This window comes from Streptomyces glaucus, from assembly GCF_039533365.1.
Classification (GTDB): domain Bacteria; phylum Actinomycetota; class Actinomycetes; order Streptomycetales; family Streptomycetaceae; genus Streptomyces; species Streptomyces glaucus.
Map to the genome: position 1 here is coordinate 1 of NZ_BAAATK010000024.1, position 99,691 is coordinate 99,691.

Annotated in this window: 89 protein-coding genes; 45 read left to right on the forward strand and 44 right to left on the reverse strand. The window is 73.0% G+C overall.

Features of this window, described 5'->3' with window-relative positions; all coding sequences use genetic code 11:
* The coding region (locus ABD363_RS18780) for a hypothetical protein (RefSeq protein WP_344604972.1) at positions 1-1,312 on the forward strand (1,312 nt) is incomplete at its 5' end.
* 98 nt (positions 1,313-1,410) lie between these two features.
* On the opposite strand, the gene ABD363_RS18785 is transcribed toward ABD363_RS18780, so the two are convergent.
* Positions 1,411-1,767, reverse strand: coding sequence for an iron-sulfur cluster assembly accessory protein (locus ABD363_RS18785; RefSeq protein ID WP_028422454.1), 357 nt, complete (start codon positions 1,765-1,767; stop codon positions 1,411-1,413).
* A gap of 261 nt (positions 1,768-2,028) precedes the next feature.
* On the opposite strand from ABD363_RS18785, the gene nadA reads away from it, so the two are divergent.
* A complete protein-coding gene (nadA, locus tag ABD363_RS18790) occupies positions 2,029-3,213 on the forward strand; it encodes a quinolinate synthase NadA (protein WP_344604981.1) in 1,185 nt (394 codons plus the stop codon).
* A 64-nt stretch (positions 3,214-3,277) separates the two neighbouring features.
* Here nadA and ABD363_RS18795 read toward each other — a convergent pair whose 3' ends face one another.
* The 5 genes from ABD363_RS18795 to ABD363_RS18815 form a co-directional block, all read right to left on the reverse strand.
* The gene (locus ABD363_RS18795; protein WP_344604983.1) at positions 3,278-6,382 is read right to left on the reverse strand and encodes an efflux RND transporter permease subunit; all 3,105 of its coding nucleotides are present in this window, start codon (positions 6,380-6,382) and stop codon (positions 3,278-3,280) included.
* A 170-nt stretch (positions 6,383-6,552) separates the two neighbouring features.
* Positions 6,553-7,236 (reverse strand): response regulator, encoded by a 684-nt coding sequence (locus ABD363_RS18800; protein ID WP_344604985.1) that lies wholly within the window; start codon positions 7,234-7,236, stop codon positions 6,553-6,555.
* A 13-nt stretch (positions 7,237-7,249) separates the two neighbouring features.
* Positions 7,250-8,455 carry a sensor histidine kinase gene (locus tag ABD363_RS18805; protein ID WP_344604987.1) on the reverse strand — a complete coding sequence of 402 codons (1,206 nt, stop codon included), beginning with the start codon at positions 8,453-8,455 and terminating at the stop codon, positions 7,250-7,252.
* Between the two features lie 139 nt (positions 8,456-8,594).
* Entirely contained in the window at positions 8,595-8,876 is a 282-nt protein-coding gene (pspAA, locus tag ABD363_RS18810; RefSeq protein WP_344604989.1) for a PspA-associated protein PspAA, read from the reverse strand.
* 36 nt (positions 8,877-8,912) lie between these two features.
* Positions 8,913-9,710: a PspA/IM30 family protein gene (locus tag ABD363_RS18815; RefSeq protein WP_344604991.1), complete on the reverse strand. Its 798-nt coding sequence runs from the start codon at positions 9,708-9,710 to the stop codon at positions 8,913-8,915.
* A gap of 316 nt (positions 9,711-10,026) precedes the next feature.
* Between ABD363_RS18815 and ABD363_RS18820 the strand changes: the two genes are divergently transcribed.
* The 3 genes from ABD363_RS18820 to ABD363_RS18830 all read left to right on the forward strand — a co-directional run bounded on the left by ABD363_RS18820 (position 10,027) and on the right by ABD363_RS18830 (position 12,539).
* On the forward strand, positions 10,027-10,626 hold the full coding sequence (locus ABD363_RS18820) for a DUF3043 domain-containing protein (protein WP_344604993.1): 600 nt from the start codon (positions 10,027-10,029) through the stop codon (positions 10,624-10,626).
* Positions 10,627-10,709: 83 nt separating this feature from the next.
* Positions 10,710-11,411 (forward strand): class I SAM-dependent methyltransferase, encoded by a 702-nt coding sequence (locus ABD363_RS18825; RefSeq protein ID WP_344604995.1) that lies wholly within the window; start codon positions 10,710-10,712, stop codon positions 11,409-11,411.
* A gap of 57 nt (positions 11,412-11,468) precedes the next feature.
* On the forward strand, positions 11,469-12,539 hold the full coding sequence (locus ABD363_RS18830; RefSeq protein ID WP_344604997.1) for a S1C family serine protease: 1,071 nt from the start codon (positions 11,469-11,471) through the stop codon (positions 12,537-12,539).
* Positions 12,540-12,576: 37 nt separating this feature from the next.
* On the opposite strand, the gene ABD363_RS18835 is transcribed toward ABD363_RS18830, so the two are convergent.
* Entirely contained in the window at positions 12,577-12,789 is a 213-nt protein-coding gene (locus ABD363_RS18835; protein WP_344604999.1) for a hypothetical protein, read from the reverse strand.
* Between the two features lie 161 nt (positions 12,790-12,950).
* Here ABD363_RS18835 and ABD363_RS18840 point away from each other — a divergent pair, with 161 nt between their 5' ends.
* Positions 12,951-14,150, forward strand: a complete 1,200-nt coding sequence (locus ABD363_RS18840) for a bifunctional adenosylcobinamide kinase/adenosylcobinamide-phosphate guanylyltransferase (protein WP_344605001.1) — start codon at positions 12,951-12,953, stop codon at positions 14,148-14,150.
* On the opposite strand, the gene ABD363_RS18845 is transcribed toward ABD363_RS18840, so the two are convergent.
* The gene (locus tag ABD363_RS18845) at positions 14,139-15,173 is read right to left on the reverse strand and encodes a class I SAM-dependent methyltransferase (RefSeq protein ID WP_344605003.1); all 1,035 of its coding nucleotides are present in this window, start codon (positions 15,171-15,173) and stop codon (positions 14,139-14,141) included. The two genes, ABD363_RS18840 and ABD363_RS18845, sit on opposite strands and share 12 nt — an antisense overlap.
* 169 nt (positions 15,174-15,342) lie before the next feature.
* On the opposite strand from ABD363_RS18845, the gene cobT reads away from it, so the two are divergent.
* Complete coding sequence (gene cobT / locus ABD363_RS18850) at positions 15,343-16,470, forward strand: nicotinate-nucleotide--dimethylbenzimidazole phosphoribosyltransferase (RefSeq protein ID WP_344605005.1); 1,128 nt, start codon at positions 15,343-15,345, stop codon at positions 16,468-16,470.
* 4 nt (positions 16,471-16,474) lie between these two features.
* Here cobT and ABD363_RS18855 read toward each other — a convergent pair whose 3' ends face one another.
* Positions 16,475-17,248, reverse strand: coding sequence for a hypothetical protein (locus tag ABD363_RS18855; protein WP_344605007.1), 774 nt, complete (start codon positions 17,246-17,248; stop codon positions 16,475-16,477).
* A gap of 60 nt (positions 17,249-17,308) precedes the next feature.
* Here ABD363_RS18855 and ABD363_RS18860 point away from each other — a divergent pair, with 60 nt between their 5' ends.
* The 10 genes from ABD363_RS18860 to ABD363_RS18905 all read left to right on the forward strand — a co-directional run bounded on the left by ABD363_RS18860 (position 17,309) and on the right by ABD363_RS18905 (position 30,074).
* Positions 17,309-18,091, forward strand: a complete 783-nt coding sequence (locus ABD363_RS18860) for an adenosylcobinamide-GDP ribazoletransferase (RefSeq protein WP_344605009.1) — start codon at positions 17,309-17,311, stop codon at positions 18,089-18,091.
* Between the two features lie 100 nt (positions 18,092-18,191).
* Entirely contained in the window at positions 18,192-18,356 is a 165-nt protein-coding gene (locus ABD363_RS18865; RefSeq protein WP_344605011.1) for a hypothetical protein, read from the forward strand.
* A 240-nt stretch (positions 18,357-18,596) separates the two neighbouring features.
* Positions 18,597-20,132, forward strand: a complete 1,536-nt coding sequence (locus tag ABD363_RS18870) for a leucyl aminopeptidase (protein WP_344605013.1) — start codon at positions 18,597-18,599, stop codon at positions 20,130-20,132.
* A 299-nt stretch (positions 20,133-20,431) separates the two neighbouring features.
* A complete protein-coding gene (gene lpdA / locus ABD363_RS18875) occupies positions 20,432-21,820 on the forward strand; it encodes a dihydrolipoyl dehydrogenase (protein ID WP_344605015.1) in 1,389 nt (462 codons plus the stop codon).
* 98 nt (positions 21,821-21,918) lie between these two features.
* Entirely contained in the window at positions 21,919-23,754 is a 1,836-nt protein-coding gene (sucB, locus tag ABD363_RS18880) for a 2-oxoglutarate dehydrogenase, E2 component, dihydrolipoamide succinyltransferase (protein WP_344605017.1), read from the forward strand.
* 200 nt (positions 23,755-23,954) lie between these two features.
* Positions 23,955-24,593, forward strand: coding sequence for a GntR family transcriptional regulator (locus ABD363_RS18885; RefSeq protein ID WP_344605019.1), 639 nt, complete (start codon positions 23,955-23,957; stop codon positions 24,591-24,593).
* Positions 24,594-24,881: 288 nt separating this feature from the next.
* Positions 24,882-25,235 carry a hypothetical protein gene (locus ABD363_RS18890; RefSeq protein WP_344605021.1) on the forward strand — a complete coding sequence of 118 codons (354 nt, stop codon included), beginning with the start codon at positions 24,882-24,884 and terminating at the stop codon, positions 25,233-25,235.
* A 337-nt stretch (positions 25,236-25,572) separates the two neighbouring features.
* Complete coding sequence (aceE, locus tag ABD363_RS18895; RefSeq protein ID WP_344605023.1) at positions 25,573-28,275, forward strand: pyruvate dehydrogenase (acetyl-transferring), homodimeric type; 2,703 nt, start codon at positions 25,573-25,575, stop codon at positions 28,273-28,275.
* 58 nt (positions 28,276-28,333) lie between these two features.
* Positions 28,334-29,422, forward strand: a complete 1,089-nt coding sequence (locus ABD363_RS18900; protein WP_344605025.1) for a helix-turn-helix transcriptional regulator — start codon at positions 28,334-28,336, stop codon at positions 29,420-29,422.
* Between the two features lie 130 nt (positions 29,423-29,552).
* Positions 29,553-30,074 carry a DUF4240 domain-containing protein gene (locus ABD363_RS18905; protein WP_344605027.1) on the forward strand — a complete coding sequence of 174 codons (522 nt, stop codon included), beginning with the start codon at positions 29,553-29,555 and terminating at the stop codon, positions 30,072-30,074.
* Positions 30,075-30,088: 14 nt separating this feature from the next.
* Here ABD363_RS18905 and ABD363_RS18910 read toward each other — a convergent pair whose 3' ends face one another.
* Together ABD363_RS18910 and ABD363_RS18915 are read right to left on the reverse strand one after the other, a co-directional pair.
* Positions 30,089-30,319, reverse strand: coding sequence for a hypothetical protein (locus ABD363_RS18910; RefSeq protein ID WP_344605029.1), 231 nt, complete (start codon positions 30,317-30,319; stop codon positions 30,089-30,091).
* Positions 30,316-31,218 (reverse strand): peptidoglycan recognition protein family protein, encoded by a 903-nt coding sequence (locus ABD363_RS18915; RefSeq protein WP_344605031.1) that lies wholly within the window; start codon positions 31,216-31,218, stop codon positions 30,316-30,318. Before ABD363_RS18915 ends, ABD363_RS18910 begins: the two co-directional genes overlap by 4 nt.
* A gap of 172 nt (positions 31,219-31,390) precedes the next feature.
* On the opposite strand from ABD363_RS18915, the gene ABD363_RS18920 reads away from it, so the two are divergent.
* Positions 31,391-32,575 carry a MarP family serine protease gene (locus ABD363_RS18920; protein ID WP_344605033.1) on the forward strand — a complete coding sequence of 395 codons (1,185 nt, stop codon included), beginning with the start codon at positions 31,391-31,393 and terminating at the stop codon, positions 32,573-32,575.
* Between the two features lie 21 nt (positions 32,576-32,596).
* On the opposite strand, the gene ABD363_RS18925 is transcribed toward ABD363_RS18920, so the two are convergent.
* The gene (locus ABD363_RS18925) at positions 32,597-33,085 is read right to left on the reverse strand and encodes a GNAT family N-acetyltransferase (protein ID WP_344605035.1); all 489 of its coding nucleotides are present in this window, start codon (positions 33,083-33,085) and stop codon (positions 32,597-32,599) included.
* A gap of 70 nt (positions 33,086-33,155) precedes the next feature.
* Between ABD363_RS18925 and ABD363_RS18930 the strand changes: the two genes are divergently transcribed.
* Together ABD363_RS18930 and ABD363_RS18935 are read left to right on the forward strand one after the other, a co-directional pair.
* Positions 33,156-34,058: a TIGR01777 family oxidoreductase gene (locus ABD363_RS18930; RefSeq protein WP_344605038.1), complete on the forward strand. Its 903-nt coding sequence runs from the start codon at positions 33,156-33,158 to the stop codon at positions 34,056-34,058.
* A gap of 150 nt (positions 34,059-34,208) precedes the next feature.
* The gene (locus ABD363_RS18935; RefSeq protein WP_344605040.1) at positions 34,209-35,669 is read left to right on the forward strand and encodes an NAD(P)/FAD-dependent oxidoreductase; all 1,461 of its coding nucleotides are present in this window, start codon (positions 34,209-34,211) and stop codon (positions 35,667-35,669) included.
* 50 nt (positions 35,670-35,719) lie between these two features.
* On the opposite strand, the gene ABD363_RS18940 is transcribed toward ABD363_RS18935, so the two are convergent.
* Positions 35,720-37,234 (reverse strand): NsdA family TPR-like regulatory protein, encoded by a 1,515-nt coding sequence (locus ABD363_RS18940; RefSeq protein ID WP_344605042.1) that lies wholly within the window; start codon positions 37,232-37,234, stop codon positions 35,720-35,722.
* 255 nt (positions 37,235-37,489) lie between these two features.
* Between ABD363_RS18940 and lipB the strand changes: the two genes are divergently transcribed.
* From lipB to ABD363_RS18960, 4 genes are all read left to right on the forward strand, one after another.
* On the forward strand, positions 37,490-38,299 hold the full coding sequence (gene lipB / locus ABD363_RS18945; RefSeq protein ID WP_344605044.1) for a lipoyl(octanoyl) transferase LipB: 810 nt from the start codon (positions 37,490-37,492) through the stop codon (positions 38,297-38,299).
* A gap of 93 nt (positions 38,300-38,392) precedes the next feature.
* Positions 38,393-39,382: a lipoyl synthase gene (lipA, locus tag ABD363_RS18950; protein ID WP_344605046.1), complete on the forward strand. Its 990-nt coding sequence runs from the start codon at positions 38,393-38,395 to the stop codon at positions 39,380-39,382.
* Between the two features lie 271 nt (positions 39,383-39,653).
* Positions 39,654-39,854: an SCO2195 family GlnR-regulated protein gene (locus tag ABD363_RS18955; RefSeq protein WP_344605142.1), complete on the forward strand. Its 201-nt coding sequence runs from the start codon at positions 39,654-39,656 to the stop codon at positions 39,852-39,854.
* A gap of 66 nt (positions 39,855-39,920) precedes the next feature.
* Positions 39,921-40,622, forward strand: coding sequence for a DUF4191 domain-containing protein (locus ABD363_RS18960; protein ID WP_344605048.1), 702 nt, complete (start codon positions 39,921-39,923; stop codon positions 40,620-40,622).
* A 154-nt stretch (positions 40,623-40,776) separates the two neighbouring features.
* Here ABD363_RS18960 and ABD363_RS18965 read toward each other — a convergent pair whose 3' ends face one another.
* Positions 40,777-41,244 carry an RDD family protein gene (locus ABD363_RS18965; RefSeq protein ID WP_344605050.1) on the reverse strand — a complete coding sequence of 156 codons (468 nt, stop codon included), beginning with the start codon at positions 41,242-41,244 and terminating at the stop codon, positions 40,777-40,779.
* A gap of 209 nt (positions 41,245-41,453) precedes the next feature.
* On the opposite strand from ABD363_RS18965, the gene glnA reads away from it, so the two are divergent.
* Positions 41,454-42,863, forward strand: a complete 1,410-nt coding sequence (gene glnA / locus ABD363_RS18970) for a type I glutamate--ammonia ligase (RefSeq protein WP_344605052.1) — start codon at positions 41,454-41,456, stop codon at positions 42,861-42,863.
* A 114-nt stretch (positions 42,864-42,977) separates the two neighbouring features.
* Here the strand turns inward: glnA and ABD363_RS18975 are convergent, their stop codons facing one another.
* The 14 genes from ABD363_RS18975 to ABD363_RS19040 all read right to left on the reverse strand — a co-directional run bounded on the left by ABD363_RS18975 (position 42,978) and on the right by ABD363_RS19040 (position 53,945).
* A complete protein-coding gene (locus ABD363_RS18975) occupies positions 42,978-44,264 on the reverse strand; it encodes a tyrosine-type recombinase/integrase (protein WP_344605054.1) in 1,287 nt (428 codons plus the stop codon).
* Positions 44,265-44,338: 74 nt separating this feature from the next.
* Positions 44,339-44,578 carry a helix-turn-helix domain-containing protein gene (locus ABD363_RS18980; RefSeq protein WP_344605056.1) on the reverse strand — a complete coding sequence of 80 codons (240 nt, stop codon included), beginning with the start codon at positions 44,576-44,578 and terminating at the stop codon, positions 44,339-44,341.
* A 428-nt stretch (positions 44,579-45,006) separates the two neighbouring features.
* Entirely contained in the window at positions 45,007-46,485 is a 1,479-nt protein-coding gene (locus ABD363_RS18985; protein ID WP_344605144.1) for an ATP-binding protein, read from the reverse strand.
* A 2-nt stretch (positions 46,486-46,487) separates the two neighbouring features.
* Positions 46,488-47,336: a bifunctional DNA primase/polymerase gene (locus tag ABD363_RS18990; RefSeq protein WP_344605058.1), complete on the reverse strand. Its 849-nt coding sequence runs from the start codon at positions 47,334-47,336 to the stop codon at positions 46,488-46,490.
* Complete coding sequence (locus ABD363_RS18995) at positions 47,333-48,025, reverse strand: class I SAM-dependent methyltransferase (protein ID WP_344605060.1); 693 nt, start codon at positions 48,023-48,025, stop codon at positions 47,333-47,335. The genes ABD363_RS18990 and ABD363_RS18995 overlap by 4 nt, the downstream gene beginning before the upstream one ends.
* Positions 48,026-48,111: 86 nt before the next feature.
* Positions 48,112-48,570 carry a hypothetical protein gene (locus ABD363_RS19000; protein ID WP_344605062.1) on the reverse strand — a complete coding sequence of 153 codons (459 nt, stop codon included), beginning with the start codon at positions 48,568-48,570 and terminating at the stop codon, positions 48,112-48,114.
* 22 nt (positions 48,571-48,592) lie between these two features.
* On the reverse strand, positions 48,593-48,775 hold the full coding sequence (locus ABD363_RS19005) for a hypothetical protein (protein ID WP_344605064.1): 183 nt from the start codon (positions 48,773-48,775) through the stop codon (positions 48,593-48,595).
* Positions 48,772-49,278, reverse strand: a complete 507-nt coding sequence (locus ABD363_RS19010) for a hypothetical protein (protein ID WP_344605065.1) — start codon at positions 49,276-49,278, stop codon at positions 48,772-48,774. The genes ABD363_RS19005 and ABD363_RS19010 overlap by 4 nt, the downstream gene beginning before the upstream one ends.
* 207 nt (positions 49,279-49,485) lie before the next feature.
* Positions 49,486-51,603 (reverse strand): FtsK/SpoIIIE domain-containing protein, encoded by a 2,118-nt coding sequence (locus tag ABD363_RS19015; protein ID WP_344605067.1) that lies wholly within the window; start codon positions 51,601-51,603, stop codon positions 49,486-49,488.
* A gap of 120 nt (positions 51,604-51,723) precedes the next feature.
* Complete coding sequence (locus ABD363_RS19020) at positions 51,724-52,041, reverse strand: hypothetical protein (protein ID WP_344605146.1); 318 nt, start codon at positions 52,039-52,041, stop codon at positions 51,724-51,726.
* Positions 52,041-52,382 (reverse strand): RRQRL motif-containing zinc-binding protein, encoded by a 342-nt coding sequence (locus ABD363_RS19025; protein ID WP_344605148.1) that lies wholly within the window; start codon positions 52,380-52,382, stop codon positions 52,041-52,043. Before ABD363_RS19025 ends, ABD363_RS19020 begins: the two co-directional genes overlap by 1 nt.
* Positions 52,382-53,236 (reverse strand): protein spdB, encoded by an 855-nt coding sequence (locus tag ABD363_RS19030; protein WP_344605069.1) that lies wholly within the window; start codon positions 53,234-53,236, stop codon positions 52,382-52,384. Before ABD363_RS19030 ends, ABD363_RS19025 begins: the two co-directional genes overlap by 1 nt.
* Positions 53,233-53,682: a Pycsar system effector family protein gene (locus ABD363_RS19035; RefSeq protein WP_344605071.1), complete on the reverse strand. Its 450-nt coding sequence runs from the start codon at positions 53,680-53,682 to the stop codon at positions 53,233-53,235. Before ABD363_RS19035 ends, ABD363_RS19030 begins: the two co-directional genes overlap by 4 nt.
* Positions 53,679-53,945 carry a DUF6284 family protein gene (locus ABD363_RS19040; RefSeq protein ID WP_344605073.1) on the reverse strand — a complete coding sequence of 89 codons (267 nt, stop codon included), beginning with the start codon at positions 53,943-53,945 and terminating at the stop codon, positions 53,679-53,681. Before ABD363_RS19040 ends, ABD363_RS19035 begins: the two co-directional genes overlap by 4 nt.
* A 645-nt stretch (positions 53,946-54,590) precedes the next feature.
* On the opposite strand from ABD363_RS19040, the gene ABD363_RS19045 reads away from it, so the two are divergent.
* The gene (locus ABD363_RS19045) at positions 54,591-55,655 is read left to right on the forward strand and encodes an NsdA family TPR-like regulatory protein (protein ID WP_486388794.1); all 1,065 of its coding nucleotides are present in this window, start codon (positions 54,591-54,593) and stop codon (positions 55,653-55,655) included.
* Here the strand turns inward: ABD363_RS19045 and ABD363_RS19050 are convergent.
* Both ABD363_RS19050 and ABD363_RS19055 read right to left on the reverse strand, forming a co-directional pair.
* Positions 55,639-56,430, reverse strand: coding sequence for an NUDIX domain-containing protein (locus tag ABD363_RS19050; protein ID WP_344605075.1), 792 nt, complete (start codon positions 56,428-56,430; stop codon positions 55,639-55,641). The two genes, ABD363_RS19045 and ABD363_RS19050, sit on opposite strands and share 17 nt — an antisense overlap.
* Before the next feature lie 71 nt (positions 56,431-56,501).
* A complete protein-coding gene (locus ABD363_RS19055) occupies positions 56,502-58,163 on the reverse strand; it encodes a DUF6119 family protein (RefSeq protein ID WP_344605077.1) in 1,662 nt (553 codons plus the stop codon).
* A gap of 346 nt (positions 58,164-58,509) precedes the next feature.
* On the opposite strand from ABD363_RS19055, the gene ABD363_RS19060 reads away from it, so the two are divergent.
* A complete protein-coding gene (locus ABD363_RS19060; RefSeq protein ID WP_344605079.1) occupies positions 58,510-59,259 on the forward strand; it encodes a hypothetical protein in 750 nt (249 codons plus the stop codon).
* A gap of 451 nt (positions 59,260-59,710) precedes the next feature.
* A complete protein-coding gene (locus ABD363_RS19065) occupies positions 59,711-59,974 on the forward strand; it encodes an SCO2583/SCO2584 N-terminal domain-containing protein (RefSeq protein WP_344605081.1) in 264 nt (87 codons plus the stop codon).
* Between the two features lie 80 nt (positions 59,975-60,054).
* Here ABD363_RS19065 and ABD363_RS19070 read toward each other — a convergent pair whose 3' ends face one another.
* The gene (locus ABD363_RS19070) at positions 60,055-60,336 is read right to left on the reverse strand and encodes a hypothetical protein (RefSeq protein WP_344605083.1); all 282 of its coding nucleotides are present in this window, start codon (positions 60,334-60,336) and stop codon (positions 60,055-60,057) included.
* A 114-nt stretch (positions 60,337-60,450) separates the two neighbouring features.
* Here ABD363_RS19070 and ABD363_RS19075 point away from each other — a divergent pair, with 114 nt between their 5' ends.
* Complete coding sequence (locus ABD363_RS19075) at positions 60,451-61,215, forward strand: alpha/beta hydrolase (protein WP_344605085.1); 765 nt, start codon at positions 60,451-60,453, stop codon at positions 61,213-61,215.
* A 95-nt stretch (positions 61,216-61,310) separates the two neighbouring features.
* Here the strand turns inward: ABD363_RS19075 and ABD363_RS19080 are convergent, their stop codons facing one another.
* The gene (locus ABD363_RS19080; protein WP_344605087.1) at positions 61,311-61,625 is read right to left on the reverse strand and encodes a hypothetical protein; all 315 of its coding nucleotides are present in this window, start codon (positions 61,623-61,625) and stop codon (positions 61,311-61,313) included.
* A gap of 198 nt (positions 61,626-61,823) precedes the next feature.
* On the opposite strand from ABD363_RS19080, the gene ABD363_RS19085 reads away from it, so the two are divergent.
* The 6 genes from ABD363_RS19085 to ABD363_RS19110 all read left to right on the forward strand — a co-directional run bounded on the left by ABD363_RS19085 (position 61,824) and on the right by ABD363_RS19110 (position 66,298).
* A complete protein-coding gene (locus tag ABD363_RS19085) occupies positions 61,824-62,183 on the forward strand; it encodes an arsenate reductase family protein (RefSeq protein ID WP_344605089.1) in 360 nt (119 codons plus the stop codon).
* 316 nt (positions 62,184-62,499) lie between these two features.
* Positions 62,500-63,531 (forward strand): glutamine synthetase, encoded by a 1,032-nt coding sequence (gene glnII / locus ABD363_RS19090; protein ID WP_344605091.1) that lies wholly within the window; start codon positions 62,500-62,502, stop codon positions 63,529-63,531.
* A 277-nt stretch (positions 63,532-63,808) separates the two neighbouring features.
* A complete protein-coding gene (locus tag ABD363_RS19095) occupies positions 63,809-63,931 on the forward strand; it encodes a hypothetical protein (RefSeq protein WP_344605093.1) in 123 nt (40 codons plus the stop codon).
* A 117-nt stretch (positions 63,932-64,048) separates the two neighbouring features.
* Positions 64,049-64,612, forward strand: a complete 564-nt coding sequence (locus ABD363_RS19100; RefSeq protein ID WP_344605095.1) for a winged helix-turn-helix domain-containing protein — start codon at positions 64,049-64,051, stop codon at positions 64,610-64,612.
* 201 nt (positions 64,613-64,813) lie between these two features.
* Positions 64,814-65,341, forward strand: coding sequence for a tetratricopeptide repeat protein (locus ABD363_RS19105; RefSeq protein ID WP_344605097.1), 528 nt, complete (start codon positions 64,814-64,816; stop codon positions 65,339-65,341).
* Positions 65,342-65,611: 270 nt separating this feature from the next.
* Positions 65,612-66,298 carry a TetR/AcrR family transcriptional regulator gene (locus ABD363_RS19110; RefSeq protein ID WP_344605152.1) on the forward strand — a complete coding sequence of 229 codons (687 nt, stop codon included), beginning with the start codon at positions 65,612-65,614 and terminating at the stop codon, positions 66,296-66,298.
* Here the strand turns inward: ABD363_RS19110 and ABD363_RS19115 are convergent.
* From ABD363_RS19115 to ABD363_RS19145, 7 genes are all read right to left on the reverse strand, one after another.
* A complete protein-coding gene (locus ABD363_RS19115; protein ID WP_344605099.1) occupies positions 66,295-66,651 on the reverse strand; it encodes a 5-carboxymethyl-2-hydroxymuconate Delta-isomerase in 357 nt (118 codons plus the stop codon). The genes ABD363_RS19110 and ABD363_RS19115 overlap by 4 nt on opposite strands.
* A 28-nt stretch (positions 66,652-66,679) precedes the next feature.
* Entirely contained in the window at positions 66,680-72,121 is a 5,442-nt protein-coding gene (gene pulA / locus ABD363_RS19120; RefSeq protein ID WP_344605101.1) for a pullulanase-type alpha-1,6-glucosidase, read from the reverse strand.
* 184 nt (positions 72,122-72,305) lie between these two features.
* Positions 72,306-73,679, reverse strand: coding sequence for an alpha-amylase (locus ABD363_RS19125; RefSeq protein WP_344605102.1), 1,374 nt, complete (start codon positions 73,677-73,679; stop codon positions 72,306-72,308).
* A gap of 185 nt (positions 73,680-73,864) precedes the next feature.
* Positions 73,865-75,556 (reverse strand): glycoside hydrolase family 13 protein, encoded by a 1,692-nt coding sequence (locus ABD363_RS19130; protein ID WP_344605103.1) that lies wholly within the window; start codon positions 75,554-75,556, stop codon positions 73,865-73,867.
* Between the two features lie 172 nt (positions 75,557-75,728).
* The gene (locus ABD363_RS19135; protein ID WP_344605105.1) at positions 75,729-76,640 is read right to left on the reverse strand and encodes a sugar ABC transporter permease; all 912 of its coding nucleotides are present in this window, start codon (positions 76,638-76,640) and stop codon (positions 75,729-75,731) included.
* 13 nt (positions 76,641-76,653) lie between these two features.
* Entirely contained in the window at positions 76,654-77,658 is a 1,005-nt protein-coding gene (locus ABD363_RS19140) for a carbohydrate ABC transporter permease (protein WP_344605107.1), read from the reverse strand.
* A 101-nt stretch (positions 77,659-77,759) separates the two neighbouring features.
* Positions 77,760-79,028 carry an extracellular solute-binding protein gene (locus ABD363_RS19145; RefSeq protein WP_344605109.1) on the reverse strand — a complete coding sequence of 423 codons (1,269 nt, stop codon included), beginning with the start codon at positions 79,026-79,028 and terminating at the stop codon, positions 77,760-77,762.
* A gap of 424 nt (positions 79,029-79,452) precedes the next feature.
* On the opposite strand from ABD363_RS19145, the gene ABD363_RS19150 reads away from it, so the two are divergent.
* Both ABD363_RS19150 and ABD363_RS19155 read left to right on the forward strand, forming a co-directional pair.
* Positions 79,453-80,487, forward strand: coding sequence for a LacI family DNA-binding transcriptional regulator (locus ABD363_RS19150; RefSeq protein ID WP_344605111.1), 1,035 nt, complete (start codon positions 79,453-79,455; stop codon positions 80,485-80,487).
* A 169-nt stretch (positions 80,488-80,656) separates the two neighbouring features.
* Positions 80,657-81,508 carry a phosphatase PAP2 family protein gene (locus ABD363_RS19155; RefSeq protein ID WP_344605113.1) on the forward strand — a complete coding sequence of 284 codons (852 nt, stop codon included), beginning with the start codon at positions 80,657-80,659 and terminating at the stop codon, positions 81,506-81,508.
* A gap of 12 nt (positions 81,509-81,520) precedes the next feature.
* On the opposite strand, the gene ABD363_RS19160 is transcribed toward ABD363_RS19155, so the two are convergent.
* Both ABD363_RS19160 and panB read right to left on the reverse strand, forming a co-directional pair.
* A complete protein-coding gene (locus ABD363_RS19160) occupies positions 81,521-84,538 on the reverse strand; it encodes a bifunctional [glutamine synthetase] adenylyltransferase/[glutamine synthetase]-adenylyl-L-tyrosine phosphorylase (RefSeq protein WP_344605115.1) in 3,018 nt (1,005 codons plus the stop codon).
* Positions 84,539-84,760: 222 nt separating this feature from the next.
* Positions 84,761-85,636, reverse strand: a complete 876-nt coding sequence (gene panB / locus ABD363_RS19165; protein WP_344605117.1) for a 3-methyl-2-oxobutanoate hydroxymethyltransferase — start codon at positions 85,634-85,636, stop codon at positions 84,761-84,763.
* 183 nt (positions 85,637-85,819) lie between these two features.
* Here panB and ABD363_RS19170 point away from each other — a divergent pair, with 183 nt between their 5' ends.
* The 6 genes from ABD363_RS19170 to ABD363_RS19195 all read left to right on the forward strand — a co-directional run bounded on the left by ABD363_RS19170 (position 85,820) and on the right by ABD363_RS19195 (position 91,827).
* The gene (locus tag ABD363_RS19170; protein ID WP_344605119.1) at positions 85,820-87,406 is read left to right on the forward strand and encodes an MFS transporter; all 1,587 of its coding nucleotides are present in this window, start codon (positions 85,820-85,822) and stop codon (positions 87,404-87,406) included.
* Positions 87,407-87,483: 77 nt separating this feature from the next.
* Complete coding sequence (locus ABD363_RS19175) at positions 87,484-88,107, forward strand: TetR/AcrR family transcriptional regulator (RefSeq protein ID WP_344605121.1); 624 nt, start codon at positions 87,484-87,486, stop codon at positions 88,105-88,107.
* Positions 88,108-88,294: 187 nt separating this feature from the next.
* Complete coding sequence (locus ABD363_RS19180; protein ID WP_344605124.1) at positions 88,295-89,347, forward strand: endonuclease/exonuclease/phosphatase family protein; 1,053 nt, start codon at positions 88,295-88,297, stop codon at positions 89,345-89,347.
* 144 nt (positions 89,348-89,491) lie between these two features.
* Positions 89,492-90,709: an MFS transporter gene (locus ABD363_RS19185; protein WP_344605126.1), complete on the forward strand. Its 1,218-nt coding sequence runs from the start codon at positions 89,492-89,494 to the stop codon at positions 90,707-90,709.
* A 202-nt stretch (positions 90,710-90,911) separates the two neighbouring features.
* The gene (locus ABD363_RS19190) at positions 90,912-91,376 is read left to right on the forward strand and encodes a hypothetical protein (protein ID WP_344605128.1); all 465 of its coding nucleotides are present in this window, start codon (positions 90,912-90,914) and stop codon (positions 91,374-91,376) included.
* A gap of 40 nt (positions 91,377-91,416) precedes the next feature.
* Positions 91,417-91,827: a hypothetical protein gene (locus ABD363_RS19195; RefSeq protein WP_344605130.1), complete on the forward strand. Its 411-nt coding sequence runs from the start codon at positions 91,417-91,419 to the stop codon at positions 91,825-91,827.
* Positions 91,828-91,922: 95 nt separating this feature from the next.
* On the opposite strand, the gene ABD363_RS19200 is transcribed toward ABD363_RS19195, so the two are convergent.
* The gene (locus tag ABD363_RS19200) at positions 91,923-93,677 is read right to left on the reverse strand and encodes an NAD+ synthase (protein WP_344605132.1); all 1,755 of its coding nucleotides are present in this window, start codon (positions 93,675-93,677) and stop codon (positions 91,923-91,925) included.
* 477 nt (positions 93,678-94,154) lie between these two features.
* Here ABD363_RS19200 and ABD363_RS19205 point away from each other — a divergent pair, with 477 nt between their 5' ends.
* On the forward strand, positions 94,155-95,516 hold the full coding sequence (locus ABD363_RS19205; protein ID WP_344605134.1) for a glutamine synthetase family protein: 1,362 nt from the start codon (positions 94,155-94,157) through the stop codon (positions 95,514-95,516).
* 55 nt (positions 95,517-95,571) lie between these two features.
* Here ABD363_RS19205 and ABD363_RS19210 read toward each other — a convergent pair whose 3' ends face one another.
* Together ABD363_RS19210 and ABD363_RS19215 are read right to left on the reverse strand one after the other, a co-directional pair.
* A complete protein-coding gene (locus ABD363_RS19210; RefSeq protein WP_344605136.1) occupies positions 95,572-96,600 on the reverse strand; it encodes an endonuclease/exonuclease/phosphatase family protein in 1,029 nt (342 codons plus the stop codon).
* Between the two features lie 132 nt (positions 96,601-96,732).
* Entirely contained in the window at positions 96,733-97,485 is a 753-nt protein-coding gene (locus ABD363_RS19215) for a hypothetical protein (RefSeq protein ID WP_344605138.1), read from the reverse strand.
* A 601-nt stretch (positions 97,486-98,086) separates the two neighbouring features.
* Between ABD363_RS19215 and ABD363_RS19220 the strand changes: the two genes are divergently transcribed.
* Positions 98,087-99,643, forward strand: coding sequence for a pectate lyase family protein (locus ABD363_RS19220; RefSeq protein WP_344605140.1), 1,557 nt, complete (start codon positions 98,087-98,089; stop codon positions 99,641-99,643).
* Positions 99,644-99,691: the final 48 nt, after the last annotated feature.

The following is a 99,691-nucleotide window of genomic DNA, read 5'->3' on the forward strand; positions in this document are numbered from 1 at the left end:
CACCGGGCGCGACGCCGTTCGTGCCGTCCGGTGCGGGGCGTCCGGCGGCGACGGCGCTCCCCCGCCGCTCGCCCTCGACGGCCCCGCACCGGACGGCACGAACGGCGTCGCGCCCGGTGAGCCCGATCCGTACGGCGTCGTCCACCGGGCCGCGGGCGCGCTCCCCCGGGGCCCCGGCTCGGCGCCCGTGTACCGGCCGGCCGGCCGGGTCACCGCGGAGGAGGTGGCGCGGCTGGCGAAGGCCCTCGGCGTGCCGGGGACACCGGTGGCGCAGGGCCGGGACTGGACGGTCGGGGCGGTGAAGGACGGGTCGGGGCCGGGTCTGCGGGTGGCGCGGCAGGCGCCCGGGGCGTGGACGTTCCACCGGTACGCGCCGGGCACCGACGACTGCCGGGGCGCCGCCGTGTGCGCGCGCAAGTCCGGCGGCCCGGTGGGCGAGGAGGCCGCGCGGAAGGCCGCCGCGCCCGTGCTGAAGGCGGTGGGTCAGCACGACGCGAAGGCCGACGCGCGTCAGGTCATGGGCGCCCGGCGGGTGGTGAACGCCGACCCCGTGGTCGGCGGGCTGCCCACCCACGGCTGGACGACCGGGGTGGTCGTCGGCGCGACGGGCGAGGTGGTCGGCGGCAGCGGCCTGCTGAAGGCGCCGGTGAAGGGGGACACGTACCCCGTCCTGGACGCGGAGCGGACGCTGGAGCTGATGAACGCGGCGCCGGCTGCCGACCCGCGCGCGGGCGTCGGCGGCTGCGCCAGTCCCGCGCCGCTGGCGGACGGGGCGCAGGAGCCCTGCGGTCCGTCCGCGGCGGCCCCGGAGCGGGAGACGGCCGTGGTGGAGCGGGCCGTCTTCGGCCTGGCCTCGCACTCCGTCGGCGCGCGGCAGACGCTGGTGCCGTCCTGGCTGTTCGAGGTGCGGGCGCCGGGCGCGCGGGACACCGTCACGGTGACGCATCCGGCGGTCGACCCGGAGTACCTGGCCTCCGCCGCGCCGTCCGGTGGGCCGGCCGAGACGCCGGCCCCCCGGGACGTCCGGGTCGAGGGCTACACCGCCGAGGGCAGGGAGCTGACCGTGACCTTCACGGGCGGGGTGTGCGCCGACTACGCGGCGAAGGCGGCCGAGAGCGCCGGCGAGGTGACGGTCACGGTGACCGAGACTCCGCATCCGGACCGGGTCTGCATCCTGATCGCCCGGCAGTACGAGCGGACCGTGCGGCTGGACGAGCCGCTCGGCGACCGTGCGGTCGTGGGCTCGGACGGCAGCCGGGTGCCGGTGCGGAAGCCGGGGGCGCGGCTGCCGGCGCCGTCCGGGACGCGCTAGCGCGGGCGCCGCGCGTCCCGGGCGCCGGAGGAGCGCGAAGGCGGCGGCCCCGCCGGAGGGGACCGCCGCCTTCGCGTCATGCGTTCGCCGGGCGCGGCTCAGCTGAAGGAGTCGCCGCAGGCGCAGGAGCCCGTCGCGTTCGGGTTGTCGATCGTGAAGCCCTGCTTCTCGATCGTGTCCACGAAGTCGATGGTGGCGCCGCCCAGGTACGGAGCGCTCATCCGGTCGGTGACGACCTTCACGCCGCCGAAGTCCTTCTCCACGTCGCCGTCGAGGGAACGCTCGTCGAAGAAGAGCTGGTAGCGCAGGCCGGAGCAGCCACCGGGCTGGACGGCGACGCGCAGGGCGAGGTCGTCACGGCCTTCCTGGTCGAGCAGGGCCTTGACCTTGGCCGCGGCGGCGTCGGTCAGGATGATGCCGTCGGTGACGGTGGTGGTCTCGTCCGATACGGACATCTACATCTCTCCCGGGTTGTACGGAGACTGCTTGCCGACGGTTGCAACCGGCGGCGCCGCGGATTCATTCCGGGCGAGCCCGACTTTCTCCTCGGCTTGTGTCCTTCATGCTCGCACATGCCCCGGTGCGCGGACAGCGGTCCGGACGGCGGACCGCGGCCGGGATTCACGTCACACCGACACGATGGGCATCGTCAAACTGACATGAACCGGTTATGATAGATAGCGTCAATTCGACGAAAAGTAGAAAGGGTGCGTGTCGTGACCACCGCCCAAGCCCAGGAGCTCGACGTCCAGCCGACGCCCCTCGCCCTGCTGCTCCTCGGCCGCGAGGCCGACCCGAGGAGCGAGCGCGGTGTGGAGTGTCCCGGCGATCTGCCCTCGCCGTCCGACCCGGACCTGGTGGAGCGCGCCCGCAGGGCCAAGGAGAGGCTCGGGGACAAGGTCTTCGTGCTCGGCCACCACTACCAGCGCGACGAGGTCATCCAGTTCGCCGACGTCACGGGCGACTCCTTCAAGCTGGCGCGGGACGCGGCCGCGCGCCCCGAGGCCGAGTACATCGTGTTCTGCGGTGTGCACTTCATGGCCGAGTCCGCCGACATCCTGACCTCCGACGACCAGAAGGTCGTCCTGCCGGACCTGGCCGCCGGCTGCTCGATGGCCGACATGGCCACGGCCGAGCAGGTCGCCGAGTGCTGGGACGTGCTGACCGAGGCCGGCGTCGCCGAGCAGGTCGTGCCGGTGTCGTACATGAACTCCTCGGCGGACATCAAGGCGTTCACGGGCAAGCACGGCGGGACGATCTGCACCTCGTCGAACGCCCGGCGGGCCCTGGAGTGGGCCTTCCAGCAGGGCGAGAAGGTCCTGTTCCTGCCCGACCAGCACCTGGGCCGGAACACGGCGGTGCGGGACATGGGCATGTCGCTGGAGGACTGCGTCGTCTACAACCCGCACAAGCCGAACGGCGGGCTGACCGCGGACGAGCTGCGCGCCGCGAAGATGATCCTGTGGCGCGGCCACTGCTCGGTGCACGGCCGCTTCAGCCTGGACTCGGTCGACGAGGTGCGCGCGCGCATCCCGGGCGTGAACGTCCTCGTCCACCCCGAGTGCCGGCACGAGGTCGTGGCGGCGGCCGACCACGTCGGTTCGACGGAGTACATCATCAAGACCCTGGAGGCCGCGCCGGCCGGCTCCAAGTGGGCCGTCGGCACGGAGCTGAACCTGGTCCGCCGGCTGGCGAACCGGTTCGCGCCCGAGGGCAAGGAGATCGTGTTCCTGGACCGGACGGTGTGCTTCTGCTCCACGATGAACCGCATCGACCTGCCGCACCTGGTGTGGGCCCTGGAGTCCCTCGCCGACGGCAAGCTCGTCAACCGCATCGAGGTCGACAAGGAGACCGAGGCGTTCGCGAAGCTGGCGCTGGAGCGGATGCTGGCGCTGCCGTAGGGCGCGCGGACGTGCGTGAGGGCCGGGTCCCGTCGCGGGACCCGGCCCTCACGCCGTCACACCGTCACGCCCCGGCCGGCTCCAGGGGCCGGTCCGCCTCGGCCTGCCGCTTCCCCGCCCGCTTCGCCGTCCGGCGCTCCTTGCGGAGCTCCAGCATCGCGTACAGCGTCGGGACCAGGAGCAGGGTCAGCAGGGTCGAGGTGATCAGGCCGCCGATCACGACCACCGCCAGCGGCTGGGCGATGAAGCCGCCCTCGCCGGTGATGCCCAGGGCCATCGGCAGCAGGGCGAAGATCGTCGCCAGGGCCGTCATCAGGATGGGCCGCAGCCGGTGGCGGCCGCCCTCCACCACGGCCTCCACCACGCCCCAGCCCTGCGCGCGGTACTGGTTGATCAGGTCGATCAGCACGATCGCGTTGGTCACCACGATGCCGATCAGCATCAGCATGCCGATCATCGCGGGCACGCCCATCGGGGTGCCCGTCGCCACCAGCAGGCCGATCGCGCCGGTCGCCGCGAACGGGATCGACACCAGCAGGATCAGCGGCTGGGCCAGCGAGCGGAAGGTGCCCACCAGCAGCATGAAGACGATCGCGACGGCCGCCAGCATCGCCAGGCCCAGGTTGGCGAACGCCTCGTCCTGGTCCTCGGACACGCCGCCGATCTCCGCCGTCGCGCCGGCCGGCAGCTTCAGCGCGTCGATCTCGGCCTGGAGGTCGGCGCTCACCGCACCCGTGTTGTCGCCCGTCGGCCTGGCCGTGATGGTGGCCGCCCGCTGGCCGTCGATCCGGGTCATCGACACCGGGCCGTCCACCAGCTTCACCGTGGCGATGTCGCCGAGCCGGACCCCGCCCAGGTTCAGCGCCTTCAGCTGCCGCAGCGTCTCGGCCGGCTTCGCCGACCTGACGACGACGTCGCGCTCGGTGTCGTCCAGGACCGCCTTGGCCGCGGTGGTGCCGCGGACGGCCTGGGCGACGGCCGCGCCGAGGGTCTGGTCGTCGAAGCCCGCCGCCGCGGCCTTCCCGTCGGCCTCGACCGAGACGCGCGGCACGCTCTGCGCCAGGTCGCTGGTGACGTCGGTGACGTCGTCCAGCGAGGCCACCGTCTTGCGGACCTCCTCCGCGGCCTCGCGCAGCACGTCCGCGTCGGCCGCCTTCACCACCACTCTCAGGTCCTGGCTGCCGAAGCCGTCACCGGCCGCGATGGTGGTGGTGCCGATGCCCTCCAGCTCGTCCAGGCCCTTCTGGAGGCGGTCCCGGACGTCCTGGGAGGACGCCGAGTCCTCCAGCATCACCTGGTAGGAGGCCTGGTTGGTGTCCGTGCCGCCGCCGAAGGCCGCGAGGAAGCCGGACGAGCCGACCGTCACCTGGTAGTCCTCGACGCCCTCGGTGCCGGCGAGCAGCTTCTCGACCTTCCTCGCCTGGGCGTCGGTCGCGGCCAGGCTGGTGCCGGGCTTCAGCTCCTGCCGGACGGTGAGGACCTCCTGCTCGCCCTGGTCGAAGAAGTTGGTCTTCAGCAGCGGCGCCATGCCGAAGGTGCCGATCAGGACGACGACCGCGATGGCCACGCTGGTCAGCCGGCGCCGGGTCGCGAACCGCAGGACGGGGACGTAGATCCGCTGGAGCCGGCTCCTCGCTTCCTTCTCCTCCGCCAGCCGGCGCGCCTGCTCGGCGTCCTGCGGGGTGCCCTTCGGGGCGCGCAGGAACCAGTACGACAGGACCGGGACGACCGTCAGCGACACCAGCAGGGACGCCAGCAGCGCGGCCGTGACGGTCAGGCTGAACGAGCCGAACAGCTCGCCCACCATGCCGCCGACCAGGCCGATCGGCAGGAACACCGCGACCGTGGTGAGCGTCGAGGAGGTCACCGCGCCCGCGACCTCGCGGACCGCCTTGAGGATGGCCTCCTGGCGTTCCTCGCCGTAGCCGAGGTGCCGCTTGATGTTCTCCAGCACCACGATCGAGTCGTCGACGACCCGGCCGATCGCGATGGTCAGCGCGCCGAGGGTCAGCATGTTCAGCGACAGGTCGCGCGTCCACAGCACGATCAGGGCCAGGACGACCGAGAGCGGGATGCTCACCGCCGTGACCAGGGTCGAGCGGATCGAGGCCAGGAAGACCAGGATCACCAGGACGGCGAAGACCAGCCCGAGCGCGCCCTCCGTGGTCAGGCCCTCGATGGACTTCGACACCGCCGGGCCCTGGTCGCTGACGACGGTGAGGGTGGTGCCGGCGCCGAGGTCCTCGCGCAGGTCCGGGAGCATGTCCCGGACCGCGTCCGAGATCGCGACCGCGCTGCCGTCGTGGTCCATGGTGACCGTGACGGCGAGGCTGGGCCTGCCGTTGGTGCGGGTGAGGGAGTCGGCGCGGGCCTGTTCCTCCTCGACCGTGGCGACGTCGCCGAGGCGCACCGGCTTGCCCTTGCCGGCCTCCCCCTTGACCATCAGGTCCTCGATCTGCTTCAGCGAGGTGAAGCCGCCGCCGACCTGGACGGTGCGGTTGGCGCCGTCCTCGTCGAAGGAGCCGGCCGGCACGGTCGCGCCGCCCGCCTGCAGGGCCTGGACGAGGGACTGCGTGGTCAGGCCCGCCCGGGCGAGTCCGGCCTCGTCCGGGGTGACGACGACCTCGGTGTCCCGTACGCCGTCGACCGTGACCTGTCCGACGCCGTCGATCTCCTCCAGGGCGGGGACGACGGTCCGGTCGAGCTGGTCGGCCAGGGCCTGCTGGTCGCGCTGGGAGGTGACGGCGAGGACCACGGTGGGGATGTCGTCCGTCGACCCCGCGACGACCTGCGGGTCCACCTCGTCCGGGAGCTGGGCGCGGGCCCGGTTGACGGCCTGCTGGACGTCCGCGACGAGCTGCTGGGCGCCGTTGCCGTAGTCGAAGGACGCCATGATCACGGCGTTGCCCTCGCTGGCCGTGGAGGTGACGCCCGAGATGCCGTCGACGGCCTCCAGGCTGTCCTCGACGGGCTCGACGACCTGCTTCTCGACGACGTCGGGAGAGGCGCCCGGGTAGGGCGCGATCACCGACACCATCGGCAGTTCGATGGTGGGCAGCAGTTGCTGCTTCAGCTGCGGGATCGCGATCGCCCCGAAGACGAGCGCGATGATCGACATCAGCCCTACGAGGGCCCGTTGCGCGAGGCTGAATCTGGACAGCCAGGACATGGGTTGGGGGTCTCTCTCCTGTGGACGGCGGACGTGCGGACGGTCGAGGGGCGGAGCGCAGGCGAGCGCCCGCCCCTACACCTTGGGCCATGGGGGACCGCCGATCCGTAGGTCCGAGGTCCATTTCCCGGCGCGGCGCGTACTCCCGCCGCAGTACGCCCGGGCAGGGCTCACTCCACCCTCGGACGTACCAGCCCGGACTCGTAGGCGATGACCACCAGCTGCGCCCGGTCCCGGGCGCCCAGCTTGGTCATGGCCCGGTTGACGTGCGTCTTCACCGTGAGCGGGCTGACCTTCAGCCGCTCGGCGATCTCGTCGTTGGAGTGGCCGCCGGCGACCTGCACCAGCACCTCGCGCTCCCGCCCGGTCAGCGAGGCGAGCCGCTCGGCGCGGGCGGGGTCGCGGCCGTCGCCGGCCGGGCCCTCCTGGGCGAGGAAGCGGGCGATCAGGCCCTTGGTCGCGGCCGGGGACAGCAGCGCCTCGCCACCGGCCGCGACCCGGATGGCGTTGAGCAGTTCCTCCGGCTCGGAGCCCTTGCCGAGGAAGCCGGAGGCGCCGGCGCGCAGCGACTGCACGACGTAGTCGTCGACCTCGAAGGTCGTCAGGATGACCACGCGGACGTGGGCCAGGGCGGGGTCGGCGCCGATCATGCGGGTGGCGGCGAGCCCGTCCGTGCCGGGCATCCGGATGTCCATCAGCACGACGTCGGCCCGCCGCTCCCCGGCCAGCCGCACCGCCTCCGCGCCGTCGGAGGCCTCGCCCACCACCTCCATGTCGGGCTCGGAGTCGACGAGCACCCGGAAGGCGCTGCGCAGGAGCGCCTGGTCGTCGGCGAGCAGGACACGGATCGTCATGCGGGGGTCCTCTTCAGGCACGGGTGCGGGTCTCGACCGGCAGGATGGCATGGACGCGGAAGCCGCCCCCGTAGCGGGGACCGGTGGTGAGGGTGCCGCGCAGGGCGCCGACGCGCTCCCGCATGCCGAGCAGTCCGTGCCCGCCGCCGGAGCCGGAGGCGTCGCCCTGGCCGGGGCCGTCGTCGATCACGGTGACCTCGATGTCCGGCCCGACGCGGACGACGCTGACCTCGGCCCTGGCCCCGGGCCCGGCGTGCTTCTGCACGTTGGTCAGGGCCTCCTGGACGACGCGGTAGGCGGCCAGGTCGACGGCGGCGGGCAGGTCGCCGCCCCGGTCGGCGCGGGCGACCTCGACGTGCAGGCCGGCGCTGCGAAAGGTGCCGACGAGCTCGTCGAGGCGGTCCAGGCCGGGGGCGGGTTCGGTCGGGGCCTCGGGGTCGCCGGACTGGCGGAGCAGGCCGACGGTGGCGCGCAGCTCGTTCAGCGCGGAGCGGCCGGCCTCCCGTACGTGGGCGAGGGCCTCCTTGGCCTGGTCGGGCCGCTTGTCCAGGACGTGGGCGGCCACCCCGGCCTGGACGTTGACCAGGGCGATGTGATGGGCGACGACGTCGTGCAGGTCGCGGGCGATGCGCAGGCGCTCCTCGGCGACCCGGCGGCGGGCCTCCTCCTCGCGGGTGCGCTCGGCGCGCTCGGCGCGCTCGCGGATGGCGTGGACGAAGGCGCGGCGGCTGCGGACGGCGTCGCCGGCGGTGGCGCCGATGCCGGTCCAGGCGAGGATGCCGAGGTTCTCCTGGGCGTACCAGGGCAGGGGGCCGGCGAGCATGGCGGCGCCGGTCAGCACGGTCGTGGTGAGCAGGCCGGCGCGCCAGGTGGTGGAGCGGTCGGTGGCGGAGGCGACGGTGTAGAGGGCGACGACCGCGGACATGGCGACGGGGGCGCGGGGGTCGCCGGTGACGCACTCGACGAGGGAGACGCCGCCGGTGAGGGCGAGGACCGTCCGGGGGGCACGGCGGCGGAGGACGAGCGCGGCGGCGCCGAGGGCCATGAGGACCAGGCTGAGCGGGTCGGGGCTGCGGACGGCCCAGGTGGCGCCGTCCGGTCCGTGCGGGTCGACGAACGAGCCGGCCACCATGCACGCCAGGACGCCGGCCGCCAGGGCCGCGTCCAGCGCCGTGGGGTGCGACCGCAGACGGCGCCGGGCGCGTTCGAGGGTGTTCACGGCTGTTTACGGTAGCGGGGCCGGCCACCGTCGGGAACGGCACCGGTGCACCGCCCCGGGGCACGCGCGGCCCGCTCCGCGCCGGGCCGGGGGCCGCGCGGACGGCGCCGGGAGCCGCCCCCCGGCGCCCCGGGCCGGCTCACGCCTCCGGGATCAGGCCGCCGTCGCTCAGCAGCTCCCGGACCTCCTCCAGGGTGGCGTCCGCGGCGGGCAGGATCAGGTCCGAGGGTTCCAGGGAGTCGTCCGGCAGGGGGTCGCCCAGGGCGCGGACCCTGGACAGCAGGGCCGTGAGGGTGCGGCGGAAGCCGGGGCCGTCGCCGTTCTCCATCTCGGCCAGGAGTTCGTCGTCCAGCTGGTTCAGCTCGGCGAGGTGGCCGTCGGCCAGCCTCACCTGTCCCTCCCCCATGATCCGTACGATCATGTCGCCCTCCTCGGCGTGGGCCCCGGCGGAAGACGGCTACTGCTTGTCGAAGCGCGGGGTGTCCTGCGGCTGCTGCTGGGACTGCGGCTGCTGCTGCGGTTCGCTCGCGCCGCCTTCGATGGCCTGCTGCCCGCCGGCCGTGCCTCCGGCCAGCTCCGCCTTCATGCGCTGCAGTTCCAGCTCTACATCCGTACCACCGGAGAGCCGGTCCAGCTCGGCCTGGATGTCGTCCTTGTGCATGCCGGAGGGGTCGTCCAGGGCGCCGGAGGCGAGGAGTTCGTCGATCGCGCCGGCCCGCGCCTGGAGCTGGGCCGTCTTGTCCTCGGCGCGCTGGATCGCCAGGCCCACGTCGCCCATCTCCTCGGAGATGCCCGAGAAGGCCTCGCCGATCCGGGTCTGCGCCTGGGCCGCGGTGTAGGTGGCCTTGATGGTCTCCTTCTTCGTGCGGAAGGCGTCGACCTTGGCCTGGAGCCGCTGGGCCGCCAGGGTGAGCTTCTCCTCCTCGCCCTGGAGCGTGGCGTGCTGCGTCTCCAGGTCGGTCACCTGCTGCTGGAGCGCGGCGCGGCGGGAGAGCGCCTCGCGGGCGAGGTCCTCCCGGCCCAGGGCGAGGGCCTTGCGGCCCTGGTCCTCCAGCTTGGAGGACTGCTGCTGCAGCTGGTTCAGCTGGAGTTCCAGGCGCTTGCGCGAGGTGGCCACGTCCGCGACGCCGCGGCGGACCTTCTGGAGCAGTTCCAGCTGTTTCTGGTACGAGTAGTCGAGGGTCTCGCGCGGGTCCTCGGCCCGGTCAAGGGCCTTGTTCGCCTTCGCGCGGAAGATCATCCCCATACGCTTCATGACACCGCTCATGGGCTTCGCGCGCCCCCTTCTGACGGACTCCAGCTCCAGCGACTGCGACAGAACCCACAGTACGGGCCCTGCTTCCATTACCGCACTGTTCGGGGACGGATGCGCTCATCCCCGAGGACGACTGCGTGACCTCCTGCTCCGGCGTAGGGAGTAGGTGATCCCCGGGGCCGCCCGGACGTGTGTCCGCAGGTGTACCCGGGGCGTACGCAACGTCCCCTCTGTCCCTTTACCGACGACCGGCGTTGCCGGATCGTTCCCCACGGGGCTGGGGTCCATGCCCGTCCAGCCCTTACCCTTGGGTTTTGTGTTCCGTAGCCGTGTCAAGGAAGAGAAGGCCCCGGCCGCCGACCAGGCGCCGGTGAACCTCTCCAAGCAGCCCCGCGACCCGCAGGCTCCCAAGGGCCGCCCCACGCCCAAGCGCAGTGAGGCCCGGTCCCAGCGCCGCAGCGTCGCCCACACGCCGATGACGCGCAAGGAGGCCGCCAAGCGGCAGCGCGAGGCGCGCCGCGCCGCGCTGGAGCGGCAGCGGCAGGCGCTGGCCACGGGCGACGAGCGGTACCTGCCGGTCCGCGACAAGGGCCCGGTGCGCCGCTTCGCGCGCGACTTCGTCGACTCGCGGTTCAACGTCGCGGAGTTCTTCCTGCCGATGGCCGTGGTCATCCTCGTGCTGAGCATGGTCCGGGTGCCCGCGCTGCAGAACGCCGCGCTGCTGCTGTGGCTGGTCGTGATCGCGCTCATCGTGTTCGACTCGTGCGTCACCGGCTTCCGGCTCAAGAAGCGGCTCGGCGAGCGCTTCCCGGACGAGAACAGGCGCGGCGCGGTCGCCTACGCGCTGATGCGCTCCCTCCAGATGCGCCGGCTCCGTCTGCCGAAGCCGCAGGTCAAGCGCGGGGAGCGGCCCTGACCACGACGCCGTTTTCCCAGGGTGCGGCAGATGCCCGGCTGAGCGGGGCGGGCGGACTGCGGGACGTCGTACGGCAGGAGCTGGTGGCCCGGCAGCTGGAGGAGCAGATATCCGCGCGGTTCCCGGTCGGGCAGCGGCTGCGGGTGCTCGACGTCGGCATGGGGCGGGGCACGCAGGCGCTGCGGCTGGCACGGGCCGGGCACCAGGTGACCGGCCTCGAACAGGACGCGGCGATGATCGCCGTCGCCCGGGAGACGCTGGCCGGGGAGCCGGAGGGCATCCAGGAGCGGATGCGGATCATCGAGGGGGACGGCCGGGAGACCGGCGCGCACTTCCTGCCCGGCAGCTTCGACGTGGTGCTCTGCCACGGGGTGCTCATGTACGTCGAGGAGCCCGATCCGCTGCTGGCGGGGCTGGCGCGGGTGCTCGCGCACGGCGGGCTGCTGTCGCTGCTGGTGCGCAACGGCGACGCGCTGGCGATGCGGCCGGGCCTGTCCGGCGACTGGGCCGGGGCGCTGGCCGCCTTCGGGACCACCGCCTACCGGAACCAGCTGGGGCTGGACGTGCGGGCCGACCGGCTCGGCGCCCTGACGGACACGCTCGCCGGCATCGGGGCGCCGCTGCACACCTGGTACGGCGTCCGGGTCTTCACCGACACCGCGGTCGCCGGGGCCGAGGTGCCGGACGACGTCGAGGCGCTGCTGGCGGTGGAGGAGCGGGCCGGCCGGACGGACCCGTACCGCGGGGTGGCGGCGCTGCTGCACCTGTGCGGGGTGCGGGACTGAGGCCCGTTCGGGCGCTCACCGCGGGCCGGGGCCGCGGCCGGACGGGACACTGCGGGCATGGACGCTTCGCGCAGCCGCGCCCCGCGGCTCCCCCTCCTCGCCGCCGCGCTGGTGTGCGCCGGCGCGCTCGCCGCCGGATGCACCGGTTCCGTCGCGCCGCGCGAGCGGGAGGACACCACCCGGCGGGCCGCCGCGCCGCAGGCGGACAGCGACCTGGAGGCCGACTACCGGCGGGTGATCCGGGACGTGCTGCCGTCGGTGGTGCAGATCCAGGCCGGTGACGACCTGGGCTCGGGGGTCGTGTACGACGGCCGGGGGCACATCGTCACCAACGCGCACGTCGTCGGCGACGAGCGGACCTTCCGGGTGACGACCGCCCACGCCGAGGAATCCCTCGCCGCCACCCTCGTCTCCTCCTACCCGCAGCAGGACCTCGCCGTCGTCCGGCTGGAGCGGGTGCCGGACGGGCTGCGGGCCGCCCGGTTCGGCGACTCCTCGAAGGTCGAGGTCGGACAGATCGTGCTGGCGATGGGCTCGCCGCTCGGGCTGTCGTCGAGCGTGACGCAGGGCATCGTCTCCGCGACCGGACGGACCGTCACCGAGAGCAGCGGGAGCGGCGGTACGGGCGCGACCCTGGTGAACATGGTGCAGACGTCGGCGGCCATCAACCCCGGCAACAGCGGCGGCGCCCTGGTGGACCTGGACGGCCGGGTCGTCGGCATCCCGACGCTCGCCGCGGCCGACCCCGGGCTCGGGGAGGGCACGGCGCCCGGCATCGGGTTCGCGATCCCGGCGTCGACGGTGCGGACCGTGGCCGACCAGATCGTCCGGGACGGCCGGGTCACCGACTCGGGCCGTGCCGCCCTCGGCATCACCGGCCGTACGGTCGTCGACGACGACTACCGGGCCGCCGGGGTCGCCGTCGTCGACGTCGCGGACGGCGGCGCGGCCGACCGGGCGGGCATCGCGCCCGGGGACGTCATCACCCGGCTGGGCGGCACCGCCGTCACCACCGTCACCTCGCTCGCGGAGGCCCTGGCGGCCCGGCGGCCGGGCGAGCGGACGACGGTGACGTTCACCCGCGACGGCCGGCGGGAGACGGTGGACGTGACGCTGGGCGAGCAGTAGCGGAGGGCGGGGGCCGCCCGGCCCCCGCCCGGGGGCCTCAGCCCCGGTCCGCGTGCAGGCTCATCGGCCCGTAGATCTCCGCGCCGTCCTCGAACAGCCGCACCTGGTCCGCGCCGCCGTCCAGCAGGGCCTTCCAGTGCTCCCCGATCCAGGACTCGGCGTCCCCCTGGGTGGTGAACTCCTCGGGCTGCACCGCGGGCTGGACCTCCGTCCCGTCGGCCGTCTCGAACCGCCACGTCCAGTTCGCCATGTACGCCTCCACAATGTGAGCAGCTGCAGAGCGGAAGCCTATGCGCTCCGCCCGGGGCGTGGTCGGCGCGGTGCGGACGGGCCGGTCACCGCGCGGGGCCGGGCCCGCTCCGCGGGGGCCTCGGATGCGCACGCCGTGCGGCGACCGGTGAGAATCGGTGCGTGGATGTGACTCTGCTCGGCACCGGTGCCCCCGCGGGGCTCCCCCGTCCCTGCTGTCCCTGCGCGGCCTGCGCCGTCGCGGTGGGCGCCGACGCGCGCGCGGCCACCGCGCTGCTCGTGGACGGGGCGCTGCTGCTGGACCTGACGCCGGGCGCCGCGCTCGCGGCGGCCCGGGCGGGGCGCTCCCTGGGCGGTGTGCGCCAGGTGCTGCTGTCCCATCCGCACGACGGGCCGGCGCTGGAGGTGCCGGCCGGGCTGCCGCAGCCGGGGCGGGTGCCGGACGGGCGCGAGCTGACGCTGCTGACCGGGCACCGGGTGCGGGCGCTGGCGCTGGACGCGCCGGGCACCGGGTACGCGGTGACGGGCCCGGACGGGCAGCGGCTGCTGTACGTGCCGCCGGGGGCGGCGCCGGCGGGCCTGGAGGAGGCCGGCGCGGCGTACGACATGGTCCTCGCGGACGTGGTGGGGCGGCCGGACGGGCTGGCGCGGCTGCGGGCGGTGGGGGCGGTGGGCCCGACCACGGACGTCGTCGCCGTGCACCTCGACCACGACGTGCCGCCCGGCGCGGAGCTGGCGCGGCGGCTCGCGGCGGCGGGGGCGCGGGCGGTGCCGGACGGCACGACGCTGGTGGTGGGCGCCTACGAGGACGTGCCCGACGTGCCGCGGCGGACGCTGGTGCTGGGCGGGGCGCGGTCGGGGAAGTCGGCGGAGGCCGAGCGGCGCCTGGAGGCCTTCCCGGACGTGCTGTACGTGGCGACGGGCGGCACCCGCGGCGGCGACACCGAGTGGGCGGCGCGGGTCGCCGCGCACCGGGAGCGGCGGCCGGGGTCGTGGCGCACCGCCGAGACCTGCGACCTGGTGCCGCTGCTGGAGGACGACGGGCCGCCGCTGCTCGTCGACTGCCTGTCGCTGTGGCTGACGGACGCGATGGACGCCGTCGGGGCGTGGGACGACGCGGAGTGGGCCGGCGGCGGGGAGCGGGCGCTCAGGCAGCGGGTGCGGGAGCTGACGGAGGCGGTGCGCGCCACCCGGCGGACCGTGGTCGCGGTGTCGAACGAGGTGGGGTCGGGGATCGTGCCGGCCACGGCGTCGGGGCGGCGCTACCGGGACGAGCTCGGGCGGCTGAACGCGGCGTTCGCCGGCGAGTGCGAGCAGGTGCTGCTGGTGGTGGCGGGGCAGGCCCTGGCGCTACGGGGCTGACGCCCCCTTGCGCGCGACGACCCGGTAGGCGTTCGAGAAGGGGGTGCGGCGCAGTACCGGGGCCAGGGCGTGGTCGAGCGCCGAGGCCAGGGCCACCAGCGGGCTGGCCGCGCCGGTCAGGGCCGTCCGCCACGGGCCGTCCGGGGCGGGCAGGGCGTGCGCCAGCGCCAGGGACAGCGCCGCCGCGAGGTCGCAGGGGACGTGTGGGGCGCGGCGGTCGGCGGCCACGATCGTGCAGCCCTGGGCGCGCAGTTCGGCGATCAGGTTGGCCGGGGGCGGCAGGTGCAGGTGGCGGGGGTGGTCGTGCGGGGGCCACCAGCGGCCCAGCAGCGCGGCGAACACGCAGCGGGGGTCGGGGAGTTCGATCAGGAGCAGGCCGCCGGGGCGCAGCACGCCGAGCGCGGCGCGCAGTTCCGCGCGGGGGTCGGGGACGTGCTGGAGGTGGTGGAGCATGCTGACGACGTCGTAGCGGGCGCGCAGGCGGGCCGTGATCCGCGGGTCCGTCAGATGGCCGACGTGCGCCTCCTCGATCCGGCCCGCCGCGCGGGCCTCCTCGACCCGGCCGGTGGGGTCCAGGCCGTCGAAGGCGGTGTACGGGAGGAGTTCCCGCGCGGTCTCCGGGAAGCGGGCGTGGCCCGTGCCCACGTCCAGCCAGCTCTCCGGCTCGGTGAGGCGGAGCATCGCGCGGGCGGCACGGCGGTGCGTGCGGCGCAGGCCGGCGCGGGTGGCGGAGGCCTCCAGGTGCCCCTCGTACACGTCCCGGTGGGCGAAGACCAGGCCCTCCGCGGTCAGCCGGGGGTTCTGGAAGACGTGGCCGCAGTCCCGGCACGCGTCCACCGCGAACGTGCCCGGTGTGCGCTGTTGCGGGTCGCCCGAGCGCAGCCGGGTGCGCAGCCGGGCCGAGCCGCACCAGGGGCAGGTGGCGCGGCGCGGCTCGTGGAAGCGGTCCGCGCCGTCGGCGAGTGCGGCGAGGTAGGCGGCGCGCCGGCGGTCGGCGGCCTGCCGGGCGAGGGGGACGGGCATGGGCGGCTCCCGGCTGCGAGGAGGGACGGCGGGGACATACACCGGAGACATGCGGCAATCCACCGCAAAACGGAACGTATGGGATGGCGATCCCGGGTGCAACGACGTGGGGGCGCGGGGTGGCGTCGGGGCGGTTCCGCGTACCGGCGGGGCCGGTACTGTTCGGCGAATGAGCTCGCTTAATCTCGACGACTTCACCGATCTGATCGAGCGCCCCGACGGCGGGGTGCGCCGCGACGCCGAGGCGCGCCGGGAGCGCCGGATCGTGCCGCCCGGAGCGCTGGGCCGCCTCGACGACCTGGGTGAGTGGCTGGCCGCGGCGCAGTCCGCGGTGCCGGTGCGGCCGATCGAACGGCCGCGGGTGGTGCTCTTCGCCGGTGACCACGGCGTCGCCGGACTGGGGGTGTCGGCGCGGCCCGCGGGCAGCGCCGGCCGGCTGGTGCGCGAGGTGCTGGAGGGCGGGCGGCCGGTGTCCGTGCTCGCCCGGCGGCTGGGCGTGCCCGTGCGGATCGTGGACATGGCGCTGGACTGCGACGCGCAGTCGCTGCCGGCCGAGGTGGTGCGGCACCGGGTGCGGCGGGGCAGCGGGCGCATCGACGTCGAGGACGCGCTGACCCTCGACGAGGCGGAGGCCGCGTTCCGGGCCGGGGTCGCGGTGGCCGACGAGGAGGCCGACTCCGGTACGGACCTGGTGGCGCTCGGCGATGTGAGCGTGGGCGGCACCACGGCGGCCGGGGTGCTGGTGGCCGCGTTGTGCGGGACCGACGCGTCCGTCGTCACCGGGCGGGGCGGGCTGGCCATCGACGACCTGGCGTGGATGCGCAAGTGCGCGGCGATCCGGGACGCGCTGCGCCGGGCCCGGCCGGTGCTCGGGGACCAGCTGCAGCTGCTGGCGACGGTGGGCGGGGCCGACCTCGCGGCGATGACGGGCTTCCTGCTGCAGTGCGCGGTGCGCAAGCTGCCGGTGATCCTGGACGGGGTGGTGACGGCCGCCTGCGCGCTGGTGGGGCAGCGGATCGCGTTCCGGGCGCCGGACTGGTGGCTGGCCGCGCACGACAGCGGGGAGCCGGGGCAGGCCAAGGCGCTGGACCGGATGGCGCTGGAGCCGCTGCTGGCCCAGGGGGTGACCGTCGGGGAGGGCGCGGGGGCGCTGCTGGCGCTGCCGCTGGTGCAGGCCGCGGCGGCGCTGGCCGCGGAGCTGCCGGAGAAGCCGGCGGACTCCGGGGAGACCGGGGAGCCGGCGGACTCCGGGGAGACCGGGGAGCCGACGGACTCCGGGGAGCCGGCGCGGGAGTAGGGGATCAGCGGGGCCGGCGGGTCCTCGCCGGGCCGGCCGGCTCCGGGTTCGGTTTGCCGGCCAGCCAGTCCTGGAACGCCCGGCGGGGGCCCGCCCAGCGGCGGTCGTGGTGGTAGGCGCGCAGCGTCGCCCTGGCCCGGGCGCGGTGGCGGCGGCGGTAGAAGCGCCTGGCCCACGGCGAGTCGGGGCGGGCCAGCCGTACGGCGCCGATCAGCGCGAGGGCCGGCACGATCATCCCGAGGACCGCGAGGCGGGCCTTGCCCTTGCTGAGGGCGACGAGGGCGAGGAGGAAGTTCACCGCCACGTTCACCAGGGCGCCGGCGCGGCCCTGCTGCTCGTCCTCGGTGAGGTCGTCGACGCCGAACGGCGAGAACCCGATCAGGAGCAGGCCGACCAGGGCGGCCGTGAGGACCACGGCCTCCACGCTCTTGCGGCCCGCCTCGGTCCAGTACACGTCGTCCAGGTGCAGGACCAGCGCGAACTCGTCCAGCACGAGCCCCGCGCCCATCCCGAAGAGCACCGCGGCGAGCGCCGGGCCGAAACCGTGCTGCCCGCCGGCCACCGCGCCGAAGCCGCCGGCCACCGTGAGGACGACGCCGGGCACGACGTGGTGGATGTGCATCCCGCCCGACTTGATGTTGCCGAAGGGTCCCCGGCCCGCCCGGATGAGCCGGGTGATGGTCCGGGTGACCAGGAAGGTCAGGACGAAGGCGGTGAGGGCGAGGAGCAGGGGCAGCTTGCCCGGCTCGATGATGTTCTGCCGCCACCAATCTCCCATATGTGCACTTTATCCGCGGTCGCCGTCCCCCCTCTCCTGACCGCCGGGTAACCTGCGCCGGTGCGCTCGACCCCCTGGCCGGACGGCCTCCGCTTCGCCTTCGGCACCCTCACCGTGCTCCCGGTCAGGGTGACCCGCTGGGACCGCGCCGCCGCGCGCGGCGGCATGCTGTGCGCCCCGCTGGCCGGCCTGGTGACCGGCGCCGCCGCTGCCGCCGCCGGGCTGTCGCTGCTGTTCCTCGGCTCGGGCGCGCTGCTCGCCGCCGTCGCCACCGCCGCCGTGCCCGCCGCGCTGACCCGCGGGCTGCACCTCGACGGGCTCGCGGACACCGCGGACGGGCTCGGCAGCGGCAAGCCCGCCGAGGACGCGCTGCGGATCATGAAGCAGTCGGACATCGGCCCGTTCGGCGTGCTCACCCTCGTCCTCGTGCTGCTCGCCCAGGTGGCCGCGCTGGCGCGGGCGTACGACGGCTCCTGGGCCCGGGGCGCGCTGGCCGCCGTCGTCTCGGCGACCGTCGCCCGCCTCGCGCTCACCCTGGCCGCCCGGGCCGGGGTGCCGGCCGCCCGTCCGGAGGGCCTGGGCGCGGCGGTCGCCGGGGTGGTCCCGCCGGGCGGGGCGCTCGCCGCGGCCGCCGCCGTCACCGCGTCGGCCGCCGCCGGGGGCGCCCTGCTCGGACCGTCCGGCGCCCTGCGCGCCGCCGCCGCGGTCGTCCTCGCCCTCGCCGCCGCCGAACTGCTGCTGCGGCACTGCACGCGCCGCTTCGGCGGGGTCACCGGTGACGTGTTCGGCGGGCTCGCGGAGACGGCGGCGACGACGGCCCTGGTCGTTTCGGCCCTGGGCTGACCCCCTCCCCCGCCCCTTCGTCCCCCTCCGCTCTCCTTCCCGGCCCGTCCGCCCCCGGCTGCTCCCGTCCGCCCGGCACACGGGTCACCGGGGGGTGCCGATGTCGCGTCCGCGTCGCGTCCTGGCCTGGTGCGCCGGCTTCGCACCGGTGGTGGCGGTGCTCCTCGCCGGGCGCCGCTCCCTCGCCGGCCGGGTGGCGGAAGCGGCGGAGAGGGCCGCCCCGCCCGCCGCGGCGCGGGCGGCCACCGCACCCCGCCGCGTGTGACGGGGGTCACCGGGTGCGAGGATCGAGCCGCGACCCCGACACCGCCGGCGGACGCGTACCCGCAGGAACGAGCGGAGGCGCCCACGAGCGTAGGCTCGTTCCGGGTGTTCGCCGACAGGGTGAAGGCCCCGGTCACGACCGACCGCACCTGGGCCGGCGGTTCCAGGGTCGGCTGACAAGCCCGGTCGACCCACCCACTCGGCCACAGCAACTTCACATCGGAAGCGAGAATCCACCACCGTGACTGCTCTCACTCTCAGCACCGCCGCGGCGCCCGGCCTGCGGGCCGACGCGATCGTGATCGGTGTCGCCAAGGGCGCCAAGGGCCCCGTCGTCGCCCCGGGCGCCGAGGCCGTGGACCAGGCGTACGACGGCCGGCTCGCCGGCGTCCTGGAGACCCTCGGCGCCTCCGGCGCCGAGGGCGAGGTGACGAAGCTGCCCGCGCCCTCCGGCTTCAAGGCGCCGCTCGTGGTGGCCGTCGGCCTGGGCGCGGAGCCCCGCAAGGACGCCGGGTACGACGCCGAGGCCCTGCGCAAGGCCGCGGGCGCGGCCGCCCGTGCCCTGGCCGGCGTCAAGAAGGCCGCCTTCGCGCTGCCGGTGGCGGACGCCGCCGACGCGGGCGTGATCGGCGAGGGCGCGCTGCTCGGCGCGTACTCCTTCGACGCCTACAAGGACGACGCCGCGGCGAAGAACGGGTCGCGGGCCAAGAACGGCAAGGCCCCGCTCGCCGAGGCCGTCCTGCTCGGCGGCAAGCCCCGCGACAAGGCGTACAAGGCGGCCGTCGAGCGCGCCGCCGCCGTCGCCGAGGAGCTCAACCGCGCCCGCGACCTGGTCAACACCCCGCCGAACGACCTCAACCCGGAGGCGTTCGCCGCGATCGCGCAGGCCGCGGCCAAGGAGCACGGCATCAAGGTGCAGGTGCTCGACGAGAAGGCGCTCGCCAAGGGCGGCTACGGCGGCATCCTCGGCGTCGGCTCCGGCTCGGCGTCGGCCCCGCGCCTGGTGAAGCTGTCGTACACGCACTCCAAGGCCAAGAAGCACCTCGCCTTCGTCGGCAAGGGCATCACCTACGACTCGGGCGGCATCTCGCTGAAGCCGGCCGGGCACAACGAGACGATGAAGTGCGACATGAGCGGCGCCGCCGCCGTGTTCGCCGCGGTGGTCGCCGCCGCGCGCCTCGGCCTGGAGGTCGACGTCACCGGCTGGCTGGCGCTGGCCGAGAACATGCCCTCGGGCTCCGCGGTCCGCCCGGGCGACGTGCTGCGCATGTACAGCGGCAAGACCGTCGAGGTGCTCAACACCGACGCCGAGGGCCGGCTGGTCCTCGCGGACGCGCTGTGGGCCGCCTCGCAGGAGAAGCCGGACGCGATCGTCGACGTCGCGACCCTGACCGGGGCGATGGTGCTGGCGCTCGGCAACCGCACGTTCGGGATCATGGCGAACGACGACGCCTTCCGCACGGCGGTGTACGAGGTCGCCCAGGAGGTCGGCGAGGACGCCTGGCCGATGCCGCTGCCGGAGCACCTGCGCAAGGGCATGGACTCGCCCACCGCCGACATCGCCAACATGGGCGAGCGGATGGGCGGCGGCCTGGTCGCCGGCCTGTTCCTGCGGGAGTTCGTCGGCGAGGGCATCACCTGGGCCCACCTGGACATCGCCGGGCCGGCCTTCAACGAGGGCGGGCCGTTCGGCTACACGCCGAAGGGCGGCACGGGCTCGGGCGTGCGGACGCTGGTGCGGCTCGCCGAGCTGGCCGCCGCCGGGGACCTCGGCTGAGACCGCCGCACGGCCCGGTCCGCGTCACAGGACGGCTCCGCCGCGCGGGGGCTGGTCGCTCCCGCGCGGCGGAGCCGTGTGCCGGCCCGGTCCCGCGTCCGGGGCGGGCCGCCCCGCCGTCCCCCGGACGTGGGGCGTCTCACACTCCAGCCCCGCGTCCCTTCCCGTACCGACAAGTGCGAAGATGGGGCTCGGCAGGACAGGGCCCCACCGAAGGGCCGAAGCAAGAGCGGCCGGACACCAGCCGCCTGCCGGTCAGCGAAGACCGGCGCACGGCGCACATGCATGGAGGACGTGACGTGGCGAACGACGCCAGCACCGTTTTCGACCTAGTGATCCTCGGCGGTGGTAGCGGTGGTTACGCCGCGGCCCTGCGCGGGGCGCAGCTGGGCCTGGACGTCGCCCTGATCGAGAAGGACAAGGTCGGCGGTACCTGCCTGCACCGGGGTTGCATCCCCACCAAGGCCCTGCTGCACGCCGGCGAGATCGCCGACCAGGCCCGCGAGAGCGAGCAGTTCGGCGTCAAGGCCAGCTTCGAGGGCATCGACATGCCCGCCGTCCACAAGTACAAGGACGACGTGGTCGCGGGCCTGTACAAGGGCCTGCAGGGCCTGATCGCCTCCCGCAAGGTGACCTACATCGAGGGCGAGGGCCGGCTGTCCTCGGCCACCTCGGTGGACGTCGACGGGCAGCGGATCCAGGGCCGCCACATCCTGCTGGCGACCGGCTCCGTGCCGAAGTCGCTGCCGGGCCTGGAGATCGACGGCAACCGGATCATCTCCTCGGACCACGCCCTCGTCCTGGACCGCGTGCCGCAGTCCGCGATCATCCTCGGCGGCGGTGTCATCGGCTGCGAGTTCGCCTCCGCGTGGAAGTCCTTCGGCGCCGACGTCACGATCGTCGAGGGCCTGAAGCACCTCGTCCCGGCCGAGGACGAGAACTCCTCGAAGCTGCTGGAGCGCGCCTTCCGCAAGCGCGGCATCAAGTTCAACCTGGGCACCTTCTTCCAGAAGGCCGAGTACACCCAGGACGGTGTCAAGGTCACCCTCGCCGACGGCAAGGAGTTCGAGGCGGAGCTCCTCCTCGTCGCCGTCGGCCGCGGCCCGGTCTCCCAGGGCCTGGGCTACGAGGAGGCCGGGGTCGCCATGGACCGCGGCTACGTCCTCGTCGACGAGTACATGCGCACCAACGTCCCCACCATCTCCGCCGTCGGCGACCTGGTCCCGACCCTCCAGCTCGCGCACGTCGGCTTCGCGGAGGGCATCCTGGTCGCCGAGCGGCTGGCCGGTCTGAAGGTCGTCCCGATCGACTACGACGGTGTCCCGCGGGTGACGTACTCCCAGCCGGAGGTCGCCTCCGTCGGCCTCAGCGAGGCCAAGGCCAAGGAGATCTACGGCGCGGACAAGGTCGTCGCCCTGAAGTACAACCTGGCGGGCAACGGCCGGAGCAAGATCCTGAAGACCGCGGGCGAGATCAAGCTCGTCCAGGTCAAGGACGGTGCCGTGGTCGGCGTCCACATGGTCGGCGACCGCATGGGCGAGCAGGTCGGCGAGGCCCAGCTGATCTACAACTGGGAGGCGCTGCCGGCCGAGGTCGCCCAGCTCATCCACGCCCACCCGACGCAGAACGAGGCGCTCGGCGAGGCCCACCTGGCGCTGGCCGGCAAGCCCCTCCACGCGCACGACTGACCCTCGGTCACGGACGCGACGACACAGACTTCCGTTTCCCCCGGTTCTCGACTCCGCTGGGACCGGGGGGACCCCATCCGTAAGGAGCAACCGAAACCATGGCGGTTTCCGTAACCCTTCCGGCGCTCGGCGAGAGCGTCACCGAGGGCACCGTCACCCGCTGGCTGAAGGCCGAGGGTGAGCGTGTCGAGGCCGACGAGCCGCTGCTCGAGGTCTCCACCGACAAGGTCGACACCGAGATCCCGGCGCCCGCCTCCGGCGTGCTGGCCTCCATCAAGGTCGCCGAGGACGAGACGGTCGAGGTCGGCGCCGAGCTGGCCGTGATCGACGACGGCACCGGCGCCCCCGCCGCCGCCCCGGCTCCGGCCGCCGAGCAGGCCCCGGCCGCCGAGGAGGTCGCCCCGCCGGCTCCCGAGCCGGCCCCGGCCGCCGAGCCGTCCACCGAGCAGGCCGCCCCGGCTCCGGCGCCCACCGCCGAGGCCGCCGCCGGCGGCGGCTCCGCCGAGGGCACGGACGTGGTCCTGCCCGCGCTCGGCGAGTCCGTCACCGAGGGCACCGTCACCCGCTGGCTGAAGTCGGTCGGCGACAGCGTCGAGGCCGACGAGCCGCTGCTGGAGGTCTCCACCGACAAGGTCGACACCGAGATCCCGGCGCCCGCCTCCGGCGTGCTGCTGGAGATCGTGGTCGGCGAGGACGAGACCGCCGAGGTCGGCGCCAAGCTCGCCGTCATCGGCGCCCCGGGCGCCGCGCCCGCCGCCGCCCCGGCCGCCCCCGCGGCCCCGGCCGAGCCCGAGCCCGCCCCGGCCGAGCCCGAGCCCGCCCCGGCCCAGCCCGAGCCGGCTCCCGCCCCGGCCCCGCAGCAGGCCGCCCCCGCCCCGGCCGCCCCGGCGCCGGCGCAGCCCGCCCCCGCGCAGCCCGCCCCGGCCCCGCAGCAGGCCGCCCCGGCTCCGGCCCCCGCCGCTCCGGCCGCTCCGGCCGCCGCCAAGGCGACCGACGAGGGCGCCTACGTCACCCCGCTGGTGCGCAAGCTCGCCGCCGAGAACGGCGTCGACCTGTCCACCGTCACCGGCACCGGCGTGGGCGGCCGGATCCGCAAGCAGGACGTCCTCGCCGCCGCCGAGGCCGCGAAGGCCGCCGCCGCTGCCCCGGCTCCGGCCGCGGCCGCCCCGGCCCCCGCCGCCGCGAAGAAGGCGCCGGTCCTTCAGGCGTCCCCGCTGCGCGGCCAGACCGTCAAGATGCCGCGCATCCGCAAGGTCATCGGCGACAACATGGTCAAGGCCCTGCACGAGCAGGCCCAGCTGTCCTCCGTCGTCGAGGTGGACGTCACCCGCCTGATGAAGCTGCGCGCCCGGGCCAAGGACGCGTTCGCGGCCCGTGAGGGCGTCAAGCTCTCCCCGATGCCGTTCTTCGTCAAGGCCGCCGCCCAGGCGCTGAAGGCCCACCCGGTCATCAACGCCCGGATCAACGAGGCCGAGGGGACCATCACCTACTTCGACACCGAGCACGTCGGTATCGCGGTGGACTCCGAGAAGGGCCTGATGACCCCGGTCATCAAGAACGCCGGCGACCTCAACATCGCCGGTATCGCCAAGGCCACCGCGGAGCTCGCGGGCAAGGTCCGGTCCAACAAGATCACGCCGGACGAGCTGGCGGGCGCGACCTTCACCATCAGCAACACCGGTTCGCGCGGCGCGCTGTTCGACACGATCATCGTGCCGCCGGGCCAGGTCGCGATCCTCGGCATCGGCGCCACGGTCAAGCGCCCGGCCGTCATCGAGACGGAGGAGGGCACGGTCATCGGCGTCCGCGACATGACGTACCTGACCCTGTCCTACGACCACCGCCTGGTCGACGGCGCCGACGCCGCCCGTTACCTGACGGCGGTCAAGGCGATCCTGGAGGCGGGCGAGTTCGAGGTCGAACTCGGCCTGTGATCCACGGCCGCCGACGCGGTCCCGCGGCGCCCCCGTCCGGAAGCCTCCGGGCGGGGGCGCCGCTTCTCGCGGGCGTGTAAGTCTCGTCTCACCTGCGCGAAAGCTCCCCCGCGCGCCTCTTCCGCGCGGCGTCGCGGCCTTATTGTCTAAGCGTCGAACGCCCCAAGGGGGTCCGGTGGGCCCCTTCCGAAGGAGCCCTCATGACCGCGCCCGTCATCCACTCGCTGCGCGAACAGATCCGCGAGCACATCCTGGAAGGGATCATCAGCGGGCGCTGGAAGCCGGGCGAGCGGATCGTGGAGCGGCGGATCGCCACCGAGCTGGAGGTCAGCCAGACGCCGGTGCGGGAGGCGCTGCGCGAGCTGGAGTCGCTGCGGCTGATCGAGTCGGCGCCGAACAAGGGCGTGCGGGTGCGGAACCTGACGGCGGCCGACCTGGAGGAGAGCTACCCGGTGCGGGCCGGCCTGGAGGCCATCGCGGCGGAGCTGGCGGCGCAGCGGCTGGCCGAGGACACCTCGGCCCTGGAGCCGCACGTCGCCGCGCTGTACGAGGCCGACCGCGTGGCGGACGGCACGGGCCAGGTGCGGCACACGGTGGCCTTCCACCGGGAGCTGGTCCGGGCGGCCGGCAACTCGGTGCTGCTGCACACCTGGGAGGGCCTGGGCATCGAGGTCTTCACGACCCTGTCCATCCGCTGGCTGGGCACGGTCCAGCAGTCCTACGCCGAGGAGCACGAGGAGCTGGTGGCCGCCTTCAAGCGCCGCGACCCGGACATCGGCCGCCTGGTGAAGGAGCACGTGCTGGGCTGCGCGCCCCGCGCCGCCGAGGACTCCGCCTGACCCGGACCGGAGATCCGGCCCGCCCCGGACACCAGACCGTCCCGGACCGGATACCCGTCAGGTGGTTTATCGGGACGAAGGGATGGAAAGCGGCGGGAAGACCCATCGGTACCCATGCTTTTCGGCAGGGGGACGGACATGACTTCCCCAGAGCTACAACAGCCCAAGCACACACAGCAGCCCACCCAGCCGCAGGCCCAGAACCGGTTCGAGTCCCAGTCCCAGGCCGAGGAGGGCTCCGCGCGGGAGACGCACGGCCAGGAGAGCCGGGAGAGCCGGGGGAAGGGGATGGGCAAGGTGGTGCATCTGCACACCGCGCACCCCCGGGTCCCCATTCCGTACGTGACCCCCGGCGACCGGTTCCCCGGCGTCCGCACGGTCACGTCCGCGGCCGCGTCGGCGCTGTCCTCGCCCCGCAAGCTGACCCTCTACGGCGTCCTCGGGGGCATGGCCGTCGCCGGCGCCATCGGATGGCCGGTGGCGGTGGCCGTCGGCGCCGCCACCGAGGTGATCACCCGGGAGCAGGCGGCACGGCAGCGCGCCGAGCAGGAGCGCGCCGAGCGGGAACGCTCCGGGCAGCCCGCGGAGACGGCCCCCGCGGGAGCGGAACAGGGCACGTCCTCACGGACGGCGACGGGCTGACGCCGTCCGGTCGCGCCGCCGGCGGGACCGGACGGGGGCCGCGGCCCGCGCCGGCGGTGCCGGACGGGCCGCCCACCCCCGGATGAGCAGGAAAAACACGGCACCCGGTGCCCGCATTTGCGGCACCGGATGCCAATTTTCGTGCGTCGGTGGGTTTTTGCCCTTCCACCCTTTGATCGATCATCGATCAGGGGGTTACAGTCGCCGACGGGCCACGCGACGGAGCCGCACGAACGGCTCCGCACCGGAAGCCCCGCGCCCTGTCCTGCCAAAGACCAAGGGCACCCCCGAACCCTTACCGATGAGGGAACCCCCTTCGACTGAGGAAGGCGGCGACATGACCGACCCCAACGCCATCCAGCCGAGCGAGCTCGACCAGCTCCCGGACCGCGACCCCGAGGAGACCGCCGAGTGGCAGGCCTCGCTGGACGCCGTCGCCAAGGCGGCCGGGCCGCACCGTGCCGCGTACCTGATGCGCCGCACGCTGGAGCGCGCCGAGGGCGCCGGCGTCCCGCTGCCGAAGCTCCTCGAGACCGACTACGTCAACACCATCCCCACCGCCGCCGAGCCCGCCGTGCCCGGTGACGAGGAGATGGAGGCCCGGATCACCGCGTGGAACCGCTGGAACGCGGCCGCGATGGTGACCCGCGGCAGCAAATACGGCGTCGGCGGCCACATCGCCACCTTCGCCTCCGCGGCCTGGCTGTACGAGATCGGCTTCAACCACTTCTTCCGCGGCAAGGAGGGCGACGGCTCCGGCGACCAGCTCTACGTCCAGGGCCACGCCTCCCCCGGCATCTACGCCCGCGCCTTCCTCGACGGCCGGCTGACCGAGCAGCACCTGGACAACTTCCGCCGCGAGGCCGGCGGCAGCGGCCTGCCGTCGTACCCGCACCCGCGCCGCCTGCCCTGGCTGTGGGAGTTCCCGACCGTCTCCATGGGCCTGGGCCCGCTGTCCGCCATCTACCAGGCGCGCTTCAACCGCTACCTGGCCAACCGCGGCATCAAGGACACCTCCGGCTCGCACGTGTGGGCGTTCCTCGGCGACGGCGAGATGGACGAGCCCGAGTCGACGGCGGCCCTCGCGCTCGCCGCCCGCGAGGAGCTGGACAACCTCACCTTCGTCATCAACTGCAACCTGCAGCGCCTGGACGGCCCGGTCCGCGCCAACTTCAAGATCGTGCAGGAGCTGGAGGCCCAGTTCCGCGGCGCCGGCTGGAACGTGATCAAGACGCTGTGGGGCTCCGCCTGGGACGAGCTGTTCCAGCTCGACACCACCGGCGCGCTCGTCCGCCGGCTGCGCGAGGTGCCGGACGCGCAGATCCAGACGTACCAGACCCGCGACGCCGCCTACATCCGCGAGGACTTCTTCGGCAAGGACCCGGCGCTCGCGGAGATGGCGAAGCTGCTGAGCGACGACAAGATCCTCGACTGCTTCCACTTCTCCCGCGGCGGTCACGAGCCGCGCAAGGTGTACGCGGCGTACAAGGCGGCCCTCGCGCACAAGGGCGCGCCGACGGTGATCCTGGCGCAGACCGTCAAGGGCCACACGCTCGGCGAGGGCTTCGCGTCGAAGAACGCCAACCACCAGATGAAGAAGCTGACGGTGGACGAGTTCAAGGCGATGCGCGACCGCCTCGGCCTGCCCATCAAGGACAGCGACTTCGTCGACGGCCAGGTCCCCTACGGCCACCCGGGCGCCGACTCCCCCGAGGTCCGCTACCTCCAGGAGCGCCGCGCCGCCCTCGGCGGCCCGGCCCCGGCCCGCCGCGTCCACCCGGTCCCGGCGCTGCCCGCCCCGGCCGAGAAGGCGTTCGCCGCCTTCGACAAGGGCTCCGGCTCGCAGAGCGTGGCCACCACCATGGCCTTCGTCCGCCTGGTCAAGGACCTGGTCCGCGACAAGGAGACCGGCAGGCGCTGGGTGCCGATCGTCCCGGACGAGGCGCGCACCTTCGGCATGGAGAGCCTGTTCCCCTCCCTCGGCATCTACTCGCCCAAGGGCCAGACGTACGAGCCGGTCGACCGCGACCAGCTGATGTACTACAAGGAGGCGAGGAACGGGCAGATCCTCAACGAGGGGATCACCGAGGCCGGTTCGATGGCCGACTTCATCGCCGCCGCCACGTCGTACGCGACGCACGGCGAGCCGATGATCCCGTTCTACATCTTCTACTCGATGTTCGGCTGGCAGCGGACGGCCGACCAGATGTGGCAGCTCGGCGACCAGCTCGGCCGCGGCTTCCTCGTCGGCGCCACCGCCGGCCGCACCACGCTGACCGGTGAGGGCCTGCAGCACGCCGACGGCCACTCCCCCGTCATCGCCGCGACCAACCCGGCGGCGCTGACGTACGACCCGGCGTTCGCCTACGAGATCGCGGTCATCGTGCGCGAGGGTCTGCGCCGGATGTACGGCGAGGCCAAGCCGGGCGAGGACCAGGACGTCTTCTACTACCTCACCGTCTACAACGAGCCGCTGCCGCAGCCCGCGAAGCCGCAGGGCCTCGGCATCGACGAGGGCATCGTCAAGGGCCTGTACCGCTTCAACACGGCGGAGTCGGCGGGCCTGACCCCGCCGGCCAACGCCCCGCGCATCCAGCTGCTGGGCTCCGGCACGGCGATCCACTGGGCGCTGAAGGCGCAGCGGCTGCTCGCCGAGGAGTGGGGCGTGGCGGCCGACGTGTGGTCGGCGACGTCCTGGAGCGAGCTGCGCCGGGACGCGCTGGAGGCCGACGCGGCGCTGCTGCGCGGCGAGGACCGGGTGCCGTACGTCCGCCAGGCGCTGCAGGGCGCCGAGGGCCCGGTGCTGGCGGTCTCCGACTACATGCGCCAGGTCCCGGACCAGATCGCGCAGTGGGTCGAGCAGGACTGGTCCTCGCTGGGCGCCGACGGCTTCGGCCTGTCGGACACCCGTGAGGCGGCCCGCCGCCACTTCGGCGTCGACGCCGAGTCCATCGTGGTCGCGGCCCTCGCCCAGCTCGCCCGGCGCGGCGCGGTGAAGGCGACGGCCGTGAAGGAGGCGCGCGAGCGCTACGGTCTGTAGGGCCCGCTCGTCAGGAGGCCCCCGCTCCGGCGGGGGCCTCCTGCTGCATGATGGGCCCATGCGCGCCGCCCGCCTGATCAAGATGGTCCTCCTGCTGCAGTCCCGGCCCGCCATGACGGCCGCCGAACTCGCCCGCGAGCTGGAGGTGTCCGAGCGGACGGTGACCCGGGACGCGCAGGCGCTGTCGGAGGCGGGGGTCCCGGTGTACGCGGACCGGGGCCGGGCCGGCGGCTACCGGCTGGTCGGCGGCTACCGCACCCGGCTGACCGGCCTGCACCGCAGCGAGGCCGAGGCGCTGTTCCTGTCCGGGGTGCCGGGCGCGCTGCGCGAGATGGGGCTGGCGGACGCCGCGTCCGCCGCCCGGCTGAAGGTGTCCGCCGCCCTGCTGCCCTCCCTGCGGGACGCGCCCAGGACGGCGGCGCAGCGGTTCCACCTGGACGCGCCGAGCTGGTTCCGGGAGCCCGAGACGCCCGCGCTGCTGCCGGCGGTCGCGGACGCGGTGTGGGACGACCGGCGGATCACCGCGCGCTACCGGCGCGGGGGCGCGCGGCCGCCGGGAGGCGCCGGCGCCGAGGGGGCGGGCGGGCGCGGCCCCGAGGGGGTGCGCGCGGCCGTCGTCCCGGCGCCGGCCGGGGGGCGGGGCGACGACGCGGCGGAGGATGAGGTCGTCCGGGAGCTGGAGCCGTACGGGCTCGTGCTGAAGGCGGGCGTCTGGTACCTGTGCGCGCGGGTCGCGGACCACGGGGCCTTCCGGGTGTACCGGATCGACCGGTTCACGGCGGTGACGGCCGGCGAGGAGCGGTTCGCGCGGGACGAGGAGTTCGACCTGCCCGCGTTCTGGGCGGAGCGGGCCGAGCAGTTCGCGCGGTCCCTCCTGCGCGCGCAGGTGGTGGTACGGCTGTCCGGGGAGGGCGTGCGCAGGCTGCCGTACGCGGTGGATCCGCAGGCGGCGCGTCAGGCGCTGGCCGCCGCGGGCGACCCGGACGGCGACGGGTGGGTGACGGTGACCCTGCCGGTGGAGTCCGAGGAGGTCGCGCACGCCCAGCTCACCGGGCTCGGGCCGGAGGTCGAGGTGCTCGCGCCGGAGGACCTGCGGGCCCGTTTCGCGGCGGACGCGCGGCGGCTCGCCCGGCTGTACGGGGCGTGAGGGCCGGCCCGGCCGTACAGGGTGACGCCGTACGGGCGGGCGGGCCCGGCGGAGGAGCGGTGCGCGGCCCGCGCGGGAGACCCGCCGCGCTCCGCGTGCGCCCCGTCCGTCCAGGGCCGATGCTGGACGCGTGAGGGACGAGACGGAGTTCTGGGAGCTGGTCGACGCCACCCGGGAGGCCGCCGGCGGCGACCCCGAGGAGCAGGCCGACCTGCTCGTGGAGCGGCTGGTGCGGCTGGACCCGGAGGCCGTCCTGGACTTCGCCCGTCACTTCGAGGCCCGCTACGACCGCGCGTACACCTGGGACCTGTGGGCCGCCGCCCGGATCCTGCTCGGCGAGGCCGGCGACGACGCCTTCGACTCCTTCCGCTGCTGGCTGATCGGGCAGGGCCGGGAGGTCTACGAGGCCGCGGTGCGCGACCCGGACGCGCTCGCCGGCCTCCTGGACGACTTCGACGAGGAACTCGACGGCGACGGCGAGGAGCTCGGCTACGCGGCCGACGAGGCCTACGAGCGGCTCACCGGCACCGTGGCCCCCGACCTGGACGTCCCGCCCGCGCCCCCGGAGCCCCGGGGCACCCCGGTCGACCTGGCGGACGACCGCGCCCTCGCCGAACGCCTGCCCCGGCTGTGGGAGCGGTTCGGGGGGTGAGGGCGGGGCGGGTCTCAGGCCGCCGCCCTCCCGCGGGGGGCGGCGGACGGGAGGTGCGCCCGGGTCCGGCCGGCCCGCGCCGCGCGGCGCAGCGGCGCCGCGTTGGCCTGGTCCAGGGCGGCCGCCGGGGGCGCGGCCGGGGCCCGGACCACCGCCAGGGCGGCGTGGAGCGCCGCCCAGGGACGCCGGGCGGCCCCTGCCCCCGCGGTCCGGAAAGCCGTGGCCCCGGTACGACTGCTGTTCATCTTCCCCACCTCCGGTCTGCTTCTGCCGAGGACCGTAGGACGGCGGGCTCTGCGGACCCTGCGGGCGCGCTGTGACGTTCCTGTGGGACCGGCGGCCGGCCCTGGCGGCGGGCCGCCAGCTCCCGGATCCCGGGCAGGTGGGCGCGCAGGGCGGCGCCCGGGCAGTCGGTCATGTAGCCGTCGTCGTGGCCCGCGACGGCGGGCAGCGCGACGGCGGTGCCGGCCGCGTACCGGCTGCGCCCGTTGCTGGAGACCAGGCGGACGCTCCCGCGCGGGTCGGTGCCGGACGGGCCGAGCTTCCAGGCGGCCAGCGCGGCGATCGCGTCCGTCAGCGCCCGCGGCACCGGCACCCCCGCGGTGAAGGTGCCGATCGCGGCGATGCCCGCGGTGCGGTGGTTGAAGCCCTGGGTGTGGGCGCCGGTGACGGGGCGGTCGACGCCCCCGGCGCGGCCCTCGTAGACCGTGCCGCAGCGGTCGACGAGGAAGTTGTAGCCGATGTCGTCCCAGGCGCGGGCGCCGGTCTGGCCCGCGTACAGGTCGCGGATGATGCGCGGCGCGTCGACGCAGGCGTAGCCGTTGGGCGTGTCGGTGTGGTGGACGAAGACGCCGACGACCCGGTCGTCGTAGCGCGGCGGCGGCTGGGGGCGGGCGGCGTCGCCCAGCCAGGCCGAACGGGGCACGATGTACGGCCGGGGGGCGAGGTACTGGACGGCGGGGCGGGTGGTGGGGCGGGCCGGTGCCCCGGCCCTGCCGGCCCCGCGTTCGATGCCGGAGACGCACACGGCCAGCGCGGCGACGGCGGCGAGGCCGGGCAGACAGCCGAGCAGCACCCGGACGGGGCCGGGTATGCGCGGCCCGCGTCGTTCCCGCGCTCCCCGCGGCTCTCGGAGGACGCGCATGGCCCCACTGTCCGCCGGACCCGGCCCGCCCGCGACGTGCGCTGTGCCATCCGGCGGAACCATCGTCCCGGTCCGCGGCGTTTCCCGGGTGCACGCGCGATCCGGCCACGCGCGTGCGCTGGTCACCGGACCCGTCCGCCACGCGCGGGGGTCCGTGAGAAAGGCGGCTTGCGTGGACCTGCTCGACCTCCTGCTGACGCTGGTGATCCTGGCCTACGCGGCGTCCGGCTACCGCCGCGGACTGGTCGCCGGCTGTGTCTCGCTCGCCGGTTTCGTGGGCGGCGCGGCCGTCGGCGTGTGGCTCCTGCCGTGGGCGATGGACCTGGTGGCGCCGGGCACGACGGCGGCCACGGCGACCGCCGTGCTCGCGGTGCTGCTCCCGGCGGTGGCCGGTCACGGGCTGGCCGGGCGCCTGGCGCTCCGGCTGCGCCGGGAGCTGGACCGGGGGCCGCTGAGGGCGGTGGACGGGATCGGCGGCGCGGTGGCCGACGCGGCGGCCGTGCTGATCGTGGCGTGGGTGGCCGCGAGCGTGCTGGCCGCGTCCTCCTCCCCGCTGCTGACGTCGGCGATCCGGGACTCCCGGCTGCTCGGCGCGGTCCAGCGGGCCATGCCGGACACCACGCCGGCGTGGTTCTCGCGGGCCACGTCCGCGCTGACCGACGCGGGTTTCCCGCAGGTCTTCAACCCGTTCGAGAACGAGTCGACCGCCGAGGTCGCGCGGCCCTCCGGGGACAGCGTGACCCCGGCCGCCACCGACGCCGCCACGTCCTCCACCGTGAAGGTCGAGGGCGTGGCGGGCCTCCAGGGCCGCGAGGGCAGCGGCTTCGTGTACGCGCCGGAGCGCGTGATGACCAACGCCCACGTGGTGGCCGGCATCGACGAGCCGAGCGTGCGGGTCGGCGGGGTCGGACGCGCGTACGCGGCGCGGGTGGTGCTGTTCGACCCCGACAAGGACGTGGCCGTGCTGCACGTGCCCGGTCTGACCGCGCCCGCGCTGCGGTTCGACGACCATGCCGGGCGCGGCGAGGCGGCGGTCGTGGCGGGCTACCCCCAGGACGGCGCCCTCGACCTGCGGGCGGCGACGGTCGCGAACCGGGTGCGGGCGACGGGCTGGAACATCTACAACGACGAGGCGGTCACCCGGGAGATCTACTCGATCCGCTCCACCGTCCGCCCCGGCAACTCCGGCGGCCCGCTGCTGACCACCGACGGCCGGGTGTACGGCGTGGTCTTCGCCCGCTCCACCTCGGACGCCGAGACCGGCTACGCCCTGACGGCGGCCGAGGTCGCCGCCGAGGCCGCCCGCGCGGCGGACGCGACGGCGCCGGTGGACACGGGGGAGCCGGTGGCGTCGTAGCCCGGCCGGGCCCCGGGCCCCTCAGACCAGGGGCCGCCCCATCAGCACGTCGTCGGCGTACACGCCGTCGAGGCAGAACTCCTCCGGCTGGATCCCCTCGACGGCGAAGCCCTCGGACGCGTACAGCGCGCGGGCCGCCGTGTTGTGGCCGAGGACGCGCAGGGTGATACGGCGGGCGCCCAGGTCCCGGGCCCGGTCGACGGCGGCCTGGACCAGGGCCCGGCCGACGCCCCGGCCGCGGGCCCCGTCCGCGACGGCGAGGCCGCGGATCTGCCGGACGTGCGCGTTGGCGGCCAGCCCGGTGGGGAAGCCGAGGCGGACGTAGCCGACGAGCCGGCCGTCGAGCTCGGCGACCAGGTGGTCGCCCGGCCCGCAGTGCTCCCGGAAGAACGGCTCGTCCGGTTCCGGGCGGGGCGTGACCGCGTGCTGGTGGGACCAGGTCTCCCGGTCGAGCCGCCGCAGCGCCTCCTCGTCGTCGGGCGTGGCCTGGCGTATGTGCGGAACGGGCATGGCGGTCACTGTACGGCGGATGCACCAGGACCGGTCCGCGGTTTTCCGCACGCGCGGGCAGGATGGGCGCATGGAACGTTCCCGCGTCGCGGTGGCCGGCGCCTCCGGTCTCATCGGCAGCGCCCTGGTGCGGTCCCTGACCGCCGAGGGGCACGAGGTGGTGCGCCTGGTGCGCCGTGCGCCCCGGACGGCGGACGAGGTGCGCTGGGATCCCGAGCGCGGGTCCGTGGACGTGGCGGGGCTCGCCGGGTGCGCGGCCGTGGTCAACCTGGCGGGGGCCGGCATCGGCGACCACCGCTGGACCGAGGCGTACAAGGAGCGGATCCGGCGCAGCCGCGTCCTCGGCACGGCGGCTCTCGCGCGGGCCGTCGCCGAGCTGGACCGGCCGCCCCGGGTCCTGGTGAACGGCAGCGCGATCGGCATCTACGGCGACACCGGCGAGCGGGCCGTCGACGAGAGCGCGCCCGCCGGTGCGGGCTTCCTGCCCGAGCTGTGCGTGGAGTGGGAGGCGGCCGCGGCCCCCGCCGCCGAGGCGGGCGTACGGACCGTCTTCGCCCGCACCGGGCTGGTGGTGGCCCGCGGGGGCGGCGCCTGGGGGCGGCTGTTCCCGCTCTTCCGGGCGGGGCTCGGCGGGCGGCTGGGCGACGGGCGGCAGTACTGGTCGTTCATCGCGCTGCACGACGAGGTGGCCGCGCTCCGCCACCTCCTCGGCCGGGACGACCTCGCCGGGCCGTTCAACCTCACCGCCCCGCAGCCGCTGACGAACCGCGAGATCACCGCGGCGATGGGGCGCGTGCTGCGCCGCCCGGCCCCGTTCGCGGTGCCCGCCCCGGTGCTCCGGGCCGTGCTCGGCGAGCTGGCCGGCGACGTGCTGGGCAGTCAGCGCGTGCTGCCCACGCGCCTGCTGGCCTCCGGGTTCGGGTTCGCCTTCCCGGGGATCGAGGACGCGATCCGCGCGGCCGCCGGCCGGTGAGCACATGCGACCGGCGTGCGACCGTGCCCTGCCCGTGCGCGACTCCCGGCGGCCGATCACGGCCCTGACACTCGTCCTGAACTCGGCTATCCCGGAGGCCGGTTGGGGGCATCACGTCTCCAGCGCCCGCGCAACCTCTAGGAGGGGCACGTGCTTGAACCCGCGTACCAGGCGGACGTCGTCGTCGTGGGAGCCGGAGTCGCCGGGCTCTGGGCGGCGCGACGGCTGACCAACGCCGGAGTGACGACCATGGTCCTGGAGGCCGCCCACGGCGTGGGCGGCCGGATGACGACGGAGAGGGTCGACGGCTTCCGGCTCGACCGGACCGGGCAGCTGCTGACGGTGCCGTGGACGTCGTGGCCGGCGTCGGCGGCGCATCCCGATCCGCGCCGCGCCACCGCCCTGGACGGGCTGGTGCTGCGTCCCTTCGCGCCCGGGGTCCTGGTGCACAGCGACGGACGCCGCCACCGTGCGGGGATCCCGGCGACCGCCCGGGGCGCACGGGGCGCGCTGCACGCCGTGCGCGCCCTGGCGGGCGTCCCCCGGCCGGCACCCGCGCCCCGGAACCGGGCGGGCGCCCCGCCGGGCGCCGCCGGCCGGGCCCGCCCGGTCCCGGACGCTCCGCCGCCGGCCCGCCTCGACCGGTACCGGCACGGCGGCCGCCAGTTCGGCATCGTCGCGCCCCTGCGGCTCCGTGCCGAGCTGGCCCGGCTCGCGGACACGCCCGTCGAACGGCTGCTGGCCCGTCCCGAGCTGCCCGCCGGACAGGCCCTCGCCGCCCGCGGCCTGCCCGCCCGGACGGTCGACGGCTTTCTGCGTCCGCTGCTGGCCGCCCTGCTGTGCGACCCGGACCTCACCACGTCCAGCCGGTGCGCGGACCTCGCCCTGCGCGCCTTCGCGAGCGGGCGGCTGTGCCTGCCGGAGGGGGGCGCCCAGGCCCTGCCGGAGCTGCTCGCGCGGACGCTGCCGCCGGGCACCGTACACACCGGTGTGCGGGTCACCTCGGTCTCCACCAACGGGGTGACGACCGCCGGGCACGGCGAGATCCGCTGCCGGGCCGTGCTGCTGGCGACCGGCGCGCGGGCCGCCGCGGAGCTGCTGCCGGGCCTGCGCGTGCCGGACTTCCACCCGGTGACGGTGGTGCACCACACCACGGACGAGCCGCCGCCGACCGGCGCGTGCCTGCTGCTGGACGCGGACCGCGGCGGCCCGGTCGCCCACACGGCGGTCGTCAGCCGCGTCGACCCGTCGCGGGCGCCGGCGGGCCGGACGCTGGTGTCGTCCACGGTGCTGGGCCCGCCCCCGGCCGACGTCGACACCGTCGTACGCGGCCATCTGTCCCGCCTGTACGGCACCTCGACGGCGCGCTGGGAGACGCTCGCCGTGCACCACACCGCCGAGGCGGTGCCGGCGATGCGCCCGCCGCACGACCCGCGCCGGCCGGTGCGGCTGCTGGCGGGCCTGTACGTGTGCGGCGACCACCGCGACACCAGCACCGTCCAGGGCGCCCTGCGGTCGGGCCGCCGCGCGGCGGCGGCGATCCTGGCGGATCTGGGGGCGGCGGGGCCGATGCACGCGGCCGACCCCCTGCCGACGGCCCGGGCCGCCTAGGCCCGTCGTCTCACCCCGTCCGCCCGGCGGGCGGGGTCCGGCGGGCGGGTCTAGCCGAGGGCGGCGACCTTGTCCCGGTAGCCGCGCACGGGCGCCGCGTCCTTGTACGGCTCCAGCCGCCGCTCGAAGTCCCTGACGTACTCCGCCGCCCGCACCGACCGCATCTCCGCCGCCTGTCCGGCCGCCTCGACGCCCAGCTGGCAGGCCTGGTCGAGCTCGCCGAGACCGAGGCGGGCGGTGGCGAGGACGACCCGGCAGAACAGCCGGCTGCGGGCGTAGGCGGGGGCGCGCAGCTGCAGGGAACGTTCCGCGTGCTGGGCGGCGGCGCGGAACTGCTGGAGGTCGCGGTGGCAGTGCCCGAACTCGTCGGCGAGCTGGGCCTCGTCGAAGAACCGCGCCCAGTGCGGCGCCTCGTCCCCGGGGCGGGCGGCCTCCAGGGCGCGCTCGGCCCGTACGAGCGCTGCGGTGCACGCCCGCACCTCCCCGAGCACGCCGTGCCCGCGCGCCTCGGCGGCGTGCAGCAGCGCCTGCACGACGGGCGGCACGGAGGTGCCCACGCCCTGCTGGGCCACGCGGGCGAGCTGCACGGCCTCGCGTCCGTGGCCGAGGTAGACCGCCTGCCGGCTCATGGTGACCAGCACGTACGCCCCGTAGGCCCGGTCCCCGGCCACCTGCGCGAGCCGGAGCGCCTGCACGAAGTACCGCTGGGCGAGGCCGTGCGCGGCGATGTCGTACGACGTCCAGCCCGCGAGCCGGGTGAGGTCGGCGGCGGCCGCGAACAGGCGGCGGCCGGTCTGCTCGCCGTAGGTGCCGCGCAGCATCGGCTCCAGCTCGTGCTCCAGGTAGCGCACGAGGGCCTGGCGGGCGTGGCCGCCGCCGTAGGCGTCGTCGAGGCTGCGGAACAGCTCGCCGACCGAGCGGAGCGCGGCGATGTCGCCGGCCGTGACCTTCTGGCCGGGGCCGCGTTCGGCCGGGACGCGCCGACGGGGCGGGGGCCCCTCCCGGTCGGGTGCGGCCGGGAGTCCGGGGGCGGCCGGGCGGCCCTGCGCGGGGACGGCGGGGACGCCTCTGCGCTCGAGCGGGGCCGGGAGCCCGGGGGAGGGCTGTCCCGGGCGGGCGACCTTCTCGTCGGGGCGGCCGATCAGCCAGTCCCGGCTGGGCACGACGAGGCCGGCCGGAGTGAAGGCGATCTTGCGCAGCTCGGCGTGGCTGCCGGAGTCCTTGCGCCACAGCCCGCTGACGATGTCGACGGCCTCTTCCGGGGTGGCCGCGAACTCCAGCCCCGCGTACACGGGGGCGCAGGCGTCCAGACCGAGGTCCTGGGCGGTGAGGCGGCGGCCGAGGCGCCGGGTGAAGACCTCGGCGATCAGGGCGGGGGTGGTGCCGCGCGGCTGCTGCCCGCGCAGCCAGCGGGTGACGGATGTCTTGTCGTATCTCAGGTCGAGCCCGTGTTCGAGCCCGAGCTGGTCGACGCGACGGGCGAGACCCGCGTTGGAGAACCCGGCTTCGGCGATGAGCGCGGCGAGCTGACGATTGGGAGTGCGCTGCGCGGGTCGTTCCGTCATCTGCGGTGCGGTCTCCTGCCTTCCGGCGTGCGATGTGCCCCTGGATTGCCTGTGAGCAGCCCTTATGGCCATGTGGACGGCGCGAATGTAGCGGAGCGTGAGCGGGCGAACGTACCCTTTGACCGGCATTCATCCGATCGTGTGAGGATCGGTCGCGAGGGCTGACGGGCGGCCGGACGGCCGAGGCCGCGGGACCGGTCGTACAGTGGCGTGGGCACGATGCGTGCCCTACGACCTTCCAGGGAGGCGCTTGCCGTGAGTGAGCTGCGGTTCGTCCGTATGGGGTTCGGCGCTCAGGCCGTCGAGTACCAGGAGGCGTGGGAGGAGCAGCGCCGGGTGCACGCGGCGCGGTTCGCCGACGAGATCCCGGACACCGTGCTGCTGCTGGAGCATCCGCCGGTGTACACGGCCGGCCGCCGGACCGCGGACAGCGAGCGCCCCCTCGACGGCACCCCGGTGGTCGACGTGGACCGCGGCGGCAGGATCACCTGGCACGGTCCGGGCCAGCTGGTGGGCTACCCGATCCAGAAGCTGCCGCGCCCGGTGGACGTGGTGGCGCACGTGCGGCGCCTGGAGGAGGCCCTGATCCGCGCCTGCGCGGAGTTCGGGCTGGAGACCACCCGGGTCGAGGGCCGCAGCGGCGTGTGGGTGCTCGGCGACCCCGTCGAGCAGCGCCCCTCGCTCGGCGGCCTCTCCCTGGACTTCGACCCGAGGCTGCACGACGAGGAGTTCGACCCGCGCCTGAACGGCCCGGAGTACGCCCCCTCCAACGCGGGCCAGCGCCGCGAGGACCGCAAGATCGCCGCGATCGGCATCCGCGTGGCCAAGGGCGTCACCATGCACGGCTTCTCGTTCAACGTGAACCCCGACAACTCGTGGTTCGACCGGATCATCCCCTGCGGCATCCGCGACGCGGGCGTCACCTCCCTGGCGAACGAACTCGGCCGGGACGTGACGGTCCAGGAGGTGCTGCCGGTGGTGGAGCGGCATCTGCGGGACGTGCTGGAGAACGCGGACCCGAAGCCCCGGGTGATCGAGAGGGAGCCGGAGAAGGCCTCGGCCTAGCGCCCCCGCTGTCGGGGGCGGCCCGCGCACGGGGCCGTGCACATCACGGGCGTACCCTGGGGTACGCCGAAGAATCGAAGCTAGGGAGCCGACGTGTCCGCAGTCGCACCCGACGGACGCAAGATGCTGCGCCTGGAGGTCCGCAACAGCCAGACCCCCATCGAGCGCAAGCCCGAGTGGATCAAGACCCGGGCGAAAATGGGTCCCGAGTACACGAAGATGCAGAACCTCGTCAAAAGCGAGAACCTGCACACGGTCTGCCAGGAAGCCGGCTGCCCGAACATCTACGAGTGCTGGGAGGACCGCGAGGCGACCTTCCTCATCGGCGGCGACCAGTGCACCCGGCGCTGCGACTTCTGCCAGATCGACACCGGCAGGCCCGAGGCGCTGGACCGTGACGAGCCGCGCCGCGTGGGCGAGTCCGTGGTCGCCATGGACCTGAACTACGCCACCATCACCGGCGTCGCCCGCGACGATCTGGAGGACGGCGGCGCCTGGCTGTACGCGGAGACCGTGCGCCAGATCCACCGGCAGACGGCGCACCGCGAGGGCGGCCGCACGAAGGTGGAGCTGCTGGCCCCCGACTTCAACGCGGTCCCCGAGCAGCTGGCGGAGGTCTTCTCCGCCCGGCCCGAGGTCTTCGCGCACAACGTCGAGACGGTGCCCCGGATCTTCAAGCGGATCCGCCCCGGCTTCCGCTACGAGCGCTCCCTGAAGGTCATCACCGCCGCCCGGGACTACGGCCTGGTGACCAAGTCGAACCTGATCCTCGGCATGGGCGAGACCCGCGAGGAGGTCAGCGAGGCGCTGAGGCAGCTGCACGACGCCGGCTGCGAGCTGGTGACCATCACGCAGTACCTGCGCCCGTCCGTGCGCCACCACCCCGTGGAGCGCTGGGTCAAGCCGCAGGAGTTCGTGGAGCTGAAGGAGGAGGCCGAGCAGATCGGCTTCTCCGGCGTGATGTCCGGTCCGCTGGTGCGCTCCTCGTACCGGGCCGGGCGCCTCTACCGGATGGCGATCGAGCAGCGCCGGTCCGGTGCCGGGCAGCGGGACGGCGGGGCCGTCGCCGCGCAGGCCGTCTGACGCGGAATCACCCGCCGCCCGTACGGGGCTCCGGCATACGTGTGAATTCGCGCACAAGCGGCTACCCACCGGTAGTGACCACGGGACCGCGGTCCTGACCGTCCTCGCAGATCAGGGCGCCCGTCAGGACCGCGGCGGCGTTTCCGTCCCGCAAATCGGGGCTTCATGGGTGTTTGACCGGTCGGTCACGCCCTGGTAACACCAATCAGTGACCCTGAACTCACGCCATGTGCACCCGCACCCGGAGCAGGACCGAGGGGGGACCTCCACGATGCAGGCCGCGCCCGTACGCGCCACCGCCATCCCGTCGTTGACCGGCGCGCTGCGCGCCGTCGAGTCGCTGCTCATGAGCGGCGGTCAGCGCACCGCCCGCCGCAACGCCTGGACGTCCGTCCTGGAGGACCGCCGCCGGGCCAAGGACCGCGTCGAGGCGCAGCGCTTCCTGGAGCAGGCCTTCGACGCCCGCCGCTGACACCGGTCCGGCCTCCCCGGGGCACTGCCGTCGTCGGCGCTCCGGGGGCCACGTAGACTTCGTGGCATGGCGAGGAAGGAAACCGCAGCGGAGGCTGCGAACCCCGGGCGACTGAAACAGATCGCCCTGACCTACAAGATGACCCGCAGGGCCGACAAGAAGATCGGTCTTGTACTCGCGGCTGTCGGAATCGTCACCTTCGGTGTCTTCCTCGCGATCGGTTTCTTGATCGGCCACCCCATCTATCTCGGCATCCTGGGCCTGCTGCTCGCCTTCCTCGCGACGGCGATCGTCTTCGGGCGCCGGGCCGAGCGGGCCGCCTTCGGGCAGATGGAGGGCCAGCCGGGCGCCGCCGCGGCCGTGCTGGACAACATCGGCCGGGGCTGGACGACCACCCCCGCGGTGGCGATGAACCGCAACCAGGACGTGGTGCACCGCGCGGTCGGCAAGGCCGGCATCGTACTGGTCGCCGAGGGCAACCCGAACCGGGTGAAGTCCCTGCTCGCCGCCGAGAAGAAGAAGATGAACCGCATCGTCGCGGACGTGCCCGTGCACGACCTGATCGTCGGCACCGGCGAGGGCCAGGTCGAGCTGAAGAAGCTGCGCACGACCATGCTGAAGCTGCCGCGGGTGCTCACCGGCCCGCAGGTCACCGCGACCAACGACCGGCTGCGCGCCCTGGGCGACCTGATGAGCAACATGCCGCTGCCCAAGGGTCCGATGCCGAAGGGGATGCGCCTGCCGAAGGGCGGGCCGCGGCCCCGCTGATCCCCTCGCACGAGAAAAGGGGCGCCCGGAGTGGTCCGGGCGCCCCTTCGTCGTACGGGGAGCGGCGCCGTGCGGGGCGTCCCGCGGAGGCCGGGCGTCCCGCGGGGATCAGTGCCCCCGCGATCGGCGTTCTGCGGGAGTGGCCCCCGCGGGGTCAGATCCGCACCTCCACCGTGCGGGCCAGCCGGTCGTGCAGGCCGCGGCCGTCGCGGTCCCAGACCAGGGCCGGGATCGCGAGGCACAGCAGGAAGGTGCGCAGCAGGGCGCGCGCCGGGCTGACCGCGCCGGTGTCCAGGGCGACCACCCGCAGGCCGAACAGGCGCTTGCCCGGGGTGAAGCCGATCGTGCCGACGGTCAGGACGCTCATCACGAAGAAGACGAGCAGCGCCCAGTTCGACGACGCCTGGTCGTAGCTCTGCGTGATGAACTGGGATGCAATCAGGGCGCACATCGCCCAGTCGACGGCCAGGGCGCCGAGCCGCCGGCCCGGACGGGCGATCGAGCCCGGCCCCTCCTCCGGCAGACCGAGCTGCTGCCCCCGGTATCCGAGGTCGGCACCGGCGTCCTCCATGGCCGCGCGCGGTCCGGAGAGCCACGATCCGATTGCTTGCCTCTTGTCCACTCGTACACGGTACTGCGGCGGTACGTGACCGAGGTCCGGCGGGGTCCGTTCGAGCTACCGTGGAGGGAGTTCGGTTAACTTCTGCGAAACAAACGGGTCACGCCGGAGAAATCACCCGTCCTTAGGGTCGGGAACAGCGTGTGCCACCCGCACTGGCCGCACGAACGAACTACCACCCCGGCGGGACGGTCGGGAGTAGGAGGAGCTGGATGTTCCAGAACGCCGACGAGGCCAAGAAGTTCATCGCGGACGAGGACGTCAAGTTCATCGATGTCCGCTTCTGCGACCTGCCGGGCGTGATGCAGCACTTCACGATCCCTGCCACGGCGTTCGACCCGGACGAGGAGCTCGCCTTCGACGGGTCCTCGATCCGTGGTTTCCAGGCGATCCACGAGTCCGACATGGCGCTGCGCGCGGACCTGACGACCGCCCGGGTCGACCCGTTCCGCCGGGACAAGACGCTGAACGTCAACTTCTTCATCCACGACCCGATCACGGGCGAGCAGTACTCCCGCGACCCTCGCAACGTGGCGAAGAAGGCCGAGGCCTACCTCGCCTCCACCGGGATCGCCGACACGGCCTACTTCGGTCCCGAGGCCGAGTTCTACGTCTTCGACAGCGTGCGCTTCAAGACCTCCGAGAACGAGTCCTTCTACCACATCGACTCCGAGGCCGGCGCCTGGAACACCGGCGCCCTGGAGGACAACCGCGGCTACAAGGTCCGCTACAAGGGCGGTTACTTCCCGGTCCCGCCGGTCGACCACTTCGCCGACCTGCGCGCCGAGATCTCCCTGGAGCTGGAGCGGGCCGGCCTGAAGGTCGAGCGCCAGCACCACGAGGTGGGCACCGCCGGCCAGGCCGAGATCAACTACAAGTTCAACACGCTGCTCGCCGCCGCCGACGACCTCCAGCTCTTCAAGTACATCGTGAAGAACGTCGCCTGGCGCAACGGCAAGACGGCGACCTTCATGCCGAAGCCGATCTTCGGCGACAACGGCTCGGGCATGCACGTCCACCAGTCGCTGTGGAGCAACGGCGAGCCGCTCTTCTACGACGAGCAGGGCTACGCGGGCCTGTCCGACACCGCCCGCTACTACATCGGCGGCATCCTCAAGCACGCCCCGTCGCTGCTGGCCTTCACCAACCCGACGGTGAACTCCTACCACCGTCTGGTGCCGGGCTTCGAGGCCCCGGTGAACCTGGTGTACTCGCAGCGCAACCGCTCCGCCGCGATGCGCATCCCGATCACCGGCTCGAACCCGAAGGCCAAGCGCGTCGAGTTCCGCGCCCCGGACTCCTCCGGCAACCCGTACCTGGCCTTCGCGGCGCTGCTGCTGGCGGGCATCGACGGCATCAAGAACAAGATCGAGCCGGCCGAGCCGATCGACAAGGACCTGTACGAGCTGGCTCCGGAGGAGCACGCGGGCGTCCCGCAGGTCCCGACCTCGCTCTCGGCCGTCCTCGACTCCCTCGAGGCCGACCACGAGTTCCTGCTCCAGGGCGACGTCTTCACGTCCGACCTGATCGAGACGTGGATCGACTACAAGCGCACGAACGAGATCGCCCCGCTGCAGCTGCGTCCGCACCCGCACGAGTTCGAGCTGTACTTCGACGTGTGATATCGCCCCAGGTCAGAGCGGGTAACCGCTCCCCTGGGCCGTCTGTGGGCCGTCGGCCGTGCTCTTCCTGCGTGGAAGGGCACGGCCGACGGCCTGTTTCTGGCCCGCCGCCGCTTAGGACGGCACGTCGCCCTCGCCAGGTCCGTCGCCCTCGCCACCAGGTCCGCCGTCCGCGTCGGGTGCGCCGAATGCGGCGTCAATGGCCCTGCGAGCCCGATCCTGGCTGTTCGGCATGAGGTGCGTGTACGTCCGGAGCGTGAACCCCGGGTCGGAGTGACCGAGGTACTCGGCCAGCGCCTTGATGTTCTCTCCGGAGTCCAGCAGCACCGACGCGTAGTAGTGCCGCAAGGCGTGCATGCCGTGCTCACGCGAAGGCTCGAACCGCTCCCCCGGAGCCCGGTCAGGAATGACGCCAGCAGCGATCAGGGCGGGCTTCCACAGGTACATGTTGAAGTAGTTCCTGTTCAGCGCCTTACGCTCCCGCGAGTAGAACAGCAACTTCGCGGTGACGGGCGGCCCGTCCGGGGTCTTCCACGGCAGAGTGACGTCGATAGGGGGCCGGCGGGTGATGTGAGCGGCAAGCGCATCCGACACCACGTTGGGCAGGGGCACGTCTCGCAGCTTGCCGCCCTTGGGCGGAGCGAACACCATGTGCGGGCCCACCAGCTTGACCTGCCGGACCACGTGCACGACTCCTTCAACGAAGTCGACCTCGTCCACGGCCAGCCCGAAGATCTCGCCCTGCCGAAGACCGCACCCGGCACCAGCATCGACGACCGTCGCGTACTGGCTCGGAAGTCCCTCCCGGACGGCGTCCACCCGGTCATGCGTCCACGGCTTGATCTTCCGAGGGTCCAGCTTGGGGGCCCGCACGGAACCTGCCCGGCAGGGGTTCCGGGCCAGAATGCCGTCGTCCACGGCGGCCCCGAACACAGCGGAGACGTTTGCGAAGATCGTCCGCTGGTAGGAAGCTGCCATCCCGGAGTCCGCGAGGGTCCGTGCCCACGTACGGATATGGGCAGGCTGGAACGCGCTCAGCGAGCGGGAACCGATATAGGGAAAGGCGTGCAGCCGGAACCTCAGTTCCATGTTCACGATGGTGGAAGGGTCCGTGGTCTGGGACGCCAGCCACTGAGTGGCGAACTCCTTGAACGTCACCTTGCCAGCCGACGGATCGACGTACTGACCACGGGTCATATCAGCCGCGATCTGCGTCAGCCACGCTTCTGCGAGTCGCTTCTGCTTGTCCGGGAAGGACTTGCTGCGTTCGCTCCCGTCCGGGGCAACGTAGCGGGCCCGGTAGCGCAAGCCGGTCCCGTATCGGTCGGTCTTTACCCTGATCGTCTTGCCATTGGGTGCCGTCTCGGTCTTGTACCAACGGTCCTGGATGTGGCCGGCCATTCGGCGACGTCCTCTCGACATACAGCAGGGAGAGCCGCATGGGGCAGCTCTCCCTGCTCTCTGGGTTGGGTTGGCTATGCGGCGCTCTGGCCGGCGCTCTTGCGCTGCATCACATAGGCGCGCACGTCAGCGGGGTCATAACGGAGGTGCTTGCCGATGCGGAAGCCGGGCGGTCCGGTGCGCTTCCTGCGCCATTGGTAGACGGTTTCGAGCGGCACGCCGAACATGTCGGCGATGTCGTCGGGGGTGAGGTAGCGGTCTGGGAGACCGCCGCGGAGGGTCGCGCGGGGGTCGCTCGCGACAACGGTTGGCACGGTGGGACCTCCAGGGAGGCAGGGTTTGTCCGAGGTGTGGATTTCTGCGTCACCGCGTCATCTGTGTCGCGCGAGGCTCTGACCTGCGCCTTTGAGTGACGCGAGGCGGGCGAAGTACGTCATCGGATGACGCGGCCTTTCGTCAGCCGTGACGCGGGTGACGCGGGGTGACGCAGCCGTCGCCGGTCTGCGTCACCGCTCTTGCGGCTGGTCAGGGGCTGTTTGCCGGTCTTGGGTGACACAGGTGACGCAGCGTCTCTCTACTTCGGACAAGAGAGGGGGTGTTTGTTGTGGTGCGGTGCGGCTCAGAACGAGAGAAGGAGCCGCTTTGCGGCACGCCTATCGGGCGGCGGCGTTGCCGCCGAACGGCAAGAAGAGCACGCGCCGCCGGGTGCTCTTCTTGCTTGTGCGGTCGGCGGTGCCGCTGGTCAGAAGACCGGTGGCTGCTCGTGAGAGGGCGGCGCGGCCACGGCTCGGGTCATTTCGATGTACCGGGCTTTGCTGGTGCGGCCCCAGTCGATGAGGACGTCCCGGGCGGCCAGCGTCGGCTGGAGCCGCTTGAGCCGGTCGGAGAGCACCTTGCCGGTGGTCGGCCAGCCCTTGGGCAGGGGACGGCACTCCTCGCCGCTGTAAAGGCCGGTGAGGCAGTGCAGCCATTCGGCTGACGTCATCCGCTGCTCGGTGCCCGGTTCAATGCCGGCGGCGTGCTTCAGCACGGTCTGCGCGAGCAGGTCGCCCTCAATGACGTCGTCGTTGAGGTCGTCCAGGCTGGCCCGGTAGGCAGCGAGCGACCCGAACCCGGTGGCGGCGTCGAGCTGGGCGCACAGGTGGGCGAAGTCGGCCATGCGCAGGTCGGTGGGGATGTCCGCCTCGGCTGCGCGGACCTTGACCGTGAGGTCGAGCAGGGAGCCGAGGATGACCGGCAGCGCCTCGGCGTACTCCGCCCACAGTTCCGCTTCCGTGCGGCGGACCTTGGGCCGCTCCAGCCGCAGGGGCAGCAGCCGTTCGGCGAGGTCCGGGCGGATCACGCCCACGTCGATACCGGTCAGCAACAGGGGGCGCCGGTAGCGGGCGCGGAAGACGTCCCCGTCGGTGAACAGAGCGCGCTTGACGTTCTCGGCCCCGGTGACGATGCAGCACATGGCGTCCGACAGGTCCGGGGTCATGTGGGAGAGGTTGTCCAGGGCGGTGACCCACCCGGCCGCCACGGCCGCGATCAGGTTCTCCTCGTCCTTGGGCGCCCGGCGCAGGTCTCCGCTCATGCCCTCGATGACCCGCACGAGCATCCGGCCGCCCGTGGACTTGCCGGCGCCCTGCGGGCCGGTGAGGAACGGGGCGGGGACGGGCACGGACGGCTCCAGGCAGCCGATGAGCCAGGCGATGGCCAGGCACTCGGTCTCCGCGTTGGCGAAGTTGCACAGCCGCAGCAGGGCGTCGATGCCTTTGCCGTTGGTGTCCTTGGCCGGCAGGGGCAGTTCCCCGGTGAGCTGGGTGCGCCGCCAGCACACCTCGCGCGGGTCGGGGATCGTGATGTCCCAGCCGGTGGGGTGGATGCGGACGGACTGGCCGTCGCTGCGCCCGAGGTCCAGCCACGTCGCCCCGTCGAATCCGGGGGCCACGCGGATGTGGACGGGCTGCACGTCCTCGGTCAGCGCGAGAGCTTCGATCAAGTCCAGGGCCTCCTTCAGGGCGGTGCCGTTGAAGACGCCGACGCCGTCGCGGAAGAGCCCGACCATGAGTTCCTGGCGGTGGCTGCCCGTGGTGCCCTGGGAGCGGATCGGGCGTGCCACGGGGTGGCCGTTCCTCTGCGCGTACACGGTGCCGTCGGCGGTGCGGAAGTACCGGAAGTGGGCTTGGGCGTAGTCGGTGATGATCTGGCGGGCGGGGTTCTTGTCGTCGTCCGTCATGCTCACAGTCCCAACGTGGCGCGGGCGTTGGCCCAGGCATCGGTGCAGTGCCGCGGGGTCTCGCCCTTGGTCTGCGCGGCGGTGAACAGCCGCCCGACGTGGGCGTCGGTGAGGCAGCCGCACCGCCCGTGCCGGGACAGCACAGCGAGGAACGTGCGGTACACCGTGGCGTGGACCCCGCTGCGCGCCTCCGTGATGCGCTGCACCGCCATGGCGATGCCGCGTTCCAGGTAGGCGGGCGTGCGGTGCGGGCACTCCCCACCTCCGGCCAGCGCAGGCACGGAGACGGAGTGCGGCACCGGCCGGACCGGGGAGGGCGCCTTGACGACCAGGGCGCGGACCGCGTCCGGGAGGTCGGTCAGGGTCCCGGTGCCAGGCCCGAGATAGCGGGCGTAGGCCATGGACGACTTGATGTCGACGCCGGGCCGGACCGCGTTGTGAGAGGTCATGGCGCCCCGGTAGATCCAGTGCTCACCGCGCGTCGTCGCCACGGTCCGGGTGGCAGGCAGGGCGGTGCGAGCCCAGGCAATGGCATCGGCGTCGTCCAGGTCCACGACCGTGAGCCCGGCGCCGCCGGGATGGTAGCCAACGCACACCGCCTGCCCCCATGCAGTGACCCACGGGGGCGAGGTGATGGCGGCCGGGTCGGTGGTGGCAGCCGCCCAGGCGTGGCATGGCGCCGGGCACTCGCACGAGCCGGGGCTCTTCATGTTCGGCCGGCCGCCGCACGCGTTGTCCGCGCACGCGGGGCAGTTGCCGAACGGAACCTTGCCGCGGCGCAGGGGCAGCACCGGCACCCCGGACGCGGCCAGGCTCAGCGCGGTCTGCACGTAGTTGGGAGCCGTGCTCACGCTGCCACCTCCCACGTGGGGGCGAGCTGGGCGAGGGCGGCGCGGCCGATGTGTTCGGCGTAGGCGGGCGGGATGCACTCGCGGATGCCGTCGCGGTTCATCCACGGCACGCCCATCACCCGGCGGGCCAGGGGGACTCCGGAGAAGTTGCCGACGAACTGCCCGTAGTGACCGGGCGGGACGGGGCGGCCCATCTTGGCCTGCGGCACCGTATGGGCCGGATGCTCGGGCTGGGTGAGGGTGAAGCCGCCGCCGGTCTCGAAGAACCGGTGCCGGTAGGTCTCCACCCCGAACATGGGCCCGCACAGCATCACCGGCTCGCGGAGCTTGGGGACGGCACCGCCGACGTTCTCCATCACCCACGGCCGCCCGGTGGTCTCCAGGGCGGTGCGGGTGGGGGCGATCAGGTCGGGATGGCTGTTGCCCTGGATGCGCTGGCATGCGGTGTCGTGCTGGCACGGCGGGGATGCGTGGATGAAGTCGAACTCCGCACCGTGCTCCAGCACGTAGGCGATGGCATCGGCCTGGACGAACCGGTACGGGTAGCGGGGCTGGGGGTCCTTGTCGACGCCGGTCACGTCGAAGCCAGCGTCGTCGTAGCCCTTGCCGGCGCCGCCCTGGCAGCAGTACAGGTCCAGTAATCTCGGCCGTCGGCCGGGCACTCGCCGGATGTCGGTGGGTTGCGTCATGCTGGATGTCTCCAGTTCCTTGATGGGTTTCTGGCAGACAAGGGCGGCCCCGGTTCTTGGCGGAGTGGGGGCCGCCCTTGGCGTAGCTAGTGGTGCTGGCCCCAGTGGGCGTACTGCTGGCGGACGTAGGCGCGCGGGTCGCAGATCACGGCCGTGTCGTCCATGGCCATGAGGATGCGGCCGGCCTCCATGGCGGCGGCAGCCACGTCGCCGGAGTGATCGGTCTCGGTGAGGGCCATGCGGTCGAGCAGGGCGGCCTTGCGCAGGAAGTACTCCCGGTCCAGGCCCTGCCCGATGGGGGTGTGGGCGCTGGTGGCGGTCGTCCAGGCGATCTCGTCGCCGATGCCCGGGGCGCCGGCGTAGGCGTCTTCCGGCGACGGCCACGCGGCCACGTCGCGGCGGTGGTCGGCGGTGACGTACAGGCGCACCCGCTCGCCGTCGCGGCTGGGGTGGCGGCGCACGCTGCCGGTGGTGAAGGCGGCACTGAGCGCGGCGGTGACGCGGTCGGCGTCGTCCGGATCGCAGATGGCTCGGATCTCGAACACGGCGTTCCTTCCCTTTGGGCTGCTAGTGGAGTTCGATGTGGGTGGCGCGCCAGGTGCGTCCCTTGTCGGTGCCGTTGATGCGGACCCATTCGGCGACTGCCTCGCGGGCTGCGGCCTCGGAGGCGGCGCGGACGGTGCCGGCGCACTCGCCGTCGTGGTGGGTGCCGTCGCTGACGGTGGCGGTGAAGCGGTAGGTGCGTTTCATCGGGTCGTCCCCTCAGCGCGGTTGTTGGTCTTGGCCCACACGCCGCGGGTGGTGGTGTGGAGGGTGCGCTGGTCCTGGTGGACGGGCCCGGTGTAGTGCTGGTGGATTTCCGGGGCGGGCTTGGCGCGCTTGGCCAGCCGGGCGAGGGCGAGCAGGAACGCGGTGGGAGCGCCGAAGACGATGGCGCACACCACGGGGTTGGCGGTGTGGGAGGCGTACATGAGCACTGCGGCGGTGAGCCCGGTCATGGACACGGCCGCTCCGCCGGACAGCATCAGGACACTCGCGTCGGTGGCGCCCTGACTCATCGGCGGCCGCCCCGGCTGGGCCACGGGTGGGGCGGCACCGAAGGGGGGCAGCGGGCTGTCGTCGCGGTACGCGAGGGGCGTCTCGGCGGTGGGCCGGTAGGCGTCGGCGATGATCCGGCGGGCCTCGGCGGCGGCCACCTCATCGCTCATCGTGGTGGCCGGCTGGGCCGTGCCGGGGGTGCTCTCGGGGGACATGCGGAATCCCTTCCGGTGCTGGGTGAGGGAGGTGGAGCCACCCCCTTGCGGGGTGGCTGTGGAGGGGGTTTCGGGGGCGCTGACCTGCGCGCCTCCCTGACTCCCTGATGGATCATTTGTGCTGGTCAGGGCCAGGGAGGTGGGTCAGGGAGGCATTTAGGGAGTTCTCCCTGCCTCCCTGACCCGGACGCGGTTGCCTCCCTGGGTTCAGGAGGCGGAAGCGGAATCGTCGGCGTCGCGTTCGGCGAGAGCGCGGGCGACGCGGTCGCGGCCGACGACCATGCGGCCGTCGGACTTGTACGGCTCGGCGCCGGCGGCCTCCAGTACGCGGGTGAGGTCGACCGGCGACCAGTCGCCGTACGCCTCGGGGTTCAGTGCGGACAGCCGCTTGATCACGTCCTGGGTGCGCAGCCGGGGGGCGTCCCCGATGACGGTGGCGATGTCGGCGAGCGGGTCGTGTTCCACCGTGCGGTCGATGGCGTGCAGGGTGGTGACCCCGTCGCGCAGGGCCTTGGCCCGTGCGGCGATCTCGGCGGCCGGTTCGTCGTCGATGAAGTGGGTGCGGACGGTGATGGACGCCTGGCCGGCAGGGATCGTGATGCCGTCGGAGGCGACGACCAGGGTTCCCTTGTCCAGGCCCTGGCGCAGCAGGTGCGGGGCGGCGCCGCCGTTGACGGCCTTGTCCCCGAGCGCCATGCGGGACTGCTGCTCGGTGCCCAGCGCGAGGGAGGCGCGGGTGTGGGCGCCCTCGCGCACGAGCTTGGGAAGGTTCTGGTCGGTGGGGTCCTGCGTGCCCTGCCACATCAGCACGTCCACGGCCCGCCCCTGGTTGTGGATCTTGCGGACGGCCATGAAGTACCGGGACGTTGCCTTGGAGCCGCCGTAGGGGCAGCCGTCGTCGTCCTTGGCCGGGCACATGAACGCCACCTGCGCCTCGTCGACCAGGACGATGAGCGGCGGGAACGTCGCGTTCGGGTCGGTGCGCCGGGCCTCGATGCGCCGGTTCATCTCCTCCACGGCGTCCTCGACCATCTCGGTGGCCTGGATGACGTGGTCGTCGGTCGGGCCCTGGATGAGTACCTGGGCGAGTCCGTCGAACATGGCCCAGTCGCCCACGCCCTTGAGGTCGGCGAGCCAGAACTGCACCGAGCGGTCCAGGGCCAGCCACAGGGCGAGCGCCCGCAGCGAGGCGGTCTTGCCCTGGTTGGACAGGCCGGTGACCAGCAGGTGCCGCTGGTACAGGCTGATCTGGGCGGCGTCGCCGCGCAGGTCCTGACCCCACGGGGCCTTGCCCTTGGCGTAGTCGGCGGTCAGTGTCTCGTCGGTGACCAGCGGGGACGGGCCGATCGGCTCGTCCAGCGCGCCGGAGTCGGCCACCCACAGCCGCACCGTCCGCGCGGCCTGCGGGATGGTGATGAACACCTCGTGCTCGTGCCGGGACAGGTTCTCGGCGAGCTTGCGCCGCTTGGCCTGCACCTCGTTGGTCGACACCCCGGAGGGGAGGGTCACGTCGACCTCGACGCCGCAGCCGGCGATGACGATGGGGGAGAGCATGGAGGCGCCGGCGTCGCCCATCTCCTGGATGGCCTTGCGCAGCGCGGGGATGCCGAGGTCGCGCAGGGCCTTGACCACGATGGACGGGGTGATCGGCTCGCCCTCGCCGTTGCGGACGCTGGCGGGCAGGGCCCACTGCGGTGCGGCCTGCTGGTGGCGGCCGACCGACCACAGCGCCAGCAGCGCCAGGAACGGCCCAATGGAGATGAGCGGGCCCCACACGATCTGGACGATGCGGATCATCAGGGCGATGAACTCGATGACCGCCTGGAGCGGGGTGATCACGTCTGCTGCGTCCTTGTTGGCGATGGCCAGGACGACCCCGAGGGCGACCAGGCCGCCGATGCCCATGCCGGTGGTCACCGCTACGCCCTTGGCGGCGTCGATGGGCGAGTGGAGCAGGTCCATGCGGCGGCGGTGGCGGGCCTCGCGGAAGCGCTGCAGGCGCTCCTCCCACTCCGCGGCCACCTCGTGGTTGCCGGCCGCTTCCGCGGCCCGCAGCATCCGCTCATAGCGCGAGCCGGTCCGGCCGTCCCAGGTGCGGCGGGCCACGATCTTCGCCCCGCCCACCACGTAGGCGTTGTGCCGCACGAACGCGCGGGCGGTGGCCTTGGTGCGCTCGTCGGTGACGGCCCGGCGGATCGCGCGACCGGAGCGCACCCACAGCGGCACCGGGCGCGCGGCCGGCGCGTCGGGTACCACGGTCAGCGTGGTCACCGGGCCGGGGTCAGGGGTTGGGTCCTTGTGCAGGTGAACGACGTTCGAGGACATGCTGAGGCGTCTCCTGACTACCCCGGGCAGGGGCGGAGTTGAGGAAGCCGTCGGGGTGGCCGGGCCTGGTGGCGCGGTGGGCCACCCCGAGCGGCGAGGGTCAGGCGCTGGCGGGTGTGGTCACCACCAGCTGGTCGACTTCTTGGCGGCCTTGGCCTGCGCGGCCTCGGTGACGATGCGCTGCCGCTCGGCCTTCAGTGCGGCGATCTCGGTGATGAGCCGGTCCTCGGCGGACTGCCAGGCGGTGTCCATCTGCCGGTCGGCGCGGGCGGTGCCGTTGCCCTTACGCAGGCTGCGGGTGCCGGAGACGACCGCGCCGAGCATGGCGCGGCGCTCGCGGCCGTCCAGCGGCCACAGCTCCCGGTTGCGGACCGCTTCAAGCTTGCGGGTCGCCTGCTGGATCTCCCGGTCCAGGCGGCGGGTGTCGGGCTTGCCCATCAGGCACTCCTCGAAGAGGTAGAGGGGGAAGCGCAGGGCACGCACGTACCCAGCGACGTGGGGATGACGTAGCCCGCATCGCGGCGGCACTGCGGGCAGATGCGGCGGGCGCGGTTGGCCTTGTCCAGCGCCGCCCACCTCGCCGGCGTCATCGGACGCACCGGCTTGGCGTCCTCAATCCGGTAGAGGTAGGCGACCAGCGGGCCCCGACGGCGGCGCGGCCGCTCCAACTGCGCCGCCACGTCCTGACCGCCGGGACGCAGCCCGCGGGCGCGGAGTTGGCGGCGCGTGGCGTAGCCGTCCGGGGCCAGGCGCCACCGGTAGACCGGCAGCGCCCCCATCACGCGACCCGCTTCCAGGCGGCCCGCAGACGGACCTCAGAGGCGGAATGGCCGGCCGCACGGAACCGCGCCGCCATCTCCCGGTACGACAGGGCCGGGGTCTCGCTGTCCCGGATCTCCCGCACCACGTCATCCAGCGCCGTGTCGGTGAGCGCAGCGGCCGACTCAAGGGCCGGGACGGGCTCGCTGAGCCCCCAGACGGGCAGGTCCCAGCGGGCCGTGACACCGGGCGTGACTGGGCTCGTCACGCTGGTCAGCGCCCTGCCGGTGTCCTCACCCCGCCGGGCCGCTTCCAGCGTCGACCAGGCGCCGGCGAGGGTTTCGGCGGTTCGGGCCTGGACGCGTGCGACGCGCGCCCCGGCCGCCGTCACGGCCGTCAGCCGCGTCTCCTCCGTGGCGGCCTCGGCGCGCAGGCGGGCGCGGGCCACGGCCGCCTCGTCGCGTGCCTCCTGCTGGATACCGGCGATGGCATCCAGCGCGGCGGGGGTGAGCGCGGTGCGCTCCCACAGCCCGTGCACCAGCCACAGCGCCTTGGCGGCGAGCGGCAGCCACGCCACCGCCAGCCACGCCCCGCGGGCGTCGTCGGCGGTCAGCGCGTGGGCGACCAGGACGCCGCTGGCGATGAGGCCGAAGGACCAGCCGACGGCGGTGACCGGGGTGCTGTGGTCGCCCTGGGCGGCCAGACGGCGCTCGTAGGCGAGGGTGGCCAGCCATCCCCCGTCGATCCCCAGACCGACGACCAGGGCGACCGCCCACGGCACCGCCGCACCGAGCCACATCACGACCACGGCCAGGGTGAGCACCATGGACACCGCCGTCATCACGGCGGCCGGCAGAACCGTCCTCGTCCTCACGCGGCACCCCCAAGGGTGAGCAGGGCGGCGAGGACGAGCAGGGCGCCGCCGACGTAGGTGAGGTCGATGGCGCGGCGCAGGTGGGCGAACTTGGCCACGGCCAGCCGGGACAGTCCGGCCACGTCGGCGGACAGGTCGCGGGATGCGGCCGCGGTGGTGATCTCGTCGGTGGTGAGCGTGGCCCACAGCGGGAAGCCGTGCCGGCCGCGCAGGTTCGGCCGGGCCGAGCGCAGCAGCAGCCCGGCCGCGGTGACCAGCACCGCCAGTCCGAGGCCGCCGGTGATGTAGGCGGCGAGGTTGAGGGGCAGGTCGCGGGCGACGGACCAGGCGCCGGCGAGGACCGCGCCGACGAACGCCAGCAGCAGCCCGGTCTTGGCGTCCGTCCGTGCGATCTCCGCCTTCACCTCGGCGTGCATCGCGGTCAGGTTCTGCTCCGTGGCGCTCACGCGGCACCCCCCGGCAGGACCGTGGCGGTGCGGTTGGCCAGCGCCGCCCGCTCGGCGAGCACCCGCCGGCGGGCCCGACGGATGCGCCGCTCGTCCAACTCGGACGGAGCGCGGTCGAGGGTGACGATCTGCGCGTCGAGCAGGTCGACCTCCGCCAGGATGGCGGGCATCTCCTGCTCGATCGCGTCCAGCTCCGCGGCCGACGGCTCGCACCAGTCGGCGAACGCGGTAACAGCGTCCTGAACAGTGACGATGTGCTCCATTGGGTCGTGTTCCTCTCGAAGGGTGAACGGCCCGAACAGCACCCCTCGGAGCGGCAACTCCGGGGGGTGCACGCCGTTGAGTAGGAACCGCGTCTGAGACGCGGTGCGGCCGCTGGGCAGCGACCGAAGCGCCCCGGACCGGGCTCGAACCGGTCTGACTTCCGTACGGGGCACGCCGGTCTTCTCCGCCTTGTTTCCGACCCCTTCGGGCAGGCGGACCACGGGTTACCGGCAGTTCCCTGTGTTCAGTTCTCAAGGTGCTTGCGCTTCCTTCGAGTCCTTTCGGACCCTCCGGGCGGCGTCCACGCACGGCGAATCGGAACCAGCTCCGAAAACTGGTGCGCACCAGTAGAGTGCATCTGGTGCGCACCAGAGTCAAGGTGGTTCGCTCACCTGAGTGGTGACCACCCCTCGCGGCGCATCTCTAGAAGACCGCCTTCAAGGGGTGCAGCGGCAGCCAACTGAGCTTCATTGCGACGGGGTTAGGTTCGGTGTTAACCCCTGTTGACCAGCCCTGATGTGAGGCACCATGAGTTGGGTAGCGACCGCGAGCGACGCCGAACGAGGTGCCTGGTGAGTGCAGAGTCAGGACTGCGGAACGCGCGTAAAGCGCGCGGCTGGTCTCAAGAGCGACTGATTCGCGAGATCGAGCAGTACGCCCGACGAAACCTCACTGATGTCGCATCAACTGCGAGCCTGCGAGTGTATGTATCCGAGTGGGAGAACGGCCGACGGCCCATCTCGGACCGCTACGCGGGCATTCTGCGCAACCTTCTCGGCGTAACAGACGCAGAACTGCGTGGCGTCGTAGAGCCAGTGTCGCCCCTTGCGGCTGACGGATATGACGATCTGTTGAGTCGGATCGACTCCGCCAGCAGCGTGAGCGCTTCCATGGTGAAGACGTTCAACGACCAGACCGAGCTACTTCGCATGATGGACCGGCAGATGGGTGCCGCCGGGCTGGTGGACCAGATGACGGGGCATCTCGCCGCACTTGAGGACGCCCTTAACTTCGCGGTGTTACCCGCGGCGCGGCGGCCTGTTGCGCTCGCCCTCGCCGGTGCGTCGACCCTAGCGGCATGGCAGGCAATCGACTCTGGAGCCATTGAGCGAGCTTGGCGGCACTACGAACTCGCTAAGCGTGCGGCGCGTGACGCGGAAGCGCCGATGTACCTCGCCCATGCGATGGGCGAGCAGGCGTACGTCCTCAGCGATGCGGGGCGGCCGGCGCTCGCCGTCCAACTCGTCCGCGACGCTCAGCGCTGCCTTGGACAGTCCGGCTCGGCGCGGCTGCGGTCATGGTTGTTTGCGGCCGAAGCTGAGCTGTGCGCGCACGCCGGCCTAGTCGACGACTGCAAGCGGGCGCTGGACGCGGCTATGGACGCCATCCCTCCGGGTCCCGAGGACCGTGACCCGGACATGCTCAGCATCTTCTTGAACGGTGCCCACCTCGCTCGGTGGCGGGGCAACGTGCTCGGCCTGCTTGGTGAGGATGAAGCCGTGACCAGCCTGTACGGCGCCCTGGAGGTGATGGACCCGACCTTTGTGCGGGCGAGGGCAGGGCTCCACGCTGATCTGGCGCAAGCGCATCTGGCCCGTGCCGAGTACGACGATGCAAACACCCACCTGCGGCAGGCGCGGTTGCTGGCGAGCCGCACCGGATCGGTGCGGCAGCGCCGTCGCGTCGACCGGCTCAGTGAGCGGCTGTGATGTTCTGCTTGCCCCTGGTCGCCAGGATGTGAAGCAGCGCGACCAGGGTGCCGGAGCCCAGAAGCTCGCCGCGGGCCAGGAGTCCGGGGACATCGGCGAGGGGTACCCACTCGATGTGGCCGGCCTCTTCGAGGTCAGTTGGCTCGCCTACCTTCTCCGCCCCATGAGCTACGAAGATCTCGTGGGGCGAGTCGACCATGCCGACCATGGGTTGGTAGCTGACGACGTGCTGAAGGTTCTTCGGGCGCCAGCCGGTCTCCTCGACGACTTCGCGCAGCGCGGTGTCCGCCGGCTCCTCGCCGTGGTCGACGATGCCGCCGGGCAGCTCCCAGCCGAAGCGCTGCGGTACGAAGCGGTATCGCCACATCATGAGCACGCGGTCCTGATCATCGATCACGGCCGTGATGGCGACGTGGTGCAGCCTGACGACGTGGTGCTCGAACCGTTCCACCCCGGGCGGCTCGACGTCCCAGAGCTGAAGCTTCACCCATCGGTTGTCGTACAGGTCGCGCTCGCCGTGAATGCGCCACGGCTCCAACCCGTCCGGAGTCTTCACGCTGACCGAACCCGGCACCCGGTACGAGCTGCGTCCCCGCACCTCCAGAGCGCCCTCAGCCACGAGACGGGCGAGCACCTGCCGGAGTGCAGTGCGGCCGATGCCCAGTTCCTCGGTTAGTGTGCGTTCAGAGGGGATCTTGTCACCGGGGCCGCCGTAAGCGCCGTCAGCAAGTCGCTGTCGCAGCGTCTCGTAGACCTTGGTCGTCTTCGGTCCCATCCGCGGAGCACTCTCCGTTCTTAGGTGGTGCGTACCAGAGTAGCGCCGGCGCCAGGTGGCGCGGGCGTCACCTACTGGGGGATGGGGATGACTTCAACGTCAACATCCGCATTTTCCAGGGCGTTGATTGCGCGCATCAGAGCGACTTGCGAGAACGTGAATAGGCTTTTCCGGGTGACTGTCGCGTCCCTTTTGATCGCGATTCCGTAAATTAGCTTTTTCGGTTTAAAGTCTGGATTGTAGGGATGGGTGGAACTGCGCTCCCTGATGCGCGTCAGGAGCTTCTCTCTAGCTTCGCGATCCGATCGCAGCGCCTCCATGGAAACCCATCCTTGCATGAACAAATGACTCAGAGGGCCGGAACTGGAGGCTCGCTTGATATGTATCAGCTCATTATTTGGCCCGATGATGTCGCATGCTTCGATGCCGTACGGGTGTTGTGAGGTGTGGATCTTTTTGCGGTCGAGACAGACCGCCCCGCTTATGAGCTGAGCCGCCTCTCGATTATAGTCCTCCTCTTCCGTCCAAGTTGAATCCCACTTTGGGAGGGGGATGGAGGCGGGGCGGCTAAATACCTCATCCAGTCGCTTGCGCAGGAAGTCCAGGTAGTTGTCGCCGACTTCGAACCATTTGCCTTGATGGTAGAAGAAGTGGCCGGAATTGAGAGACGCCTCAAAGGCTAGCCACTTATGCGCCTTGACCTGGCGGCTAGCCTTTTCTCTTCCTTCGGAGTCTGAGCACATCTGGATGTACCCTGAGCGCAGAGCATCCAGGCGGTCGGACACTGCAAGAGGGGTGACCCTATCCAGGACCGCCGATATATCGAGTTCGTCTACTACCTCGAATCGGTCAGAAGCTAGTTTGATCCGGTACGAGTGCGCCGTGTGCTCGTACTCCTCACACTCGGCCGGCAAGGTGAGCGCAATGGGCGCTGTGTTCGTGTGGGTCAGCGCCCGGGCTAGCTGGTCTTCAAGCTGCCTGACTACCTTGTTGCTCGACTTCAACCCTCGGATCTGGTCGATGAAGCCGAGTTCTGGCACGGGCGACGCCGTCTGGATGATCCGAGTAATTTCTTGCAGGTCGCCCAACAGGTCCGCGGGTTTAACGCCGAGCGGTATTTTCAGTGAGTCGGCCGCAGCGATGCTCACCTTCCTGGGAGTTGACCTATTGAATGTCATTTGGATCGATCCCAGGGTTCCAGCGAGGCGGCTAACAACCTCGCCGTAATGTTCGATGCCGAAGCCTCTGATTGATTGCCCGCCAGGAACGGTGCTGCGGTCTACCCTCGCACGACTGTCAAGTATGTTTCGTGTGATCTGTCGGATTTCCGTGGGCTCAATAGAGCGTATAGAGAAGGCGAGGCCGAAACCTGGGTCAATTTTTGCGGCATCGATGAAGAGATGACCCATCCCGTAGGTTATGGCGTACGGCCCTCCTGGGGCTGCGATGAGGATGGCCCCAGCAGAAGCCGCATTGGCAACTTTCGCGTCTATGCCGGTGAGTGACTTGAAGGTCGCGCACCAATCGGCGCGGTCCTTCTTGCCGACGATCCCCCAAATGGTGACAGCGGGCACCGTGGCTATTTTGGTTGACTCTACCGTGAAACTGCTGTCCTCTGCGTAGTAGTCGACCAGTGCCTCTTTCAGGCCGTCGCTGTTCGCCTCCGTGTCGATGAGCCGATAGAGAGTAGAACGCCGCGCCACGCTCTTAGACCCACCCGCATGGTTCGTCACAGGACCCCCCTGATTCGATCTCCGGAACCGTGGATCGTACATCCAAGCCCACGCATTGGCATTCGAACGTGAATCGAACGAAGGTTGGGCTCGTTCTAGACGCCAAGGGATGGTCGATGACGGTGGGGAAGGAAAAACGCGATGGTGAGCGCTGCGCTGCCGCCCATGCGCTGATCAGACCCAGTGTGGGCCGACCGGTCCGGTGACCAGTGGTTGCCCAACCGGTCGTCTTCGGCTCCTTGTCTTCGTGCTCCTGCTCGGCCTGGGCCTCTGCTGTACAGCGGACGCAGGCGGAGCAGCGCTCGGGGCAGCCCTCCGTCGGCACCACGACGGCGCGGACCCCGCCGTGGCCACACTTTCCGCACTTCACCATGGCAATCACCTCCTTCACCAATTGACGTCGTTCGCACTGGAAGATCGGACAGGATCGATCCGCGGGAACCGGGCGGACTATTGCGGAGTCGTCATCCAGGTGAACAGCGAACTGCTCAATACCGCTGCCGGGGCCATCGGTGCTGTCGTGCTGGTCTTCATCGGCGGATGGGAGAACGAACGACGCGCCCGGAAGGCGGAGGCGCGCAAGGATGCCGCGGCTGACCGCGCAGCGCTCGAGGCTCAGGCCAACGAGTTGGTGACGGCTGTCCTCGCTCTCAAGGTTGCGGGGAACACACACGATCACCTCTGGGGGGGATGGGGAGCCAGGGGGCGGATTGTGCTCCGTGCGCTGACGCAGGGCGGGGCCGCGGCTCTCGTGTCCGGTAGGCGCGGGATGGCGGCTCTGCCGGCGCTTCTCGAAGAGGCGGGCCGCGTGGTGGAACGCTGGGACAGCGACAGCGTCATATCGGCGGCGGGCCTGGCCGCGCCCTTGAGTCGGCTCGGTGCAGCCGTCGCACCGTTACTAAGGAGTAACGATCCGGAGCTCGCGGCAGCAGCCGACGAGGTGTTCATGGCGGCCGCGGAGAGCTATGGCGACGAGGCTCGCATGACCCGGGCCCTGGAGGCGTTCCACGCGGCGCTGCGACGCGCACTGAGGCAGCCGAATCCCGCGCCTCGGCGGTGGCCTGTGTGGCGCCGTGGACGGACCTCGGTCGAGTAGCTGCGCCGGCCTGTGCTGTCGGCGAGGGCACTTCAGTCAGGACTTGTCCAGCGGAACCTCGGGGCATCCGTGGGGCGCCAGGGGGTCAGCGGAACAAAGGCGCAGGTCAAGCGTTGATCGACGCGGCGGTCTGTAAATCTGCCGGCTCCTCCCGCCAGCTTGTTGGGCCGGGGCCGTCTGTGGGCCGTCCCGGGCAGACCAACAACGACCAATGACGCCAGACAACGACGACATCCGCGCTGGTCAGGGCGACAATCCCGCCAATTCGCCGAGGTGACTAAGCCAGGCCATCACTTCTTCGACGTGTGACCGGCGCACCGCGCCGACGCTTCGGGGCCGCCGCCCGCCAGGGTGGCGGCCCCGCCGTCGTCGGCGCGGAACCCGCTTCACAGACCGGGCACGGCCGGGCGATCCTGGTGACCGAGACCTTTGTCCGAGAGAGGCGACGGGGATGTCCGAGCGGGACGATTTCGAACAGCGGGAGTTCGACCTGCGGTGGGCGGACGGCGCCGCGCACAAGGAGCCGTCCGCCCGGGCCCGGATGCTCGCCGCGCGCTGGAAGCACGACCCGCCCGGGCCGGTGCCGTTCCGCCCCGAACCGGACCGTCGCGGGGCACGCCGTCCCCGCTCGCCGTGGGTGTCGGTGGCCGTGGTGTTCGGCGGCGTGGCCGCGGTCGTCCTGCTGCTCGGGTATCTGGACTTCCGCCCGTACTGAGCCCCGAGCCGCCGGCGCCCGGTGCGGGGAGCGCCCGGCCGCCGGGGGCCGCGCTCCCCCGGCCCCCGGCGGCCCCCGTCTTACCTGCTCCGTCCGCGCTCCTGGCGGCGGGTCTCGAAGGGGCGCTCGCGCCGGTAGCGGCGCTCCCACCTGGCCTGCCGGTCACGGTGCTCGCGGTAGGCGCGGTAGGTCGTGGGCGTGGTCCCCGCCGAGGCCGTGCCGGCCGGTGAGGACGGGGCGGCCGAGTCCCGGCCGTACCGCACGTACAGGAAGAGCAGGGCGACGGCGGCGAGCCACCAGACGGGGTCGGCGAATCCCAGGACCACCAGGACGAAGGTCCCGGACGTGATGACGGTGCCCATCACGGACCTCCTTCCGCTCGTTCCGCGACGTGCATCCAGCGTAAGGACCCGGTCACTCCGCGTGCATCCGCTTTTCCCCGTGGCGCCGGGGGGCGGCGTGAGTGAATGGGGCCCATGAGCCGACCGCCCTCCTTCAGACCCTTCTCCCACGAGCACGACGGCGAACTCCTCAGCGGGGTGTACGGCGACGCCGACGACGGGGATCCCCGGCGGCCCACCGCCGTCGTCCTGCACGGCGCCGGCACCAGCAGCAAGGAGCGGCTGCTGCCGCTGCTCGCGGAGTTCGCCGCCCACGGCTGCCGCGTCCTCGCCTTCGACTTCTCGGGACACGGCGACAGCACCGGCGCGCTGCGCGAGTCGAGCCTGCGGCGCCGGTTCGAGCAGGCCGTCGCCGTCGTCGACGCCCGTGCGCCGGCCGGCGGCCCGCTGGTCCTGACCGGATTCAGCATGGGCGGTCAGACGGTGGCCGACCTCGTGGCCCACTACGGGCCGCGGGTCGTCGCGCTGGGGCTGTGCGCCCCCGCGGTGTACACGGCCGAGGCGTGGGAGGTGCCCTTCGGGAACGGCGACGGCCGGTTCAGCGCGCTCATCCGCCGTCCCGGCAGCTGGCGCACGGCGCCCGCGCTGGACGTGCTGCGGGCGTACGAGGGCCGGGCCGTGCTGGCGGTGCCGGGCACCGACGCGGTCATCCCGCCGGCGGTGACGCGGGCCGTCCAGGACGCGCTGACCACCCGTGCCCGCTGCACCCGCCTGGACCTGCCGGACGCGGACCACCGGCTGGGCCTGTGGCTCCGCGACCATCCCGAGTCCCGGCGGGAGTTCGTGACGGCGGTCCTGGCGGGCCCGCGCCCCGCGGCCCCGGCCCCCCGCCCTCGTTGAGCGGCCGCCGCCGCGCCGCGGCGCGGGGAACCCCTCCGGCCGGGGGCGGCGAAAGCGCCGGGCGCCCCGCGGCACGGGGCGCCCGGCTCAGCGGCTCAGCGCGAGTACCGCATGAAGGCCCGCACCAGGTGGCACGTCGTGTCCGACGGCGGGCGCACCCCGATGAGCTCCGCGGTGTCCCGGATCGTCTCGTCGCGGGCCTGGTCCGGCTGGTAGACGCCGGAGTCGAGCAGGGCGATGGCCAGCCGCATCGCCTTCAGGCGCCGGTTGTGCGTGATGTACCACTCGCGGGGGCGCCCCGGCGGCAGCGGGCACTTCTCCACGGGCGCGTACGGGGTGTCGAGCAGTACGGGCCGCCGGGCGGTCGACTGCGTGGGCTTCGGCTTCGGCTTCACTGCGGCAGCGGGCACAGGCATCCTCCTGTCGCGGTCAGGGCACCCGCCGGAGACCCCGGCGCCACCCTCGAACACTGCTTCCATTCTACTGCCGGGCACTGACAAAAGCCCTGGCCACAAGGGCTGCCGGGGGTGCGGTGACGCACGTGGACAACGAGTTTCCGCGCCCCCGGACCGGTCGGTTCCAGCGCCCCGCGGGCGTACCGTGGCGGCATGGAGATCTGGATCAACCCGGCCTGTTCCAAGTGCCGCAGCGCCGTGCGGCTGCTCGACGCCGAGGGCGCCGACTACACCGTCCGCCGCTACCTGGAGGACGTACCGGGCGAGGACGAGATCCGCGACGTGCTCCGGCGCCTCGGCCTGGAACCGTGGGACATCACCCGTACCCGGGAGACGGCCGCCGAGGAGCTCGGCCTGGAGGAGTGGCCGCGGGACGCCGGTGCGCGCGACCGCTGGATCAAGGCGCTCGCCGAGCACCCGGAGCTGATCCAGCGCCCGATCATCACGGCGGACGACGGCACGGCGGTGGTGGCCCGCACCGACGAGGCCGTCCGGGACGCCCTGTCCCGCTAGGGACCTGTCCGCCGGGTTCCGCCGGGCGGCGCGGGACCGGGCCCCTCCCGGTGTCGCCTCCTCCCCGCCATGACCCCGGTGACCGGGGAGCGCCGTACGGGCCGCCCGGACGTGTCCCCGCGTCGGCTCTCCGCGCCGCTCACGCCCGTACGGCGTGAGCCGGGGCCCACCGCCACCGGGTAACACGGGGTTCACACATGGGCAATGGCCGGGAAATCGCCTGTTGACAGGCTGCCGGGCATCAACGCGGCGCCCCGGTGCCGCGGCGCCGCCGCACCCGCACGTGCGCCTGGACCCACCCCGAAGGATGTGGCCCGTGACCTTCAAGGCTGAGTACATCTGGATCGACGGCACCGCGCCGACGGCCAAGCTGCGTTCCAAGACGAAGATCATCGCGGGTGCCCCCGCCGGTCTCGACACGCTGCCGATCTGGGGTTTCGACGGGTCCTCCACCAACCAGGCCGAGGGCCATGCCTCGGACTGCGTGCTCAAGCCGGTCTTCACCTGCCCGGACCCGATCCGCGGCGGCGACGACGTGCTGGTGCTGTGCGAGGTCCTCAACACGGACATGACCCCGCACCCCAGCAACACGCGGGCCGCGCTGGCCGAGGTCGCCGGGAGGTTCGCCGCCCAGGAGCCGATCTTCGGCATCGAGCAGGAGTACACCTTCTTCAAGGACGGCTACCCGCTGGGCTTCCCCAAGGGCGGCTTCCCGGCCCCGCAGGGCGGCTACTACTGCGGCGTCGGCTCCGACGAGATCTTCGGCCGTGACGTGGTCGAGGCCCACCTGGACAACTGCCTGGCGGCGGGCCTGGGCCTGTCCGGCATCAACGCCGAGGTCATGCCCGGCCAGTGGGAGTTCCAGGTCGGCCCGCTCGCCCCGCTGGAGGTCGCCGACCAGCTGTGGGTGGCCCGCTGGCTGCTGTACCGCACCGCCGAGGACTTCGGCGTCGCCGCGACCCTCGACCCCAAGCCGGTCAAGGGCGACTGGAACGGCGCCGGTGCGCACACCAACTTCTCCACCAAGGCGATGCGCGAGTCCTACGACGCGATCATCACCGCCTGTGAGGCGCTGGGCGAGGGCTCCAAGCCGCTCGACCACGTCAAGAACTACGGCGCCGGCATCGACGACCGCCTGACCGGTCTGCACGAGACCGCCCCGTGGGACAAGTTCTCCTACGGCGTCTCCGACCGCGGCGCCTCGGTCCGCATCCCGTGGCAGGTCGAGAAGGACGGCAAGGGCTACATCGAGGACCGCCGGCCGAACGCCAACGTCGACCCGTACGTGGTGACCCGCCTGCTCGTCGACACCTGCTGCTCGGCGCTGGAGAAGGCCGGCCAGGTCTGATCCGTCCCGCTCGCGTCCAGGGGCGCCCGCCGTCACGGTGGGCGCCCCTTCGCGTCGCCCGGTTCCCGCGTCGCCCGGTGCCCGCGTCGCCGGCCGGGCGGGCCGTGCCGGGCTGTCCGCCCGGGGGACGGCGTCCGGGCCCGGCGGCCACCGCCGTCCCCCGGAGCGGCGCGAACGGCCGGCGGGTGACGTACCCGACAGCCGGTTTCCCGCCGTCGGGCGTCCACGCAGTGAGAGAAGGGTCCTGCCGGCGGCGGGTGTCTGCTTCAATGGGGCCATGGCCAGCTTCCAGAAGACTTCCGCGACGGGTCGCCATGACCTCGAGCCCTTCTGGCCTTCCCGTCAGCACCACGACTTCGACCGGGTGTGTTGCCGCGCGATGAACGCGCCGGCCCTCTGAAGCCGTAACCCCCGGCCCCCGGCCGGCGCGCACGCGTACGTCCTCGACGAGCCCGACCACGAACTCGCGGCCGTCGACCTCTCCGACGAACCTCTCGCGCGAAAGAGCTGACCTCTCATGGCGACCACCCGTTCCCTGTCCACCGCCTCCCCCGCCCCCGCCTCCTCCGGCTCCCGGCACCGGCTGCGCGCCGTCGACCGGGACGAGGTCGTGACCGTCGCGGACCTGCTGCCGCCCGGCGCCACCTGGCTGCCCGCCCCGCAGCACACCCTGCCCACCCTGCCGGGGCAGCCGCCGATGGTCGGCTACCTGGTGCTGGTCCCCGCCGACCAGCAGCCGCCGTTCCCGCCGGTCGCGGTGCCGGACCCGGCCGAGGACCCCGCCGGCGAACCGCTGATCCGCATCGATCCCGTGCAGCGCACCGCCGAGGTGGACGGCCGCGAACTCGACCTCACGTACCTGGAGTTCGAGCTGCTCGCCCATCTCGTCGCCCATCCGAACCGGGTGCACACCCGCGACCAGCTCGTCGGCACGGTGTGGGGCTACGGCCACGTCGGCGACGGCCGCACCGTCGACGTCCACGTCGCCCGCCTGCGCCGCAAGCTGGGCGCGGAGTACCGGAACACGATCCGGACCGTGCGCCGGGTCGGCTACAAGTACGTGCCGCCGGCCGGGCGTTGACGCCCCGAAGGACCGCCGGGACCGCCGACGCCGGCGGTCCCGGCGCACGCGCCGGTCGGGTCGGCCTCATCCGTTCCTCCGGTCCTTGCCGACGCCCTGCCGCACAAGGGCCCCGTCGGGCCCCGTCATCGATACGGCTCAGGAGCGCGGAGCGCGCGAAACACCGGGACGCCGCGGGCACGTCCGTGCCAAGGTGACCCGATGAACCAGGACTGGGAAGACCGCGTGGCCGCCGCCTGGGCCGCCTTCGACTCTCACGCCGAGCAGGACGCGGCGGCGTTCCGCGCGGTGATCGACGCGCTGGTCGCCGAACTGCCGGACGACAGTCCGCTCGGCCCGTTCGAGCGGGCCTGCGCGTGGGACTCGACGGGCCACTCCGACAAGGCGGTCGTACTGTACCGGCAGGCGCTGGAGGGCGGGCTGGCCGAGGTCAGCCGCTACAAGGCCCGCCGCGCCAGGATCCAGCTGGCCAGCTCGCTGCGGAACACCGGACGCCCGCAGGAGGGCGTCGAGCTGCTGACGCCCGAACTGGACGCGCTGTCCGACGAGTTGGACGACGCCGTCCGCGCGACCCTCGCGCTGTGCCTGTCCGACCTGGGCCGCGACCGCGAGGGGCTGTCGCTCGCGCTCGGCGCGCTCGCCCGCCATCTGCCGCGCTACCAGCGGTCGATGGCGAACTACGCCCGGCTGCTCGGGGCGCCGCGGGAGGGGCACCGCGCGGTCGGGTGACCGTCCGCCGATCCGCCCGTCCGCCGACCGTGCAGTCGCAGGACGCCGCCCCGCACCCCGCGCCGCCGCCCCGGTCGCCGGCGTCGGGCAGGCCGGGGCCGCGCCCGTCGGGCACCACCCGCGGCCGGCCGGCTCGCCCGCCTCGTACTGCCACCGGGCCCCGGGCGACCACCCCGCGCCGAAGCCGTGAACACCCGCGTCTGTTCGGGCCCGTTCGCGGCTGGATTCGATCGGTAAGGTGTTCGCATGACTACCGGGGTGCGCCGCAGGATGGGCGTCGAGGAGCGGCGGCAGCAGTTGATCGGCATCGCCCTCGAACTGTTCAGCCGCCGCTCGCCCGACGAGGTCTCCATCGACGAGATAGCGTCGGCCGCGGGCATCTCCCGCCCGCTCGTCTACCACTACTTCCCCGGCAAACTCAGCCTGTACGAAGCCGCGTTGAAGCGTGCCTCGGACGACCTCGCGGCCCGGTTCGCCGAACCGCGCCAGGGTCCGCTCGGCGCCCGGCTGCTGCGGGTGATGCACCGGTTCTTCGACTTCGTGGACGAGTACGGCCCCGGCTTCTCGGCCCTCGTGCGCGGCGGCCCGGCCGTCGGCTCCTCGGCGGCGAGCGCGCTCATCGCCTCCGTACGGCAGGCCGCGTATGACCAGATCCTTTCGCATCTGGAGGTGGCCGATCCGCCCCCGCGTCTGGAACTGGTCGTCCGGTCCTGGATCTCGCTCGCCGAGTCCACGGCGCTGATCTGGCTGGACGGGCGGCGCATCCCGCGGGCCGAGCTGGAGCGGCAGCTCGTGCACGACCTCGCGGCGCTGACGGCGGTCAGCGCCGCGTACGACGAGGAGATGGGCGCCCTGCTGCGCCGCATGTTCAGGGACGAGCCGGCCGACGGTCCGTTCGGCGACCTGGCCGGCCGGCTGACGTCCCTGGCGGCCCGGTCTCCCGGGCCGGCGGACTAGGCGTCGAACTTCCGGTAGGAGGGGTCGAGGTCGCGGACCTCGGCGGAGGCGTGCAGGGCCAGCCCCTCCCCCGGCTTCACGTACTGCCGCAGCAGGTCGAGGACCGCCTCGGTGAGCCGGGCCTTGGTCTCGTCCGTGCGGCCGGCGAGCAGACCGATGTGGACGTGCACGACGGCGTGCCCCTCGGTGTCCGGGCCGACCGTGGTGTCCTCCGTGCGGCGGAACTGCGTCTTGCACGCCGGCGGCTTCGCGGCCGCGATGTCGACGACGGCGGTGTGCAGCGCCTTCGCGAACCCGGGCCGGTCGAAGCCGTCCGCGAGCCGCTCGGAGTAGTCGACGGTGATCTGCGGCATGAGCGCTCCTGTTCTACGACGTCGGGGATCACCGTATCCGCTGGAACACCGCGACCGTACGGCCCGGCACCGCGAACGAGCCGGTGCCCGCCGCGTACGACGAGGCCCTCACCACCGGGTCCGCCCCCGCCGCCTGCACCGGGTGCAGCCGGTACCCGGTGCCGGCCAGTGCCGCGATCCGCTGCTCCTGCCGCTCGGGCGTCGCGTTGAACACCACGACGAGGTCGCCGAGGAGCATGGTGATCACGCCGGGCGTCTCCTCCTTCCCGGACAGCGGGAAGGAGAGCCGGGACTGCACCTGCCCGGCCGTGGCGAGGGAGAAGTCCCGCTCCGTCGTACGGATCCGCAGCAGGTCCCGGTACGCGGCCGAGGCGCCCCGGATCTGCTCGCAGCCCACCCGGACCGAGCTCAGCAGGGGCTCGGCGTACGGCCACTTGGCCGCGTTGTCGGCCGCCATCGGCAGTCCGCGGCCGAAGCCGTTGCCGTCGGCGCAGTCCCAGTGGACGGCGTTGAACCAGTCGCCGCTGTCGTAGGAGTTGCGGTCCAGCGACTTCGAGCGCAGCAGGTCGGTGCCGGCCTGGGACAGGGCCGGGCCCTGGGAGAGGGCGGCCGTCGCCATGGCGAGGACCTGCATCCGGGCCCGGTCGGCCGCCGGGGTGTCCTTCGGCAGCTTGAAGGCGAGCGCGTCGAACAGCGTCTCGTTGTCGTGCGCGTCGGCGTAGGCGAGGGCGTCGCCGGGCGCGTCGGCGTATCCGGCGGGGGCGCCGTTGTAGTCGACCTGGGAGCCCCTGACCTCCTTGCCGCTGGTGTCGGTGAAGGTGTAGTCGGCGAGGTTGCCGCTCAGCCCCACCTTGATCAGGTCCTGGTAGTGCAGCAGGCGGGCCTTCTGCTCGGCCGGGGTGCCGTTGTCCGCGGCGGGGTTGGGGTCGGTGTACAGGCCGGACGCGAAGCCCTGGACGCCGGGGTCGGCGTCGAAGGGGCCGCCGCCGCGCACCGCGTCGCGGGCGCGGTCGGAGAAGGTCGCGATGCCGGTGCCGGCCATGTTCCGCTGGGTGGCCTGCTCGAAGCGGGCGTCGTCGGCGACCTCGCCGAAGTTCCAGCCCTCGCCGTACAGGATGATCCTCTTGCCGTCCACGCCGTCCTTCGCCACGGTCAGCGCGTCCAGCGCCTCGCGCACGGCGAGGATGTTGGCCTTCGGGTGGTGGCCCATCAGGTCGAAGCGGAAGCCGTCGACCTTGTACTGCCTGGCCCAGGTGACGATCGAGTCGACGACCAGCTTGCCCATCATGGCGTTCTCGGGGGCGGTGTTGGCGCAGCAGGTGCTGTTCGCGACCGAGCCGTCGGCGAGCAGGCGCTGGTAGTAGCCGGGCACGATCCGGTCCAGGACGCTCGTCTCCGCCTGGCCGCCGGCCGCGGTGTGGTTGTAGACGACGTCCATGACGACCCCGAGGCCCTCTTCGTTGAGCGCCTTGACCATCTTGCGGAACTCGACCGTGCGGGCCGTGCCGTCCGGGTCGGTGGCGTACGAGCCCTCGGGGACCGTGTAGTGGTACGGGTCGTAGCCCCAGTTGTAGGCGTCCTTCGCGGCCGTCCTCGCCACGCACTCCTGCTGCCGGCCGGAGTCGGCCGGGAGGGCGGCGAGGTCGCAGCCGACGGTGGCCTGGTCGGCCTTGCGCTCGGGGATGGTGGCGATGTCGAAGGCGGGCAGGAGGTGGACGTGGGAGGTGCCCGCCTCGGCCAGTGCCCGCAGGTGCCTGGAGCCGTCGCTGTCCTTGTCGGTGAAGGCGAGGTAGGTGCCGGGGTGCCGCGCCGTGCGGTCCTCGACGGAGAAGTCCCGGATGTGCAGCTCCTGGATCCGGGCGTCCCGCAGCGGCACCGCCTCCGGCTTCCGCAGGGCCGACCAGCCGGCGGGCGCCAGCGACGGGTCGTCCAGGTCGACGACGAGGCTGCGCTCGGAGTCGGCGGTGAGGGCGACCGCGTACGGGTCGGTGACCTTGTTGGTGACGATCCGGCGGACGCCGGGCGCCCACACCGTCACGACGTACCGGTACGGCTGGTTCTTCCAGGACCTCGGGCCGGTGGCGGACCAGACGCCGGTGGTGTCGTCCCGCCGCATCCGCACGGTGGCGCCGCCGATCTCCAGGGACACCTGCCGGGCGGTCGGCGCCCACACCGCCAGCGTGGGGCGGCCGTCGCGGAAGACCGGGCCGAGCTGCGCCTTCGTCGCCCGCCCGGCGTACAGGTCGTCCAGGACGCCCGCGATCTGGACGCCCGTCGCGGCCGGCACCGCGCCGTCGGCGGTGCGCTGGGAGGCGACGACCTGGCCGCGCAGCGCCTGGCGGACCCGGTCGCGGTCGCGCGGGTCGACGGACCAGGCGGTGTGCTCCTTCAGGTGTGGGAACTTCGCCTTCTGGGCGTCGGTGAGGGCGGTCCTGGCCAGGCGGAGCCAGAAGGCGTCGCCGGTCAGGGTGCCGTCCCGCACCTCGACCGACCCGTCGCGGGAGGCGAGGAGCTGGGTGGAGGCGGCGGCCGGGGAGCCGTCCCAGACGACGGTGTCCCGGTCGATCCAGACCGCCTCGGAGGTGGTCAGGTCCAGGGCGGCGGCGGAGCCCGCGGGCTGCGGCAGCAGGTACTCCTCCTGTCCGCTCACCAGCCACACCTCGTGGCCGTGGGCCTCGAGGTCCAGCGACCGGTCGGCGGACAGGTCCTTCTCGTCGCCCTTGTGGACGATGTAGCCGAGATGGGTGGCGCCCTCGGTGAGCGGCACCTCGAAGACCGCGCCGTAGGAATCGGTCCGCACCGGGGCCAGGGGCTTCGACCAGTCGGTGGGCTCGGCGGCGCCGCCCCACACGTGCAGGCCCCAGCCGTCGTAGTCCCCGTCGGCGCGGTGGTAGTGCAGGACGGCTTTGCCGGTGTCCTGCGCCGGGTACTCGGGCCGCTCGGTCGTCACGGTCTCCTTGCCCTGCTCGATCCACACCTCGCCGGTCTTCGTGACGTCGATGCCGCGGTCGGCGGCGACGTCCTTGTTCCCGTCCTCGTCGATCACCAGGAAGCCGACGTCCGACGCGCCGGGCGCGAGCTTGACGTAGGCGAAGGCGCCGTAGGCGTCCCGGCCGACGAACGGATGGCTCTTCGGCCACTCGGTGGCCTCGCCCTCGGCGAGGTCGCCCCAGGCGTACAGGCCCCAGTCGTCGTAGTTCCCGTCGGCGCGCTTGTAGTGGACGATCGCGTAGTCGCGGGCGGCGGCGGTGGGGGGTTCCCCGGCCGGCGGGGTGCCGGTGGCGGAGACGGCGGTGGCGCTCGCGGTGCGGCCGGCCGAGTCGATGACGACCGCCTTGTAGCGCAGGGCGGTGCCGGCGGGCACGTCCTCGCCGATGGTGTGGGTGACCTTGTAGGGGGCGTGGTCGGCGGAGCCGAGGGTGCGCCACCTGCCGTCGCCGACCTGGGCGGCGAAGACGACCCGGTGGAGCTGCCCGTCTCCCCCGCTCCCGGCTTCGCTCGGACGGGAGGCGCCGCCCACGTCCGCGGTGAGTTCGACGGTGCCGGTGGCGCCGGGCTCGGGGCCCCTCAGGGCGAGGGACGGGCCGGTGGCGGGGGCGGGGAGGCGGCCGGCCGCCCGGTAGACGACGGCCGAGCCGGCCGGGACGGTGACGGTGACCTTCCGGTCGGCGTCGGACCTCAGGCGGCCGTCGGTTCCGTGGATGCCGTCGAAGCGCATCCGGGCGGAGCCGGTCGCGAAGGTGGCCTGCTTCGCCTCGTCGGCGTTGTTGAAGGCGACGACGTACTCGGTGCCGGTGCGGGCGTCGGTGCGGGAGAAGGCGTAGATACCGGCGCCGTCGGCCGCGTAGCGCTCGGTCTGGACGCCGTCGGCGAGCGCCGGGTGGGCCTTGCGGAGCTCGGCGAGAGCGCGGATCTGCCGGTAGAGCGGTGCTCGCGTGTCGTAGGCGTCCTGCGCGTGGGTGCGGTCAGTGCCGAGCTGGTCGTCGTCGAGGTAGTCGGCCGTGCGCGAGGCGAACATCGTCTGGCGGGCGTCCTTGTCGCCGCCGGCGCCGGTGAAGCCCTGCTCGTCGCCGTAGTAGACGACGGGGTTGCCGCGGCTGAGGAACATCAGCTCGTTGGCCAGCCGCGCCCGCTTCAGCAGCTCGGCGTCGGTGGCGTCCGGGTCGTCCTGCCTCAGGAAGGACCCGATGCGGCCCATGTCGTGGTTGCCGAGGAAGGTGACCTGCTCGTAGGCGTTGGCCTTGTCGGTCGTGTACTTGTAGTCGTCGCCGAAGACCCGGGCGAGCTTCTGCGCGCTGCCGCCCTGGGAGGCGTAGGCGCGGGCCGCGTCCTGGAAGGGGAAGTCGAGGGTGGAGTCCAGGCGGCCCTGGGTGACGTACGGGGCGGTGACGGAGGTGTCGGCGGAGTACACCTCGCCGAACATGAAGAAGTCGTCCCGTCCCCGTTCGGCCGCGTAGGCGTCGAGGGCGGTGGCCCACTGGGTCCAGAACTCCATGTTGACGTGCTTGACGGTGTCGATCCGGAAGCCGTCGATGTCGAAGTCCCGCACCCAGCGCTGGTAGATGCGTTCCATGCCCTTCACGACCTCGGGGCGCTCGGTCCACAGGTCGTCGAGCCCGGAGAAGTCGCCGTAGGTGGTCGACTCGCCGGCGTAGGTGGAGTCGCCCCGGTTGTGGTACATCGTCGGGTCGTTGAGCCAGGACGGGACCTTGAGGTCCTTCTTGGCGGCGGGGACGGCCGGGGTGCGCGGGAAGGAGTCGGCGTCGACGGCGGGGAAGCGCTTCTTCCCGGCCGCGTGGCCGGCGTCGTCGAAGGGCTCGCCGTCCTCGGTCAGGTAGGGGAAGGCGCCCTTGGCGAGGTAGCCGTAGGACTTCTCCTCGTAGTCGACGACGTCGGCGGTGTGGTTGGTGATGACGTCGAAGAAGACCTTCATGCCCTTGGCGTGGGCCTTGTCGATAAGGGTTTCGAGGTCCTGGTTGGTGCCGAAGTGCGGGTCGACCCGGGTGAAGTCGGTGATCCAGTACCCGTGGTAGCCGGCCGAGGCGTTGCTGCCGGTGCCCTGCACGGGCTGGTTCTTGAAGATCGGGGCCAGCCAGATGGCGGTGGTCCCGAGCCCCTTGATGTAGTCGAGCCGCTCGGTCAGGCCCTTGAGGTCGCCGCCCTGGTAGAAGCCCTTGTCGGTGGGGTCGTAGCCGGTGGCCAGCCGGGAGCCGGTCAGGCCGCCGCGGTCGTTGGCCGGGTCCCCGTCGGCGAAGCGGTCCGGCAGGACGAAGTAGAACTGTTCGCGGGTGAGGTCGTGCCGGGCGGCGGTCCGGGCCAGCGCGGCGTCCGACGGCGGCGCGGGCGGCGCGTCGGCCCGCGCGGCGGGCGGCTGCACGAGCGTCGCCGCCAGGGCGGCCGCGGTGACGGCCGCGACCCGTCCGGCGGCTGCGGTACGGCGCGTCCCAGGCGCCGGCCATCTCGGTCTCACAGGCGTGAACTCCTTGCGCTTACGGCTTCGTCGGGTCCGGTCCCCGCGCCGCGGCACGATCTGGTCGGCTTCGTCGCCGGGCGCCCGCGCGACCGTACCTCCGCCGAAAGGATTACAGCAAGGGTCGTGAAAGTAACGGAAAGAACTTTCACGACCCTGCTGTGCGTACGGGGTTACGGCCGGCTCAGCAGCTCGGCCTGCCGACGTGGATCGCCAGCGCCGTGTTACCGCCCAGGGTGGCGGTGAACCGGCCCGAGGAGTCGACCGTCACCGTCGTGTTGTTCTGGACGTTGCAGTACGTCCCGGCCGGCAGGGACGTCTGGTAGGTGCGGGTCAGGGCGGCGGACTCGTGGTTGATGGCCACGTAGCCCTTGGCGCCGCGCCCGAAGGCGATGGCGTCGCCGCCGTTGTCCCACCAGTGGGTGACGGCCTCGCCGCGGGTGGCGTTGCGGAAGGCGACCATCGACTTGATCTCCGGCCAGGCGTGCTGGCACTTCCAGCCGTTCTGCCAGCAGGCGGTCACCTGGCCCCCGTTCGGCGGGCCGGCGTCGGTGTCGGAGAACTCGTAGCCGGAGTTGATGTCCGGGGCCCCGTACGGCCAGGCCAGCATGAAGACGTTGGCCAGGGTGTAGTTCGCGTTGTCCTTGTAGCTGAGGGTGGAGCCGTTGCGCTCGGTGTCGTGGTTGTCGACGAAGACGCCCGCGACCGAGCTGTTCAGGTAGCCCCAGCCCTCGCCGTAGTTCTTCAGGTAGGCGAGGTTCTCGTTGGTGAAGACCCGCTTGAGGTCGTACGCGTAGCGGAACTCCTGGACGTCGCCGTTGCCGGTGTACTCGCCCGGCTGGACGGCCTCCCCGCTGCCGTAGATGACCTCCTGCTTCCAGTAGACGGACGGGTTGGTCAGGCGGGACTTGATGTCGGCCAGGTCGGCGGCGGCGATGTGCTTGGCCGCGTCGATGCGGAAGCCGTCGACGCCCAGCGAGAGCAGGTCGTTCAGGTAGCCCGCGATCCTCCCGCGGACGTAGTCCTCGCCGGTGTCGAGGTCGGCGAGGCCGACCAGTTCGCAGTTCTGGACGTTCGCCCGGTTCCGGTAGTCGGTGATCTGCGCGGTGCAGTTGTCGAAGTCGTACGACGAGTACAGGCCGGGGTAGTCGTACTTCGTGTACGACGAGCCGCCGGTGCCGGTGCCGCTGCCCGCCGACATGTGGTTGACGACCGCGTCGACGACGACCTTGACCCCGGCCGCGTGACAGGTGTTCACCATGTTCCGGAAGGCGGTGCGGTCGCCGAGCCGGCCCGCGATCTTGTAGCTGACGGGCTGGTACGAGGTCCACCACTGCGCGCCCTGGATGTGCTCGGCGGGCGGGGAGACCTGGACGTAGCCGTAGCCCGCGGGGCCGAGGGTGGTGGTGCACTCGCGGGCCACGGAGGCGAAGTTCCACTCGAACAGGACGGCCGTGACGTCCTTGGTGCCGGGCGGGGAGGCCTGTGCGGCAGTCGGGGCCATGACAAATGAGGCCGCCGCGAGGGCGAGGGCCCCGGCAAGGGTTCTGCGTGCCATGTGGGGGTTCCTTCTCCGTCGAAGGCGTTCTTTCGAACGGTGTGCGGGGAACGCAAGGCCGCCCTGAAGACTCTTGCTGCAATCTTCAGAAACCTTGCGGTGACGCAGATGGTAGAGGCCCGCCGCCCGAAAGGGCAGCGGGCCGTACGGAATTCGTCGGAGAAACCCGCGGGACGGGCCGGGCGTCAGGCCGTCGTCCACCACACCGTCGTGTCGCCGGGCACCTTCGCCTCGCCGGCCGCCTCGGTCACCTCACCGCTGGCGAGCAGCACCCGTCCGTACGCCGGCACCGCCACCGACTCCCCGGTGGTGTTGGCCACGCACACGAACTCCCCGCGCCGGAAGGCCAGCACCCCCTCGGGCGCCCGCAGCCACTCCACCGCGTCGCCCGCGCCCAGGTCGGGCTGCTCGCGGCGCACGGCCAGCGCGGCCCGGTACAGCTCCAGCGTCGAGCCGGGCACCCCGGTCTGCGCCTCGACGCTCAGCTCGCCCCACTCCTTCGGCTGCGGCAGCCAGCTGCCCCCGTCGCCGAAGCCGTACGACGGCCCGGTGCGCGTCCACGGGATCGGCACCCGGCAGCCGTCGCGGAAGCCGTCCTGGCCCGCGCCGCGGAAGTACGCCGGGTCCTGGCGCACCTCGTCGGGCAGGTCGACCACGTCCGGCAGGCCCAGCTCCTCGCCCTGGTAGAGGTACGCGGAGCCGGGCAGCGCCAGCATGAGCAGGGTCGCGGCCCGGGCCCGGCGCAGGCCCAGCTCGCGGTCGCCGGCCAGGCGGATCTGGGTGCCGAGGCCGGGCGGGTTGGCGAAGCGGGTGGCGTGCCGGGTGACGTCGTGGTTGGACAGCACCCAGGTGGCGGGGGCGCCGACCGGGCGCATCGCCTCCAGGGTGCGGTCGATGACCTCGCGCAGCTCCTTCGCGTCCCAGTGGGTGCTCAGGTACTGGAAGTTGAAGGCCTGGTGCAGTTCGTCGGGGCGGACGTAGTTCGCGGTGCGCTCGATGGTCGGGGTCCACGCCTCGGCGACGAAGATACGGTCGCCCGCGTACTCGTCGAGGATCAGGCGCCACTGCCGGTAGATCTCGTGCACACCGTCCTGGTCGAAGAACGGCATGACATCGTTGCCCAGCAGCTTCACCTGGTCGTGGGAGCCGATGTCGGGCAGCCCCTCGGCCTTCACCAGCCCGTGCGCGACGTCGATGCGGAAACCGTCGACGCCCATGTCCAGCCAGAACCGCAGGATCGAGCGGAACTCGTCGCCGACGGCCGGGTGCTCCCAGTTGAAGTCGGGCTGCTCGGGCGCGAAGAGGTGCAGGTACCACTCGCCGGGCGTGCCGTCCGGCTCGGTGACCCGCGTCCAGGCGGGTCCGCCGAAGATGGACTCCCAGTCGTTGGGCGGGAGCTCGCCGTCGCGTCCCCGGCCGGGGCGGAAGTGGTAGCGCTCCCGCAAGGGCGAGCCGGGGCCCTCGGCGAGTGCCCGCCGGAACCACTCGTGCTGGTCGGAGGAGTGGTTGGGGACCAGGTCGACGATGATCCTGAGACCCAGTCCGTGGGCGTCGCGGATCAGCGCGTCCGCGTCGAGCAGGGTGCCGAACATGGGGTCGACGGCCCGGTAGTCGGCGACGTCGTAGCCGGCGTCGGCCTGCGGCGAGGCGTAGAAGGGGCTGAGCCACACGGCGTCCACGCCGAGGTCGCGCAGGTACGGCAGGCGGGAGCGGACGCCCTCCAGGTCCCCCATGCCGTCGCCGTTGCCGTCGGCGAAGCTGCGCGGGTACACCTGGTAGATCACCGCGTCCCGCCACCAGTCACGGCGCTTGGCGACGGCGGCGGCAGCCGGTGCGGTCAGGGGGCCGGGGGCCGGGGCTGCGGAGTACTGGCTCATGTCGTCCTTGATACGTAACGGGATCGGGTCGGGTAGGCGTGGGGTACGGCGATGGGGTGACGAGGCGGCCGCGGTGCCGGCGGGGTCGGACGGTCCCCCGGCTCGGAGTGCCGGGGGAGGACACCGCGGCCGCCGCCCGCGCGGTCGGGCGCGGGGGTCCGGGTCCGGGGCGTCAGCCCTTCGTGCCGCCCGCGGTGAGGCCGGCCACCAGGTTCTTCTGCACGAGGTAGAAGAACGCGGAGACGGGTATCGCGATCAGGACCGCGGTGGCGGCCATGAGGTTGCGCTGCGCGTCGTGCTCGCTGACGAAGCTCTGCAGGCCGACGGCGAGCGTGTACTTCTGGTCGTCGAGCATGAACGTGGTGGCGAAGGCGACCTCGCCGAACGCGGTGATGAAGCTGTAGAACGCGGCGACCGCCAGCCCCGGCTTGGCGAGCGGCAGGATCAGCCGCGCGAACGTGCCGAAGGGGGTCAGCCCGTCGACGCGTCCGGCCTCGTCGATCTCGAACGGGATGGTGTCGAAGTAGCCCTTGAGCAGCCAGGCGCAGTACGGCACCGCCGTCGAGCAGTAGACGAGGACGAGACCGAGGTAGCTGTCGACGAGCCGGAGCTCGGACAGGATCTGGTACATCGGCACCATCAGGACGGCGACCGGGAACATCTGGGTCACCAGGAGCACCCACATGAACTTCCGGTATCCCGGGAAGCGCATGCGGGAGACCGCGTAGCCGGTGGTGGCGGCGACCAGGACGCCGATGGCCGTGGTGCCGAGCGAGACGATCAGCGAGCTCTTCAGCCAGTCGAAGAAGTTCGTCTCCTGCAGGACGAAGGCGTAGTTGTCGAGCGTCATCTTGCCCCAGATGCGCCCGGGGTGCAGGTAGTCGTCCTTGTCCGGGCCGAGGGACAGGAAGACCAGCCAGGCGACCGGGAAGAGCGCGATGACGCTGCCCAGGATCAGGACGCCGTGGGAGGTGAGGGACCCGAGCAGGCTGCGCTCGCCGCGCCGGCGCACCCTGCGCGGCGGGGCGGCGGCGGAGCTGTGCCCGGTCACCGCGGCGGAGGTCTCGACGGTGGTCGTGCTCATGGGGACTCCTGCCTCAGATCGCGAGCTGCTGCTCGTCGCGGTTCAGCCAGCGGCGGTAGAAGGAGGTGAAGACGATCAGGATGGCCAGCAGCAGGATGCCGTAGGCCGCGGACTGCGCGAAGTCGCGCGGCTGCTGCCCGAAGCCCAGGAAGTACGCCCAGGTCACCAGGATGTCGGCGTCCGGGGCGGTGCCGCCGAACAGCAGGAAGATGATGGCGAACTGGTTGAAGGTCCAGATGACGCCGAGGAGGACGACGGTGGAGCTGACGGACCTCAGGCCGGGCAGGGTGACGTACCGGAACCGCTGCCAGGCGTTCGCGCCGTCCATCTCGGCGGCCTCGTAGAGGGTCGTGTCGATGGACTGCAGTCCGCCGAGCAGCGAGACCATCATGAACGGCACGCCGCACCAGGTGTTGACCATGATCGCGGCGAACCGCTGCCAGAAGGTGTCCTCCAGCCACAGCGGCGTCGGCAGGTGCAGCGCCTCCAGGCCGGAGTTGATGACGCCGCCGTCGGCGAGCATGAAGCGCCAGCCGAAGACGGTGACGAAGGTCGGCACGGCCCACGGCAGGATCAGGATCAGCCGGTAGAAGGTGCGGCCGCGCAGCTTCTGGTTGAGCAGCAGGGCGAGGCCGAGGCCGATCCCGTAGTGCAGGGTGACGCAGGCCGCCGTCCACACGATCGTCCAGACGAAGTGCGACCAGAACCGTTCGTAGGCCGTCGGGCCCCACAGGATGTCGGCGTAGTTGTCGAGGCCGATGAACTCGTAGGTGGCCTCGATCTCGTTGACGCCGATCGTGCGGGCGGTGTTCAGGCTGTCGGCGTCGGTGAGCGTGAGGTAGAAGCCGTACGCCAGGGGGTACAGGACGATGACCCCGAGGACGACCGCCACCGGGGCGATCATCGCGTAGGCGTACCAGTGCCTCTGGTAGCTGTGCTTCAGGCGGCGGCCCAGCCCGGGCCGCGGGGCGCGCTCCCCGCGGCGCTTGCCGGTCGCGCGGTCGATGGCGACTGTCATGGTTCGACAACCTTCTCGGAGTCCTGCGGATCAAGGGGTACGGCACACAGTCCGGCGGCCGCCGGATGCCTCCCCCGGGGGATCCGACGGCCGCGTACGGCCTACTTGCCGAAGTCCGGCACCAGCTTGGCGATGGCGGCCTCGGCGTCGCCCAGGCCCTTGTCGAGGGACTTCTTGCCGCCCGCGATGGCGTTCAGCTCGGTGTCCAGCGGGCTCCACAGGGAGCTGTACTCGGGCAGCTCCGGGCGCGGCCGGGCGGCGGAGAGCACGTCCTGGTAGCCGGCGATGCCCGGGTCGGAGGTGACCTTCGCCGTGTAGGCGTCGTCGCGCGTCGGCAGCGTGGAGTTCTTCAGGGCGATGGTCTCCTGGGCCTTCGCCGAGGTCATGAACTTCACGAACGTCAGCGCGGCCTTCTGGTGCGCCTCGTCGGAGCCGGCGTACACGGAGAGGTTGTGGCCGCCGGTCGGGGCGCCCGCCTTGCCGGAGGAGCCGGCCGGGACGGTGGCGATGCCGAGGTTGCCCTTGTCCTTGAAGGCCGCGCCCTTGTAGAAGTTCGTGATCTCCCACGGGCCCTGGATGATCGAGGCGACCTTGCCGCTGACGAACGCCTCCTGGATGTGGGCGTAGGCGTCGGCGGTGGTGTCGGCCTTGTGCAGGCCCTTGCCGTCGAACAGGCTCTGCCAGGTGGCGTAGGCCTTCCTGGCCGCGGGCGAGGTGACGGTGATCTTCTTGGCGTCGACGTCGACGGTGTCGGTGCCCTCGCCGTGCAGGAAGGGCTGGGCGTAGTAGCCCTGGGTGGAGCCCCAGTAGCCGTCGACGCCGGTCCTGTCCTTGATGGTGGCGGCGGCCTTCTTCAGCTCGTCCCAGGTCCTGGGGACCTCGACGCCGGCCTTCTCGAAGAGCTCCTTGTTGTAGACCAGGGCGAGGGTGTCCGTGGTGAACGGCACGCCGTAGACCTTGCCCTCGTACTTGGCCTGCTGGATCAGGTTGGGACGGAACGCGTCCTGCTCGGCGAGGGCCTCGGTGCCGTCCAGCGGCAGGAAGAAGCCCTTCTTGGCGAAGGCGGGGGTCCAGCCGACCTCGGAGCGCAGCACGTCCGGGGCGCCCTTGGAACCCGCGGCGGTGTCGAACTTGTTCTGCGCCTGGTCGAAGGGGACGTTGACGTACTTGACCTTGATGTCCGCGTGGGCGGCCTCGAACTCCTTCACCAGGGCCTTGTACGTCGGCGCCTCGTTCGTCGCGTTGGAGGTGTCCCACCAGGTGATGGTGACCGGACCGGCCGTGTCCCCGCTGTCGCCGTCTCCGCCGCACGCCGTCGCCGCGAGGGCGAGGGACGCCACCAGCGCGGTGGCCGCTATGCCACGCCGCATGAGTTCTCCTTGAGGGTGAAAGCCCGTGTGGTGCAGGAGGCGGCCCCGTCTGCCGCCCCTGCCGACTTGCCGACCGCGCCGTTGCCGCCGCCGGGCGACGTGAACGTAACAGCGATGTAAGCGCCGCGAAAGACCTTGCAGAAAAAAAGTGCAAGGCTTCTCCGAAGTTATCCGGGCGTGACCGGTTGTCGATCGACGTGAGACCCTTGTTCTTCCGGGCTGAACGGGCGCGGACGGTGGTGTGCAAGACTCTGCAAGCTCTTGCCACGCGATTCCGGCGCGGGAGACCATCCGTTGCGGGCCGGACACCGATCGACCATCACAAGGGGACGCAATGACGCAGCAACCCGCAGCGGGCCGGGCCGCCCGCATCCGGCGTCCGATTGGTGCGCAAGGCGACATACGGCCGGTACAGTCCGGTGGCGTGACCACACGGCTTGCCGACATCGCTGCTCAGGCGGGGGTGAGCGAAGCGACCGTCAGCCGCGTCCTCAACGGGAAGCCGGGCGTCGCCGCCACCACCCGCCAGTCCGTGCTGGCCGCCCTCGACGTGCTGGGCTACGAGCGCCCGGTGCGGCTGCGGCAACGCAGCGAGGGCCTGGTGGGCCTGATCACCCCGGAGCTGGAGAACCCGATATTCCCGGCCCTGGCCCAGGTCATCGGCCAGGCGCTGACCCGGCAGGGCTACACGCCCGTGCTGGCCACCCAGACGCCGGGCGGGTCGACGGAGGACGAGCTGACGGAGATGCTCGTGGACCGCGGGGTGGCCGGCATCATCTACGTCTCCGGGCTGCACGCCGACACCACCGCCGACATGTCCCGCTACGACCGGCTGCGCGCCCAGGGCGTGCCGTACGTGCTGGTGGACGGTTTCTCGCCGAAGGTGCAGGCGCCGTTCATCTCCCCCGACGACCGGGCGGCGATGGCGCTGGCGGTGACGCACCTGGTGTCCCTCGGCCACACCCGGATCGGCCTGGCGCTCGGCCCGAAGCGGTTCGTGCCGGTGCAGCGCAAGATCGAGGGCTTCGTCCGCAGCATGCGGGACCAGCTGGGCCTGACCGCCCGGACGGTGGAGGAGGAGCTGGTCCAGCACTCCCTCTACACCCTGGAGGGCGGCCAGGCGGCGGCCGCGGCGCTGATCGAGCGCGACTGCACGGCGGTGGTGTGCGCCAGCGACATGATGGCGCTGGGCGCGATACGCGCGGCCCGGCAGCGCGGCCTGGAGGTGCCGAAGGACATCTCGGTCGTCGGCTTCGACGACTCCCCGCTGATCGCCTTCACCGACCCGCCCCTGACCACGATCCGCAAGCCGGTCCCGGCGATGGGCCAGGCGGCCGTGCGGACGCTGCTGGAGGAGATCGGCGGGACGCCCGCCCCGCACAGCGAGTTCGTGTTCATGCCGGAGCTGGTGGTGCGCGGTTCGACCGCCTCGGCGCCGGGCGACCGCGGCCGCGCCTGAGCCGCCCGGCCGGGGTCCGTGCGGCGGCTCCTCCTCAGGTCGCAGGGGCGTCGGCCCGGGCCGTGCGCGAGGAGGAGGGCGGGCGCCTGCGACCGGCGCAGGGCGTGCGGTCCGGACCGGACCGGGGGATGATCGGGGCAGGACCGCTTTTCTGGCAGACTCTGTGCCCATGGACAGCACCGTGACGACACCGGGAGGCCGGAAAGAGGCCGTTCCGCACCCCGTCGCGGAGGACGCGGGGCGGGGGGTCCTGCGCCGGCTGCGCAGCCCGCGCCGGCCGCGTCTGTGGTTCGAGATCCTGCTGATCGTGGTGAGTTACTGGACGTACTCGCTGATCCGCAACGCCGTCCCCGAGCAGAAGGCCGAGGCGCTGCGCAACGCCGACTGGATCTGGCGGGTCGAGCACCGACTCGGCATCGCCGTCGAGGAGTCGGTCAACCACGCGGCGAACTCGGTGACCTGGCTCATCGTCGGCATGAACTACTACTACGCCACGCTGCACTTCGTGGTGACGCTGGGCGTGCTGATATGGCTGTACCGCGGGCATCCCGGGCGGTACGCGGCGACGCGGCTGGTGCTGTTCGCGACCACGGGTGTCGCCCTGGCCGGTTACTACCTGTTCCCGCTCGCCCCGCCCCGGCTGATGGACGGCGGCGTCTTCATCGACACGGTCCGGGTCCACCAGACCTGGGGCTCGATGGCGTCCGGCGACCTGAAGAACATGTCGAACCAGTACGCCGCGATGCCGTCGATGCACATCGGGTGGTCGCTGTGGTGCGGCCTGACGATCTTCGCGCTGGCCACGGTCCCCTGGGCCCGGGTCCTGGGCGCGCTCTACCCGGTGGCCACGCTGGTGGTCATCGTCGCCACCGCCAACCACTTCTGGCTGGACGCGGTCGGCGGCGTGCTCTGCCTCGCCTTCGGCTTCGCGGTGACGGCGCTGTGGTACGGCAGCCTGCCGTACGCCCTGCCCCGGCTGGTCCCGGCGGGCGGCGGGCCGCTGCTGCCGTCGAGGGCGTAGCCCCGGCGGGGCCTACCGCTCCGCCGCCCCGTAGAACAGCTCCTCCACCACGGCCCGCGCCCGGCGCGTCGTACGCCGGTAGGCGTCGAGCATGTCGCCCGCGTGCCCGGGGCCGTAGCCGAGGTAGCGGCCCACCGCGGCCAGCTCGCGGCCGTCGGGGGGGAAGGTGTCGCCGGCCCGGCCGCGCACCAGCATCACCGCGTTGCGGACCCGGGTGGCCAGCACCCACGCCTCGTCGAGGATCGCCGCGTCCTCCTCACCCACCAGACCGGCCGCGCGGGCGGCGGCGAGGGCCTCGCGGGTGCGGGTGGTACGCAGGCCGGGCTCGGCCGCGCCGTGCCGCAGCTGCATCAGCTGCACGGTCCACTCGACGTCGGACAGGCCGCCGGGCCCCAGCTTGGTGTGCAGCCTGGGATCGGCGCCGCGCGGCAGCCGCTCGGACTCCATGCGGGCCTTCAGCCGCCGGATCTCGCGCACGGCGTCGTCGCCGAGCCCGTCCGCCGGGTACCGCAGCGGGTCGATCAGCTCGATGAAGCGGCGGCCCAGGTCCTCGTCCCCGGCGACGAACTCGGCCCGCAGCAGCGCGTGCGACTCCCACACCAGCGACCAGCGGCGGTAGTAGGCCTCGTACGACTTCAGGGTGCGCACCAGCGGACCGGACCTGCCCTCCGGGCGCAGGTCGGCGTCGATCAGCAGCGGCGGGTCGGAGCTGGGCAGCTGCAGCAGGCGGCGCATCTCGGCGACGACCCGGTTCGCGGCGTCGGCGGCCTCCCGCTCGCCGGCCCCCTCCCGCGGCTCGTGCACGAAGATCACGTCGGCGTCGGAGCCGTAGCCCAGCTCGTGGCCGCCGAAGCGGCCCATGCCGATGATCGCGAACCGGGTGGGCAGGGTGTCGCCCCACGTGTCGCGGACCACCGCGCGCAGCGTGCCGGCCAGGGTGGCCGCCGTCAGGTCGGAGATCGCGCCGCCGACCCGGTCGACGAGGGCGCCCGGGTCGGCCTCGGCGGAGTGGGTCTCGGTGCCGTAGGAGCCGATGATGTCGGCGGCGGCCGTGCGGAACAGCTCGCGGCGCCGCACGCCGCGGGCCGCCCGCACGGCCTGCGCGGCGTCGTCGGCGCGGCCGACCGCGGCCAGGATCTCCTGCTCCAGCGGGGCGCGGCCGCGGGGGGCGAGCCCCCCGCCGTCGCCGTCGCCGAGCAGCGCCACGGCCTCCGGCGCCCGCAGGAGCAGGTCGGGGGCGAGCCGGCCGGCGGACAGCACCCGGGCGAGGTTCTCGGCCGCCGCGCCCTCGTCCCGCAGCAGCCGCAGATACCAGGGGGTCTTGCCGAGCGCGTCGGAGACCTTGCGGAAGTTGAGCAGGCCCGCGTCGGGGTCGGCGGAGTCGGCGAACCAGCCGAGCAGGACGGGCAGCAGGGTGCGCTGGATGGCGGCCTTGCGGGAGACGCCGGAGGCCAGCGCCTCCAGGTGCCGCAGCGCCGCGGCCGGGTCGGCGTAGCCGAGCGCCACCAGCCGCTCCCGCGCCGCCTCGGGGCTGAGCCGGGCCTCGCCGGGGGCGAGCTGGGCGACCGCGTCGAGCAGCGGGCGGTAGAAGAGCTTCTCGTGCAGCCGGCGCACGGCGGTGGCGTGCCGCCGCCACTCGCGGACCAGCCCGGCGACCGGGTCGGTGCGCAGGCCGAGGGAGCGGCCGACGCGGCGCAGGTCGGCCTCGTCCTCGGGGACCAGGTGGGTGCGGCGCAGCCGGAACAGCTGGATGCGGTGCTCCATGGAGCGCAGGAAGCGGTAGGCCTCGTCGAGCCGGGCGGCGTCGGCGCGGCCGACGTAGCCGCCGGCGGCGAGCGCCTCCAGGGCGTCGAGGGTGGTGCCGCTCCGCAGGGACGCGTCGGCCCGCCCGTGCACCAGTTGCAGCAGCTGCACCGCGAACTCGACGTCCCTGAGGCCGCCCGGCCCGAGCTTCAGCTGCCGGTCGACCTCGGCGGCCGGGATGTTCTCCACCACCCGGCGGCGCATCTTCTGCACGTCGGCGACGAAGTTCTCCCGCTCGGCCGCCTGCCACACCAGCGGCCCGACGGCGGCGAGGTACTCCTCCCCCAGCTCCGGGTCCCCCGCCACCGGGCGGGCCTTGAGCAGCGCCTGGAACTCCCAGGTCTTGGCCCAGCGCTGGTAGTAGGCGAGGTGGCTGCTGAGCGTGCGCACCAGGGGGCCGTTCCTGCCCTCGGGCCGCAGGTTGGCGTCGACCGGCCAGATCGAGCCCTCGACGGTCGTCTCGGAGCAGATCCGCATCAGGTGCGAGGCCAGCCGGGTCGCGGCGCGCAGCGCCTCGCTCTCGTCGGCGCCCGCGCCGTCCTCGGCGGACTCGCCGACGAAGATCACGTCCACGTCGGAGACGTAGTTCAGCTCGTGGCCGCCGCACTTGCCCATCGCGATCACCGCGAGCCGGCACCGCGCGGCGTCCTCGGGCGCGGCGGCCTCGGCGAGGCGGAGGGCGGCGCGCAGGGTGGCGGTGGCGAGGTCGGCCAGCTCGGCGGCGGTCTGGGCGACGTCGGTGGTGCCGCACACGTCCCGGGCGGCGATGGACAGCAGGCAGCGCCGGTAGGCGACCCGGAGGGAGACGGGGTCGTCGGCCCCGGCCAGGCCCCGCTCGAACTCCGCCACGCCGGGGTGCAGGTCGTGCGGCTCGTAGGTGACCAGCGCACGCCAGTCGCCGGGGTGCCGGGCGAGGTGGTCGGCGAGCGCGGCGGAGGCGCCGAGCACGCCGAGCAGGCGGTCGCGCAGCGGCTTGGCCGCGATCAGCGTGTCGAGCAGTTCCCGGCGGGCGGTGGGGTCGGGCTGGGCTTCGAGCAGGCGGACCAGGCCGTGCAGGGCGAGGTCGGGGTCGGCGGTGGCGCCGAGCGCGTCGAGCAGCACCGGGTCGGTGCGGACCGGGGTCAGCTCGGCGCTCTCCAGGAGCCGCTCGGCGGCCGAGGGATCGGTGAAGCCGTGCCGCAGCAGTCGCGTGAAGGTGCTGCTCCTGCGCCCCGGCGCCGCGGTCATCCCGGCCTCCTGTCCGATCGTCGGATCAAGGTCGTACGCGCTCGAGCCTAACCGGAGAGCCGCCCGCGGGGGCCGCCGAGTTCCGCCCGGGCGCGGGGGCCGCCGAGTTCCGCCCGGGCGCAGGGGGCGGCGCGGTCCGCGCGGGCGGGGCCGGTCCGCGCGGAGCGCGCGAAGCCCCGCCGACGGGGGACGATCGGCGGGGCTGTCGTGCGCCGCGGCGGCTCAGTGGACGGAGTGCTCCTCCTGCGGGAACGTCCCGCCGACCACGTCCTCGGCGAACGCCTTCGCCGCGTCGCCCATGACCTGGCGCAGGTTCGCGTACTGCTTGACGAACTTCGGGACCCGGCCGCCGGTCAGCCCGAGCATGTCGGTCCACACCAGCACCTGGGCGTCCGTCTCGGGACCCGCGCCGATGCCGACCGTCGGGACGTGCAGCACGCGCGTCACCTCGGCGGCCAGTTCCGCCGGGACCAGCTCCAGGACGACCGCGAAGGCGCCGGCGTCCTGGACGGCCTTGGCGTCGCGCAGCAGCTGCTGGGCGGCCTCCTCGCCGCGGCCCTGGACGCGGTAGCCCATGGCGTGGACGGACTGCGGGGTGAGGCCGATGTGGGCCATCACCGGGATGCCGGACTCCACCAGCAGCCGGATCTGGTCGTGCGAGCGCTCGCCGCCCTCCAGCTTGACGGCCCCGGCCCCGGCCTCCTTCACCAGCCGGGTCGCCGAGCGCAGCGCCTGCACCGGGCCCTCCTGGTAGGAGCCGAAGGGCAGGTCGGCGACGATCAGGGAGCGCCTGGTGCCGCGGACGACCGCGGCGGAGAGCATGGTCATCTCGTCGAGGGTGACGGGCACGGTCGTGTCGTACCCGAGGTGGCAGTTGCCCGCCGAGTCGCCGACCAGGATCACCGGGATGCCGGCCTCGTCGAACACGGACGCGGTCATCGCGTCGTACGCGGTGAGCATGGGCCACTTCTCGCCGCGCTCCTTGGCGGCGGCGATGTCGCGGACGGTGATGCGGCGGGTGCCCTTGCCCCCGTACAGCGCCTTGCTGCCGTCGGAGGACTTGTTCGGGGCGGTCTGGGCAGCCGAAAGCTGCGTCATGGCAACGGCTCCTAACACGTCGTCTCGAAGCGCCCTGACGGCGTCTCCGGATCCCCTCCATGGTGGCACCTCGTGCCGGGGGCGGCCAGGGGGCCCCCGCCGCGCCGGGTCCGGCGTAAGAGCCCGGTAAAAGGTTTTCGATACGGCACGGTCTCGTATCGAAAGTCGCCTACGCTCGGCCGTATGACGACTTCTCCCCCCGCCCCTCGCATACCCGAGGCGGTGCACCGGCGCCGCTGGGCGATCCTCGGCGTCCTGATGCTGAGCCTGCTGATCGTGGTCCTGGACAACTCGATCCTGAACGTCGCGATCAAGACCATCTCGACCCCCGCCCCGACCGGTCTGGGCGCCACCCAGAGCGAGCTGGAGTGGGCGATCAACTCCTACACCCTCGTCTTCGCCGGCCTGCTGTTCTCCGCCGGCCTCCTCGGCGACCGGCTGGGCCGCAAGAAGGTGCTGCTCGGCGGGATCGCCGTGTTCGGCGCCGGCTCCGCGCTCGCCGCCTTCTCCGGCTCGCCGGGCGAGCTGATCGCCTTCCGGGCGGTGATGGGCCTCGGCGCCGCGTTCGTCATGCCCGCCACCCTCGCCGTCCTCATGAACGTCTTCGAGCGCGAGGAGCAGCCCAAGGCCATCGGCATCTGGGCCGGCGGCGTCGGTCTCGCCATCGCCATCGGCCCGATCACCGGCGGGCTGCTCCTGGACCACTTCTGGTGGGGCTCGGTCTTCCTGGTCAACGTGCCGATCGTGCTGCTCGCGATCGCGCTGATGCTGTGGCTGGTGCCCGACTCCCGCGACCCGGCCCCCGGCCGGATCGACCCGGTGGGCGTCGTGCTGTCCGTCGTCGGGCTGGTCCTGCTGGTGTACGGCATCATCAAGGGCGGCGAGCTCGCCGACTTCACGGACGTCACCGTGCTCGCCACGATCGGCGCCGGACTCGCCGTCCTGGTCGCCTTCGTCGTCCACGAGAAGCGCAGCGACCACCCCTCGCTCGACGTCACGTACTTCCGCGACAAGGTCTTCTCGGCGGCGATCGCCGCGATCGCGCTGGTCTTCTTCGCGCTGATGGGCGTGACCTTCTTCTCGGTCTTCTACACGCAGAGCGTGCGCGGCTACTCGCCGCTCCAGACCGGTCTGCTGATGCTGCCGCTGGCCGTCGCGCAGCTGGTCTTCGCGCCGCGCGCCCGGCTGCTCGTCGACCGCTTCGGCAACCGGGCCACGACGACGGCCGGCATGGCGGTCGTCGCCGCGATGCTGGCGGCGTTCGCCACGCTGGACGCGGACACCCCGATCTGGCTCCTGGAAGTGATCTTCTTCCTCATGGGCGCCGGCATGGCGCACATCATGACCCCGGTCAGCGTCGTCATCATGCAGGCCCTGCCCCGCGAGAAGGCCGGCTCGGCCTCCGCGCTCAGCAACACCTTCCGCCAGGTCGGCGGCGCCCTCGGCATCGCCGTCCTCGGCTCGGTGCTGTCGACCGCGTACCGCAACGGCATCGAGGACGAGCTGGGCGCGCTGCCGGCGGGCCTGCGCCACACCGCGGGCGAGTCCATCGAGGCCACGCTCGGCGTCGCCGACCGGCTCGGCCCCCGGGGCGGGGAGCTGGTGGGCCCGGCCCACGACGCGTTCCTGCACGCGATGCACGTCACCGCCCTGTGGGGGGCGGGGATCGCGGTGATCGGCGTGGTCGTGGTGGCCCTGTTCCTGCCGGGGCGGACGCCGGACCGCCGGACGGGCGACCGGGAGCAGGAGTTGGTGCCGGCGGCGGAGTAGCGCCGCCGCCGGCCGGGGAGAGCACCGGGGAAGCAGCGGGGAGAATCGTCCCAGCACAGGGAAAGGACGCACACGACGTGAGCCTCACCGACAGCCGCACCGGGCACGACGACGGACCCGCGCGGGGCCGCCCCCGCAGCGAGGCCGTCGAGCGGGCCATCATCGAGGGCGTGATGAAGCTCCTGGAGGAGGGCGTCTCCCTCGCGGAGCTGTCCATCGAGCGGATCGCCCGCACCGCCGGCGTCGGCAAGGCCACCATCTACCGCCGCTGGCGCGGCAAGGAGGAGCTCTTCGTCGACGTCGTGCGCGCCGCGGAGCCCCCGGACCCCGAACTCCCCGGCACCTGCCTGCGCGACGACCTCGTCGTCCTGCTGGAGTCCCTGCGGCAGCGGGGGCTGGCCAACCGCTCGTCGGCGATCCTGCACAGCGTCCACGCCCAGATGAAGTCCAGCCCGAAGCTGTGGGCCGCGTACCACCACACGGTCGTCGAGCCGCGCCGCCGGCTCGGTGTCGCGGTGCTGCGCCGCGGGCAGGCGAACGGCGAACTCCGCGCCGACGTCGACGTGGAGCTGGTGAACGACATCGTCATCGGCCCCATGCTGGTGCGCGCCATACTGCGCCCGGACGCCGAGCTGTCCGACGGTCTCGCCGAGCAGATCGTCGACACGCTGCTGGACGGGCTGCGCCCGCCGGGGAACTGACCCGCGGTCAATGTGCGCGTTGCGTCACAGAAACCGCCCGTCCCGCCCTTGATCGGAACTCCGAACAGCGGCTCGGACGTCCTCGTGCCCGTACGGCCGTCACCGGACGGCGGAACGGAACGGATCATCCCCTAGGGTCTTGGGACGCGGGGGCGATGATGTGCACGGCAGGCAGTGAGGCGACGGTATGGCGCAACAGGCGTACATGACGGAGACGGCAGGCGGTGGCTCGGGGCCCGAGCGCCGGGGGGCCCGGCTTCGGCGCCTGTGGGGACGGCTGGCCGCGAGCTGGCGGGGCGATCCGCGGATCTGGCGCCGCGGGATTTTCACGGCCGCGGTCGCGGTGCTGCTGGCCGTGGTGATGCTGGCGCACGCGCACATCCCGAACGCCGTCGGCAACCTCGGCAGCCTGACCGAGACCTTCCTGCCGTGGCTGGGCCTCCTCGTGCCGGCGCTGCTGGTGGCGGCCCTCGTCCGCAGGTCGGCGACCGCGCTGATCGCGGTGCTGCTGCCGGCGGTCGTCTGGCTGAACCTCTTCGGCGGGCTGCTCACCGACAAGGCCGCCGCCGGCGGCGACCTGACGGTGGCCACGCACAACGTCAACGCCGACAACGCCGACCCGGCCGGCACCGCCCGTGCCGTGGCCGCCTCCGGCGCGGACGTGGTGGCCCTGGAGGAGCTGACGGCCGCGGCGGTGCCGACGTACGAGAAGGCGCTGGAGCCGACGTACCGGTACCACTCGGTGCAGGGGACGGTCGGGCTGTGGAGCAAGTACCCGCTGAGCGGCGTCCGGGCCGTCGACATCAAGCTGGGCTGGACGCGCGCGATGCGGGCCGCGGTGGCCACCCCGGCCGGGCAGGTCGCGGTGTACGTCGCCCACCTGCCGTCGGTGCGGGTGAAGCTGGAGGCCGGGTTCACCGCCCGGCAGCGGGACAAGAGCGCCGACGCCCTCGGCGAGGCCATCGCCGACGAGCCGCTGACGCGGGTCGTGCTGCTCGGCGACCTCAACGGCACCATGAACGACCGCGCGCTCAACGCCGTCACCTCGCAGCTGCGGTCCACGCAGGGCGCGGCGGGCCACGGCTTCGGGTTCAGCTGGCCGGCGTCGTTCCCGATGGCGCGGATCGACCAGATCCTGGTCAGGGGGGTCGAGCCGGAGAGCTCCTGGTCGCTGCCGCAGACCGGCAGCGACCACCTGCCGCTCGCCGCACGTGTGAGGGTCGCCACATCCGGTTCGTGAAAACCCCAGGTCAACAGCGTTTCGGCAGGTCGGCGTCAGCGGGGCGTAACCTCGCGGAATACTCCGCCTGAGAGCCTTTGTTCCGTACGTGAACATACGAGTCACGACGTACGGATCCCCGCTCCCGAAAGGCAAGACCCCTTCATGCCCCTGGCCCTGCTCGCCCTTGCCGTGGGTGCCTTCGGCATCGGCACGACCGAGTTCGTGATGATGGGCCTGCTGCCCGACGTCGCGGACGACCTGCACGTCTCGATCCCCGCCGCCGGGCACCTGGTCTCGGCGTACGCGCTGGGCGTCGTCGTCGGCGCCCCGCTGCTGGCCGCCGTCACCGCGCGGCTGTCCCGCCGCACCGTCCTGATCGGCCTGATGGTCCTGTTCGTGGCGGGCAACGCCCTGTCGGCGCTCGCCCCCGGCCACCAGTGGCTGCTCGCCGCCCGTTTCCTCAGCGGCCTGCCGCACGGCGCCTTCTTCGGCGTGGGCGCCGTGGTCGCGACGACCCTGGTGACGCCGGAGCGCAGGGCGCGGTCGGTGTCGCTGATGTTCCTCGGCCTGACGGTCGCCAACATCGTGGGCGTGCCCCTGGCCACCCTCGTGGGACAGCACCTGGGCTGGCGGGCGACGTTCCTCGGCGTGAGCGCGATCGGCGTGGCGGCGATCGCGTCGCTGGCGCTGCTGATCCCGCGCGACCGGACCCGGGCGCCCGAGGCGGGCCTGCGCGGCGAACTGGCCGCCCTGCGCTCCCTGCCGGTCTGGCTGGCGCTCGGCACGACGGTCGCGGGCTTCGGCGCGCTGTTCGCGGCGTACAGCTACATCACGCCGATGCTCACCGACGCCGCCGGGTACGCCGAGACCAGCGTGACCCTGCTGCTGGCGCTGTTCGGCGTGGGCGCGACGGCCGGCAACCTGCTCGGCGGCCGGCTCGCCGACCACTCGCTGCGCGGCACGCTGTTCGGCGGACTGGGGGCGCTGGTCGCGGTGCTCGCGCTGTTCCCGCTGCTGATGCGGACGCCGGTGACCGCCGCGCTGGCGGTGACCCTGCTCGGCACGGCCGCCTTCGTCACCGGTTCGCCGCTGCAGCTGATGGTGATGGAGAAGGCGTCGGCGGCCCCGTCGCTGGCCTCCTCGGCCAACCAGGCCGCGTTCAACCTGGCCAACGCCGGCGGCGCCTGGATCGGCGGCCTGGCGCTCGCGGCGGGCCTCGGCACGACGTCCCCGGCGCTCGCCGGCGCGGCGCTGGCGGTCCTGGGCCTGGCGGTGGCGGCGGTCGCGGCCCTGCTGGACCGCCGGACCGCCCCGGTGAGCGGGCGGGAACGCGTGGTCGCCGGGCACGTGCCGCAGGAGCCGGAGGTCCTGCACCGCTGACGGCCGGTCGCGCACCGGCGAGGCGCCCGGTCCCGCACGGGGCCGGGCGCCTCGCCGCGTCCGGAGCCGGCGGACCGCCGGCCGTCCCGTTCACTGTGACACCCCTGTGACTCGGGGAGTGGCTTCCGTCACAGCCCGTCCGGTACGGGCCCTGCTGGGATGACCCGATGCGACGAGCACCGCGCCCGAGGGCGTCCGCCTCATGATCATCGGACTCGGCATCGCCGCCGGGTGCGCCCTCGGCGCGCTGACCGCCCTGATGGGCGTGGTCGCGATGGCGTTCCCGGGCCGGCCCCGGCCCTGGCCGGCGCACCTGCTGCGGCGCAGTGCGTGGCTGGCCGCCGCGTCGGCCGCGGCGGTGTACTCGCTGGGCCTGTCCGGGGTCCTGGCCGCCGAGTGGGCCGTCGGCGACGGCGCCGATTCGACCCCGGCCCCGGCGTGCCGCGACGGGTTCGCCCCGGCGACCGTCCAGGGCCTGTCCCACCACCGCGCGTCCTACCTGCCGCTGGGCTTCGACTGCGTCCGCGAGGACGGCAGCACCTACACCAGCGACCCGGACTACGCGTGGATGAACCGGACGAGCGCGGTCCTCGCGCTGTCCGCCGCGGCGCTCGCCGTCGGCGCGGGCTGCGCGGCCGAGCTGCGCGCCCGCGCGGCGGCCCGGTGATCCGCCGTCGCGGCGCGCCCCCGGCCGGGAGGAGGGCGGCATGACGGTGCTCCTGGTCTTCGCGGCACTCGTCGTGGGCCAGGTCGCCCTGCGCGGCTGGCTCGCCCGTCCCCGCCTGCCGCTGCTCGCGAAGTCCTGCGTGTTCTGGTCCGCGCCGCTCGCCGCCCTCGCGTGGCTGGCGGTCGTGACGGCGGACGACTTCCTCCTCTTCCCGGAGACGGCCCCGTGCCCCAGGGAGCCGATGCTGAAGGGCGTCCTGGGGGACGGGGCCGTGGAAGGGGTCTCCACGGCGTTTCCGCCGCGGGCGTACTGCCGCTGGGAGGACGGCACCACCTACGATCTCGCGACCGGCGCCCAGGCGGCGTTCTGGGTCTTCTTCTCGCTGACCGCCCTGCCGCTGGCGGCGGGCCTGTGGCACGCGCTGCGCGATCCGCGGGCGCTGCTGCGCTGACACCGGGCCCGCGGGCCCGTCCGTGCCCCGCGCACCGCCGGGCCCGGACCGGTACGCGCCCTGCGCACCGCCGGGCCCGCGGACCGGTCCGCGGGTTACGCCCCTTCCCGCCAGCCGTTGGTGATCGGCAGCCGCCGGTCCTTGCCGAAGCCCTTCGCCGAGATCTTGGTGCCCGGCGGGTACTGGCGGCGCTTGTACTCGGCCGTGTCGACCATGCGGAGCGTCCTGGTGACCAGGTCCCGGTCGAAGCCGGCCGCGACGATCTGGTCGGCGCCCCGGTCCCGGTCGACGTACAGCTCGAGGATCGCGTCCAGGACGGGGTAGTCCGGCAGCGAGTCCGTGTCGACCTGGCCCGGGCGCAGTTCGGCGCTCGGCGGCTTGGTGAGGGAGTTCTCCGGGATCGGCGGGGTCTCGCCGCGCTCCTCGGCCGCCCGGTTGCGCCACTTCGCCAGGCGGAACACCGACGTCTTGTACACGTCCTTGATGGGGCCGTAGGCGCCCACCGAGTCGCCGTACAGCGTCGAGTAGCCGACCGCCAGCTCCGACTTGTTGCCGGGGGCGAGGACGATGTGGCCCTCCTGGTTGGAGATCGCCATCAGCAGCGTGCCGCGCAGGCGCGACTGGAGGTTCTCCTCCGCCAGGCCCGTCAGGCCGAGCGAGGCCATGTAGGCGTCGAACATCGGCTCGATCGGGACCGTGCGGTAGTTCAGGCCGGTCCGCCGGGCCAGCTCCGCCGCGTCGTCGCGGGAGTGCGCGGAGGAGTACTTCGACGGCATCGACACGCCGTACACGTTCCGCGCGCCCAGCGCGTCGCAGGCGATCGCCGCGACCAGGGCCGAGTCGATGCCGCCGGACAGGCCGATCAGGACCGACCGGAAGCCGTTCTTCGCCACGTACGCCCGCAGGCCGACCACCAGCGCCGAGTAGACCTCCTCGTCGTCCTCCAGGCGGTCGGCGTGGCGGCCGGTCAGCTGCGGCTCGTAGGCCGGCAGGGGGTCCTCGGACAGGACCACGCGGTCGATGCGCAGGCCGTCGTCCACCACGCCCGTCGGCGCGTCCGGCGCCGCGGCCGGCAGGTCCAGGTCGAGGACCAGGCACTCCTCGGCGAACTGCGGCGCCCGCGCGACGACTTCGCCGTCGCGGTCGACCACGATCGAGTCCCCGTCGAAGACCAGCTCGTCCTGCCCGCCCATCATGGCGAGGTAGGCGGTGGTGCAGCCCGCCTCCTGGGCCCGCTTGCGGACCAGCTCCAGGCGCGTGTCGTCCTTGTCGCGCTCGTAGGGCGAGGCGTTGATCGACAGCAGCAGCCCGGCCCTGGCCGAGCGCGCCGCCGGGACCCGGCCGCCGTCCTGCCACAGGTCCTCGCAGATGGCGAGGGCGACGTCGACGCCGTGCACCCGCAGGACCGGCATCGAGTCGCCGGGCACGAAGTAGCGGAACTCGTCGAAGACGCCGTAGTTCGGCAGGTGGTGCTTGGCGAAGGCGAGCACGATCTCGCCGCGGTGCAGCACCGCCGCCGCGTTCTGCGGGGCGCCGGCCGGCTGCCCGTACTTCGGCTGGGCCCGCTCGCTGCGGTCGAGGTAGCCGACGACCACCGGCAGGTCGCCGAGGCCCTCCGCGGCCAGCCGCGCCGCCAGGTCCCGCAGGGCCGCGCGGGACGCCTCCACGAAGGACGGCCGCAGGGCCAGGTCCTCGACGGGATACCCGGTCAGCGCCATCTCCGGGAACGCCACCAGGTGCGCTCCCCGCTCGGCGGAGTGCCGGGTCCAGCGGACGATCGACTCGGCGTTCCCGGCGAGGTCGCCGACGCTTGCGTCGATCTGGTTCAGGGCGAGGCGTAGTTGAGGCACGCGCCCAGTGTAATCGTCAGTGCGACGCGATGGGGTGGCGTGTGGTGTGGGGCACCCCACGCGCCGGCTCCGTTTGACGGCGTCGTTCCTGGTGAGGGCAGCTCTCCCGGTGCCGTCGTCACCGTCGGCGCCCTCACCGGCGGCGCCGGCGCGGACGGTCGCGGCCGGCGGCCCGGACGGCACCGGAAGCGCCCCGGGACCCGCCCGGGGCGCGCGCCGTCCGGATCCGCGTCGGCGTGCGCGTCGCGGGGACCGGAAGGGAGTGCGGACCGGCCGTTACGGATGCCGGTGCGAGCAGGCAAGATGGGCGCAGAGCTGTGCACCTGCCGGAGGTGAGGCGTTCAGACCGGGGTCGGCCGGCCGATCAAGGTCCGCAACGCGCACGAAATGGTGTTGTGGTGGGATGCTCAGGTGCCCGACCGCCTCCCGTGGGACCGGAGACAGGCGGCCTGACCAGCAAGGATGGGGAAGCGGAAGATGGACAAGCAGCAGGAGTTCGTGCTCCGGACGTTGGAGGAGCGCGACATCCGGTTCGTACGCCTGTGGTTCACGGACGTCCTGGGCTTCCTCAAGTCCGTGGCCGTGGCCCCGGCGGAGCTGGAGCAGGCCTTCGACGAGGGCATCGGCTTCGACGGCTCCGCCATCGAGGGCTTCGCGCGGGTCTACGAGTCCGACATGATCGCCAAGCCCGACCCGTCGACCTTCCAGGTCCTGCCGTGGCGCGCGGAGGCCCCGGGCACGGCCCGCATGTTCTGCGACATCCTCATGCCGGACGGCTCCCCGTCGTTCGCCGACCCGCGCTACGTCCTCAAGCGCGCCCTGGCCCACGCCTCCGACCTGGGCTTCACCTTCTACACGCACCCGGAGATCGAGTTCTTCCTGCTGAAGGACAAGCCGGTGGACGGCTCGGTCCCGACGCCCGCCGACAACTCCGGCTACTTCGACCACACCCCGCAGAACATCGGCATGGACTTCCGCCGCCAGGCGATCACCATGCTGGAGTCGATGGGCATCTCGGTGGAGTTCTCCCACCACGAGGGCGCCCCGGGCCAGCAGGAGATCGACCTGCGGTACGCCGACGCGCTGTCCACGGCGGACAACATCATGACGTTCCGCCTGGTCATGAAGCAGGTCGCGCTGGAGCAGGGCGTCCAGGCGACGTTCATGCCGAAGCCGTTCAGCGAGCACCCCGGCAGCGGCATGCACACGCACCTGTCCCTCTTCGAGGGCGACCGCAACGCCTTCTACGAGTCCGGCGCCGAGTACCAGCTCTCCAAGGTCGGCCGCTCCTTCATCGCGGGCCTGCTGCGGCACGCGGCGGAGATCTCCGCGGTCACCAACCAGTGGGTGAACTCCTACAAGCGCATCTGGGGCGGCACCGAGCGCACCGCGGGCGCCGGCGGCGAGGCCCCCTCCTACATCTGCTGGGGCCACAACAACCGCTCGGCCCTGGTCCGGGTGCCCATGTACAAGCCGGGCAAGACCGGCTCGGCGCGCGTGGAGGTCCGCTCCCTGGACTCCGGCGCCAACCCGTACCTGGCGTACGCCGTCCTGCTGGCCGCCGGCCTGAAGGGCATCGAGGAGGGCTACGAGCTGCCGCCGGGCGCCGAGGACGACGTGTGGGCCCTCTCCGACGCCGAGCGCCGCGCGATGGGCATCGAGCCGCTGCCGCAGAACCTCGGCGAGGCCCTGACGCTCATGGAGCGCAGCGACCTGGTGGCCGAGACGCTCGGCGAGCACGTCTTCGACTTCTTCCTGCGCAACAAGCGGCAGGAGTGGGAGGAGTACCGCTCCGAGGTCACCGCGTTCGAGCTGCGGAAGAACCTGCCGGTGCTGTAGGCGCGGGCCGGAGCGGGCTGCCGCCGGGCCGGCCCGCCGGGCCGCCCGACCGGGGTCAGGCGGCCCGGCCCTTCGCCGGCGGCAGCGCCAGCACCGCGACGACGGCCCGGTGGTCCGTCCCCGGCACGGTGCGCTCGCCGACGGAGATGCCCACCAGGCCGGGGCCGTGCAGCACGTGGTCCAGCTGGATCAGCGGGGGGACGAGGGCGTGGCCGACGGGCCAGGTGCGGGCCCAGCCCCGGCCGAGTTCGGCGTGGGTGTCCGTGAGGCCGGCCGCGAGCAGCCTGCGCATCGGGGTGTGGTCGAGGGAGGCGTTGAAGTCGCCCAGGAACACGGTGTCCGGGCCGCTGCGCCGGGCCAGGGAGGCGAGGGCGGTCATGTCCCGCGTCCAGCGCTCCGCGTCTCCGAGCGGGTAGTAGGTGTGGACGGCCACGAGCCGTACCCTGCGCCCGCCGACGGCCGCCTCGGCGGTGGTCTGGGGCCAGGCGGTGTCGGCCCGCGTCGTGCCGGCGCGGGTCAGCGGGCGCCGTGCGTAGATCGAGGAGTCGTACTCGGGGTGGAGTTCCCGGTACGGCATCAGCGCGTCCAGGCCCGCGGCGTCGAGCGCGGCCACCCCCTCCGGCGGCAGTTGCTGCACGGCCAGCACGTCGATCCGCTCGGCGCGGACCAGCTCCACCAGCGCACGGGCGTCGGCGTCGCCGCCGTCGGCGTTGACGGTGGCGACGCGCAGCTCGGCCGACCCCGGCGGCACGTGCCGGCTCTCGGGTACGAACCGCGGTGCCAGCAGCGCCAGGTGGGCGGCCGCCACGACCGCGGCGACGGCCACGGACCACCGGGACCGCAGGGCGGGGACGGCGATCAGCACGCCCAGCACCAGCACGCCGAGGACGGCCGCGTAGGGGAGGAGCACCAGGGGCACCGCGAGCGGCGTTCCCTCGTCGAGTCCCGTCAGCCGGACCACGAGCAGGGCGGCGGGCACGGCGAGCGCGACGCCGCAGCCCAGCCGTCCCCCCGCGCGTCCTCGCCGGCCGGGTGTCCGCCGCCGGTCCGCGTCGCGGAGGGCGCCGGTGGCCGTGTCCGTCATTCGTCCCGCCCTGGAGTCGTGTCCGGCGAGACGCTCGTGGTCACCGGTTCCCGGTACCGGGACGCCGGCGCGGGCCCGTACGGTTCCGGGCGCGGTCGGCCATCGGGTCCTGGTGCCGGGGCATCCCGCCGCTCAGCGTCCCGGCCCGCCCCGCGGCCCCGCGGCCCGGAGCGCTCGGCCGGCCGGCCGTTCCCGGCCGTCCAGTGCGTCGCCGATCTCCCGCAGGCGATCCCAGGGCAGCGCGAAGGGGTTGCCGGGGTTCCGGTAGGAGTGCCCGCCGTCGTTGATCCGGACGCCGTCCGCCGTCCGCCAGCGGGCGGGCTCCCACAGTCCCTGCTCCTCCAGGAGCATCCTCGCCACTTCGGCGGGCTCCTCGATCACCGTGAGAGCGGCGAGCGCGGCGGTGAGGACCGGGGCCGCGTCGTCGGGCGGCCGCGCGTCGCCGAGGGCCGGGAAGAGCAGCAGCAGACGGGCGTCGGGGCCGCCGGCCCCCTCCGTCACCGGCTGCCGGGCGGCGGACACCAGCTCCGGCCAGGACAGGCCGGGCCCCATGAAGTGACCGTCGACCACGGCGAGGGTCTCCGCCTCGGGCCACGCCGGGTGATGTACCAGATAGTCCAGCCCGTGTTCCCCCTCGAGGTTGCGGTAGACGGCGTGGAGGGTGTGGCCCGAGCGCAGGGGCACGCTGAACACCGGCCACTCGTGGTCGGCGGACAGCTCGCGGTACAGCTCCATGGCCGCGTCCCGGTCGGCTCCGAACGCGGCCCGCTGCGCCTCCTCGCTCCGCAGGCAGCTGCCGAGGTGCACCGGCCAGAACAGGGGCTCGTCCAGCCAGGCGCTTCCCTCGGTCAGGGGGCCGTCTTCGTATCCCGGGATCCGCAGCACGTGAGGATGATGGCACGGGGCACCGACACTCCCGGCCTGCACCTGCCGGCGAGGAGACGGTGTCCCGGTCCGCGCTGTTCGACGCGCGTGACCGCCGCGGGCACCGGCGGGCGGCGCGGAGGACCGCGGGGTTCCCGCGAACCGGTGCGCGCTCTTCCACGACCGCCGCCGGCCGTCCCCGGGCCGTTCCCGCCCCGGCGCCCGTCGAAGGAGCCGCTCGCGCGCCGCGGCACTCCCGCGCGAGGAGCGCCGGGAACGGCAGGGGTACCGCTCGGAGATCTCGGCGTCGGAGCGGCGGAGGGGCCGCCGGTCCTCCGAGGCGGGCCGGGGATCGCGGCACGTCGGGACGCACAGGGCCTGCGGTGTCGCACCGCCGGCCCCTCCCCCGCGCGTGGGCGCGCTCCCACAAAATCCGGAGGAAAACGTTCCGTAACTGTGCGGAACCTTGCCAGTTACTCCCGCACCACTCTACTGTCGCGGCCAGAAAGCGCTTTCCCAATCCATGAGCCGGGCCGTGCGGCCACCTTCGGCCGCTCTACTGACATGCCCATGTCATATGACGGGTCGCGCCCGGCACGCGAGGACGAAAGGCGAGGCGAGGATGAGACGACCAGTCGCTCTGCGACTCTCCGCGGCGCTGACCACGGGGGCCCTTGCGGCCGTGGCCGGTGTGGCCCTGTCGCTGCCCGAAGCGGCGGCGGCGACCACCGGAGCCACCGGCTACGCGACCCAGAACGGCGGGACCACCGGCGGCGCGGGCGGACAGACGGTGCGGGCCACCACGGGAACCGCGATCCACCAGGCCCTGTGCAGCCGGGCCAGCAGCAGCACCCCGATCACCATCCAGGTCGAGGGGACCATCAACCACGCCAACACCGCCAAGGTGTCGGGCAGCAGCTGCAGCACTGCGGCCGGAGTGATCGAGCTCAAGCAGATCAGCAACGTCACGATCGTCGGAGTCGGCAGCGGCGCCGTCTTCGACCAGCTGGGCATCCACATCCGGGAGTCCCGCAACATCGTCATCCAGAACGTGACCGTGCGGAACGTCAAGAAGTCCGGCTCGCCCACGTCCAACGGCGGCGACGCCATCGGCATGGAGAGCGGCGTCCGCAACGTCTGGGTCGACCACGTCACCCTGGAGGCGTCGGGCGGCGAGTCGGAGGGCTTCGACGGCCTCTTCGACATGAAGGACAACACCCAGTACGTGACCCTGTCCTACAGCGTCCTGCGCAACTCCGGCCGCGGCGGCCTCATCGGCTCCAGCGAGAGCGACACCTCGAACGGGTACGTGACGTTCCACCACAACCTGTACGAGAACATCGACTCCCGGGCGCCCCTGCTGCGCGGCGGCATCGCCCACATCTACAACAACCACTACAAGAGCCTCAACGAGTCCGGCATCAACTCCCGTGCCGGGGCCCGCGCCCGGGTGGACAACAACTACTTCGAGGACTCCAAGGACGTCCTGGGCACCTTCTACACCGACGCGGCCGGGTACTGGCAGGTCAACGGCAACATCTTCGACAACGTGACCTGGTCCGCCCCCGGCGAGGACACCAACCCGGCCGGTCCGGACCCGCAGTCCAACACCAGCGTCAGCGTCCCGTACTCCTACAGCCTCGACGCGGCGAACTGCGTGCCGAGCGTCGTCGCCCAGACGGCGGGCGCCGGCAAGGGCCTGAAGGTGTCGGACGGCAGCTGCACGCCGCAGAACCCGGGCCCGACGCCGACCGACCCGACGCCGACGCCGACCGACCCCACGCCGACGCCGACCGACCCGACCCCGCCCGGCGGGACGAACCTCAGCCTCGGGGCCGGCGCCGACGGTTCCAGCAAGGCCGACGGGACGAGCTACGGCAACGTGCGGGACGGGAACCTGAGCACGTACTGGTCGCCGGCCGGCTCGACCGGTTCCGTCTCGGTCAAGTGGGGGTCCGCCACCGGCGTCTCCAAGATCAACATCCGGGAGGCGGCGGGCTCCGCGGGCGTCATCGGGTCCTGGCGGGTCGTCAACGGCGACACCGGCGCCGTGCTGACCTCCGGCAGCGGCGCGGGCGTCATCAGCTTCCCCAAGGTCTCGCTGAAGAAGATCACCTTCCAGATCACCGGTTCGACCGGCACCCCGAAGGTCGCCGAGTTCGAGACCTACGCCGGCTAGCTGTACTGACCCGTGAGGTTGGGGACGCGGCTGGCGGGTGGTTGCCCT

Bases quoted from the DNA above. Each gene is read 5' to 3' on its own strand.
- ABD363_RS18890 (WP_344605021.1), top strand. From the start codon at position 24,882: ATGGGCAAGGTGGTGCATCTGCACACCGCGCACCCCCGGGTCCCCATT.
- ABD363_RS19195 (WP_344605130.1), top strand. From the start codon at position 91,417: ATGACGGTGCTCCTGGTCTTCGCGGCACTCGTCGTGGGCCAGGTCGCC.
- ABD363_RS18795 (WP_344604983.1), bottom strand. From the start codon at position 6,382: ATGTCCTGGCTGTCCAGATTCAGCCTCGCGCAACGGGCCCTCGTAGGG.
- ABD363_RS19220 (WP_344605140.1), top strand. From the start codon at position 98,087: ATGAGACGACCAGTCGCTCTGCGACTCTCCGCGGCGCTGACCACGGGG.
- ABD363_RS19155 (WP_344605113.1), top strand. From the start codon at position 80,657: ATGGACAGCACCGTGACGACACCGGGAGGCCGGAAAGAGGCCGTTCCG.
- ABD363_RS19065 (WP_344605081.1), top strand. From the start codon at position 59,711: ATGTCCGAGCGGGACGATTTCGAACAGCGGGAGTTCGACCTGCGGTGG.
- ABD363_RS19170 (WP_344605119.1), top strand. From the start codon at position 85,820: ATGACGACTTCTCCCCCCGCCCCTCGCATACCCGAGGCGGTGCACCGG.
- ABD363_RS19160 (WP_344605115.1), bottom strand. From the start codon at position 84,538: ATGACCGCGGCGCCGGGGCGCAGGAGCAGCACCTTCACGCGACTGCTG.
- panB (WP_344605117.1), bottom strand. From the start codon at position 85,636: ATGACGCAGCTTTCGGCTGCCCAGACCGCCCCGAACAAGTCCTCCGAC.
- ABD363_RS19040 (WP_344605073.1), bottom strand. From the start codon at position 53,945: ATGGAGCACATCGTCACTGTTCAGGACGCTGTTACCGCGTTCGCCGAC.
- ABD363_RS19005 (WP_344605064.1), bottom strand. From the start codon at position 48,775: ATGAAACGCACCTACCGCTTCACCGCCACCGTCAGCGACGGCACCCAC.
- ABD363_RS18955 (WP_344605142.1), top strand. From the start codon at position 39,654: ATGCAGGCCGCGCCCGTACGCGCCACCGCCATCCCGTCGTTGACCGGC.
- ABD363_RS19085 (WP_344605089.1), top strand. From the start codon at position 61,824: ATGGAGATCTGGATCAACCCGGCCTGTTCCAAGTGCCGCAGCGCCGTG.
- ABD363_RS19075 (WP_344605085.1), top strand. From the start codon at position 60,451: ATGAGCCGACCGCCCTCCTTCAGACCCTTCTCCCACGAGCACGACGGC.
- ABD363_RS19015 (WP_344605067.1), bottom strand. From the start codon at position 51,603: ATGTCCTCGAACGTCGTTCACCTGCACAAGGACCCAACCCCTGACCCC.
- ABD363_RS19110 (WP_344605152.1), top strand. From the start codon at position 65,612: ATGGGCGTCGAGGAGCGGCGGCAGCAGTTGATCGGCATCGCCCTCGAA.
- aceE (WP_344605023.1), top strand. From the start codon at position 25,573: ATGACCGACCCCAACGCCATCCAGCCGAGCGAGCTCGACCAGCTCCCG.
- pspAA (WP_344604989.1), bottom strand. From the start codon at position 8,876: ATGATCGTACGGATCATGGGGGAGGGACAGGTGAGGCTGGCCGACGGC.
- ABD363_RS19025 (WP_344605148.1), bottom strand. From the start codon at position 52,382: ATGGGGGCGCTGCCGGTCTACCGGTGGCGCCTGGCCCCGGACGGCTAC.
- ABD363_RS18915 (WP_344605031.1), bottom strand. From the start codon at position 31,218: ATGCGCGTCCTCCGAGAGCCGCGGGGAGCGCGGGAACGACGCGGGCCG.
- ABD363_RS18985 (WP_344605144.1), bottom strand. From the start codon at position 46,485: ATGACGGACGACGACAAGAACCCCGCCCGCCAGATCATCACCGACTAC.
- ABD363_RS19020 (WP_344605146.1), bottom strand. From the start codon at position 52,041: ATGGGCAAGCCCGACACCCGCCGCCTGGACCGGGAGATCCAGCAGGCG.
- ABD363_RS19010 (WP_344605065.1), bottom strand. From the start codon at position 49,278: ATGTCCCCCGAGAGCACCCCCGGCACGGCCCAGCCGGCCACCACGATG.
- ABD363_RS18975 (WP_344605054.1), bottom strand. From the start codon at position 44,264: ATGGCCGGCCACATCCAGGACCGTTGGTACAAGACCGAGACGGCACCC.
- ABD363_RS19145 (WP_344605109.1), bottom strand. From the start codon at position 79,028: ATGCGGCGTGGCATAGCGGCCACCGCGCTGGTGGCGTCCCTCGCCCTC.
- ABD363_RS19100 (WP_344605095.1), top strand. From the start codon at position 64,049: ATGGCGACCACCCGTTCCCTGTCCACCGCCTCCCCCGCCCCCGCCTCC.
- ABD363_RS18845 (WP_344605003.1), bottom strand. From the start codon at position 15,173: ATGCCCGTCCCCCTCGCCCGGCAGGCCGCCGACCGCCGGCGCGCCGCC.
- ABD363_RS18925 (WP_344605035.1), bottom strand. From the start codon at position 33,085: ATGCCCGTTCCGCACATACGCCAGGCCACGCCCGACGACGAGGAGGCG.
- ABD363_RS18900 (WP_344605025.1), top strand. From the start codon at position 28,334: ATGCGCGCCGCCCGCCTGATCAAGATGGTCCTCCTGCTGCAGTCCCGG.
- sucB (WP_344605017.1), top strand. From the start codon at position 21,919: ATGGCGGTTTCCGTAACCCTTCCGGCGCTCGGCGAGAGCGTCACCGAG.
- ABD363_RS19190 (WP_344605128.1), top strand. From the start codon at position 90,912: ATGATCATCGGACTCGGCATCGCCGCCGGGTGCGCCCTCGGCGCGCTG.
- ABD363_RS19125 (WP_344605102.1), bottom strand. From the start codon at position 73,679: ATGGCACGCAGAACCCTTGCCGGGGCCCTCGCCCTCGCGGCGGCCTCA.
- ABD363_RS18940 (WP_344605042.1), bottom strand. From the start codon at position 37,234: ATGACGGAACGACCCGCGCAGCGCACTCCCAATCGTCAGCTCGCCGCG.
- ABD363_RS18815 (WP_344604991.1), bottom strand. From the start codon at position 9,710: ATGAAGCGTATGGGGATGATCTTCCGCGCGAAGGCGAACAAGGCCCTT.
- glnA (WP_344605052.1), top strand. From the start codon at position 41,454: ATGTTCCAGAACGCCGACGAGGCCAAGAAGTTCATCGCGGACGAGGAC.
- ABD363_RS19135 (WP_344605105.1), bottom strand. From the start codon at position 76,640: ATGAGCACGACCACCGTCGAGACCTCCGCCGCGGTGACCGGGCACAGC.
- ABD363_RS19180 (WP_344605124.1), top strand. From the start codon at position 88,295: ATGGCGCAACAGGCGTACATGACGGAGACGGCAGGCGGTGGCTCGGGG.
- ABD363_RS18835 (WP_344604999.1), bottom strand. From the start codon at position 12,789: ATGGCGAACTGGACGTGGCGGTTCGAGACGGCCGACGGGACGGAGGTC.
- ABD363_RS19140 (WP_344605107.1), bottom strand. From the start codon at position 77,658: ATGACAGTCGCCATCGACCGCGCGACCGGCAAGCGCCGCGGGGAGCGC.
- ABD363_RS19105 (WP_344605097.1), top strand. From the start codon at position 64,814: ATGAACCAGGACTGGGAAGACCGCGTGGCCGCCGCCTGGGCCGCCTTC.
- ABD363_RS18865 (WP_344605011.1), top strand. From the start codon at position 18,192: ATGTCGCGTCCGCGTCGCGTCCTGGCCTGGTGCGCCGGCTTCGCACCG.
- ABD363_RS18930 (WP_344605038.1), top strand. From the start codon at position 33,156: ATGGAACGTTCCCGCGTCGCGGTGGCCGGCGCCTCCGGTCTCATCGGC.
- ABD363_RS19205 (WP_344605134.1), top strand. From the start codon at position 94,155: ATGGACAAGCAGCAGGAGTTCGTGCTCCGGACGTTGGAGGAGCGCGAC.
- ABD363_RS18800 (WP_344604985.1), bottom strand. From the start codon at position 7,236: ATGACGATCCGTGTCCTGCTCGCCGACGACCAGGCGCTCCTGCGCAGC.
- cobT (WP_344605005.1), top strand. From the start codon at position 15,343: ATGAGCTCGCTTAATCTCGACGACTTCACCGATCTGATCGAGCGCCCC.
- ABD363_RS18830 (WP_344604997.1), top strand. From the start codon at position 11,469: ATGGACGCTTCGCGCAGCCGCGCCCCGCGGCTCCCCCTCCTCGCCGCC.
- ABD363_RS19070 (WP_344605083.1), bottom strand. From the start codon at position 60,336: ATGGGCACCGTCATCACGTCCGGGACCTTCGTCCTGGTGGTCCTGGGA.
- ABD363_RS19185 (WP_344605126.1), top strand. From the start codon at position 89,492: ATGCCCCTGGCCCTGCTCGCCCTTGCCGTGGGTGCCTTCGGCATCGGC.
- ABD363_RS19050 (WP_344605075.1), bottom strand. From the start codon at position 56,430: ATGGGACCGAAGACGACCAAGGTCTACGAGACGCTGCGACAGCGACTT.
- ABD363_RS19095 (WP_344605093.1), top strand. From the start codon at position 63,809: ATGGCCAGCTTCCAGAAGACTTCCGCGACGGGTCGCCATGACCTCGAG.
- ABD363_RS19115 (WP_344605099.1), bottom strand. From the start codon at position 66,651: ATGCCGCAGATCACCGTCGACTACTCCGAGCGGCTCGCGGACGGCTTC.
- ABD363_RS18995 (WP_344605060.1), bottom strand. From the start codon at position 48,025: ATGACGCAACCCACCGACATCCGGCGAGTGCCCGGCCGACGGCCGAGA.
- ABD363_RS19130 (WP_344605103.1), bottom strand. From the start codon at position 75,556: ATGAGCCAGTACTCCGCAGCCCCGGCCCCCGGCCCCCTGACCGCACCG.
- ABD363_RS18855 (WP_344605007.1), bottom strand. From the start codon at position 17,248: ATGGGAGATTGGTGGCGGCAGAACATCATCGAGCCGGGCAAGCTGCCC.
- ABD363_RS18885 (WP_344605019.1), top strand. From the start codon at position 23,955: ATGACCGCGCCCGTCATCCACTCGCTGCGCGAACAGATCCGCGAGCAC.
- ABD363_RS18960 (WP_344605048.1), top strand. From the start codon at position 39,921: ATGGCGAGGAAGGAAACCGCAGCGGAGGCTGCGAACCCCGGGCGACTG.
- ABD363_RS19210 (WP_344605136.1), bottom strand. From the start codon at position 96,600: ATGACGGACACGGCCACCGGCGCCCTCCGCGACGCGGACCGGCGGCGG.
- ABD363_RS18785 (WP_028422454.1), bottom strand. From the start codon at position 1,767: ATGTCCGTATCGGACGAGACCACCACCGTCACCGACGGCATCATCCTG.
- ABD363_RS18910 (WP_344605029.1), bottom strand. From the start codon at position 30,319: ATGAACAGCAGTCGTACCGGGGCCACGGCTTTCCGGACCGCGGGGGCA.